The 94,659-nt window shown below is 36.5% G+C and carries 77 protein-coding genes and 1 pseudogene; 64 read left to right on the forward strand and 14 right to left on the reverse strand.

Annotated features, from left to right (window positions below; genetic code table 11):
- Positions 1-125: 125 nt before the first annotated feature.
- Both ACIQLB_RS19300 and ACIQLB_RS19305 read right to left on the reverse strand, forming a co-directional pair.
- Positions 126-1,385 carry an efflux RND transporter periplasmic adaptor subunit gene (locus ACIQLB_RS19300; protein ID WP_400729434.1) on the reverse strand — a complete coding sequence of 420 codons (1,260 nt, stop codon included), beginning with the start codon at positions 1,383-1,385 and terminating at the stop codon, positions 126-128.
- Positions 1,382-2,059, reverse strand: a complete 678-nt coding sequence (locus ACIQLB_RS19305; protein WP_400729436.1) for a hypothetical protein — start codon at positions 2,057-2,059, stop codon at positions 1,382-1,384. The genes ACIQLB_RS19300 and ACIQLB_RS19305 overlap by 4 nt, the downstream gene beginning before the upstream one ends.
- Before the next feature lie 602 nt (positions 2,060-2,661).
- On the opposite strand from ACIQLB_RS19305, the gene ACIQLB_RS19310 reads away from it, so the two are divergent.
- The 3 genes from ACIQLB_RS19310 (at position 2,662) to ACIQLB_RS19320 (ending at position 8,312) form a co-directional block, all read left to right on the forward strand.
- Entirely contained in the window at positions 2,662-6,144 is a 3,483-nt protein-coding gene (locus ACIQLB_RS19310; RefSeq protein ID WP_400729438.1) for a hypothetical protein, read from the forward strand.
- A gap of 59 nt (positions 6,145-6,203) precedes the next feature.
- Positions 6,204-6,863 (forward strand): S-layer homology domain-containing protein, encoded by a 660-nt coding sequence (locus tag ACIQLB_RS19315; protein ID WP_400729440.1) that lies wholly within the window; start codon positions 6,204-6,206, stop codon positions 6,861-6,863.
- A gap of 366 nt (positions 6,864-7,229) precedes the next feature.
- Entirely contained in the window at positions 7,230-8,312 is a 1,083-nt protein-coding gene (locus tag ACIQLB_RS19320) for a CAP and S-layer homology domain-containing protein (protein WP_400729442.1), read from the forward strand.
- Here the strand turns inward: ACIQLB_RS19320 and ACIQLB_RS19325 are convergent.
- Entirely contained in the window at positions 8,302-8,544 is a 243-nt protein-coding gene (locus ACIQLB_RS19325; protein WP_400729444.1) for a hypothetical protein, read from the reverse strand. The two genes, ACIQLB_RS19320 and ACIQLB_RS19325, sit on opposite strands and share 11 nt — an antisense overlap.
- A 314-nt stretch (positions 8,545-8,858) precedes the next feature.
- Here ACIQLB_RS19325 and ACIQLB_RS19330 point away from each other — a divergent pair, with 314 nt between their 5' ends.
- The 4 genes from ACIQLB_RS19330 to ACIQLB_RS19345 all read left to right on the forward strand — a co-directional run bounded on the left by ACIQLB_RS19330 (position 8,859) and on the right by ACIQLB_RS19345 (position 16,145).
- Positions 8,859-9,788, forward strand: coding sequence for a C40 family peptidase (locus ACIQLB_RS19330; protein ID WP_400729446.1), 930 nt, complete (start codon positions 8,859-8,861; stop codon positions 9,786-9,788).
- Between the two features lie 242 nt (positions 9,789-10,030).
- Positions 10,031-11,914, forward strand: a complete 1,884-nt coding sequence (locus ACIQLB_RS19335) for an N-acetylmuramoyl-L-alanine amidase (RefSeq protein ID WP_400729448.1) — start codon at positions 10,031-10,033, stop codon at positions 11,912-11,914.
- Between the two features lie 178 nt (positions 11,915-12,092).
- The gene (locus ACIQLB_RS19340; RefSeq protein WP_400729451.1) at positions 12,093-14,036 is read left to right on the forward strand and encodes an N-acetylmuramoyl-L-alanine amidase; all 1,944 of its coding nucleotides are present in this window, start codon (positions 12,093-12,095) and stop codon (positions 14,034-14,036) included.
- 201 nt (positions 14,037-14,237) lie between these two features.
- Positions 14,238-16,145: an N-acetylmuramoyl-L-alanine amidase gene (locus tag ACIQLB_RS19345; protein ID WP_400729454.1), complete on the forward strand. Its 1,908-nt coding sequence runs from the start codon at positions 14,238-14,240 to the stop codon at positions 16,143-16,145.
- A gap of 362 nt (positions 16,146-16,507) precedes the next feature.
- Here the strand turns inward: ACIQLB_RS19345 and ACIQLB_RS19350 are convergent, their stop codons facing one another.
- Positions 16,508-18,433 carry an S-layer homology domain-containing protein gene (locus ACIQLB_RS19350; protein ID WP_400729457.1) on the reverse strand — a complete coding sequence of 642 codons (1,926 nt, stop codon included), beginning with the start codon at positions 18,431-18,433 and terminating at the stop codon, positions 16,508-16,510.
- A 462-nt stretch (positions 18,434-18,895) separates the two neighbouring features.
- On the opposite strand from ACIQLB_RS19350, the gene ACIQLB_RS19355 reads away from it, so the two are divergent.
- Positions 18,896-20,179 (forward strand): oligosaccharide repeat unit polymerase, encoded by a 1,284-nt coding sequence (locus ACIQLB_RS19355; RefSeq protein ID WP_400729460.1) that lies wholly within the window; start codon positions 18,896-18,898, stop codon positions 20,177-20,179.
- Between the two features lie 216 nt (positions 20,180-20,395).
- Here the strand turns inward: ACIQLB_RS19355 and ACIQLB_RS19360 are convergent, their stop codons facing one another.
- A complete protein-coding gene (locus ACIQLB_RS19360) occupies positions 20,396-20,689 on the reverse strand; it encodes a 3-isopropylmalate dehydrogenase (RefSeq protein ID WP_400729463.1) in 294 nt (97 codons plus the stop codon).
- 333 nt (positions 20,690-21,022) lie between these two features.
- Positions 21,023-22,996 (reverse strand): S-layer homology domain-containing protein, encoded by a 1,974-nt coding sequence (locus tag ACIQLB_RS19365; RefSeq protein ID WP_400729466.1) that lies wholly within the window; start codon positions 22,994-22,996, stop codon positions 21,023-21,025.
- Between the two features lie 238 nt (positions 22,997-23,234).
- Between ACIQLB_RS19365 and ACIQLB_RS19370 the strand changes: the two genes are divergently transcribed.
- The 5 genes from ACIQLB_RS19370 to ACIQLB_RS19390 all read left to right on the forward strand — a co-directional run bounded on the left by ACIQLB_RS19370 (position 23,235) and on the right by ACIQLB_RS19390 (position 30,797).
- On the forward strand, positions 23,235-25,496 hold the full coding sequence (locus tag ACIQLB_RS19370) for an S-layer homology domain-containing protein (protein WP_400729468.1): 2,262 nt from the start codon (positions 23,235-23,237) through the stop codon (positions 25,494-25,496).
- A 357-nt stretch (positions 25,497-25,853) separates the two neighbouring features.
- Positions 25,854-26,999 carry a polysaccharide pyruvyl transferase family protein gene (locus ACIQLB_RS19375; protein ID WP_400729471.1) on the forward strand — a complete coding sequence of 382 codons (1,146 nt, stop codon included), beginning with the start codon at positions 25,854-25,856 and terminating at the stop codon, positions 26,997-26,999.
- Entirely contained in the window at positions 26,996-28,096 is a 1,101-nt protein-coding gene (locus ACIQLB_RS19380; protein ID WP_400729474.1) for a glycosyltransferase, read from the forward strand. The genes ACIQLB_RS19375 and ACIQLB_RS19380 overlap by 4 nt, the downstream gene beginning before the upstream one ends.
- Complete coding sequence (murJ, locus tag ACIQLB_RS19385) at positions 28,093-29,619, forward strand: murein biosynthesis integral membrane protein MurJ (RefSeq protein WP_400729477.1); 1,527 nt, start codon at positions 28,093-28,095, stop codon at positions 29,617-29,619. Before ACIQLB_RS19380 ends, murJ begins: the two co-directional genes overlap by 4 nt.
- Positions 29,620-30,185: 566 nt before the next feature.
- On the forward strand, positions 30,186-30,797 hold the full coding sequence (locus ACIQLB_RS19390) for a TetR/AcrR family transcriptional regulator (RefSeq protein ID WP_400729480.1): 612 nt from the start codon (positions 30,186-30,188) through the stop codon (positions 30,795-30,797).
- A 39-nt stretch (positions 30,798-30,836) separates the two neighbouring features.
- Here the strand turns inward: ACIQLB_RS19390 and ACIQLB_RS19395 are convergent, their stop codons facing one another.
- Together ACIQLB_RS19395 and brnQ are read right to left on the reverse strand one after the other, a co-directional pair.
- On the reverse strand, positions 30,837-32,222 hold the full coding sequence (locus tag ACIQLB_RS19395; RefSeq protein ID WP_400729483.1) for a S41 family peptidase: 1,386 nt from the start codon (positions 32,220-32,222) through the stop codon (positions 30,837-30,839).
- Positions 32,223-32,429: 207 nt separating this feature from the next.
- On the reverse strand, positions 32,430-33,749 hold the full coding sequence (gene brnQ / locus ACIQLB_RS19400) for a branched-chain amino acid transport system II carrier protein (RefSeq protein ID WP_400729486.1): 1,320 nt from the start codon (positions 33,747-33,749) through the stop codon (positions 32,430-32,432).
- A gap of 249 nt (positions 33,750-33,998) precedes the next feature.
- Between brnQ and ACIQLB_RS19405 the strand changes: the two genes are divergently transcribed.
- Positions 33,999-34,904, forward strand: a complete 906-nt coding sequence (locus ACIQLB_RS19405) for a C40 family peptidase (RefSeq protein ID WP_400729489.1) — start codon at positions 33,999-34,001, stop codon at positions 34,902-34,904.
- Here the strand turns inward: ACIQLB_RS19405 and ACIQLB_RS19410 are convergent.
- From ACIQLB_RS19410 to secA2, 3 genes are read right to left on the reverse strand one after another with little or no spacing between them, the layout of a single operon-like run.
- Positions 34,877-35,155 (reverse strand): hypothetical protein, encoded by a 279-nt coding sequence (locus tag ACIQLB_RS19410; RefSeq protein WP_400729492.1) that lies wholly within the window; start codon positions 35,153-35,155, stop codon positions 34,877-34,879. The genes ACIQLB_RS19405 and ACIQLB_RS19410 overlap by 28 nt on opposite strands.
- Before the next feature lie 46 nt (positions 35,156-35,201).
- Entirely contained in the window at positions 35,202-36,101 is a 900-nt protein-coding gene (locus ACIQLB_RS19415; protein ID WP_400729495.1) for an accessory Sec system S-layer assembly protein, read from the reverse strand.
- Positions 36,101-38,464 (reverse strand): accessory Sec system translocase SecA2, encoded by a 2,364-nt coding sequence (secA2, locus tag ACIQLB_RS19420; RefSeq protein WP_400729498.1) that lies wholly within the window; start codon positions 38,462-38,464, stop codon positions 36,101-36,103. Before secA2 ends, ACIQLB_RS19415 begins: the two co-directional genes overlap by 1 nt.
- Before the next feature lie 225 nt (positions 38,465-38,689).
- On the opposite strand from secA2, the gene ACIQLB_RS19425 reads away from it, so the two are divergent.
- Positions 38,690-39,754 carry a glycosyltransferase family 4 protein gene (locus ACIQLB_RS19425; RefSeq protein WP_400729501.1) on the forward strand — a complete coding sequence of 355 codons (1,065 nt, stop codon included), beginning with the start codon at positions 38,690-38,692 and terminating at the stop codon, positions 39,752-39,754.
- Positions 39,755-40,215: 461 nt separating this feature from the next.
- On the opposite strand, the gene ACIQLB_RS19430 is transcribed toward ACIQLB_RS19425, so the two are convergent.
- Positions 40,216-41,277: an LCP family protein gene (locus ACIQLB_RS19430; protein ID WP_400729504.1), complete on the reverse strand. Its 1,062-nt coding sequence runs from the start codon at positions 41,275-41,277 to the stop codon at positions 40,216-40,218.
- Positions 41,278-41,424: 147 nt separating this feature from the next.
- A complete protein-coding gene (locus ACIQLB_RS19435; RefSeq protein ID WP_370048148.1) occupies positions 41,425-42,060 on the reverse strand; it encodes a YigZ family protein in 636 nt (211 codons plus the stop codon).
- Between the two features lie 156 nt (positions 42,061-42,216).
- Here ACIQLB_RS19435 and ACIQLB_RS19440 point away from each other — a divergent pair, with 156 nt between their 5' ends.
- The 39 genes and pseudogenes from ACIQLB_RS19440 (at position 42,217) to prfB (ending at position 79,455) form a co-directional block, all read left to right on the forward strand.
- Positions 42,217-43,365, forward strand: coding sequence for a sensor histidine kinase (locus ACIQLB_RS19440; RefSeq protein WP_400729509.1), 1,149 nt, complete (start codon positions 42,217-42,219; stop codon positions 43,363-43,365).
- 35 nt (positions 43,366-43,400) lie between these two features.
- Positions 43,401-44,075 (forward strand): response regulator, encoded by a 675-nt coding sequence (locus tag ACIQLB_RS19445; RefSeq protein ID WP_053484367.1) that lies wholly within the window; start codon positions 43,401-43,403, stop codon positions 44,073-44,075.
- Between the two features lie 330 nt (positions 44,076-44,405).
- Positions 44,406-44,963: a nuclear transport factor 2 family protein gene (locus ACIQLB_RS19450; protein ID WP_400729513.1), complete on the forward strand. Its 558-nt coding sequence runs from the start codon at positions 44,406-44,408 to the stop codon at positions 44,961-44,963.
- A gap of 615 nt (positions 44,964-45,578) precedes the next feature.
- Positions 45,579-46,421: a DegV family protein gene (locus ACIQLB_RS19455; protein WP_370048143.1), complete on the forward strand. Its 843-nt coding sequence runs from the start codon at positions 45,579-45,581 to the stop codon at positions 46,419-46,421.
- A 209-nt stretch (positions 46,422-46,630) separates the two neighbouring features.
- Positions 46,631-48,001, forward strand: coding sequence for an ATP-dependent helicase ComFA (locus tag ACIQLB_RS19460; RefSeq protein ID WP_400729516.1), 1,371 nt, complete (start codon positions 46,631-46,633; stop codon positions 47,999-48,001).
- Complete coding sequence (locus ACIQLB_RS19465; protein WP_400729519.1) at positions 47,994-48,584, forward strand: ComF family protein; 591 nt, start codon at positions 47,994-47,996, stop codon at positions 48,582-48,584. Before ACIQLB_RS19460 ends, ACIQLB_RS19465 begins: the two co-directional genes overlap by 8 nt.
- 80 nt (positions 48,585-48,664) lie before the next feature.
- The gene (locus ACIQLB_RS19470; RefSeq protein ID WP_400729522.1) at positions 48,665-49,078 is read left to right on the forward strand and encodes a TIGR03826 family flagellar region protein; all 414 of its coding nucleotides are present in this window, start codon (positions 48,665-48,667) and stop codon (positions 49,076-49,078) included.
- 253 nt (positions 49,079-49,331) lie between these two features.
- Positions 49,332-49,592 (forward strand): flagellar biosynthesis anti-sigma factor FlgM, encoded by a 261-nt coding sequence (gene flgM, locus ACIQLB_RS19475; protein WP_400729525.1) that lies wholly within the window; start codon positions 49,332-49,334, stop codon positions 49,590-49,592.
- A gap of 27 nt (positions 49,593-49,619) precedes the next feature.
- Positions 49,620-50,120: a flagellar protein FlgN gene (locus ACIQLB_RS19480; protein WP_400729528.1), complete on the forward strand. Its 501-nt coding sequence runs from the start codon at positions 49,620-49,622 to the stop codon at positions 50,118-50,120.
- Positions 50,121-50,187: 67 nt separating this feature from the next.
- Positions 50,188-51,729 carry a flagellar hook-associated protein FlgK gene (gene flgK, locus ACIQLB_RS19485; RefSeq protein ID WP_400729531.1) on the forward strand — a complete coding sequence of 514 codons (1,542 nt, stop codon included), beginning with the start codon at positions 50,188-50,190 and terminating at the stop codon, positions 51,727-51,729.
- Positions 51,730-51,756: 27 nt separating this feature from the next.
- Positions 51,757-52,677, forward strand: coding sequence for a flagellar hook-associated protein FlgL (flgL, locus tag ACIQLB_RS19490; protein WP_400729534.1), 921 nt, complete (start codon positions 51,757-51,759; stop codon positions 52,675-52,677).
- A gap of 106 nt (positions 52,678-52,783) precedes the next feature.
- On the forward strand, positions 52,784-53,347 hold the full coding sequence (locus tag ACIQLB_RS19495) for a DUF6470 family protein (RefSeq protein WP_400729537.1): 564 nt from the start codon (positions 52,784-52,786) through the stop codon (positions 53,345-53,347).
- A 16-nt stretch (positions 53,348-53,363) separates the two neighbouring features.
- The gene (fliW, locus tag ACIQLB_RS19500; RefSeq protein WP_400729539.1) at positions 53,364-53,807 is read left to right on the forward strand and encodes a flagellar assembly protein FliW; all 444 of its coding nucleotides are present in this window, start codon (positions 53,364-53,366) and stop codon (positions 53,805-53,807) included.
- Positions 53,807-54,025 carry a carbon storage regulator CsrA gene (gene csrA / locus ACIQLB_RS19505; RefSeq protein ID WP_100545308.1) on the forward strand — a complete coding sequence of 73 codons (219 nt, stop codon included), beginning with the start codon at positions 53,807-53,809 and terminating at the stop codon, positions 54,023-54,025. The genes fliW and csrA overlap by 1 nt, the downstream gene beginning before the upstream one ends.
- 200 nt (positions 54,026-54,225) lie before the next feature.
- Complete coding sequence (locus ACIQLB_RS19510; protein ID WP_400729544.1) at positions 54,226-55,044, forward strand: flagellin N-terminal helical domain-containing protein; 819 nt, start codon at positions 54,226-54,228, stop codon at positions 55,042-55,044.
- A gap of 71 nt (positions 55,045-55,115) precedes the next feature.
- Complete coding sequence (locus ACIQLB_RS19515) at positions 55,116-56,810, forward strand: motility associated factor glycosyltransferase family protein (RefSeq protein WP_400729547.1); 1,695 nt, start codon at positions 55,116-55,118, stop codon at positions 56,808-56,810.
- Positions 56,797-57,138, forward strand: coding sequence for a DUF8042 domain-containing protein (locus ACIQLB_RS19520; RefSeq protein WP_400729550.1), 342 nt, complete (start codon positions 56,797-56,799; stop codon positions 57,136-57,138). The genes ACIQLB_RS19515 and ACIQLB_RS19520 overlap by 14 nt, the downstream gene beginning before the upstream one ends.
- Positions 57,138-58,304: a motility associated factor glycosyltransferase family protein gene (locus ACIQLB_RS19525; protein WP_400729553.1), complete on the forward strand. Its 1,167-nt coding sequence runs from the start codon at positions 57,138-57,140 to the stop codon at positions 58,302-58,304. Before ACIQLB_RS19520 ends, ACIQLB_RS19525 begins: the two co-directional genes overlap by 1 nt.
- Positions 58,305-58,403: 99 nt before the next feature.
- On the forward strand, positions 58,404-59,372 hold the full coding sequence (pseB, locus tag ACIQLB_RS19530) for a UDP-N-acetylglucosamine 4,6-dehydratase (inverting) (RefSeq protein ID WP_400729638.1): 969 nt from the start codon (positions 58,404-58,406) through the stop codon (positions 59,370-59,372).
- Positions 59,369-60,250 carry a LicD family protein gene (locus ACIQLB_RS19535; RefSeq protein WP_400729556.1) on the forward strand — a complete coding sequence of 294 codons (882 nt, stop codon included), beginning with the start codon at positions 59,369-59,371 and terminating at the stop codon, positions 60,248-60,250. Before pseB ends, ACIQLB_RS19535 begins: the two co-directional genes overlap by 4 nt.
- Position 60,251: 1 nt before the next feature.
- A complete protein-coding gene (locus ACIQLB_RS19540) occupies positions 60,252-61,391 on the forward strand; it encodes a glycosyltransferase (protein WP_400729641.1) in 1,140 nt (379 codons plus the stop codon).
- A 426-nt stretch (positions 61,392-61,817) separates the two neighbouring features.
- A complete protein-coding gene (locus ACIQLB_RS19545; RefSeq protein ID WP_400729559.1) occupies positions 61,818-62,753 on the forward strand; it encodes an ATP-grasp domain-containing protein in 936 nt (311 codons plus the stop codon).
- Positions 62,750-63,451: an HAD family hydrolase gene (locus ACIQLB_RS19550; RefSeq protein ID WP_400729561.1), complete on the forward strand. Its 702-nt coding sequence runs from the start codon at positions 62,750-62,752 to the stop codon at positions 63,449-63,451. The genes ACIQLB_RS19545 and ACIQLB_RS19550 overlap by 4 nt, the downstream gene beginning before the upstream one ends.
- Entirely contained in the window at positions 63,448-64,170 is a 723-nt protein-coding gene (locus ACIQLB_RS19555) for a cytidylyltransferase domain-containing protein (RefSeq protein WP_400729564.1), read from the forward strand. Before ACIQLB_RS19550 ends, ACIQLB_RS19555 begins: the two co-directional genes overlap by 4 nt.
- Complete coding sequence (pseG, locus tag ACIQLB_RS19560) at positions 64,170-65,135, forward strand: UDP-2,4-diacetamido-2,4,6-trideoxy-beta-L-altropyranose hydrolase (RefSeq protein ID WP_400729567.1); 966 nt, start codon at positions 64,170-64,172, stop codon at positions 65,133-65,135. Before ACIQLB_RS19555 ends, pseG begins: the two co-directional genes overlap by 1 nt.
- Complete coding sequence (gene pseI / locus ACIQLB_RS19565) at positions 65,132-66,181, forward strand: pseudaminic acid synthase (protein ID WP_400729570.1); 1,050 nt, start codon at positions 65,132-65,134, stop codon at positions 66,179-66,181. The genes pseG and pseI overlap by 4 nt, the downstream gene beginning before the upstream one ends.
- On the forward strand, positions 66,181-67,104 hold the full coding sequence (locus ACIQLB_RS19570; RefSeq protein WP_400729573.1) for a LicD family protein: 924 nt from the start codon (positions 66,181-66,183) through the stop codon (positions 67,102-67,104). The genes pseI and ACIQLB_RS19570 overlap by 1 nt, the downstream gene beginning before the upstream one ends.
- A 25-nt stretch (positions 67,105-67,129) precedes the next feature.
- Complete coding sequence (pseC, locus tag ACIQLB_RS19575) at positions 67,130-68,260, forward strand: UDP-4-amino-4,6-dideoxy-N-acetyl-beta-L-altrosamine transaminase (protein ID WP_400729576.1); 1,131 nt, start codon at positions 67,130-67,132, stop codon at positions 68,258-68,260.
- A 10-nt stretch (positions 68,261-68,270) separates the two neighbouring features.
- Positions 68,271-68,915, forward strand: a complete 645-nt coding sequence (locus ACIQLB_RS19580; protein ID WP_400729578.1) for a class I SAM-dependent methyltransferase — start codon at positions 68,271-68,273, stop codon at positions 68,913-68,915.
- Between the two features lies 1 nt (position 68,916).
- A pseudogene (locus ACIQLB_RS19585) lies at positions 68,917-69,225 on the forward strand (isocitrate lyase/phosphoenolpyruvate mutase family protein); the annotation flags it as partial.
- A gap of 340 nt (positions 69,226-69,565) precedes the next feature.
- Complete coding sequence (locus tag ACIQLB_RS19590; protein WP_400729581.1) at positions 69,566-69,952, forward strand: flagellar protein FlaG; 387 nt, start codon at positions 69,566-69,568, stop codon at positions 69,950-69,952.
- 25 nt (positions 69,953-69,977) lie between these two features.
- Entirely contained in the window at positions 69,978-72,278 is a 2,301-nt protein-coding gene (fliD, locus tag ACIQLB_RS19595) for a flagellar filament capping protein FliD (protein ID WP_400729584.1), read from the forward strand.
- A gap of 48 nt (positions 72,279-72,326) precedes the next feature.
- Positions 72,327-72,686, forward strand: coding sequence for a flagellar protein FliT (gene fliT, locus ACIQLB_RS19600; protein WP_400729587.1), 360 nt, complete (start codon positions 72,327-72,329; stop codon positions 72,684-72,686).
- Between the two features lie 76 nt (positions 72,687-72,762).
- Entirely contained in the window at positions 72,763-73,173 is a 411-nt protein-coding gene (gene fliS / locus ACIQLB_RS19605; protein WP_400729590.1) for a flagellar export chaperone FliS, read from the forward strand.
- A 212-nt stretch (positions 73,174-73,385) separates the two neighbouring features.
- Entirely contained in the window at positions 73,386-73,769 is a 384-nt protein-coding gene (locus tag ACIQLB_RS19610) for a PilZ domain-containing protein (protein WP_400729593.1), read from the forward strand.
- Positions 73,770-73,951: 182 nt separating this feature from the next.
- On the forward strand, positions 73,952-74,503 hold the full coding sequence (hpf, locus tag ACIQLB_RS19615) for a ribosome hibernation-promoting factor, HPF/YfiA family (RefSeq protein ID WP_400729596.1): 552 nt from the start codon (positions 73,952-73,954) through the stop codon (positions 74,501-74,503).
- Positions 74,504-74,716: 213 nt separating this feature from the next.
- Positions 74,717-77,227 (forward strand): preprotein translocase subunit SecA, encoded by a 2,511-nt coding sequence (gene secA, locus ACIQLB_RS19620; RefSeq protein WP_400729599.1) that lies wholly within the window; start codon positions 74,717-74,719, stop codon positions 77,225-77,227.
- Positions 77,228-77,615: 388 nt separating this feature from the next.
- A complete protein-coding gene (locus ACIQLB_RS19625) occupies positions 77,616-78,161 on the forward strand; it encodes a competence protein ComK (protein WP_400729602.1) in 546 nt (181 codons plus the stop codon).
- Positions 78,162-78,350: 189 nt separating this feature from the next.
- Positions 78,351-79,455, forward strand: a protein-coding gene (gene prfB / locus ACIQLB_RS19630) for a peptide chain release factor 2 (protein WP_400729605.1) whose coding sequence is annotated in 2 segments (ribosomal slippage) — positions 78,351-78,425 and positions 78,427-79,455 — 1,104 coding nt in all. Because the reading frame shifts where the segments join, the coding sequence is not laid out codon by codon here.
- Positions 79,456-79,525: 70 nt separating this feature from the next.
- On the opposite strand, the gene ACIQLB_RS19635 is transcribed toward prfB, so the two are convergent.
- A complete protein-coding gene (locus ACIQLB_RS19635; RefSeq protein WP_400729608.1) occupies positions 79,526-80,035 on the reverse strand; it encodes a competence protein ComK in 510 nt (169 codons plus the stop codon).
- Between the two features lie 227 nt (positions 80,036-80,262).
- On the opposite strand from ACIQLB_RS19635, the gene ACIQLB_RS19640 reads away from it, so the two are divergent.
- The 10 genes from ACIQLB_RS19640 to ACIQLB_RS19685 all read left to right on the forward strand — a co-directional run bounded on the left by ACIQLB_RS19640 (position 80,263) and on the right by ACIQLB_RS19685 (position 93,861).
- Positions 80,263-80,505 carry an IDEAL domain-containing protein gene (locus tag ACIQLB_RS19640; protein WP_400729611.1) on the forward strand — a complete coding sequence of 81 codons (243 nt, stop codon included), beginning with the start codon at positions 80,263-80,265 and terminating at the stop codon, positions 80,503-80,505.
- Between the two features lie 502 nt (positions 80,506-81,007).
- The gene (gene uvrB, locus ACIQLB_RS19645) at positions 81,008-82,987 is read left to right on the forward strand and encodes an excinuclease ABC subunit UvrB (protein WP_400729614.1); all 1,980 of its coding nucleotides are present in this window, start codon (positions 81,008-81,010) and stop codon (positions 82,985-82,987) included.
- 7 nt (positions 82,988-82,994) lie between these two features.
- Entirely contained in the window at positions 82,995-85,859 is a 2,865-nt protein-coding gene (gene uvrA, locus ACIQLB_RS19650) for an excinuclease ABC subunit UvrA (RefSeq protein ID WP_400729617.1), read from the forward strand.
- Between the two features lie 342 nt (positions 85,860-86,201).
- Complete coding sequence (locus tag ACIQLB_RS19655; protein ID WP_400729620.1) at positions 86,202-87,395, forward strand: DUF4097 family beta strand repeat-containing protein; 1,194 nt, start codon at positions 86,202-86,204, stop codon at positions 87,393-87,395.
- 273 nt (positions 87,396-87,668) lie between these two features.
- Positions 87,669-88,355: a cell division ATP-binding protein FtsE gene (gene ftsE, locus ACIQLB_RS19660; RefSeq protein WP_400729623.1), complete on the forward strand. Its 687-nt coding sequence runs from the start codon at positions 87,669-87,671 to the stop codon at positions 88,353-88,355.
- Positions 88,345-89,229: a permease-like cell division protein FtsX gene (gene ftsX / locus ACIQLB_RS19665; protein WP_400729626.1), complete on the forward strand. Its 885-nt coding sequence runs from the start codon at positions 88,345-88,347 to the stop codon at positions 89,227-89,229. The genes ftsE and ftsX overlap by 11 nt, the downstream gene beginning before the upstream one ends.
- 63 nt (positions 89,230-89,292) lie before the next feature.
- Positions 89,293-90,609, forward strand: coding sequence for a murein hydrolase activator EnvC family protein (locus ACIQLB_RS19670; protein WP_483869706.1), 1,317 nt, complete (start codon positions 89,293-89,295; stop codon positions 90,607-90,609).
- 172 nt (positions 90,610-90,781) lie between these two features.
- Positions 90,782-91,405 carry a hypothetical protein gene (locus tag ACIQLB_RS19675; protein WP_400729629.1) on the forward strand — a complete coding sequence of 208 codons (624 nt, stop codon included), beginning with the start codon at positions 90,782-90,784 and terminating at the stop codon, positions 91,403-91,405.
- Positions 91,406-91,447: 42 nt separating this feature from the next.
- On the forward strand, positions 91,448-92,035 hold the full coding sequence (locus ACIQLB_RS19680; protein WP_400729632.1) for a redoxin domain-containing protein: 588 nt from the start codon (positions 91,448-91,450) through the stop codon (positions 92,033-92,035).
- A gap of 380 nt (positions 92,036-92,415) precedes the next feature.
- On the forward strand, positions 92,416-93,861 hold the full coding sequence (locus ACIQLB_RS19685; RefSeq protein ID WP_400729635.1) for a S41 family peptidase: 1,446 nt from the start codon (positions 92,416-92,418) through the stop codon (positions 93,859-93,861).
- Positions 93,862-94,659: the final 798 nt, after the last annotated feature.

Genomic DNA, 94,659 nt, shown 5'->3' on the forward strand with positions numbered 1-94,659 from the left:
ACAGCTTGTAATTTATCTTTGGCAGTATACTTTTTGACCATACAAAAACTGCACCTCCAATTGTTAGATGTGTCTAACAATTGGGGCGCAGTTCACAATTTCCATTTCGGGGAGGTTTTAGTATGTTAAAAGACAATATATTTCACGTAATCTTTCCAACCGATCTCTTTAAAATTTCGCCACTCGATTTTTTTAAGAGGTATTGAACGGAAGGAGCGTGCTAAAATATTGCGTTGTTCATTTACAATAATAGGTGTTCCAGCATCCATATAGCCTGTAAAGATAGTAGAATCTGCCGTTTTAAAGGCAACCTGAATATCCTCAAGGCGTATTTTACCATTTTCATCTAAAGTATAAACGCTATGTTTATTATTCTTTCCAGACTTCACCCATGCGGAATTCACTTTAAGTGCGTTGGATGCCTCATTGACAGTAATAGAAGCCTTACCAACAGTTGAAAATGGAATCTTTTCAAGCATGTCATCCTGATGCAATATTACCTCATAGCTTGTAGGCTTTGGTAGCTTTGCAGATTTAGCTAGTTCATTTCCCCAAAGTGAGTCATTATTCGTTGGTATCATTTGTTTTTGAACTACAGTACCTGATAGCTCATTGTCGTTATGTGGCAATTTAAAACTAACGGTTTGGCCCTCTTCAACCTTTTGCCATTCATCCTCAGATAAGTAGGCAAGCATAGACTTTTCAGATGAATAAATTTCAAATGTCACCGCACCAGCTTCTTCAGTGATTTTTGAGATTACACCATCTACTGGGCAAATAACACCTTGGCGTGCTTTAATTTGGCCAATTTGTGCATCCATTAATGCTACTTGCCGATTAGTCTCCGCAATGTGACGGTTTAATATTGCCACTGCAGTTGATGGAGAAGTTTGCTGACCTAATTCAAATTTAACAGAGACATTTAACTTATCACTAATTTGGTCGGTATTTATAGAGCTTTTCGGGTCCTTGCCTCCACCGTATTCAGATTCTATCTCCGCTAAAGCAGACTCTAAATCACTTAATTCAGTTTCGTAAGCAGTGCGTTCAGCCTCAAGCTTTGTTAATTCACCGTCAACTTCTTCTGTTTTGTAGGTAGCTAGTAAATCATTGGCGTGTACTTCCTGTCCACGTGTTACATCTATTGCAGAAAGATTTTTCGCATCTGCTGAAATTGTATAGGTTTGTGTAGGTGCAACAATCGCATCCTTTTCCACCGTCTCTACACGATCACCAGTAGTAGCTCTTTGAAATTCACCGATAAAGTAGGATCTGGCTACTTTACTATCATCCTTAAATACAAAATAAGCATTTACACCAATTAATAACGCTATCACAACAATACTTAAACTTGTCCAAGGTCTGGATTTAATAAAGCGCATCATCCTAACCCCCTTGTAATCCATTCTTGTAGTGGTAACGCACTAACCATTCCGATAAAAATAGCCATTACCACATATAGCCCAATAATTTTCGCTAATAATGCCTTACGATCTGACCATTCCTCCCATTTTGAAAGGAACGTGTATTGCACAATAATTGTTAACACAGTTGCTACGGTTAGTTGATTGATAGCAAATAGCACAAAATCCGTATCAATTACTTGCTGAGCTATAGGTGCAAGTGAGAAGAAGGAGAAGTTTGTAGTGTAACCAACTGCATAAAACACGGCAAATAAAATTGTCTTTTCAATAAGTAAAAATACCATTACATAAAGTTGTACCTTCTGAATCCATTTGTATGGAATGTCTGTTAATAGATGTAACAAGTATGTAACGCCATAATAATGGAAGCAATAATAGATAACTCCCCAGGCAATAACCCCAACCATTGATAGTAAACGGGCTGTATAGTATTCATTTGGATGATTCGATGCAAATAATGTTGTTAAGCTTTCAGTACCCATGCCCCAAAACTCACGTATGACAAATAGTAGCATAAAGAGCATGAAAACGGTGAAGGATCGCTTTTTATAGCCTCTTATTTCTCCTTGTTCAACAGCTTGGGTAAAGTTAGTGGGATGCATTAAGCTGTGCCAAAATTTATAGTGATAAAACATATATAGCTCCCTTTCTCGTAAATTAAATAGTAAAGTTGTAGTATACACCTAATTACTGGTAAATGACATAGTAGAAATGCTGAGTTTTTCATTAATTTCCCTCGAAAAAGAGAAAATTTAATCGTTGTTTTAGACAATAATACAAAGCTTTTATTCACCAATATCAGTAATGTTTCGGCAAAATATTTCCTGGAAAATATAAGGCGCAAGTATGTATAGAGTAGCGCTTTCCGCAGACGAGCGCTGGTCATTCTACGCGCTTTCACACAGAAAACTATCAATTGCGGTGACTGTCAGCTGCACCTGTCTTTTAGTTGGTAAATTTGTTCAGATTAAGTCTATTAGCATTTTTACTCGCAATTAGTAATCTTTTGCCAAAATTTCTGCCAGATCCATGCACATAATTCAATTATATAGTATCCTAACAATAACTTCCTATAAAAAGACTATTCAATCTGTAAAAATCTCTTTCTGCTAGTGAAGAGGGTAATCTACTTATATAGATTAGCTTGAAATAGGATAAAATGCACCGATACAAAAGGTAGCAAATTAGAAATAAATGATACATATCTATTTACCTATAAAAAGAAAGGGTGGGCATTTTGAAGAAACCAATACAAGTTGGTGTAATAACAGGTCTATTACTAACTCCGGCAGCGATTGCCAATGCTCAAGAAGGACAACCTCAAACAATCTCTCAGGCGAATCAAGTAGCTAATGTGAATGTAGCGGCAGTAGACACTAGATCTCAAACAATTGCACAATTTGCCAAATTATCTGTTACGTCAACTAATGATGAAATGGTGATAGCAAAAGGAGATGTAGCAGTTTTAAGTCCTATAGACTTCAAACCAGATGAAATCACTTTTATTAAAGCGAAATACGAATATGTTGTAGCCCAACGAGATTTATTGGCCAATTTAAAGACTATTGGGGCAAAAATAAGTAAGTTGTCTTATACAAGTAAAACATTTGTGGATGAAGTTACAGAAGTTAATGAAGAGTACAACACTTTTTTAGTTTCAAACACTAAAGCAGACCCTTATGTAAAAGTTCAAAAGACTTTCGAGAATGCTGTAAATGCAGCCCTTGCATCACAGGAAGCAAATGGCATTGCTTCAACAATTCGAGGTACATCACTACAATATGGCTATGAAGGGCCAGAACTTATTACTTATTTCAAAAAGAACGGTGCAGATATTGAGAAGCTTTTGAACATGTACAAAGATGCAAACGATGTAAAGAATACGATTAGTAAGTTAGATTCTTTTATTGCTGTTCTAGATAAACAGTCATCCACTTCTACTGAAATTGCTGCTGCTGCTGCCGAAGTAACGACTGAATTGAACACTCTAACAGCTGATCAAAAGAAAATTGTCATAGCACACAATCCAAATAATGCAGCGGTCACACCATATAAAAAATATACAGATGTGTTAGGAAACTTATCATCGGCTGATCAAGTGATTACTAGTATTACACAGTTAACGCAAAAGAAACCGGAAGACTTTTCATCTGCTGCAAGCTTTATTAGTGCTGTAACAGCAATTGAAACTGCCTACAATAGACTAGATGAAGGCTCAAAGCGTTTAGTTGCAACAAAATATGAAGAGTTTAAACCATATCAGACTGCTGCTAATATTTCCAAGCAAATCACAGCATTACGTCCGTCAAGTAATGCTGATTATCGAACTTCTGTAAAGGCAACAAGAGATACTTTAACAAACTTAGATAAAAAAGATTTTGTGAAAAATATCGCTGATTTAGAATTAGCTGAAGCAAACATAGCGGCAGCGCAAGAAATTGAGAAACTCATTGCTGGAATTGCCAATGCTACGGATAAAATTACACAAATAGAGCAAGCGCGTGCAGCTTACAATACACCAGTAGCACCTGGCGGACAGAAAATAGATGCAGCTACTGTCAAAAAAATCGTCAACAATTTGTCAGAGCTAACAAGCTGGGAAACATCACATAAAGCTGTTTTAAATGTAGTTGCGCTTGTGGAAAAGCTAGATCCAGCTGCGAAGGATTATACTAAAAAAGTGAAGGCAGCTAATACGGCTTACCTAAAGCTAGATCCGGCAAAACGCGAATACGTGAAAAGCTATAAATCGTTGAAAAGTCAAGTAGAGGCGATGGATATTGTGACACGAATCATGGCCTTAAATCCGTCGCAAAAAACATATAAGGAAACTGTCGAACTGTTATCAGCAGACTACGAAAAGCTATCATCCGAAGCGAAAGCACTTGTAACAAATAATGGAGATCTTCAAACAGCAAAAGGCTATATTACAACTGCTAAAAATTTCGATGATCGTGTTATCGCTTTAGGTAGTGAGCCAGATGCTACGTTTGTAGCAAAAGTAGCAGCGATGTCTAATGAATATAAAACGATGGATAAAAATGCGAAAAAATTAGTCACACAATACAAGACATTAACAACTTATGAGAAAAATAATGCCAATGTTGTGAAGGTTATTAATGCAATTGCAGCTTTAAACCCAGCAAATAAGGATTATACAAAAAAGGTTTTGGCAGCACGTAAGGCATACAATGCATTGGACCCTGCCTCACAAAAACGCGTAACAAACTACAATCAGCTAACAGCAGTCGAGGATGTTGCTACATTAATAGGCTTGATCGAAACATTGAAACCGACAAGTAAAACATTTTTAAATGATTTAGATTCTGCGCGCAAAAATTATGATGCATTACCATTAGAAAAGCAAAATGCTGTCACAAACTATGAAAAGCTTGTCACAGCTGAGACTGAGCTGAAATCTGCGCATATAGTTATTGCATTGATAGATGCGGCAGTGCCTAATGATCCGGATTATTTAACGAAGCTTATGAATGCTCGCGTTGCTTACGATAAACTAACATCAGGACAGAAAAAGCTTGTCTCTAATGTAAAGGTGTTAACAGATCGTGAAAAAGAAGTAAAAGCAATTTTAAATACGATGGTGCAAATCGATGGTATAGAGCCAGGCACAAGTAAATTTGTCAGTCAAGTAAACGCAGCACGAAAAGCGTACGATAAGCTGACAAAGGACCAAAAGCTATATGTCAAAAATATTGCTATTTTACAAAGCTATGAGCCAACTGCCAATGTGATTGAATTAATTAGCAAGCTAAAGCCGTCAAGTAAAACGTTCAGTGCGGATACAGTACAAGCTCGAGCATTATACGATGCTCTAAGTAAGGACATGCAGCAATATGTTACAAACTACAATTTATTACAAGCTGCTGAAGCAAGCATCTTAGGTGCAGGTAATGTGCAGCGCATGATCGATGAGCTTCCGACTATCCCGGCAAATCAATATATTAAACGTATTGAAGAGATACGTGCAGCATATAATGCATTACCAAAAGATCAACAATATGCGGTTGAAAACTATAAAACATTGCAAGAGCAAGAAAAAATTATTAAACCTGTCATTAGTGTTGTCAATGAGATTGATAAACTTATGACATCGAAAAATATGGACAGCCAATATCAAAAGATTTTAAAAGCATATGACAATCTTACTGCCACTCAGCGTAAATATGTTTATAACGAGCAGCTGCTTCTATCATTAGATAACGTTATTAAAGTTTATCAGAGTATTGCAGCTTTAAAACCAAGCGATAAAATGTATTTTGGCATGATAGAATCTGTGCGAAAAGATTACGATAGCTTGAGTACAACAGATAAGCAAAGAGTATCTAATTACAATATTTTGCTTGAAGCTGAGAAAAGTATGAGTGAAGTAAAGAAAATTGTTGATATTATAGCTGGTCTAAATCCGACTTCTAGCACATATATTCAAGATGTAGCGAATGCTTCTGCCGCATATAAAGCATTAGATTCTAAAGTAAAAGGGCAAGTCCTTAACTACGATACTTTAAAGAAAGCTGAAAAAGATGTAGCGGCAGTGTTGAAAGTAGTGAATGCGATTGGCGAGTTGGATCCAGACGCTAAAACGTTTGAAAAGAAAGTACTGGCTGCACAAAAACTATACGACGCACTTACGCTTGAACAGCAGGACTTAGTGTACAATTACCGTATTTTACAAGATCATATAAAAACATTAGGTTTATAATAAGGAGAGAGGGCCAGTCCCTCTTTTCTTTCTTTATAATAAGGAAAGGAAGCGTTAATTTGTCGACTAAGAAGGTACATAAAGCATGGGCTCTTGCAACGGCTGCAGTAATTGTTCCCTGTGTTGCGGCCATGCCTGTAGAAGCAGCTACAATGCCATTTACAGATATAAAAAATAGCGGAAACGAAGCAGAACTATACAAGGCAGTTAGTGAATTATATAGCCAGGGAATTGTATTTGGGACAACCTCGACTACGTTTAGTCCTTATCAAAACTTAACGCGAGGGGAAGCGGCATACTTTTTGGCTGAAGCGCTAAAATTGGAGACAAAAAATGTAGTAAATCCTGGCTTCAGTGATGTGCAAGCCTCTCATAAATATTACGGTCATATTGCCGCACTCGCTGAAAAGGGTATTATCCAAAAAGATACAAATTATAATCCAGATCATTTTATTAAGCGAAGTCAAATGGCCAAGATGTTGACACTTGGTTTTGATTTACAGCAGGCAACATCATTATCTGCCCCATTTTTAGATTTTACAAAAGATAATGAAACTAATATGTATATTCAAACGTTATTAAATTATGGGATTACACAAGGTACTAGTGCGACCACATTTTCACCTTATACAGATGTTCGACGTGGTCAAATGGTTTTATTCCTTTACCGCACTTTACAAAAAACTGAAGATGATTTCTATATTATTAGCGTTGAATAAATGCGAAGACTCACTCTTAGGTTATCTTCAATCTTTGAGTGGTTTTTTTGAAATGGAAGAGGTAAAATTAGGTAATAATGGAATGCGTGTATCACATCGACCAAAGTTGGGTGTGAAGACCGGTCGACCTTAAAACAGCGAATGAATTCTTTGACAACGCTTCCATTCTCCCGTCGTGGCTCAACTTGAGGGCTAACCAGGGTTTATGTTTGTCTAACATTCAAAGGATGTTCATTTGAATACGAACTCTGTGAAAGATAGTGACTTTGAAGGTCTTCATGGAAACTGTAACTGGCAGGAAAACATGTGGTGGTAAGTTTGTTCCATTAGAGTACTATACATAATTAAATGAAGGAGGAGATAGCTATGTTTAAAAAAGTATCGAGTGTTGTTGGCATGTCTCTTATTTTGCTGACTACATCATATGCTGTGCCTCTGACAAACACATCTGAAGAAGTATTGGCAGCTAATATTGCAAAGGATGTTTCACAATCGCATTGGGCAAGAAGCTCAATAGAACGTATGCTAGAAAAGCATTATATGACAAATTATCAGGATGGCTTCTTCAAACCAGAACAGCCGATTACTAGGGCAGAGGCTGCAGCTGCAATTGCTCGTTCCATGCAGCTAAAACTGGATACCGATTATTCTCCAAATTTTACTGACTTATCAGCCAATCATCCGTACTATAAAGAAATTTGTGCCTTAGTGGAATTAGGGATTTTACAAAATGGTGATCACTTCAACCCTGACGCACCTTTACAGCGCGCGCAAATAGCCAAGATGTTAACACTCGCTTATCAAATTGAAGTCGATTCCCAAAATAATAGTAAGTTTAGCGATGTTAAGGATGGAAATTGGGCAAAAGATTATATTGAATCACTTGCAGATGTTGGTGTTATTAAAGGAATCAACGCACAGGAATTTGCACCAAATCGATTGGTAACACGTGCGCAATTTGCTTCTTTGGTTGAAAGAAGTCTCGACTTTTCAGCGAAGGTAAAAAATCGCGAGGTAGCCTATGACTATTTATCCAAGTCTTATATTCCAACAAAAAATTATTCACCAACCATGTCTAATGATGTAATACGTTTAGTCAACGTTGAACGACAAAAAAGAAAGCTACAAACCCTTAACTATGATGCAGCTTTAACACAAATTGCCGTTATTAAGGCACAGGATATGGTGAATCGACAATATTTTGAGCACGAATCACCTTACTACGGGATGCCCTGGGATTTGGCAACATTATTCGATTATCCATATACGAGCTTAGGAGAGAATATAGGAAGAAAAATTCCAACACCCGATGCGGCCGTCAAAGCATGGATGGCCTCACCAGCACATCGTGAAAATATTTTGCGAGAAAATTACACAAATACCGGGGTAGCGATTGCTGTTGATAGCAATGGATATTACTATTGGGTGCAGTTATTTTCTAGTCAATAGCTTGTGCGGAGCGGGATAAAGGAATACCCGCGAAGATGAGACAAATACCCGCGCGAGGCAAAGGAATGCCCGCGAAGCAGAGGTAAATACCCGCGCGAGGCAAAGGAATGCCCGCGAAGCAGAGGTAAATACCCGCGCGAGGCAAAGGAATGCCCGCGAAGCAGAGGTAAATACCCGCGCGAAGCAAAGAAATACCCGCGAAGCAGAGGCGAATACCCACGAAGGTAATCAAATACCACGCGAACTCCTTACAACCTTTAATGGAGAATGGTATCGGAAATGCTCATATCCAATAGTTGAAAATTGAAATGCACTAAATCTCGTAATCTATTGTGACAAAGCGTAGTTAATATTACAGGAATGTTACAAAAACCCCAAATATCCATTATTTAATACCCATATTTTAGCGCTGATAAACCACGAAACGTTGGTATATCAGTGTTTTTTTGTGCTCAAAAACCGTTACACAATTGAAAAATTAAAATAGCATCTTTTATGATAGTCTATTTATAGGCAAAAAAGTTCTGAGAGGGGAATACCGAATATATGAAAAAGAAATGGTTATTACCGATCTTTGCATCTTTCATGTTATTTACAACAACTCAAATAGATAAAGCTGAAGCAGCCACAACATCTGATGTAACTGATACAGCGTCAAAATATTTAGGTGTCCCATATCTTTATGGAGGTACAACTACTAAAGGGCTCGATTGCTCAGGATATACATCTAAAGTCTTTGCAGATTTAGGTATTGAATTAAGCCGTACTTCAGGCTCACAATATCAACAAGGTACTGCGGTAGCAAAGAAGGATATTGAAGTTGGAGATTTACTATTCTTCAATACTAGTGGTAAAGGTGTCTCACATGTAGCTATTTACATGGGTGACGGGAAAATGATCCACTCACAAACAGGTCAAGGTGTTAGTTATTCAAATGTAAATGATCCTTATTATTGGGGTTCTCGTTACATCGGCGCTAAACGTGTAGCAACATTTGATAGCGAACAAGCAGAAGCTGTTAAAGAAGAAGTAAAGGAAGCTGCGATTGACTTCACAGTTTACGCTTCTCGTGCTGAAGTGGCAGAGCAAATTGCTAAAGCACTTAACTTGGATACATCCGATAAAAATACGAAATTTACAGACGTAAAACCAACATATGAACATGCTGGTGCGATTGCTGCTGTATCGAAGTTAGGTATCTTTGCTGGTGATGGTAGTGGGAAATTTAATCCATCTTCACCGATAACACGTGCTCAAATCTCGAAAGTATTAGTACATGCCTTCGGATTAAAGCAACAAGGCGATGTTGTAACATTCACTGATGCTCCTGCAAATCATTGGGCAAATGAATTTGTTTCAATTTTAGCTTCAAATGGTATTACAGAAGGTAAAGGAAATGGTAACTTCGGTTACGATGAAATGTTAAAAATTTCACAACTTCAAACATTTATTGAACGTGCACACAAATTACAATAATAATAAAATTCCGTATTACTTAGACAAGGGCTACGTTTAAAGTAATACATTGCAAGGAAGTTCTTTTATATAATGTATAAATTGAGGAGAGTTTGCACTTGCAGGCTCTCTTCTTTTTATAGAATATACCAAAAATTGGAGTGGTGCTTAGAGAACAATAGAATAGTTACGTTCGTATGATAGTTTTGTCTGTGTAATTTTGCTAAAATGAGCACGAGAACAGGAAGGGAGGAAATAAGACATTGAACCTCAAAAAAGTCAGTCTTATATTATGCGTCTTATTCATTTCAGCTTCTATGTTTACAATACATAGCGCCCAAGCAAGTGGTGGGTTTGTAGATGTTCCTAAAGATCATGAAGCTTATGAAGAAATCAATTATTTAGTTAGTTTAGGTGTTGTTAAAGGATATACGGAAAACGGCAAAACGTATTATAAACCTTACAACACAGTAACACGTGGGCAAGTTGCCAAAATGGCTGTAATTGCATCAGGTAACCAGCCACTAGTTGTCAATAAATCAAGCTTCTCCGATGTAACAGTCGGTACAGAGCTTTCAGGCTATGTAGAACGAGCTATACAGCTTGGCCTATTTAAAACAAATACTCAGGGGCAATTCTTACCGAACAAGCCTTTAACTCGTGATGAAATGAGTTATGTATTAACAAAAGCGTTTAAGCTTGATACAAGTGAATATGAAAATATTGATTCTCCTTTTGTGGACGTAGGTATTACTCATCCGTACGTTACATACGTTAATACAATTTACTATAATGGTATTACACGAGGAACGGGTCAATATTATTATCCAAATAACCAAGTGACACGTGCGCAGTTTGCATTATTTGTAGCACGTGCGAAAAGTGAAAAGTATCGTTTAGAGCTACCAGTTAAAGGTGAGCATGTACCTGATACATCACAGGTTATTGGATTGATTTCTGTCACAACTGACGGATTAAATATTCGTAAATCAAAAGATTCTTCATCTACTACTAATATTGTAGGTACTGTCAATAAAGGTGGTAAACTATCAGTCTATGCAGTTGAAGGAGACTGGTTAAAGGTTACTTATAAAGGTGCCTTTGCTTATATTTATAAAACATATGGACAGTTTTTAGATGCAGATGGTAACGTATTAGGGAATGTCCAAAAGCAAGTTACTGCAACACAAAATCTAAATCTTTACGTAAAACCAACATCTTCCTCAAAAGTTATTACAACCATTAATAGCAAAACAAAATTACCAGTTTATAAGACAGTAAGTGGCTACCATCTAACTGTAGTAAACGGTATACCAGGCTATATCGTGGCGAGTAGTACAGAGGATGTTGATTCTACTCCAGATCCAACTCCACCAACAGTTTCTGGTGATGTATTAGGTCGAGTGACAGTTGATAATTTAAATATTCGCAAAGAGGCTAACTCTACTTCTACGGTACTAAGTAAGCTGAAAAAAGGCGAAAATGTCCAAGTGAACAGTATTAACGGTTATTGGGCACAAGTGACTTATCAAGGTCAAAAAGGGTATGTCCATAAATCTTATATAAAGCTACTAAATCAAAATGGAAATCCGTTGAAAGATCGAATTATCATTCTTGATCCAGGTCATGGTGGTAAGGACCCTGGAACTGTTGTAGGTTCTTATTCCGAAAAAGCTATCACATTAAAAGTCGGCACACTTGTGAAGCAAAAGCTAGAGGCAGCAGGTGCGAAGGTATATATGACTCGTACAGGGGATACGTTTCCTTCACTTCAAGACCGCGTTGACTTTACAAATGCTAATTACGGTGAAATCTTCGTAAGTATCCATGTGAACTCAGCAGCAAATACTTCTGCACAAGGTACTGAAACATATTATGCAATTTCAACAGGCGATATGTATCAAGAAGACATTGATCTTGCGACATTTGTAAATAATCAAATCGTTAATAACTTAAATATGAAAAATCGTGGTGTTAAAGAAGAACAATACTACGTAATTCGCAACACGATTATTCCAGCCATCTTAGTTGAGCTAGGCTTCCTAACAAATAGCGAAGACCGCGGTAAAATGACAGATGATAAATATGTTGAGTTATTCGCTGATTCTATCTACAAAGGGATTTCACAATACTACGCAAAAAAATAATAAAAACGGGCTACATTGTTCAATATGAACGATGTAGCTCTTTTTGTTTGATAAAAATAAGGTAAGTACATGAATTCTATTATTTATAATTTTAGTATAATGGTTACTCTTAATGATAGTTTTGCCTGTGAAATTTTGTTAATATTAATGGTAGAACAAGAAGGGAGGAAATAAGACATTGTATCTCAAAAAAATTAGTCTTATAGTATGCGTCCTTTTCGTTTCTGCTTCAATGTTTACAATACATAGTGCACAAGCAAGTGGCGGTTTTGTAGATGTTACGAACAAGGATGACGCATATGAAGAAATCAATTATTTAGTTAATTTAGGTGTTATTAAAGGGTATACAGAAAAGGGCAAAACGTATTATAAACCTAATAACACAGTAACGCGTGGGCAAGTTGCCAAAATGGTTGTTGTTGCTTCAGGTAACAAGCCACTAGTTGGCAATAAATCAAACTTCTCAGATGTAGCAGTCGGCACAGAGCTTTCAGGCTATGTAGAACGCGCTGTACAGCTTGGCTTTTTTAAAACAAATATCAAGGGACAATTCTTACCAAACAAACCTTTAACTCGTGATGAAATGAGTTATGTATTAACAAAAGCGTTTAAGCTCGATACAAGTGAATATGAAAATATCGATTCTCCTTTTGTGGATGTGGGTATTAATAATCCCTACGTTTCGTATGTGAATACAATTTATTATAATGGTATTACAAAGGGAAGCAATCAAAATTATAATCCAAATGGACAAGTGACACGTAAACAGTTTGCGTTATTTGTAGCGCGTGCCAAAGAAGAAAAATATCGCTTAGATATACCTGTTAAAGGTGTAGCTGTACCCGATTCATCACAGGTCATTGGCTTAGTTTCTGCAACAACGGACGGATTAAATATTCGTAAATCAAAAGATTCTTCATCTACTGCTAATATTGTAGGCACTGTCAACAAAGGTGGTAAACTATCAGTCTATGCAGTTGAGGGAGACTGGTTAAAAGTTTCCTATAAAGATGCCTTTGCCTATATTTATAAAACGTATGGACAGTTTTTAGATGCAGATGGTAACGCATTAGGGAATGTCCAAAAGCAAGTTACGACAACACAAAATATTAATCTTTACGTAAAGCCAACCTCTTCATCAAAGGTAATTTCAACTGTGAATAGTAAAGTGAATTTACCTGTATATAAGACGGTAAGTGGTTACCATCTAACTGTGGTGAATGGTGTACCAGGCTATATCGTGGCTAATAGTACAGCAGACGTTGAAGTAGAACAACCTTCTACTCCAGATCCAAAACCAGATCCGGCTCCAAATCCAGATCCAAAACCAAAACCAAATCCAGATCCACCAACAGTTTCTGGGGATCTATTAGGTCGAGTGACAGTTGATAATTTAAATATTCGCAAAGAAGCTAACTCTACTTCTGCGGTAGTAAGTAAGCTGAAAAAAGGCGAATATGTCCAAGTGAACAGCATTAACGGTTATTGGGCACAAGTGACTTATCAAGGTCAAAAAGGGTATGTCCATAAATCTTATATAAAGCTACTAAATCAAAATGGTAATCCGTTGAAAGATCGAATTATCATTCTTGATCCAGGTCATGGTGGTAAGGACCCTGGAACTGTTGTAGGTTCTAATTCCGAGAAAGCTATCACATTAAAGGTCGGCACAATTGTGAAGCAAAAGCTAGAGGCTGCAGGTGCGAAGGTATATATGACTCGTACAGGGGATACGTATCCTTCACTTCAAGACCGCGTTGACTTTACAAATGCTAATTACGGGGAAATCTTCGTAAGTATCCATGTGAACTCAGCAGCAAATACTTCTGCTCAAGGTACTGAAACATATTATGCAATTTCAACAGGTGATATGTATCAAGAGGACATTGATCTTGCGACATTTGTAAATAATCAAATCGTTAATAACTTAAATATGAAAAATCGTGGTGTAAAAGAAGAACAATACTACGTAATTCGCAACACGATTATTCCAGCCATCTTAGCTGAGCTAGGCTTCCTAACAAATGATGAAGACCGCGCTAAAATGACAGATGATCAATATGTTGAGTTATTCGCGGAATCTATCTACAAAGGAATTTTAGAATATTACTCAAAACAATAATAATGAAGAGCTACATCGTTCAAAAGTGAATGATGTAGCTCTTTTTGTTTGATAAGTTTATCAGTTCAATTGATTTAACACTTCGGACTTCAAAAATTCTATAATTTAGAATTTCAGTATAATACTTTCATCTGTATAATGGTTTTACCTGTGAAATTTTGTTAATATTAATGGTAGAACAAGAAGGGAGGAAATAAGACATTGTATCTCAAAAAAATTAGTCTTATTTTATGCGTCCTATTCGTTTTTGCTTCAATGTTTACAATACATAGTGCACAAGCAAAAGGCGGTTTTATAGATGTTACGAACAAGGATGACGCATATGAAGAAATCAATTATTTAGTTAATTTAGGTGTTATTAAAGGGTATACAGAAAAGGGCAAAACGTATTATAAACCTAACAACATAGTGACGCGTGGGCAAGTTGCCAAGATGGTTGTTGTTGCATCAGGCAAAAAGCCACTAGTTGTTAATAAATCAAGCTTCTCTGATGTAACAACCGGCACAGAGCTTTCAGGCTATGTAGAACGCGCTATACAGCTTGGCTTTTTTAAAACAAATATCAAGGGACAATTTTTACCAAACAAACCTTTAACTCGTGATGAAATGAGTTATGTATTAACAAACGCGTTTAAGCTCGATACAAGTGAGCATGAAAATATCGATTCTCCTTTTGTGGACGTAGGCACAACTCATCCGTACGTTTCATACGTGAATACGATTTACTATAATGGTATTACAAAGGGAAGCAATCAAAATTATAATCCAAATGAACAAGTAACACGTAAACAGTTTGCGTTATTTGTGGCGCGTGCCAAAGATGAAAAATATCGCTTAGATATCCCTGTTAAAGGTGTAGTTGTACCTGATTCATCACAGGTTATTGGTTTAGTTTCTGCGACAACTGACGGATTAAATATTCGTAAATCAAAAGATTCTTCATCTACTGCAAATATTGTAGGCACTGTCAACAAAGGTGGTAAACTATCAGTCTATTCAGTTGAGGGAGATTGGTTAAAAGTTTCCCATAAAGATGGCCATGCTTATATTTATAAAACGTATGCACAGTTTTTAGATGCAGATGGTAACGCATTGGGGAAAGTTCAAAAGCAAGTTACGACAACACAAAATATAAATCTTTACACAAAACCAACTTCTTCGTCAAAGGTTATTTCGACTGTGGATAGTAAAATGGATTTACCTGTTTATAAGACGGTAAGCGGCTATTATTTAACTGTAGTAAATGGTATACCAGGCTATATCGTGGCTAATAGTACAGAGGACGTTGAAGTAGAAAAACCTTCTACTCCAGATCCAAAACCAGATCCAACTCCACCAACAGTTTCCGGTGATCTATTAGGTCGAGTGACGGTAGATAATTTAAATATCCGCCAAGAAGCTAACTCTACTTCTGCGGTAGTAAGTAAGTTGAAAAAGGGCGAATATGTTCAAGTGAACAGTATTAACGGTTATTGGGCACAAGTTACTTATCAAGATCAACAAGGGTATGTCCATAAATCTTATTTAAAGTTATTAAATCAAAGTGGTAATCCGTTAAAAGATCGAATTATCATTATTGATCCAGGTCATGGTGGCAGTGACTCCGGAACTTCTTTCGGTTCTATTAAAGAAAAAGACATTACATTAAAAGTTAGTACTCTTGTCAAGGAAAAACTGGAGGTTGCAGGTGCAAAGGTATTGATGCCTCGTACTGGAGATACGTTCTCTCCGCCACAAAAACATATTGATTTTGCACATGCTAACTACGGCGAAATCTTCGTAAGTATTCATGTTAACTCAGCAGGGAATACTGATGCAAAAGGTACCGAAACGTATTACGCTAAAACACCAGGTGATATGTATCAAGAAGACAATGATCTTGCAAAGTTTGTAAACAATCAAATTGTTAAAAATGTAAATATGAATAATCGTGATGTTAGAGAAGCAAAATACATTGTAATTGCTAATACGAATATTCCGGCTATTCTAGTCGAGCTAGGCTTCCTATCAAATAAAGAAGACCGTGCTAAACTATCTGATGATCAATATCTTGAGTTATTTGCTGAATCCATCTACAAAGGAATTTTAGAATATTACTCCAAACAATAATAATGAAGAGCTACATCGTTCAAAAGTGAATGATGTAGCTCTTTTTGTTTGATTAGTAGTATTCAAAGGAATTTTATCAGCTCAAAAAAGCGATCTATCAGCGATTTGGTATTTTAGCGGCAGAAAACACGAGTTTAGCGGCGAAACGAGCACTGTTACCGGCGCAATACACGAGTTTAGCGGCGAAACGAGCACTGTTACCGGCGCAATACACGGGTTTAGCGGCGAAACGAGCACTGTTACCGGCGGAAAACACGAGTTTAGCGGCGAAACAGGCACTTCTACCGGAGAAATACACGAGTCTACCAACGATAAAAAACATCCCAATCGACACACTAAAAAATCAACTTTTACCTTAGTAATTATTTTGAATTTGCATAAAGTGTTCTATTCACGAATTGGGCAAAGTTTTGACGTGTCACGGTGCCAGTTGGTTTAAATGTATTATCGGCATAGCCTGTAGTAATGCCAAGTGCATATAAGGCTTGGACATCTTTATAATATGCATGAGATGTCGGAACATCTGAGAAAGTATTATTCGTGTAGCCCTGAAGCTTGAAGCCGTTGACAAGTGCTCGTGCCATGGCACCGCGGGTCATTGGCTGATGGGCATTGATTTTACCATTTTCTAATGCAATTATGCCGTAGCGTAAGCCTGTTGCTAAAACGCCATAGCCATAGTCACCTGCTTTGATGTCACTCGCATTTAAGGTAGCTGAGTTTGATACTGGAATCCCTAATGCTCGCAAAATCATTTCTGTTGCTTGCAGGCGAGTCAATGTACCTTGTGGATTAAAATTCCCATTAGTTCCTTTCACAATACCTAACGCATATAAGTTTTTTATATCATAATAGGCACCATTCGATGAAGTTACATCTGGGAAGAATGGAGCGGAAGCAATTGTTGCTTGATTGGAACCTTTTGCGCGTGTGAGCGTTTTAATTTCTGCAATCGTTGCAAATTTTTCATCAGCATTTTTGCGATCATCGCGCCCCTCTATAAAGGATGTACGTATCGTATATGTTCCGGCAGCTAAATTGCCAGGCATAGAAATCTGATATTTTTCCGCAAGGGTACTAATATCTTTATGATCAGCATTATTTGTTGTGGAATCAGCAGCAAGTCCTGGAATGTAACGTTCATGTCCATTACCAACCACTTTATCGTTTGCGTCTAAAATTTCTACTTTCAATGTACCACGTGCAGGCACATTACCATTGTTTTTAACCGTTACAGTGGAGTAAAAAACAAATTTACCAGACGGTGCTACATAACTTTGCACCCCGTCAGAGTAAAGCGAAAGGTTATAACGGCGGGGCACATAGCCATTATGTTTTTCGGCTACCCAATTTAAAGCATGCTTCATAAATACTTGTGCATCTTTGTCACCATTAGTTGTTGAATAGGCAGCACCATTTTCGTTATCCTGCCAATCCGCTTTAGCATCAATATTAATATAATCATAGATTTTGAATCCAATTTGAACAACTCTGCCTTTACCGTATTCGATCGCATGGGCTGCGCCAAATTCATTTTTTTTCATTGTTTTAGGCTTGTCTGTGTAATTGTAATCTGAGAAATATAAAATAGGTGTTGCAGATCCACCTTGCCAAGGCTTCATGACTTCTACCCAATCACGATCTGTTTTTGTTAGATTAAGCTTGCTTTTGCCAAGCTCTTTTGTTGTATTTTGAATAATTGGATGAACAGTATTTATATTGCTTATTGTAGAGTTTCCTAACACAGTATCGTCAATAAAACGTGAATGGAAGACTTCAGTTAAATTATCCCATTCCATTACCCAAGAATCGACATCATAGATTAATGGAGAGAGATCCATTTGACCAGGTTTAGGGAATTTTGTTGATTCATTACGGGCTGTCTGGAAGGCAAAAATTGCACCACCGCCATTTCGAACGTATATTTTGACATTCTCGCGTTGCTGATGATTCATCATGACTGTATAGGCAAAGACGATTGCATCATATTGACTTAAATTTTCTAAATTATTTAAGTCTCTCTCATAAATTTTTTCTACTTGGAAACCTTGTTGCTGATAGAGAAGAAAAGCTTTAAGTTCCTTATTATATGTGGAACTATAGTCAACCTTTTCAGAAACAAGTTGGCCATTAAATGTTCCACCAGGGTGTGTAGTATTGGCATATTTTTCACTACTTTCTGAGAAAACGACACCGATTTTCTGTGCAGCATTAGCTTGTGTTGGTGCAAATAAAACTATAAGCATAAAAGAGCATGCTACGAGTAGTGAAATGAATAATTTCTTCATTAAATCCACATCCTTATTTTTGTATTTGTCTTCAATTACGCGATTGCATCCTGATTTTGAATAGTACTTGAACAATTGACCCCTTTTAAATTCTGAGAAATTTGCACTACTTACTTATCATACATCTAAATAATGGATGAATCATTAAAATTTGGATGTTAACTGAGGTTTTATATAGTGTTTTCTGGAAAAAATGTCGATTGATGTGAGGCTAAAATTGTGTTGTCCCGAGCGAGGGAGATAACTATTAGGGGATAATGCAGAAGATTATGGGCATAAACTCGTAATTTAGGGAAAAAGGGAAATCATTGCATAATTTTAATAAAATCAATTCATTCCTTTCTATAAGTCTACCTGTATTTATGATATAATAACTCTTGTTTTGCTTAGTAAATAAAAGAATAAACAATTATGATTCGCGATAGAGGAGGGCAATCACATCTTCTGAGATGTATGACATTTATGAATAAACTGAAACAAACTTTTGCAAAGGTCAACAAAATTGATACGTTTTCGCCGTATTTCTTTTTACCTTTTATATTAATGCTCTATTTCTTTACAAGTCTATTTGATTTCCATCGATTTGAATTATTTAACTTACGTGTATCAATTTGGCCAGCGGTATTTTTAGCAGTAATTTGCTACTACATCGGTGTGTACATTATTGATAAGTTACAATGGACAATCCCATCATTTGGTTTATCCTTCTTTGGGAAATATGTTGTTCATTTTATTTTATTTTTAACAGTACTTGGTTTAGTTGCATATGTATTAATGATGATTACCGGTGGTGGATTAGGGATTGCTGATGAATCCAATCGACGTAACCTCAACCCAAAATTAAACTTCTTTGCCCAATTATTATGGTATGGAATTTTACTGCTAATATCATATAAAATGATTTTAGAAAAAAACATTACATGGAAAAAAACATTGATCTACGGTTCCATCTATGCTGCTGTAATGTTCTTATTCCTATTAATGGGTTACCGTACACCATTAATCATTATGTTATTTACTGGTATTATCATTTTCCATTACGTTGTAAAACGGGTGAAATTAACATGGTTCCTTACAGCTCTGTTTGTTATCGGAGTAGCATTCTCAATGTTTGGCTTCCTTCGTGTTATATCAGAGGATACAACGAAAGAATTTAATAGCCGTGAACAACCAGATGTAGAATTGACTGAAACAGAAAAGGAAAAACTGTTAACAGTAGAACAGAAAGTTAACTTAACTCCAAAATGGATTCGTTCAATAAATGGTGAGAGTGTAACTGGCCATATTGTTTTAAGTAAAATTATCGAATATACGCAGCAGGAAGGTTATCTAAATGGGGAAATCCATGCTGGTATCTTCAGTACAGTTTTACCGGGTGAACAAGTGTCACCACGTATGAAAGTAACAGAAGTTGTAAACTCTCTAAGCGAAGCTGAAGGTAAATATATTACACGCCCTAACAGAACAACAACACCTACATTTATCGGTCAATTATTCTTAGATGGCGGATATCTACTTGTAGCGATTGGTTTCTTCTTATATGGTGTATTAATCTCATTAATATATAATAAAGTGAAGCAAGGCGGTATTCGTAGCTTCCACTCAGTAGCTTATGCATTTGTCATTACCTTATTTACGGTTTCTATGCATACTGGCTTACTTGATTTAATCTTTGTTTTAATGCTTGGCTTTGTCATAATTGCGTCAGCGATTATTAAAACGGATAAGAAAAAGCTTTCATATTAACAATAAAAGAGATGTCTCAAATATTATTTGAGGCATCTTTTTTTTAGGCTGTTTTCTCAAAGATTGTTGCTGTTAAAACAAAAAGGCAGATTTAATCTACAAAACGTGTAGAATAAATTCTGTCTTTTTGTTTCGATATTTCGTGAATCGGAAATATAACTAAAGCCCCCGATATTTTAAATGTATTCATTCACAAACTAAGTTGATTTTGCATAATCATATTTTTCTACTATTATATTTTTTAATTATAGTAACTAAAATCGCAAGAAGAAATACGATAAGACTATTGATTAGTAAATAGTAGGCAAGATTCAACCCGTAGAATACCGCAAAGGCATCACGAAGAATAAATAGTGCTAATACGCTTCCTAGTCCACCAAATAAACCTGCTAGTAGTAATATTATGAAAGCAGCAAAATATAGATTTTTCTTTTTTTTGAAGAATACAAACCCAATCACATTTGCAATAACGATAAAAAAGCCCATAAGTATTAAGAAAAAACTTTCCATTTAACTCCCTCTTTTCAAAAAAACTATTTTTCTTAATGGAATAACTATCCCTTTGATTAATTTTCTTTCTCGATTCATTATATACAATAAATGTAATTAGCTTTGCGTATTATACAAATTTCCCTAATAATACTATTACCAGTTTTATTCTTGAATAGCACACACAGTTTTGTGTATGAATCTTTATTTGATCTTTGGCAGGTGGATGTCGATAAAATTCAGAAGTTGGGCGATAAAACATGAAAGTGTTCCGATAAAATTAAAAAGTTGGATGACATTTTAGCTTTTCAACAACATAAAAAGTCGTCCTAACATTATAGGACGACTTCTTTTTTATTTTACTGTATTGACCACTTGTATATAGTCTTTGCTCACGAAAGCTTTTCCTGTATACAGTTTATCAGAAAGGACCTCATACCAGCCGTTTGTAGCAGAGCTTGTAATGATAACTGGCATACCACTTCGTGCATATGTGAAAAGTGGGTTAAAGCTAGTAGCTGCGCCTGTACGAACGTTTAAGCCGGTTGTTGTTGTTAGACCGATTGTGTATGGATTATTGGCATCCTTAAAGCCTAACGCCTTTTCAGCACGGTAATAGTGTCCTGCGATTTTTGCACCCCAGAATGGATCAGAAGCGTATTTTACGTTAAAGCCAAGAGCTTTTGAACCAACTACTGCACCGTTAGAAAAGTTTTTACCAGGTGAACCCCCTGGAGTAATGTAGTTTGGCTGTAGGAATTTATCAACAAGCTCATTGATATTGTCAGCTACACTATCAAACTTTTTGTTTAGTGGGTTCGTATCATATACGTACAAACCGAATAGGTTATTTAAGTTTTGTGCATGATCACTCATACCATAAGCACTCTCATGCTGAGCAAGTGATAAAACAAGCAGTGCGTTAATTTGAGATTTTGCTTCCACATCTTTCAATGTTTGCCCTAAACCTATTAACTTACTTTTCTTTGTAGCATCTTTATAAAGGCTGACTCCTGTACTCTCAATTTCTGTTAGCTTATTCATTATATAAGCATCAAGTTCTTGTGCCGTATATTGTGTTTGGGCACGAGCAGGTAAAAACTGATAGTAGTTATAGGCCTCACCATTAGAGGAGCCATTGCCGTTTGTGAAATAAATACCATTCCAGCTATAGTATTTTTCGCCTGGCTTCATAAATGATGGCGCTTTTCCGAAAATATAGCTAGAAGAATACTTATTTGTATTGTAATCGTAGAGTGTATGTTTAATTTCACCATTTTCATTTGAATAGTAAGAACGACCTTTGCTCATTGAAAATGGGATTAATGTAACATCAGCGTGTTTTAAGTAGCCGACTTGACCAGCTAATCGAACTTTTACTTGTGTTGCATCACTACTGAGGTATTCCATTTCTGTATTAGCTGCAACCGCAACCGCGTCATTAATTGTTTCAGATTTTAGTGCTACATAATTGTTTGTAACAACGTAGCCTGAAGACATTTTCACAATTTTATCACTTTGAACGATAACCTGTGTGTTTTTTGTCACAGCCTTTTCAGCAGCTTCAAAGGTAGAGAAACCTTGATTACCAACTAGTGCGCCATTTGAAATTTCCTTAATAGCGTATTTAGAGGAACCGGTATTTGTATCGCCGCCGTTTGAATTACCACCGTTAGTGTCGCCACCATTTGTATTACCACCGTTTGAATTGCCACTAGCATCTGGATCACCAGCAAGTTGCATTAAACGTACAATAAACGAAGATGATTGTCCGATAGTTGCATTATTTTCAGGCATAAAGTAACCATCAGAGCCTTTTATGATTTCTAATTGTGCACCTATAGCTACTGCTTGACGGTAGTCTTTAAATATAGCTGCATTATCCTTAAAGGTAATAGAAGAAGTACCTTTAGGAATGTTTAAATAATCAATAGCTCTCTCAAGCATAACCGCCATATGCTGTCTTGAAATAACGGCATTAGGCTTAAATGAACCATCTCCATAGCCTGTAATAATCCCAGCTGAAGCAGCAAGCTTAATATCCTTTGCATGTACATATGTATCTGGGACATCTTTAAAGACTATGTCGCTTGTCGTCTCAAGATTCATGGCTTTAGCTAAATAAGAAGCAAACTCTCCACGTGTCACATTGTCATTTGGACGATAACTTCCTTTTGCATCTTTTACTAATGCATCTTTGGAAATTAAATAACGAAGACCTTGTTCATGTGAATGCCCTGTTAGTTCGTCAGCAGATGCCAGTTGGGGTTGCCAAAGAAGCATGCCGATTACTGTCATGAGCATAGCAATAATTGATAGTTTTTTCATATTTTACCCTCCTAGAACTTCTATATCATTTTAACAAAGTTATAGAGTATCGATAAGGGTCAAATGTTAGAAAAATCATAAAATGAGACTATATAAATAGTTTTCTTGACAATTCATATAAAACTGGAAAATAGCTTAAATGTTCCATGGATATTTTGGCATATTTTTGATAATGTTATAGAAGTAAGACATGTGAAGGGAGAGTTGAGAGCTCCATTTTACTCAGGAGCGCAAAAAAATGAAAAAAATAGCGAAAAATTTACTAGTTTTAGTTGTATTATTGTCAATGGTTGTTAGTCCGTTAAATGCTTATGCAGCCCAAACGGTCAAGAAGGAGTATCCATTATCGAATGGTGTGCAGTATAAACAATATACATACAGCAGTACCAATACAAATTCTATTAATCATCTTGCTATTAATGTAGATGAAACGACAGAAGTACAATTAGGTATGCCCGCGAATGTCAATGGCAGAGAATCGACAGTAGCAAATGCTAATCGTAATTCACGCGAGGGGAATCGTGTAGTGGGTGCTATTAATGCAAGTTTCTTCGATATGTCTGCAGGTTTCCCATTATTTTTACTAGCTAAAGATAATGTTATTTTAAACGGTGGTGCTGTTTCAAACGGTTCCGATGAATATATGAATGTCCCTACAGCTTTCGGGGTTGCAGCAGATGGCAGTGGTGTCATTGACTATTTTGATTTTAATGTAACACTTTCTCACAAAGGCACAGACTATAAAATGTCAGGAATGAATCGTGCACGTAATATATATGAGGGAATTGTTTACACACCACAATTTTATAGTAAAACGACAAATACGAATGAATATGGTTTTGAAATCGTAGTAGATACAGGAGCTCCGATTACTGAAAATAAATTCGGTCAAACATTAACAGGGAAAGTTACACAAATTACGCCTTATGGATCGAAAGAGAAAATATCCATTCCTTCAACTGGCTTTGTCGTATCTTTACAAGGTGGGGATTGGCACAGTAAGCTAAGCCAAATTGCACTTGGAGATGAATTGAGTGTTAACTTCTCGATTGATCAGCTTTGGCAGAATGCAAAATTTATTATGGCAAGTGGTCCGTATTTAGTAAAAGATAATAAACCTTACATTATGATGAGCTCATCTAGTCAACGTGCAAAAGAGGTAACATCACGTACTGTTGTAGCGACAAGTAACAATGGAAAAACAGTACACTTTATTACGGTTGATGGAAAACAGAAACATAGTGCAGGTATGAATATGGTTCAACTTGCTAACTATTTAGTGTCGCTTGGTGTTGATCAAGCAATTAACCTAGATGGTGGCGGCTCAACAACGATGGGTATTCGAAATCACGGTAATAATAATGTCGTATTAGCGAACCTACCATCTAATGCAGGCAATGCGCAACGTCTTGTGTCCGCAACATTACAAGCCGTAAGTACGGCACCAACTGGTAAAGGAAAGTATATTAAATATACGAATAGTACAAGCTATGCAACTCTTTTAGCAGGCGCTTCGTCTAGTATAGCAGTACAATATATATTAGATGGAAACTATAATGCGCTACCATTAGACGGTCATGTATCGCTAACATCTGAGAATAATACTTTAAAAGTTAACGGTTTGAGCTATACTTCAACGACAGCTGGCGATGATCGCATTTTCATCAACCACGATGGCACACCTGTTGAATCATTCCAGGTGAAAGTAGTAGATGCTCCAGCAACAATGAACATTGAACCAAAATCAAAAACAGTGGGCGCCGGCGAAACGGTCAAATTTACTATGGATGCAAAGGACGAGGGTGGCAAATCTCTAGTTTACAATGCATCACAGGTGAAATGGTCTGTAGAAGGTAATATCGGTACCATTACTAGTGATGGTAAATTGACAGCGCAAAATCCGGGTGCTACTGGTAAAGTAGTAGCGACTTTAGGAACAAAACCTGTAGAGGCTACTGTGACTGTAGCAAAAGCTGCGTTGTTTAAAGATATTCCAAGTAACTATGTGTACTATAAAGAAATTGAGTATTTAACAAAAAATAATATCATTACAGGTCAAGCAGATGGCACATTTAGACCAAATGACAAACTTACACGTGCACACGCAGCAGTTATTATTAGTCGCGCACTTGATTTAAAAACATCAAATGTCAAAAATCCAGGCTTTAAAGATATTCCTGCGAGTCACATGTATTATAAACAAATCGCAGCTGTAGTCGAGGCTGGTATTATGAGCGGTAAAGGCGACAATACCTTTGATCCAAATGGTACTTTAACAAGAGCACAAATGGCGAAGGTTGTAGCATTAGCTTATAATTTAAAAGGAACGAGCAGCATTAACTTTAAAGATGTATCGAAAGATCATTGGGCATACACATATGTTCAGCAGTTAGCTGCAAATAAAATTACAACTGGCTATGGTGATAACACCTTTAAGCCAAATGAAGCGATTAGTCGCGCTCATTTTGGATTATTCCTTTATAGAGCAATCAATCCATAATAGTAGTCTTTAAAGATAGAACTTTGCATTTGAAAAATAGCAAACTAGTAGTTTTAAATACCTAGTTTGCTATTTTTCTCTTTAGATATTTAATTGATATTTATTTAAAACCATATAAGGTTGATTGAGTGCAGGCTGGGCGACTCCTTAGGGATAAGTGACTTATCGGATGCCCCCAGGAAAGCACCTATCCGTAATGGAAATCAACCCTTTGTTATGGTAATGAGCCAATCTTCACTATAATACAAGACTAGTAGTGACTTTTGAAGCTCATCTTATTTTTACTATTTTTAAAAAGAACGAAAATGTTCAATTGTGGTATAATCTCAGTATTAAAAAGTAAAAGGATGTTTTTTAATGAAAATAGGCATTGTGGGGAATTACGGCAATGATAATAATGGTGATGAATCAATATTATACGGCATTCTTCAACAAGTAAAACAAACATTTTCGGTAACTAGTGATGACATTACCGTTTTTAGTAATAACACACAACAAACATCCGAACGTTATGGGGTACATAGCTATCCATTGTATTACAGAAAGAGTAATTTATTTAAAACGTTTATCCATACCTATAAAAACAATAAACAATATGTATCACAATTTGACCTCCTCATCATTGGTGGTGGTGGTATTTTAATGGATTTTTATAAACGTGAGGCTCACCTGTACGGAGCGTATGCAATGATGGCAAAACAAAGTAATGTTCCCTACATTATTTACGGATGTGGCGCTGGACCACTTGATACATTTTCTGGAAAAGTTAGTATTCGCATGATGTGTCGTTATGCAGCAAATATCTCAGTACGTGATCCTCAGTCTAAAAAGCTTTTGCAAAGTATTGGGGTGAAAAAGCCAATAGATATTATTGGTGATCCTGCATTTACATTAAAAGGCGATCGTCAACATTACGCAGAAAAACCAATTAAAATAGGTGTATCAGCGGTTCCATACTATAATGCAAACTATTGGCCAGAGGGAAATGTTGAAAAATATGATGCGTACGTTACAGGTATGGCGAAAAATCTAGATAAGGTAATTTCTGAGCATAATGTTAAAATTACATTTTTTGCTACGAAGTACCCGCAAGACGTCACTGTGACGAAAGATATTCAGAAAAAAATGCAACAACATGCACATACTGAAATTATTGATGAAAATTTGGTGCCAGAGCGATTACTTGAAGTAACGGAGGAGCAGGATATTATTATCGGTACACGTCTGCACTCGCTTATTTTAGCAACAAATTCGGAAACACCAATTATTGCGATATCCTATCATACAAAAGTACAGGATTTTATGTCCTTTGTGGGCGCTTCAGATCGTTGCTTACAAATGCAGGATATTGAGGATAATGATAATGCACTATCCACATTAGTTGGCAAACTAAGTAGCAGCTGGGAGCAATCGATTGCGGAGACGAAACAAATTGCTACCCATATTCATAAAGAGGCCATGCATGGTCAGGAATTAATGAAAAAGGCAGTGACACGTCTATGAAAAAAATACTCGTCATTAGTAATATGTATCCAACATCTGATCATTTATCATTCGGTATTTTTGTGAAAAACCAAGTTACTGCGCTTGAAAAGGCAGGACTAGACGTAGATATATCTGTTAATACAAATCCGGCAACAGGTAAGAAAAACACCATTATGAAATATACAAAATGGGGTTTATCGACATTGATGAAAGGCTTAAAAAACAGAAAGTCTATTGATGTCACACATGCACATTATGTGTTTCCATCGGGTATGCTGTCGCTGCTATTAAAGAAAATGTTTGGTATACCATTTATCGTTACAGCTCATGGTGGCGATATTGAACGTATGGCGAAGAAGAACACAAGAATTCGCAATTGGACAGCGAGTATTTTACGTGAAAGTCAACATATTATTGCAGTTGGTCCAGTCTTAGCTCAACAAATTGAACAAGATTTTGGCATTGAAAAAGGTAAAATCTCTGTCGTTAGCATGGGTGTGAATCGTGAGGTTTTCACAAAAGGAAATCAAGAAGCTGTGTGCAAAGAACTACAATTAGCATCCGAGCCATTCAGATTTTTATTTGTAGGAAATGTTATTAAGCAAAAAGGCGTTGAGGAGCTATTACAGGCTTTCCAAATGCTAAAAACAAAAGTATCTCGTCCTTTAGAGTTAAATATTGTAGGTTCTAGAAGGGATCAAGCATTTTTCCAATCCTTGCAACCATTAATCAGCGAAGACGTCAAATTTATAGATCCACTAAAACAACAAGAACTAGTGAAGTGGTTCCAAGCAAGTGATGTCTTTGTATTACCATCCCATTTAGAAGGTTTTGGATTAGTGGCATTAGAGGCATTAGCGACAGACACACCTGTTATTGCTTCAAATGTAGGTGGACTTGTATCTTTGCTTGGGGAAGGCGCAGGGCATTTAGTGGAGCCCGAAAACGCTATGGTTTTATCTGAGGAGATGCTGCGTGCCGTGAACACGCCAACAGAACAATACATGAATCGTGAAGCGGTCGACAAGGTATTAGCCATTCACGATGAAAAAAATATAACAGCTCGCTGTATAGAGATTTATAAGTCGGCCATTGAAGGTGGGGATGGCCTATGAATAAGTTTGTAAAAATAGTTGGGGCAGTTGCGATTATTAATATTGTGGCCCGTTTCTTCGGATTTTTACGTGAGATGATAATCGGATTCCAATATGGTACTGGTCATACTTCCGACAGTATTTTTACAGCGTATATGATTCCAAACTTTTTATATTTAGTAGTTGGGGGAGCATTTACGACTGTTTTTATTTCAATTTATAACCGAGAAACAACCGACAAAGGACTATTCGTAAAGCAATCGTTTACAATTGTTGTTATGTCAGCAATAATAATGACATTGATAGGGATGGCATTTGCTAATCCAATTTTAGAAAGCTTTAATACGGGTAAGGTTGTTAGTGATGATCAATTGGCTTTAACGAGAAATCTTTATTACTGGATGATGCCATCATCAATATTTCTCGTTTTATCTTCTTGGTATAGTGGTTTACTGAATGTAAATCAAAGATTCCATTTATCGAGCTTTGCCATTTTAATTTACAATGCGATTTTCTTAGTGATAGCAGTTGTCTTATCGGAAACTACTATCGGTCCAATGGGATATGGTATTAGCGCATTGGTAAGCGCAGTACTAATGGTGTATTTCTTAGTTATCGGTTACCGTAAATTAGATTCGTTTAAGGTAGGATTTTCCTTTAAACATAATGTATCGACAAAAGAGTTGTGGATAATGGTTGTACCTATTATGCTTGGCGGTGCAACGATTCAACTTTATGCATTATTACAACGTTATGTAGCAGGGCTATTATCATTAGAAGGAGCAGTATCTTCTGTTAACTATGCTTCTAAGTTGATGCAATTTCCACAAGCTATTTTAATTACAGCTGTAACGACAGTTATTTATCCAATATTAAGTCATAAGGAAGCTGAAAATGATCATGCTTCTATTAAAAGCTTGTATTCAAAGGGATTACAATACTTATTTTTATTGCTTATTCCCGTAACAATTTACTCTTATTTTTACTCAACTAATCTTATTCAAGTTGTCTTTGAATACAATAAGTTTAATGCGAAAGCAACCGCGATAACAGCACCAGTACTTGCTGTCTTCGTACTTTCTATGTATTTCCTTGCGGCAAACACATATATTACACGCTTTTACTATGCAAAAGGTGACTCTATGGCGCCTGTAATATTTAGTTTATTAAATGTATTTGGAGTAAATATCGGAGCTATTTTTTTACTTGTAGATTCAACTGGGGTAGTTTCAATTGCATGGGGTACTTTAATAAGTTCCGTTGTGAACTTTATCATGCTTATTGTATATGCAAGCTTTAAATATGATCTAAAAATGGGTATATTCAGTAAAGAGCTTCAATTTTTCAGAGCTATGCCTCCAATGATCATTATCACGATTGTTATGTACTTCTCAAGTAAGTATTTAGTATTTGAATACAAGTGGATAACTTTCATTGTAGGTCTTGTTATTTTTAGTGCTGTGCTTGTAGGCTCCTTCTTATTATTTGGAGTGAAAGAAGTAAAAGAATTTAGTGATAAACTAAAAAAGAAATTTTTAAAATAATAGGGAAAAGTGGGTATCTTAGAAATAATTTGATACCCACTTTTTTTATAAATGTTTCAGGCGTGTTGATTAGTAGATAGATGCTTATTCCATTTTTAACTGATTGTAGCGGAGAGGGTTACTCGAGTGCTCCTATCGCTTCGCTTTCGTCGCAGAGCAAAGCTTCCCGCAGGAAAGGCGAGACAGACGAGACTCTGCACGGAGCGAATGTTTTCGGTGCGAAAGCGAAGCGGCAGCAACAATAAAACGGCAACGGCTCGACGCTCGCTCGCAAGAAAGCGAGTAGCCTGTAGCGGAAATCAGTGACCTCTAATTAATTCAAGGGATAAAATGGTTAAACAACTCACCTGTATTTTTACGTCTATAGAAATAAAACTTTTTTAGACACTAAATACTTTCTGCAAAAAAGTTGTTATATTTATAATATTTTATAGTAAAAAAATAGGAGCTGTATTATAATTAATTTTATTCAGTGTGGAATTTTTTATGAACATATGGATAAATTGGCATTGCTTGATGATGCCTAAAGGACTATGTCTACTACAAATTAAGATAAGGTGGGAAGTATGGCTAGAGGTAGGAAGGTTAATTCAAATGGTGAACGAAGTAAACAATTATTGCTTGAAAAGGCTTTGGAGTTATTTTCTGAAAAAGGTTATCACGATACAAAAATTAGTGATATTGTAAAAGCTGCTAATGTAACTCAGCCAACTTTTTATTTATATTTTGAGAGCAAGGACTTTCTCTACACCGATCTGAATGAACGATTTCAGCGTGGACTTGATGAAATTATGAGTAAACAATCAGAAGAGGTTGAAAAGGGATTAGAGGGCTTTGTTAAAGAGTTAAAACAGAAAATACATATGTTATTCGTTTACATAATCGAAAACCCGAAATTAACAAAAATTGGACTATTTGAATCTGAGCAGTCACTTGTAGTTAAATCTCAACTTACACAGCAATTTACTCACCTTATACATCGTTATGATTGTGCCCATGTATTACAATCATTTTGTACAGACATTCATATAATTGTAGATAGTTTTGTAGGATCCTTTGAGCGTTTAATATTAACTAATTTACTTGAACAAAAAAAACAGCCATGCGAGTTAGCGAGCGACTTAGTTCATTTATACTTCTTAAGAGAAGTAAAAACAAATATTTCTCAGGCAGAATAAAAATTCCTCTCACCACTACTTAAAGGTGAGAGGAATTTTTTATTTCTTAACTGTAATATGAAGATAAGCGCCTTTTTGAAGTTTATTGCCTGATTCTTTTTGAATAGATGGATGAACAAGTAGCATATACTCTTGCCCACTGTTTAACGGTTTTGATGGAGTAACAAGTAATGAACTACCATCGACTTTTGCAGTAATTGGTACTTCGTTACCGCCTAAAGCAACAAGCTGTACACTGTCTTTAGCAATCTGCGGAGAGAGTGCTTGTGAGAATTTCACGGTAAACGTTTTAGACGTTGGTACATTTTTTAAGCTTGCAAGCTCTTTATAATTTGTATATTGTGCTTTAATCGCATCATAATGTGCCTGGAAAATAGGAGCAGTTTTTGTTTGGACGTTCGGTTTTACCCCAACCTCATTAATCGTTTTCCCTGAAGGACCTGTAAAATTACCGATAGTAAGCTTTAAATAGCTATCATCTTGTAATTCGAAAAAGCCTTGCATACAGCCTTTTCCATACGTAGTTTCTCCATATAAAATAGCAGATTGCTGATCTTGTAATGTTGCTGATAACATTTCAGAGGCGCTAGCACTATAGCGGTTTACGAGAATACGTGTATCAGCTGGGAATTTTTCGTTTTGATTGACTGCACGTATTTTATAAGAGGCATGTGCTTCTTGTAGTAAATACGCAATTTTTGCGTTCGGGAATAGCCCTGTAATCTCCTCAGCTGTTGATACATAGCCGCCACCATTGTTTTGTAAATCAAATATAAAAGAGGTTGCACCACGCTGTTTTAATTGAATAAGTGCATCCTTAACAAGCTTTGCACCGTCTTCTGAGAAGGATGACATAGCAATATATCCAACATCCCCAAACAGTAATGCAGATTCCACATTCGGTAATGTGAATTTTTTCCGTGTAATGGTTGTAGTAGAAGTTGTACCATCTGCATGTTTGAGGGTCACTTCTATTTTTGTATCTTCATCACCAACTAATAAGGACGAGGCTTCTTGTGTAGAGCTTCCTACTACGGATTGCCCGTTAATGGCAATAATAATGTCTCCAGCAACTACACCGGCATTAGATGCACCGCTATTCTCAAACACTTGTAAAATATGAATGCCATCTTCATGTTCTTCGATGATTACACCAATCCCAATTGTTGATAGATCGATGCTATTAATAAATTCTTCAAATTCCTTTTTCGTGAAATATGTGGAATAAGGGTCTAGCATATCAATGATTTCAGGAATTGTTTTAGCTTTTTGCAAATTTCCATGGATGGTTCCAACATAATTTTCCTCAATAATTGCCTTGATTTCCTTTACAATCTGTTGTTCATTGCTTGCAGCAGAAGCGTTTGTAAATGGAAAGATGAAAAAGCTTAGAACGAATACGAAAGACCACAATACTTTTTTCATGGGACACCTCTTCTCTAATTATTTTTATTATACATGAATTTCCATATAACCGTGAATAGGAAAAGGAGGGGATTACCTACAAAAAAAGAATCTACTAGCCTTTTGCGAGAAAGTAAGTTTATGCAAGATTCATAGACAGTCATTGTCTAAAAGAAGCTTGAGGCTTATTCGCAAAAAGCAAGCAGATTCAAGTTAGATGAAGAACTTTTATTTTTTTATAAGCTTATGAATGATAAAGCCGATAAGCGCACCGATTATTGCAGGTACAAGCCACGCCAGACTTTGCTCGTATAATGGTAAAGCTTTTAAAATGTTCACATATGGTGCAATTGTAATCTTCATTTCCTTTAAACCATCATTCAGACTAACAAAGAATGTAGGAATTAAAGCTAAAATGTAAACAATTTTTCCACCTTTAAAGAAGTTATCGAAAAGCGACAGAACCATTAACACCATCGCTAGCGGATAGATGATTAATAATACAGGTAGTGATGCACTAATAATTGTTTCAAGACCTACGTTTGTAATTGCTGCACTGAAAATTGTGAAAATTACTAAAAACGTTTTATACGAAACTTTAGGAAATAGTTTATTGAAATATTGAGCATTGGCAGTCAATAAACCTACAGCAGTAGATATACACGCTAGTAAAATTGTGGCAGCTAATATGATACTTCCAAGTTTGCCAAATAGAACTTCAGCTGACTTCGCAATAATAGTACCACCATTATCAAAAGTACCAATTGCATCAATACTAGTGTTACCAATTTGTCCAAGTGAGATATAGACAAATGATAAGCCAAGAGCGGCAACAATTCCCGCGAAAATTGTCGTTTTAACTTGTTTTTTAGTATCTGACATACCCATGTCGCGCAATGCTTGCAGAATAACGATTCCGAAAACGAGTGCACTTAGTACATCCATTGTTAAGTAGCCTTGAACAAAGCCTTCAGTCAATGGTGACTTAGTGTATTTTCCTATAGCTGTCCCTGGTTCACCCATTGGAGAAATAAAGCTTTTAATCGCTAGTAGTAAAATAACGGCCAATAGAGCAGGCGTTAAAATTTTCCCAACGCGATCGACAAGCTTTGAAGGGTTAATCGCTAAGAATAGTATAAAGGCAAAAAATACTACAGAAGTAATGAAAAGTGGTGCCCAATGATGAGCTGCTGCCTCTGGGAGTAATGGGGCAATCCCAATTTCATAGGATACAGAGCCTGTACGCGGCACTGCAAAAAATGGTCCAATCGCTAAATAAACGATTGATGTAAAAATAACACCAAAGGTAGGGCTGACACGATTAGCAAGTAATTGTAGATCGCCACCAGCTTTCGCAATAGCAACGATTGCTAATAGTGGTAATCCGACACCCGTTATTAAGAAACCAATCATTGCTGTCGTTATATGTTCACCAGCTTGTTGACCTAATAATGGGGGGAAGATAATATTTCCAGCACCTAAAAATAAGGCAAATAATAGTAAACCTACTGCCAAATTTTCCTTGATGAAAAGCAAGATGTTTTTCATAAAAATTAAAACTCCTTTAAGATTGAAAAGATAAAACTTTCTAAAAATTTTAAATACAGAAGTGTATGTTATCATAAGAATACTAATCTTGCAATTAATATTCTTTAACAATTTGTAAGAATTTGTCGGAATCAGTAAGATTCATAAATTGTTTGAAAAATAGTCGAATTTTCCGATATCTCATTTCTAAAATATCTAGTATGATAGACACACAAGGAAATATTTTAGCACGAACGGAGGTAAATTGGTATGAAAAAGACAAAAAAATTAAGAATCCTTGCTTTAAGCACTATAGCAACTTCATTTTTAGCGCTACAGACCGCAGAAGCAGCTACATATACCGTACAAAAAGGAGATACTTTAACTAAAATCGCCCAAAACAATAAAATAACAGTACAAGACATAAAAAGTTGGAACAATTTAACGAATGATATGATTTATGTCGCCCAAAAGCTTGAAGTTTCAAAACAAGCTAGTAATGATGCGGTAAAACCTTCAAATCCATCAACAACAAAACCGACAACACCATCAAAACCCACAACTGGTTCCTATACAGTAGTTAAAGGCGATTCATTATCCAAAATCGCTAAGCAATTTAATGTGACAATAAAGGACATTAAAGACTGGAACGGACTTACAACAGATAATATTTACGTTGGACAGGTGTTAAAATTATCTCCAGTAGCTTCAATACCCGAGAGTGACACAGTACATAATAACGGATCTACAGATGCTGGAACATCAACAGTAACATCTAAAGATCCTACAGCGAATGGACAAGCTGTTTATAAGAAAACAGTAGACGTAGCTAATTCATTAGTAGGAACACCATATCTCTACGGTGGCAACACATCTGAAGGTCTAGATTGCAGTGGCCTGATTTATTACGCCTTTAACCAAGGTGGTTTAAAAATTGGCAGAGACAGTAGCGAAGGATATTTCTACGGTAACACAACACAAGTTAAAAATCCGATAGCGGGAGATTTAGTATTTTTCCAAAATACGTATAAAGATGGAATATCTCATATGGGTATTTATATAGGTAACAATAAATTTATCCATGCAGGATCAGACGGTGTTGAAATTTCGGACGTTACATACTCTTACTGGTCTACAAGATTAGTAGCTTATAAACGATTCGACTCTATCAAATAAAGTAAAAGCGATTTTTGCATATACGCAGAAATCGCTTTTTTCATGAAGTTTAGATAAAATCGCTCGGTTGAAGACGACAGTTTCGTTGATAAAAAATGTGGCATCGCTGATAAAAGTGTAAGAATCGCTGATAAGGCGGCGAACATCGCTGATAAAAGACCCAGTATCGCTGATAAAACACCCAGTATCGCTGATAAAACACCGAATATCGCTGATAAAAGAGACACCATCACTGATAAGAAAATGAACAAATGAAAAAACCCTTCTTTCTATAAAAAAGAAGGGTTTTTAAACACTTTATTGTGTTACACGTGCTGTCCAACGAGAAAGATCAGCATCTTTTGCGTCAACAAGCTCTGAAGGGAAGATAAATGTCCATGGCTTTGTTGAGTTTGGTTGTACAGTTAATATTGGATCCATTTTAAATGAGCCTTTAGCAATTTGTTTGCCTGTTGCATCAATAATTTCTAGTGGTAATTGTTCTAGGTTAATAGCTTTATTATGTCCATTACGAATGAAGATTGACACATTAAAATTACCGTTATCAGCAAGTTTCGCTTGTAGGCCAGTGAAGTTTACTTCTGTATCGCCTAACTTAGGTAAAGTTTTTACGATTTTCGCAAGCTCTTCTTTTTGTGCTGCAGGCAGTTGTTTTTCCCATGATGGGTCTAATTCTAATTGGTGACCACGAAGGGAAACAAGGTTGAATGCAATTTTCCAACCATCTTCTGGTACTTCATCGACTTTGATTGTTGATTTTTCAAAGTCAAATACCCATGGACGAGCACTTTCTGCTGGAATTGTGCCAAGTGCTGCAAAGTCGAATTTTTTAGATGCTACAAGCTCGTCATTTTTATCCATAATGAACAGCTCGATTTCACCTAGCTCAATGGCTTGAGGTAATGATGAGCGGAAAAATGCACGCACTTGCCATTTTTTAGAGCGCAAATCTTCTTCAATACTAATAGAAGAAAGTGATAATTGATTTGGCTTCAATGGTTCTAGCTCATTAGCAAGGAAATTAAAAATGTACTTTTGCTCCTGTGGAACATCCCATTCTGGATGGAATGATAGCTTCGTCACGACATCGCGATTATCGCTATTCTCCGTAGTAGCACTTCCTAATAAGTCTTTAGAGTCGATTGTGTTTTCTTGAACAACTTTGTCTGATTTTTTAAAGAATGAGAATAAGCCCATTATTGTACCTCCAATTGTGCTTCAATCATTTTCATGAAGCCTGTAATTTCTATTATGATCGAACGACGTAATTCTTGGAAATTATTTCCGAATAATTCGAGTCCTTCACGTTGGTAAATTCGCATCGGGTCTTCTTGTTGATAATGACGTAAGCCGATACCTTCTTTTAAGTGTGCCATGTTTTCTAAATGTTTCACCCAGCCACTGTCTAGATAGCTTAGCATAACTTGTGGAATAATTTTCATTACTTCTTCATTACTAGAGAACTTTTCCATGCGATCAAGCAACTCTTGTTCAGCAGGCTGAATATCAGCTAAAATTTGTTTTACTTTGCCCGCTTCACGGTCAATTGTGACAGGAGTAATGAATAGTGAATTGAGCGAGCTCTCCATTTGGTCGTAATCCCATTCTACTGAAGGGAGTTCATCTGGAGCAGCCTCGCGAACAGCGAAATCAACTGTTTCACTTAGCATTTTTTTCAGCTCACCCATTAAATCTTCACCTGTTAAAATTTTATCACGTAGACCGTAAATAACTGTACGTTGGTCATTGATAACATCATCTAATTTTAGGTTATATTCACGCATACCGTATTGAGAGCCTTCAACAATACGTTGTGTACGGTTAATAAGTTCTTGAACCTCTTTAGTTTGGATAATGCCTTTTTCATCGACAACCATTTTTTCTGAGAATTTTTCAACCTCTTCTTTTGCATAACGGCGGAACATATCATCTTCAATAGAGAGAATGAAGCGGCTTTCACCTATGTCACCTTGGCGACCTGAACGACCACGCAACTGATTATCTACACGGCGGCTTTCGTGCTTTTCGGTACCGAGGACATATAAGCCTCCAAGCTCGTGAACTGCTTCATCTAGCACAATATCTGTACCGCGACCAGCCATATTTGTTGCTACAGTAATACGACCCTTCTGACCAGCTTGTGAAATCAGCTCAACCTCTTGCTCAACTGTTTTAGCGTTCAGCAATTGGAATTTTAAGCCTTCTTTCTTTAAGTGTTCGGCCACTGTTTCAGATTGTAGTATTGACGTTGTCCCAATTAAGACAGGTTGTCCCTTTTCGTGACGACGTTTAGCTTCAGCTGCTACATACTTATATTTATCTTCCTGTTTGTTGAAAATAAGATCAGGCTGATCGACACGTTGACGTGGGCGGTTTGTTGGAATTTGAATAACTTCCATGCCGTACACTTCACGAATTTCTTTTGCCTGTGTTTTCGCCGTACCCGTCATCCCAGAAAGCTTCGGATACATACGGAAATAGTTCTGAATTGTGATTTGTGCCTGTGCTTTATTTTCTTCAGTAATCGTTACGCCTTCTTTTGCTTCAATCGCTTGATGTAAGCCATCAGATAGCGAACGACCTTCTAAAACACGACCTGTGAACATATCAACAAGCTCGATTTTGTCATCTTTTACGATGTAATCAACGTCGCGCTTGAACATCACATGTGCACGAACTGCTTGGATAACGTAATGGTAAAGTGTTTGGTGTTCAAGATCATATAGATTATCAACATTGAAGGCAGCCTCAACCTTTTCAATGCCTATATCTGTTAAAGAAGTAGCTTTTGTTTCATCATCAAAATCGTAATCTTCTTCTTCTTTAAAACGTTTAGCAAGCATAGAGGCAATGCGATGTAGCTCATCATTCGCGGGCATTTTTCCAGCGATAATAAGCGGTGTTTTTGCCTCATCAATAAGGACACTATCGACTTCATCGATAATGGCGAAGTGATAAGGGCGTTGTACTTTATCAGCTAAGCTATGAGCCATGTTGTCGCGTAAGTAGTCAAATCCGAACTCAGTACCTACACCATATGTAATATCAGCGTTGTAGGCTTCTTTTTTTGCATCCGGCTCCATCATCGGTATATTTAAACCAACTGTTAAACCAAGGAAACGATGGATTTGACCAACAAGTTCGTAGTCACGCTTTGCTAGGTAGTCATTAACTGTAATGACGTGAACACCTTTACCTTCTAATGCGCGTACATAGGAAGGAAGGGAAGCGACAAGCGTTTTACCTTCACCTGTAGGCATCTCTGCAATATTGCCTTCAGTTAAAACAAGACCACCGATAAGCTGCACATCAAAATGACGCATACCTAATACACGTTTTGAGGCTTCGCGTACGACAGCAAATGCGTCTGGGATGATAGATGTAATTGGTTCACCTTGTTCTAAACGATCTTTGAAAATAAAAGTCATTTCTTTTAATTCATCATCTGACTTATTGACATATTTTTCTTCAAGACTATTAATCTGATCTACTATTTTATAGTAGCGTTTTAATTGACGAGCACTAGTTTGCTCATCGTTGCGTTTAAAAATTGAGAACATGAAATTTACGCTCCTTTTAAGTTGTCTAAATGCTAGACACTACATTATTTTATCAAATTTTACGAATGATGACTACATTTGACATACAGCATTCTTCCAATTTGAAAAAGAAGAATAATATTTGTGAAATGGTGGAAAATAAATAGAAAAAGTATATTTCGGCGTCTGTTCGTGCTATAATCAATTAGAATTTAAATGTAGATTATTTTTTTGAGGAGGAGAGACATGCTTTACGTGTCTTTAATAGCAGCATTCGTTGCTTCAATATTGTTAACTCCACTAGTTAAACGATTAGCATTCAGAATAGGTGCAGTCGATGCACCAAACTATCGAAAAGTACATGCACGAATTATGCCAAGACTTGGCGGATTGGCGATTTTCCTTGCGTTTTTAATAGCTGTGGCTATATTCCAGCCGATTTTGATATACAATGAAAATGGTAGTGATTTTTTACTGGCAATTATAATTGGAGCTTGTATTATCGTAGCAACAGGTGTCATAGATGATATGCGTGAAATTTCCGCAAAGGCAAAATTACTTGGCCAGCTTGCTGCGGCACTTATCGTTATCTTTGTAGGTGGCATTCAAATTGATATGGTTAATTTACCATTTGTAGGTGAATTAAACTTTGGATTACTAAGTATTCCTTTAACAATTCTTTGGATTGTGGGTATTACAAATGCCATTAATTTAATCGATGGCTTAGATGGTCTAGCGGCAGGTGTTTCAACCATTGCCCTTATTACTTTAGCTATCATGGCATTTATTATGAGCAATATGTTTGTTTTAGCAATTGCAGCCATTTTAGCAGCAGCAACATTTGGATTTTTATTTTACAATTTCCATCCAGCGAAAATTTTCATGGGAGATACAGGAGCATTGTTCCTTGGCTTTATGATATCAGTGCTCGCATTGCTTGGATTTAAAAATGTTACGGTCGTTGCATTAATTGTCCCAGTTATTATACTAGGTGTGCCAATTTCTGATACATTCTTTGCGATTGTCCGTCGTGTACGGATGAAGAAAAAATGGTCTGATCCAGATAAATCACACTTGCATCACCGTTTACTGGATATGGGCTTCACACATCGCCAAACAGTACTCATTATTTATGGGATTGCCATCATGTTTGGATTAGCAGCCATCATTTTCTCTATGGCAAAAGTATGGGGTGCGATTTTACTCGTAGCTGTCATTTTAACTGCAATTGAAATTTTGGTTGAAGTCATCGGACTCGCGGGTAAAAACTATAAACCACTATTGAATTTTGTGCGGATATTTAATAAATAAAACATTTAAGCAATCATCCATTTTTATGGATGGTTGCCTTTTTTACTTTTGAGGCTTAGGTTCGAATCTCGGGTGAACCGGAGAACTGCTCGGGTAAAAGCGTACTTTGCTTGATTAGCTGCGGGAATTCGAGTTTTAGCGGCGTACTTTGCTTGGTTAGCGGCGCAAATTTATGTTTTAGCGGCGTTTCTCCTTAGGTTAGCGGCGCAACTCATACTTTTAGCGGCGAATCCCAATATAAGCTGGACAATTAAAGTCAGGATTGAAAAACTTTGTATAGAGACAATATTAAGGATTTGACGAAAAATCGCGCAGGTATTCCTCAGAACTGGTTCGAGTAAAAAAAGTCCAAATCAATTTGTGCCCTAGGCTATAATTTTCACACTAAGCAAACATTACAAAATCATGCCATACAAAAAGCCTTCCCACAAATTAATTTAAAAGTGGAAAGGCTTTTATAGTTACTGAGCGCCATTGTTTTCTGTTGCATCATCGCCAACAGCGTTATCTTTATCAGTATTATTATTCGTTAAGTTACTAGATGATTTATTGTAGTCAAGATGGTTTTTCAGCGTTTTAGAAATTTCATCAACCGATTCTTGATTTAATTTATAGTAGTAAACACCAGTAGACATATCATCTGAACCATCTAATGTTAAAGAATCAATACGTGGCATCCCTTGTGATAAATAAGATAAGAATGACTTCATTTCACTAAATGTCATATTTGTCTTCATGTTATCACCAAGTGCTCTAATGACATCATCGTATTTTGTAATGGAGCCTACAGAAGAAACTTTTTTCATGATCGCCGTTAAAATTTCTTGTTGACGTTTGCCGCGTTCAATATCACTGTCTTGTTTACGTGTTCTTGCAAGTGCAAGTGCCTGACTCCCGTTTAAATGCTGTAAACCAGGCTTTAAGTTGATGGAATTGCGATCAAATTCATCCTTTTCGTGTAACGTATACGGCACGTCAGCTTCGACTCCACCTAATGCATCAACTACGTCAATAAACGCATTAAAGTTCATACGTACATAATAGTCAATCGGCACATCTAATAGTTGTTCTACAGTATCAATTGTTGAAATTGTTCCGCCATAGGCATGTGCATGAGTAATTTTATCCTTACGATTTACAGAAGGAATATAAACATAAGAATCACGAGGGATACTTAGCATTTTAATCGTTTTTGTTTTATTGTTTAATGTTGCTAGGATTAATGCGTCAGAACGTGAGTGCTCAGAGCCTTGCCCGCGATTTTCACTATCATCAACACCGACAAATAGGATTGAAACATTATCATGTACTGGTTCTACTTTTTCATCACGAAGTGAAGAAATGTCTCGACCTTTTAAATCTTCATGTGCTGAGTCTGCTGCATGCTCTGCTTGCTTCGCGATATAAACACCATAAGCAGTCGCACAAATTAGTAAACTAGCAGCTAAAAGAAGGACAACTTTTATAATTAGCGAAGCTTTAGAAGACTTCTTTTTGCTTTTATTTTTAGTTCTATTTTTCATATTTGATATATTCTCCTCTGAATTTTGGGAATAATAATGCGATTAAACTAAACTTTATTCAAGTACTTTTAGAATATGTGTAAATGATAAAATAGCTCAATATTAAAATTATACTATGGATATTTAGTTTTCGACAATTAAAACTATTTATTTCACAACAAATTCAATAAATTGAGCATTCTCAAAAGTAATGTTTGCTTGTCCGTTTGTCATTTCCGTTACCCAGTTTCGGAACTGTTCTTCTTCTTCTTTTAACACAGAGACAATGATTTCAACGCCTTCCAAGTAGCGAATTTCTTCTAATGTATATGAAGATCCTCGAATTTCATTTTCTACTTTGCCAAGCCATGTATAATCAATGGCAATTTTCATCAAATGATGAAGCTTGCGTTCGACTACTTGGGCAGCAAGTAAACCTTCTGTTGTCGCTTTTCCGTACGCACGAATAAGACCGCCACCGCCAAGCTTTATGCCACCAAAGTAGCGTGTGACGACAACTACTGTATCCTTTAACCCTTGTTTTTTTAGGACCTCTAACATAGGGACGCCAGCTGTGCCACTCGGTTCCCCGTCATCATTTGCTTTTTGAATATGATCATGCTCTCCAATAATATAGGCTGAACAATTATGAGTCGCATTATGATGCATTTTTTTTATGCGTTCAATAAAAGAAATTGCATCCTCTTCCGTTTCTATACGTTCTATATAAGTAAGGAAGCGAGATTTTGAAATAACAATTTCGCTTTCTCCATATCCTTTTACAGTTAAATAGTTTTCTCTCATCAGTATCAATCTCCTTTAAAGTAGAGTTCTATTCTATAATTTTCATAAAGAAAAAGCATTAAATTTTAACATGGTGATGCTATAATAGGTGTAGACTATGTAATTGGTCTATTGAAATAGTAAGTAATCATAAGACATTAGACTGGGGAGTATACTATGTTTTCAAATGATACCTTCGATTTAAAGTCGCTTGATGACATATTTAATCGAATGTTAGAAACAATCATGAGCTCAAAAGATGATATCTTTATTATAAGTGAACAAAGCAGAAGAAGCTTCGAAGATATGAAAATAGAGCTAGAAATTGTTCGAAAACAAGTTTCAATTGTTATTGATGAAGGCGATGCTTTAGAAAAAAGTACACAGCTTGCTAAGCAAAGACTTGTGTTAGTGAGTAAAGCTTTTGATAATTATACCGAAGAACAAGTTAGAGAAGCATATGAAACTGCGCATGATTTTCAAGTGAAGCTCTCTGTTATTAGAACACAAGAAAAGCAGCTACGTGATAAAAGAGATGATTTAGAGAGAAGATTAAGAGCATTACTCGATACGATTGAACGTGCAGATCATATTGTCAATCAAGTAAATGTCGTTTTGAATTACTTAACTTCAGATTTAAAAAATGTTGGTTTAGCACTTGAACAAGCAAAAATGAAACAAGATTTTGGTATACGTATTATTGCAGCACAAGAAGAGGAGCGCAAACGTCTATCTAGAGAAATTCATGATGGACCTGCTCAGATGCTGGCAAATGTACTCATGCGCACTGATTTAATAGACAGAACGTATCGTGAAAAGGGCATTGAATATGCTTTGGCTGAAATTGTTGATTTAAAGAAAACGGTGCGTAATGCATTATCAGAGGTGCGACGTATTATCTATGATTTAAGACCAATGGCACTTGATGATTTGGGAATTGTTCCGACATTAAAAAAATACTTATCGACAGTGACTGAATATAACCCTGATGTTGAAGTTCATTTTCAATCGAGAAGCACCGAAAAGCGTATACCATCAAACTATGAAGTATCTATTTTCCGCTTAGTGCAAGAATGTGTAACAAACGCCATGAAGCATGGGAAATGTAAGGATATTTGGGTAAAACTTGAGTGGTTGAAAAATGCAGTAAATATCGTTGTAAAGGACGATGGCATAGGTTTCGATCCGCAGGTAGTTAAAGACCATTCTTTTGGGATATTAGGTATGAAAGAACGTATCGAAATTTTGGATGGGACAATCTCAATTACAAGTGAGATAAATCGAGGTACGACGGTTTTATTTAAAATTCCGTTAAATGTAAAGTAAAACGATTGTTGGAGAATTTTAGGGGGTAAAGACAAATGACGAAGATTATTATTGTAGACGATCACCAGCTATTCCGCGAAGGAGTAAAACGTATTTTAGACTTTGAAGATACGTTTGATGTAGTAGCAGAAGGTGATGATGGAACAGATGTGGTTTCTTTATATGCTGAAAATCAACCAGATGTTGTACTAATGGACATTAATATGCCAGGGAAAAATGGAGTAGAGGCAACAGCAGAGTTGGTTAGTGAATTCCCAGATGCGAAGGTGATTATGCTATCTATTCATGATGATGAAACATACGTAACACACGCGCTAAAATCGGGATCACTTGGCTATATGCTAAAAGAGATGGATGCTGACGAAATAGTTGAAGCGATTAAAGTAGTTGCGAATGGTGGATCATACCTACATCCAAAAGTAACTAAAAATTTAGTAGCGGAATTCCGTCGTCTTTCTGAGCATGAAAATAAAGGTAACTTCCATCAAACAGAAATTCGTCGCCCATTCCATTTACTAACAAAACGTGAATGTGAAGTATTACAATTATTAACAGATGGACAATCTAACCGTACAATTGGTGAGACACTGTTCATTTCTGAAAAAACAGTTAAAAACCACGTTTCAAGCATTTTACAAAAAATGAATGTAAACGACCGTACACAAGCTGTTGTTACAGCCATCAAAAATGGCTGGGTTGAAGTACGCTAATAGCATATATGAATTTAAAGCTGTTTTAAAGGCTACTATATTATTTAGTAGTTTTTAAAGCAGTTTTTTTAGTGAAAATAAACCGCCGCTTTTGTGGCGAAATCGTAGCGTCATCCATCAGAAGACTCCAACCCCAATACCTGTTCACACCGTCACATTCCCTTCATAAAGTGAATTAATTTATACATAGAGATCACTTAACACTTAACTAGTGCAACATTTTAAAACCATGGGCGTCATAAGGAAGATGTAACACCTAAATGTTGAAAATGCACAACAAAATTCCTACAACGGGATTTATATGCTACAATATGCGCGGGAGGTTTTTTGATGTTAAAGAAAAGTTTTCTAGCAGTTCTTACCTTATTAATGTTAACTGCATTAATGTTAACTGCCTGTGGTAATAAAAAAGATGAAATGAGTGCAGAAGAAAGACAAAAAATCATTGATGATGGAACCGTAGGGTTTGAAATGAATGGTGGGAAAATAACAAAGGCAGAAAATATCCCTGCTGATGGAGAAAAAGCAATAATAGCAGCCTTTAATGAATATATTGCAGCTTTCAATTCAAAAGAAATTGATCGTTATATGCAAACAATCTCGAAGAATCCAAAAGGTTTCAATTATGAAGAAGAAAAAAAATACACGTCAGAAGTATTTAAACTGTCAGACGTTAAACGCGATGCTAAAGATACTACAATTATAAAATATAACGCAAATGAAGCACAGGTCCATTCAAATATAACAGTGCATTTAGTACAAACTAAAACAAATGTGAAGCATGAAAGTGCAGGACAACAAGTTACAGTATTCGTCAAAGAAGACGGACGCTGGAAGGTCACTAGCGTCTTTTATATGGATGACACGAAATCAAGTACTGGCAAATAAAATGAGGATATCTTCATTCAGACTCATCACCAAGAGTTGAGGTTAGGCGTTTTCTGGGATTAGTGTCAAGGATAAGACACTAGAGCGAGCGCAGGCTAAAAGCGTCCTGTGATAACAGTTCGTTGGACTTGCCTAGCTGGAACGGAAATCAACCCCACGTTATGGTGATGAGCCTTTATTTACTAAAAGAAGGATTAATTGAATGAAGATCAACCTCTGGCGAATTGAGTTTTGCTAGAGCAGTATACATAGAAAATGAATGTGAAATGGATGCTAAGTTTAACAATTTAGCAGATGTCTAGAATGATGAAAGAGTGAAGCGTACTACTTCTATTCAACATTCGGACGAGATTACGCAATGTCGTAATTCATTTCACATTCATTTCTTTTTATCTTCATTCAGTAGATACCTACTGAAATAGAGGAACTAAGTCTAAGAATGCCACGTCCTGTGGCAATGACTGAGTGACCAACATCGTGTTGGCCTAAAGTCTCCGGCGGATGTCACGGATTTTGAAAGGAATGAATTGTGCGAGCACAATTCAAAATTCCGGACAACAATTGCGCCGAGGCTCAATTGAATGTAAACTATGTAGAATAGGAGAGTGGACATGAATGAGGACAGCAATCGTAACAGATAGTACTGCATATATTCCGGCTGAGGAACGAGCTCGCTTAAACATTCATATGATTCCGTTAAGTGTAAATATCTCAGGGCAACTATTTGCAGAAGAAGTAGATATCACAGCATCTGAATTTTATGATAAAGTACGTGGGGCAAAAGAATTTCCAAAAACAACGCAGCCCCCAATAGGAGAATTTGCCGCTCTCTTTGAAGAACTGGCAAAAGAGTATGATGAGGTAATATCTATTCATTTATCAAGTGGAATCAGTGGAACATATCAAGGTGCCATTCAAGCAGGCGAGATGGTGGAAGGTATTGATATGTACGCTTTTGATAGTGAAATATCCTGTGCGGTACAGGGTTTTTACGTTCTTCGAGCAGCTGAAATGGCGGCTCAGGGCTTTTCTGCAAAAGAAATTCTCGCTACATTGGCGGACATGCAGCAGACAATTCGTGCTTACTTCATTGTAGACGACTTAGGGCACTTACAACGTGGGGGACGTCTGTCTTCAGCAGCTGCATTAATTGGCGGCTTATTGCAAGTAAAGCCAGTACTTCATTTTGTGGACAAGGTCATTGTACCTTTTGAAAAAATTCGTACGCGTAAAAAGGCATTAAAGCGTGCGGAGGAGCTACTAGCTGAGGATGTTCAAAAGTATGAAGCGCTGGACGCTGTTGTGATTCACGGCAATTGCCAGGCTGAAGCTGAAGAATGGCTAGCACAACTAGCAGCAACCTACCCGAACGTTAACTTTAAATTGAGCTATTTCGGTCCCGTAATTGGTACACACTTAGGTGAAGGCTCAATGGGTCTAGGCTGGACAAAAAAATAATCTTAAGTGAGACAGTCTCTACAGCAAATTTGTAGAGGCTGTTTTTTATTTTGAGGAATACCTGTATTGCCAGAAGAAGTGGGAGAATCGCAGGTAAACCAGTGGATATCGCCGCTAAAAGTGCCAGAATCGCCGCTAAACCAGTGAATATCGCCGCTAAACCTACTAGAACTGCTGATAAAAATCATTCACACGAAAGGAGCAAAGCAATGAAATACAAAGGTTGGTTGTTGCCACCTGCATTACGAGATTTTCATGAAGGACGTATTTGGTTAAAGGAGCACGCCCCATTTTCTAAGGGAGATATCGAGAAATCAATCAATCACAAATACTTCCGTATAATAGAAGGAATTCAAAAAGAGCCACATCTAAAATGCAATCGTTGCCATAATGATAATCCTCAGCAGTTTACAACGTTTGTTTGTTCAAAATGCCAGCAGCAATGTATATATTGTAGACATTGTCTGAATATGGGTAGAGTGAGTAGCTGTACGCAATTGATAATCTGGACAGGCCCTCGCACAATGAGAACGAGAAAGCACTCATTCAAATGGGCAGGGGAATTAACAGTGCTTCAACAACAGGCCGCAAATGAAATTCTAGAAAGTGTTAAAGCACAACGTTCCCACCTTATCCATGCAGTATGTGGAGCGGGAAAAACAGAGTTGCTTTTCCCGACTGTACATTATGCGTTAGAGCAGGGCTTACGGGTATGTATCGCTACGCCACGTACAGATGTAGTGCTAGAGTTATATCCACGCTTTCAAACAGTTTTCCCACAAACGGTGATCCATGCACTATATGGTGGATCACCAAAGCAGGAGGGCTATGCACAGCTTGTGTTGGCTACAACTCATCAGCTTTATCGTTTTGAACGAGCGTTTGACGTCATGATGGTTGATGAAGCTGATGCATTTCCCTATACTTTTGACGAAACTTTACAAAGTGCGGTGCAAAAGGCGAAAACAGAAAACGCACCAATAATGTTGGTCACAGCTACACCTTCGCAAAAATTACTTACTCAGTATCAACATAAAAGCTATTCATTTATCCCGAAGCGCTATCATAATCGTCCACTGCCAGTCCCTCGATTTCATTCCCTATGGAGCTATGAAAAAAGTTTGAAACGAGGAAAGATCCCACGAAAGCTAAAACAATGGACAGAGGAGCGCCTTGCACGCAAAGAGCCTTTTCTATTATTTTTCCCGAAAGTAGAATTAATGAAAATAGCCACGCCTCTTTTTCAATTATTAGATGGAAGCATTATGGCGGTCCATGCTGAAGATCCTCAGCGTAAAGAAAAAGTGCTTAAACTACGCCAGGAAGAAGTTCCAGGTTTACTGACAACGACCATTTTAGAAAGAGGAATTACGATAAAAAACGTACAGGTTGCAGTGATTGGGGCAGAATCAACAATTTTCACTTCAAGTGCACTCATACAAATCGCTGGGCGAGTTGGACGAAATGCTAATTTTGCAGATGGAGACGTAGTATTTTTTCATCATGGGATTACGACTGAAATGGATGATGCGCGTACCAAAATTCTTTATTATAATAAGAAAGGATTTCATAATGAATAAAATTGAAACACATTGCTTATTATGCTCACAGCCGTTGCAATCAGCAATTTCATGGAAAATACTTTTAACCAAACAATTTCAACCAACGATCTGTGATAGATGCTCGGCTCGATTTGAACACTCCTCAACAGCAACAGCACTTTACCAATATAACGATGCTATGAAGGATTATTTGCATCAATATAAATTTCTTCAGGATGTCGCACTTGCTAAAGTATTTCGGCAGGAGCTACATGCTCGATTTAAACATGAAAAAGCAACCATCATTCCGATTCCTATGCATCCCCTCAAACAAAGGGAACGTACCTTCTCGCATATGGAAGAGTTATTAAAAGCTGCTAATATTCCTTTTATACAACTTTTAGAAAAGACGACGACAGCAACGCAAAGCTCCAAAAATAGAGAGCAGCGCATCCAAGCAGCTTTCCTTTTCCGTCTTATAGCTGGAGCACATGTAGAGCATAAAGAATATCTTCTTTTTGACGATATAAAAACGACAGGAACGACTTTAAGGCATGCTACTGAGGTTTTATTAAACGCAGGCGCCAAAAATGTCAAAAGCTTCACACTAATTAATGGATGAAAATGCTAATGCATTGTGTATAATAGATTACGAGTATATAAATTTCGTTTAGCTGTTATATGTAAGAGGAGGAAGAGTAGATGGCTGAGGTTCGCAATTGTCCGAAATGTAATGAGTTTTTTAATTATACAGGGGTCAGAGAAGTATGTCATAAATGTGCTCAATCTGAAGAAGATTTATATCAAATCGTTTATCGCTTTCTACGTAAACGTGAAAACCGTGCTGCGACAGTAGAACGTATTGTTGAAGCAACAGGTGCTGAAGAGGATCTATTGTATAAATGGGTACGCAAGGGGCGCTTACAGACTGCGATGTTCCCGAATCTTGGCTATCCATGTGATAACTGTGGTCATCTAACGACACAAGGTAAGCTTTGTACAAAATGTCAGGATGAATTGAAGTCGGAGCTACGTACATTTGAAGCGGCGAAGGAGTTCCGTGAGAGTGTGGCAGAACGTGATCGTGTAACATATCACGCAGAACGAAAACGTTAACTTATTTCAGCGAGTGTCCAAACACCTGTACCTGTCGCTACGCTTTCGGTACAAAAGACACCCGCTGAAATAGAGGAACTCAGTCTAAGAACGCCACGTCCTGTGGCAACGACTGAGTGACCAACATCGTGTTGGCCTAAAGTGTGTTAATTTTAAACAAAATTAGCACACTTTTTTATATTTGAAAACTTAACATTATGTGAGACAATCCGAAATAATAGGAAGATAAGCTTTTTAGATAGGAGGTTATTAAATGAAAATTACATCTTATGGGATTAATGCAGTGAACGCCTATAAAAATCAGGTGCGTAATGTAAAATCAGGCACTAACAAGGCATCTTTTGCAGATAAAATCGAAATTTCAAAAACCGCACAGGAAATGCAAGGAGTTTCAACGTACAGCACAGAGCGTGCAGAACGCGTACAACAACTAAAAAAAGATATCAATTCTGGTGAATACAAAGTGGACGCTCGCAAAGTTGCAGAAGATATGCTGAAATATTATCGTTTCTAAGGAATTTCAGAAAGGGTGCTTAGCAAAATGTCTACAGAAGCGATCTGTTCTACATTAACAAAGCTAGAAAGAATGCATAAGAGCTTACTTGAACTAGCCATAAAAAAAACTGAAATCATTACAGTTGGGAATATCGAAGCACTGGACCAAATGCTCAAGGATGAGCAGGCGCATGTAGCGGCCATCGATAAGCTCGAGCAACAGCGTCAGAAACAGGTAACGGACTACCTTGAAGCAAAAGGACTTGCTTCAACTGACAAAGCAACTGTCGCTGATGTCATCGAGGCTGCTGAACAACAGACTGAAAAAGACACGCTCTCAGCAGTGCGCAATCGATTATTGCAAATCATCAACGATTTAAAAAACCAAAACGATTTAAATCAAAAGCTAGTGTTCCAATCTCTACAATTTGTCAATCTCACAATGGATACTTTACGACCTCGAACTGAGCAAATGAACTACTCTGGAAGTGAGATACGCGGAACAAATAAGGTTGCCAAAAAATCATTTTTTGATTCTCAAGCATAGGTTCTTGCTCCCATGCAGGAAATTTTGCTTGGAGTAATAAAAACGTAATTAAAAAGGAGGAAAAAAAATGCGCTCAACATTTATGGGCTTAGAAGCTAGTAAACGTGGTTTATTTACACAACAAACAGCTTTATACACAACAGGACATAATATCTCCAATGCTAATACATTAGGTTTCACTCGCCAACGAGCAAATATGCAAGCAACTCCTGGTTTTCCAAGTCCAGGCTTAAATCAGCCTGTTTATCCAGGACATCTTGGAACAGGGGTAGAAGTAAGCTCGATTCAACGCCTCCGCGATCAATTTACCGATCGACAATATCGTCAAGAAACGAATAAATTGGGTTATTGGGATTCAGCAGCAAAATCGATTTCGCAGATGGAAGATGTCATGTCAGAGCCTTCAGAGTTTGGTATTAATCAATCATTCACAGATTTTTGGAAGTCGATGCAGGACGTTATGGACAATCCAAAAGATACAGCTGCACGTCAGGTATTAATTTCTAAAGGACAGGCAATTGCTGAGTCCTTTAAGTATATGGATAGACAGCTTAAACAGATCCAAGGTAATATCGGGAATGAAATTAATGTATCGACGGATAAAGTGAATTCAATTCTCAAACAAATTGCAGCTCTTAATAAACAAATTCAAGAAGTTGAGCCAAGTGGTTATGTGCCAAATGATTTATATGATGCACGTGATTTATTAGTAGATCAGTTAAATGAAAGTATTCCTGTATCGATTTCATGGCAGAAATCAGGTGGGTTAGCAAAAGATGTAGCTGAAGGTTCAATGACGATTACATATGTAGCAGCAGATGGTACTTCTGTTAAATTAGTGGATGGTAGAGAATATGCTGCACTTGCAACGATGGATACAAACAATCAGCGCATCGATGGTGATGTAGATGATCAAGCGACAGGGAGCTATGCTAACTTTAAGGAAATTAAAATTTCTGCTATTGGCGAACCACCAGGGGATCCAGCGAATGGAATTGCAATTGATTACAGTCAAATGGAACCTGGTAAAGGTACATTACGTGCATTAATTGACGCGTATGGACATAGCGGTGGAGAAGGCACTTATCCAGAAATGCTTGCTAATTTAGATAAACTAGCAAATGAATTTATAACAAAATTTAATGAAATTCATCGTCAAGGTTTTGGTTTAGATAATAGTACAAATCTTGACTTTTTCTCCGGAACAACTGCACGTGATTTTAACGTAGTAATTACTGATGCGAAGCAAGTAGCTGTATCTGATACGATAGGCGAGGAAGGTAATAACGGAATCATGCGTAAGTTAGCAGAGCTGCAATCGCAGGCTCAAGATAACTTAAAGAAAGGTACATTCCAAAACTATTATAAATCGTTAGTAGGGGATTTAGCAGTTAAGGGACAGGAAGCTGAGCGTAGTGCATTCAACTCTGAAACAATGCATTTGGAAATTTCTAAGCGCCGTAATTCAATGAACTCAGTTTCCTTAGATGAAGAGATGACGAATATGATTACATTCCAGCAAGCATACAATGCCAATGCACGTATGATTACAGTGGTAGATGAAACATTAGATAAAATCATCAATGGTATGGGAAGAGTAGGGCTATAATAGTCCTTAACTGAGAGGAGATAAATTATGCGCGTTACACAATCAATGCTATCGAGTAATATGCTACGCAATTTAAATACAAGTTATAGTAAAATGTCTAAATATCAAGATATGTTGGACTCAGGTAGTGTAATTTCAAGACCATCCGATGATCCAGTTGTAGCGGTAAAGGGAATGGGCTATCGTGTAGATCTTGATAAAAACCAGCAATACCAACGGAATCTTCGTGAAGCAAATACATGGCTAGATACAACAGACGAATCGCTTGATCAAGTAGGCTCTGCATTAAAACGTGTAAAGGAGCTTATTGTACAAGCTGCTAACGATACAAATACTGCTGATGATCGTCAAAAGATCAATGCAGAAATGCAACAAATCAAGGAACAATTACGTGATATTGCCAATACAAAAGTGGGCGAAAACTACATCTTTTCAGGCACGCATACAAATCAGCCGCTTTACATTGATAAAACAGGGCCACAAAACCCAGCAATTACTACTGGGGGAGAGAAGCCGATTGAAATCAATGTTTTTGATGGTATCTCAATGAATATTAATACTCCAGGTGCTGATTTGTTTAATGATATTGATGGATTTATGACGCAAATAACAACACTATTAGAAAATGGTGCAACAGGTGCGGAGATTGGCGATGCACTTGGTTTAGAAGTAACAAATGGTGGTAATAATATTCCGGGTTTAGATGGTATTTACGAAAGTACATTGAGAGCAAGGGCAGATGTCGGCGCTCGACAAAATCGTGTAGAAATGATGGAAAACCGACTAAGTCTGCAAGAAATTAATGTAACAAAACAACTTTCTGCCAATGAAGACACAGACTATGCGAAGACGATTACAGATATGGTTACACAGGAATCTATTCATCAAGCCGCTCTATCTGTAGGAGCAAAAATCATTCAGCAAACCTTAGTAGATTTTATCCGATAAAATCTACTAAGGTTCTGCCCCGAAAGCGAAGCGACAGGGGCAAATAATGAATAATAGAGCGTTTGAACAATATGTTCAGACGCTTTTCTTGAAAGGAGAATTGTAAATGCGACTTCCACAAATTCAAATTCAAACAACGGATGCAAAAATAGAACTTGAAATTAGCAAGCCTCAACAGCATATTGAACAGCCGAGAGCTACCCAATCTATTGAACAACCTGCAGCTATCTTGGAAATTCATACAACTAAAGGCGTTTTACAAATTGACTCATCTCAAGCTAGACGAGATATAGGGATGATTGGTCCTTTGGAATCAAGTGCAAACTATGCTGAAGAAGGTAAACAAGGGTCACTTGAGGGGATAGCCCGTAGAGCAAGTGAGGGACGTCAATTAATGGAGAATGCTGGTAAAGGACAAGGACGTGCGACAATTCAAAATATCGCAAAACAAAACCATGGTCCTCATCGTGTGCCATTCAACATAAAATTTGTACCTTCAGTAGGCTCTGTTAAAATCGACTACACACCAGGCACTACGGACATTAATATTGAGAGAAGAGACCCAATAATTGACGCAAAGGTGAACAAACCTATTATCGACTACACACCTGGTAACGTAACTAGTACAATGGTACAAAGACCAGATGTTAACATCGACGTCATTATTTAAAGGAGCGCGTGAAAGAATGAAAATAGCTACTAAATTTTTAGGTGAAATAGAAATCGTAGAACAAGATATCCTAACATTTGAGCAAGGCATATTAGGTTTGGAAGATTACAAAAAATTTGTGTTACTACCGATAGATGCAAACCTGCCATTAGTATTACTTCAATCAGTTGACCAAATGGAAATTGGCTTTGTAATAGCGTATCCATTTGCCTTCAAAAAAGATTATAGCTTTGACATTAGTGACGAGGATCGTGAGCAACTACAAATTGAAAAAGAGGAAGAAGTTCTTACATATACTATTGTTACAATGAAAGAAACTTTAGAGGATTCTACTATTAATTTGTTAGCCCCTATCATTATTAATATAGATAAAAAACTAGGTAAACAAATTGTTCTCCAAGATAATAAATCCTATCCGCTACGCTACCCAATGCAAACATTGGAAGGAAGTGCGAAATAATGCTAGTGCTTTCACGTAAAAAAGATGAATCTATTATGATAGGTGACCAAATTGAAATAAAAATTTTAGCAGTAGATGGCGAGCAAATTAAAATTGGCATTGTTGCACCAAAAACAGTGAAAGTACATCGCTCTGAAGTTTTTGAAGCTATCCAAGCACAGAATAAAGAAGCTTTAACAGCATCATCAAGCTTTTTAGAACAGCTAAAGAAAAAATAAAGAATATGTGCTTAAGCTAAAATTTTAAATTAGTAATCTATTACGTAAAAAAATAAAAAAAATTTTAAAAAACTATTAAACATTTCCAACTAATTACGATATATAGATTGTAAGGGGCAGGAAGTACATACATACTACCTAATCCGATATTCCACACGGATGTGGAATAACAAAAACAAACATTCAAGGAGGAATTCCAAATGAGAATTCAACACAACATTTCAGCTTTAAACACACACCGTAACCTTTCTTTCAACAACACTGAAGCTTCTAAAAACTTAGAGAAATTATCTTCAGGTTACAAAGTAAACCGTGCTGGCGATGACGCTGCTGGTTTAGCAATCTCTGAAAAAATGCGCGGACAAATCCGTGGTCTTGATATGGCTACTAAAAACGCTCAAGACTCAATCTCTTTAATCCAAACTGCTGAGGGTGCTCTTAACGAAACACACGCTATCCTACAACGTATGCGTGAATTAGCAGTACAATCTTCGAACGATACAAACGTTACTTCTGACCGTAAAGCGCTACAAGAAGAAGTAAATGCATTATCAGAAGAGATTACTCGTATTGCTAAAAACACAGAGTTTAACACTCAAACATTACTTAGTGGCGGATTAAAAACAACAGGCTTAAAATTCCACATCGGTGCTAATGAAGGCCAAAATATTGAGTTAAAAATTGATGATATGACTGCAAAAACACTTGGTGTATCTAAAATAAGCATTTCATCACAAAAAAATGCCGATAAAGCTATTACTGAAATCAATAAAGCATTAGAAACAGTATCAACACAACGTTCGAATTTAGGTGCTGTTCAAAACCGTTTAGAGCACACAATCAACAACTTAGGTGCAACATCTGAAAACTTAACAGCTGCTGAATCACGTATTCGTGATACAGATATGGCAAAAGAAATGATGGGCTTCACAAAGAACAACATCTTAATGCAAGCTGCACAATCTATGTTAGCGCAAGCTAACCAACAACCACAAGGTGTACTACAATTATTACGATAATTAATAGTATCCTAAAAGGCTTTCTCTACTTTGAGAGAGCCTTTTTTTAAATGTAAAAGGAGTGAAGTGAAATGTTATGTGATGTTGAATATCTTACAACTAAAACAGGTCATGAAACGATTAAAATAAATAATATGTTAATACATAGTAAATATAATCCTCAAAGGGAAGCAGAGCAAATCTGTCAAAACAAAATTAATCCGAACCAGCTAAATATTATCTTTGGAATAGGAAATGGTTTTTTATATGATGCTCTAGTCAATACAAAAGTAAATAAAGATAAAATACTTTTTATTGAACCACTTGAACAATTAAAAAATAATAGATATACATTATGTTCTGTAATTTATGGAACTCAGACCAAGGAAATAGAACTAGGTATTACAGAAAGATTAATCAATTATTCTAAAGAAGTAAATGTAATATGTACTTCTAACTATGACAAAATTTTCGTGGAAGAGTATGTTAAATTATTAAAATTAATTAAAGAAATTCAAAATAAAAATACAATTTATAAAAATACAATTACTAAATTTGCTGATCTATGGCAAGAAAATATTATTAGAAATATGTTGTATTCGTATAATTCTAGCAACTTATCTGATTTAGAGAAGACTACTTCTAAACCAATAGTTGTGGCTTCAGGTGGACCATCGCTAACCAAACAAATTCCATTATTAAAGAATATTAGGGATTTAGTAATGTTAATTGCCTCGGGTTCTACTATTCATACATTAATAAAAAATGAAATTGAACCAGATTATATAATAAGTATTGATGGCGGTATGATAAACTATGAGAGACATTTTAAAAATTTAAATCTGAAATATGCTGAGTTAATATTTAACATAACGAGTAAATATGAAATTCAACAAAAATTTACGAACAGAAAATATGCATTTTATGATAATGAAGTGAGTGATCATAGTTCGGTATTTAAACAAATAGGGTTAAGGTTACCTCTTATTAAAGGTGGTGGGTCTGTTGCACACTATGCGTTATCTATCGCACGTTATATAAGTGATGGACCAATTGCGTTAATCGGTCAAGATTTGGCTTACACAAATAATCTAACTCATGCTGAAGGCAATAAAAATATGCGTGAAATTGATAAGAAATATATTGAAAATAGGGGACTAGTTGAAGTTGAGGGCTATGATGGTGGGATAGTGTTAACTGATTATGCTTTTCTGACGATGAGAGATAATTTTGAGGAAATAATGAGAAAGATTGATCGACCTTCGACTATCTATAATTGTACGGAAGGCGGAATTAAAATTGGAGGAATGGAGCAAAAAAGCTTTGAAGCATTTTGCAATGCTATTCCTAAATGTGAAATTACGATTAAAAATAGTACAGTTTCTACAGAGCATAATATTGATAGTTATATTGCCACGATGAGAAAAGAGAAAAGTAGATATAAAGAGATAATTATTCTCTTAAAAACAGCAGAGCGTTTATTAGAAAGTACCGTAGCCAGTAAGCAATTTCCAACTAGCACGCTAAAAAAATTAGACACTATTGATAGCAAATTCCAGCAATTATTAGAAACTACGTTAATATCGAGCGTAAAAGATCCTATCATCATGCGAGTTATGACGCATTATAATCAGAAGGAAAATGAAACTCAGGATGAAAGTTATGCAAGAGTTTATCTTCAACAAAAAGACTTGTATACAAATTTTATCGAGGTAATTGAAAAATGTAGTACATATGTTGATGCAACAATAAATGAAGCGGAGGAAATGAGATATGGAGTTAAATGAACTTATTGAAATGTATAATTCATATATAAAAAATGTGCCAAATGGTGCTACTTATATAGCTGAAAAATTGCGCGAGGATAAGCTGTCTAGTGCACTTGTTAGTATTAAGGATTTTTCTGAAGGAATAATGTGGCTAACACAAGCTAGCGAACTAATTAACTCAAATTGTGGGAAAGTGGTTTTAGAAGTTGAAAGACTACAAGGATTTTTATTAGAGGTAAATGATGGCTTGGAGCGTCAAGATTATGTTGTAGTAGCTGATATGTTTGAATATGAAATTGCTCCGTTTTTTGAAGAAATCACATTAGCGGAAGCACCTCTACAATAATGGAATGGCATATACAAGAGGCACGAAATGGAGAATTGACGTTACTACTTAATGGAGTAGCGATATATAGTAAGTACCGACCTTATGATGATGCAATGCGTTGGGTAGTGAAGGAGTTCAATCAAGAGGCCACACATTATTTAGTCATTGGTCTTGGTCTTGGTTACCATGCTCAAGCGCTAGCCGAGCTGACAACTAAGCCGATATACGTTTATTATTTTGAACAGGTAGAGCTGGCGCTTTTTCAGCAAAATGGTAGTCAATTAGCTTCAAATATTAAGCTTGTCAATTCTTTAGAAGTGGTTGCAAATACCATTAACTTGCAGCTATTAGTGTCAAATGTTTGGCTTAAGGCAATCGGAGAGAATAATGCACTGTATGATGTTTTAGATACGATTAAGCGTAACCAAATTTCATATAAAAAATTTGCACCTCTTATGCATAGCAATGCCGAAAAAAATAAAGCATTGTATGAGCATAAACCTTATCCAAAGCGTAGCAATAATACAGCATGCCTAGTGGCGTCCGGACCTTCATTAAATGAAACTGTGCAGTGGCTGGTAGAAGCGGAAAATGTAGATATTTATGTTGTAGGTTCAGCGTTAAAGCTAGTGTTAGCTAAAGGCATTCAACCTAAGGCTGTAGTTATTACGGATGCACAGCCGAATATCGTAAGGCAAATAGAAGGTACAGAGTATAAAGGGCTATTATTTTATTTATTAACAGCTAATGCAGAGGCAGTGAATCTTCATCAAGGCGAGAAGTATATGCTATGTCAGCGAGGCTATGAGCAAGCAGAAGAGCAAGCAGATAAATATAGTTTGCCTAAGTTGGCAACTGGTGGTTCTGTTGCAACAACAACATTTAGCTTGTTAGAGCATCTTGGTTATCAAAATATAGTGCTATTGGGTCAAGACTTAGGGTATAGTGATAAGCGTACACATGCTGAAGGTTCTACATCAGGTAAAGTGGTGATGAATTCCTCGATACAAGTACAAGCCAATGATGGAAGCATTATAAAGACACAACCAAATCTACACGTCTATTTACGATGGTTTAATGAGTATTGTCCAACAGCGAATGCAAATGTATATAATACTGCAAGGCAAGGCGCAAAAATAAACGGCACACAATTTATAACAAAGGAACAATTTTTACAGCTTTAAGCCTGTGACAAGCGGTCATAGGCTTTTTGGTGTGAAAAAAAAGAAGTAGCATCCGATATAATATAAAGAGATACATAAGTGAGGAGAACGTTTATGAATATGTTAAAAGATAAAGTTGTTTTAGTAACAGGAGGTACGGGATCGTTTGGTAAAAAATTTACCCGAAAAGCATTAGAACTTGGTGTGAAAAAAATTATTGTATTTAGCCGTGATGAACTAAAACAATATGAAATGAAGCAGCAGTTTCAAGATAATCGCGTTCGTTTCTTTATCGGTGATGTTCGCGATAAGGAACGTTTAAATCGCGCATTTGATGGTGTAGATATCGTTATTCATGCTGCAGCAATGAAACATGTTGATGCTTGTGAATACAATCCATTTGAAGCTATTAAAACAAATATTCATGGGGCACAAAATATTATTGAAGCTGCAATTGATAGCGGTGTGGAAAGGATTATTGCTTTAAGTACAGATAAGGCTTGTAGTCCAGTAAATTTATATGGAGCTACTAAATTAGCTTCAGATAAACTATTTGTTGCAGCAAATGCATATACAGGGGCAAAAAAGACTATGTTCTCGGTTGTGCGTTACGGAAACGTAGTTGGTAGTCGAGGAAGTGTAGTACCTTTTTTTAAAAAAATTCGTGAAACAGGTACAGTACCTATTACAGATGAGCGTATGACACGTTTTTGGATAACTTTAGATCAAGGTGTGCAATTTGTTATAGATAGTCTTGAACGTATGCATGGTGGCGAAGTCTTTGTGCCAAAAATACCAAGTATGAATATCATGGATTTAGCTAAGGCTATTGCACCTGATTGTAAATATGAGATTATCGGTATTCGTCCAGGTGAAAAATTACACGAAGCCATGATCATGGAAGATGATGCACGTCATACTGTCGAATTTGATAGTTACTATGTTATTCAACCAGAATTCCCTTGGTGGTCGAAAAGCTTTGCTGAAGGTGGTAGGAAATTACCTGAAGGCTTTTCATATACAAGTGATAAGAATATAGATTGGCTAGACAAAAACGAATTATTAAAAGTATTGGGGTATTTAGTATGAAGAAAATTTTACTTTATGGAGCAGGGAGTGGATTGCAAAATTTTTTCGAACATTATAAAGGAAATGATATAGAAATACTAGGGATAATAGATGCGTCTCGAGAAAAATGGGGAATGAAAATTCAGGGGAATTTAATAAAGAGCCCAGATGTAGTTCGTGAGTTTAACTATGATGAGATATGGATCACTAGTATGTTTGTAAAAGAAATTAAAGAGAAGTTATTAAGTTTAGGTGTCGAACCAGAGAAAATCTGTGCAGTACCAAAAAATTTAATTGTTCAGCAAATGTATCCGTTTGAAAATACTATAGTTAGAGAAGCAGCTATTGAAATTTTATTTAACCTTACAGATATCTTTAACCAGCATAATGTGAATTATTTTATTGATGCGGGCACTTTATTAGGAATTATAAGAGAACAAGATTTAATAAAATGGGATAATGATATAGATTTATGTATTCCATTTGATGATGTTGAAAAAGTGCAACAAATCCTTAAGAAAAATTTATTCCAAACACCTATTGATACAAAAGTAAAAATAAAAGAAAGATATGATTCAAAAAATAGCTTAATATGTTTCGAACTGATGTTTTGTATGAATAATATCGAATTTGAAATGAGTATTGGCATCCTACGATTTGAAAATGATACAGCTTACACTATTTTAAATGTAGTTAATCAAAAGCATTTCATAACGGGCGAGGAATTAATGTTTAAAGGTAAAAAGCTAAGAGTACCTAATAAGCCTTTAGAATATTTGACTACGATGTATGGTAATTGGAGGATTCCAAAGAGAGATTCAACTTTTGAAGACTTTAATAGTCATACCTCATTCAATAGTAAAGAATATAAGAACCATTATTATATCGATATTAAGTAAGATGGAGGAGAGTAATATATCTACAGTAAGTATTATTTTACCTGTTTATAATAGTGAGTTATTTGTGCAACAAGCAATTGAAAGTGTACTAAAACAAACATATACACAAATTGAGCTTATTATAATAGACGACGGATCAACAGATAACACTAAACGTATATTATGTGAATATGAATCTAATCCTAAAGTTCATATAATATCACTCGAAAAAAATAGTGGAGTAAGTGTAGCTAGAAACATTGGGATTCAAGAAGCAAAAGGAGAGTACATAGCCTTTATAGATGCTGATGATTTATTTATGCCAAATAAAGTAGAAGAACAGGTTAATGTATTCAAACAAAATCCATCAATTGATTTTGTATTTAATGACATAATGGTAATAGACCATAATAATAATAAAGTGAACGAATTACAATCTTATTTCCAGCCTAAGAATATTTTATTAGAATTATGTTTTCGTCAAATAATACCTGCCCCAGCCTGTATTATGGTGAAGCGAGATTTTATTAATAGATTTAATATAATGTTTAATAAAGATTTTAAGTATGCTGAAGATTATGATTTTACTTTCCAGCTTTTTTTACAAGGGAAACACTTTTATTTAAAGGAAAGCCTATATTTATGGAGAAGGCATATTAATAATACTTCTAATAACATAATTTCAACTAGAAAAATAGAAAATTCAATTGTAATAAAATATTTAAAATATATCGATGTAAAGAAGGATGAAGATTTATCTACATATGGAAAAATACTTTATAAAATTGAAAAGTATGATGAATCTCGAAATGTGTTTTTAGAGGTAATAAAAAAAAGCTTAAATCAGGATATGGCATACTTCTACTTAGGGAATATAGAATTTTATAAACAGCAGTATCGACAAGCGTTGCAGTATTACACTTCTGTGGACAAAAAAAGTAAATTTGCAGCAGAAACTTTAAATAATTCAGCTTGTATTTATATAATATTGCATCAGCATGATGAAGCAGTAAAGAAATTAAACATTGCTTTATCAAAAAGAAGTAATTATATAGATGCTCAATTTAATTTATTTAATTTAGATGCTAAAAATTTAAAATTCACTAATAGGGAGCTAAGACCTGAGTTATTAAACTATGTAAGTGAAGAGGATATAAAATGAAGTGATTTTTTATTATCTAGACAGAGTTAGTTATGTATAGTGCATCAAAGATTTTTAAAATTCATTCCAACATCGCGAAAAAAGTGACTTCTGACTCAAATACAGAAGTCAGTAAAAGCATTCAACAACTTCTTTATCGAATCGTTTCATCTGACACTAAAAAAATGAAGAAGTATATCGCTCACGGTACATGGATTTTCAAACAGCTGGTGCCGCAACCTAAACGAGTTATTAACAATCTAATCCAAAAATATTTTGTATGGCAACTCCTCATCTATTTCGCTCTACATGGGATGTGGAATAATCCATTTAGGATATTGCCCTTTAAGTGGAATGTATCCGGAAACTTTATTAATTATAGATATTATTATATAGCTTCGATCGTTTAACAGAATTATGGGGAAATATGAAACGTGAGGGATTATTATGAATGGCGCAATCTTAATTTTAAGCTCCTCTAATAAAATACCTTTAATAGAGGTTTTAAGAGAAACTGTACCGCAAATGAAGTTAATAGGAGGAGATGTGTCGTCTGAAGTCCTTAGTCAATATTTTGTAGACGAGTTTTGGAAAATGCCGTACCTCCAAAATATGGAATGTGAGGATTTTATTTTATACTGCAAACAACAAAATATAAGATATGTAATACCAACAAGAGAAGGCGAATTAGAACATTTTGCAAGATGGAAACCGCTACTAAATCAAGAAGGAATTCAAATAATGATTTCACCATTAGAAGGAATTCTGTATACATCAGATAAAATATTATTTGCCCAAAAGTTAATAGCAAATGGTTATCCAGCAATCTCCACTAGCCATACTTTTAATGATTTACATACAGAATGCTTTGTGATAAAAGAACGTTTTGGAGCAGGTTCTAAAAATTTATATATTAAAGTGATGTCAAAAGATTTAGAGACATTTAGTAAGAAATTAATAGACCCTATATTTCAGCCTTATATTGAAGGGACGGAATATAGTGTTGATGTATATGTAATGCAGAACGGAAGAGCGAAAGGCGCAGTGGTTAGAGAACGAATATTTGTAGTAAATGGTGAATCACAGATTACTGAAATAGCGAAAAAGCCTCGTTTGGAAATTTTAGCAATGCAAGTAGCGGAAACTTTAAATTTGTCTGGGCATATAATGTTTCAAATTATAGAGGATTTGGAAGGTAATCCACATATTATAGAATGTAATGCGCGTTTTGGAGGAGCATCAACATTGAGTGTTAAAGCAGGGCTGGATAGCTTTAATTGGTTTATTAAAGAAGCAGATGGAGGGTCCCTTGAAAATTTATCTTTTGATCCTGTGCAAAGACCATTAAAACAAATAAGGTATGCAAAGGACTTGATATTGTGAAGTATGTAGTTGTATTTGATATGGATGATACTTTATATGAGGAACTTACATATGTGAAAAGTGGGTTTAAAGCTGTTGCTGATTTTCTAAATGAGGAATTTACGATCGATATTAACGAATCATATACTTTTATGTGTGACAGACTTCTCCAAGATGGAAGAGGTAGTATTTTCAATGCATTATTAGAATATTATGAGGTCTATACACCAGACCTTGTAAAAAAATGTGTTGATGTGTATCGTTATCACCAACCTACAATTAAACTTCAAGCTGAAATGATTAACCTGTTAAATAGCCTAAAGAATTATCCTTTATATGTCGTTACGGATGGTTTTGTACCTACACAGGAAAAGAAAATACAAGCTTTAGGGTTATCAAACTTTATGAAAAAGTCTATTACAAGCTATTCTTTAGGAAGTGATAAGGGAAAACCATCACCTTATTGGTTTAAGCAAATTGTTCATTGGGAAAAAGCTGAACCAACACAAGTTGTTTATATTGGAGATAATGCTAACAAGGATTTTGTAGGTATTAAGCCTTTAGGTTTTCATACAATTAGAGTTAAAACAGGTGAGTATAAAGACCAAGTGCCTTCTGATTTACATGAGGCAGAGTATGTTATTGAATGTTTAAGAGAATTACCACATGTTTTAAAGAAAATATGGCAAGATTTTCGAATAGAAGGTGAATTAAAGTGATGGTTATAACAATTATTCAAGCAAGAGTAGGCTCTACCAGACTACCAGGAAAAGTTTTGAAGCCTTTAGGTGATACAGATGTACTTAGTTATGTCGTAGATCGTTGTCGCAAAATTGAAGGTGTTAGCGAGGTAATAGTAGCTACGTCTACATTACCGCAAGATAGTGCAATTGTTAATTGGTGTGAGCAACATCAGGTTGCCTATTTCTGTGGCTCAGAACAAAATGTACTTTCTCGTTACGTTGAAGCAGCGGAGCCATACCAAACCGATTATATTATGCGTGTTACTTCCGATTGTCCTTTTGTAGATTATGAATTAGCAACAGATATGGTTAAAGCTATTAAAGAAAATCCTGTAGAGATAGTTGATATTGCTAAGCCTTTACCACGAGGCTTAGCTGTTGAAATTATTTCATATGACGCTTTAAAGCGAATTAATAATGGAAAAACAGAAGAACGTCATCGTGAGCATGTAACTTATTATGCTTATGAATATAAAAATCAATTTACACGCATTAGTTATGAGCCAAGTATACTGATTCAAGAGCCTCAATTGCGTATTACATTAGATACTAAAGATGATTATGAATTATGCCAGGCTGTTGCAAACCATTTTAATAATCAATATGTATCGAGTGCAGAAGTAGTACGGTTTTTGAAAGACAATACAAAAATTGCTGAGATAAATGCTCATATTGAACAAAAGCCGGTGGTGTAATGAAGAAAGTAATAATTGTAGCGGATGCGTCGACTGCTATTGGTAGCGGTCATGTGATGCGTTGTTTGACTATTGCGCATAGCCTAGTAAAACAGCAGTGTGAGGTCAAATTTCTAATGAATGATTTGCCTGGAAATTTAATTGAATTTGTTGAAAAAGAAGGCTTTATTAATATTTCCTCTTATGAAAATGCAGATTTATATATTATAGATCACTATGAAATGGGTGCCGCGCAAGAGCGATTAATACGTAAGTTTGCGAAAAAAATCATGATTATCGATGACCTTGCCAATCGTGAGCACGATTGTGATCTACTATTAGACCAAAATGTTATTCCTCATTATGAAACAAGATACGATTCACTTGTTAATGAAAATTGTATGAAATTACTAGGACCAAAATATTTAATAACGCGTAAGGAATTCATTCAAGCTCGTTATCAGAGAAATATAGTAGATGTGCAACGTGTTCTTGTTTTTATGGGAGGCTCCGATCCTTCAGCTGAAACATTAAAGGTTTTAGAAGCATTAAGGGGTTTTTATTTTTCTCATATTGACGTAGTGGTCGGAAACGGAAACATTCATAAAGAAGAGATTAAGCAGATTTGTGAAGGACGAGGCTATTATTATCATCAACAAATTAATTACATGGCCGATCTTATGAGTAAAGCCGATTTTTCTTTAGGAGCAGGCGGGGCAACGGCATGGGAGCGTTGTTATGTTGGTTTACCATCAGCGTGTACAATTGTAGCAGAGAATCAGCGTATAGGTACTATGTATGCAGCAGATTTGGGAGCTTGCGTTAACCTAGGTTGGCATGAACAAGTGACAATCGAAACTTATCGAGACGTATTAAACAACTTATCTATGAATGAATTACAAACTATAAGTGATATAGGACATAAAATTACGGCAAATAATCAGCCAAACCCATGGCTAAATGAAATATTGGAGTTGATACGATGATTAGAATTGGAGAACGTGAAATAGGGCGTCATACAAGACCATTTATTATTGCAGAAATGTCAGGTAACCACAACCACTCCCTAGAGCGTGCATTAGCGTTAGTAGAGCTAGCTGCTAAAGCGGGGGTAGATGCATTAAAGCTACAAACGTATACAGCAGATACCATTACATTAGATGTGCATACTAACGAATTTTTTATCTCAAATGAGGAAAGTTTATGGAAAGGTCAGTCTTTGCATAAATTATATCAACAAGCTTATACACCATGGGAATGGCACGAGACGATATTTAATCGTGCTAAAGAGTTAGGCTTAATTGTGTTTAGCTCACCATTTGACGAAACAGCTGTTGATTTTTTAGAAACGTTAGATGTACCTGCTTATAAAATTGCATCGTTTGAAAATGTTGATATTCCATTAATTAAAAAGGTGGCTCGCACAGGAAAACCGATGATTATTTCAACAGGTATGGCAAGTGCCGCTGAATTAGATGAGGCTGTACGTGCTGCCCGAGAAGAAGGAAATGACCAAATCATTTTATTAAAATGTACAAGTACATATCCAGCAACACCAGAAAATTCAAATTTAGCAACCATTCCTCATATGCGTGAATTGTTTAATGTCGAGATGGGCTTGTCAGATCATACAATGGGTGTGGGCGTTTCCGTTGCGGCGGTAACGTTAGGTGCGACAGTTATCGAAAAACACTTTACAACATCACGAGAAGAAGGCGGTGTAGATGCAACCTTTTCAATGGAGCCTCATGAGCTAAAAATGTTAGTAGAAGAAACAGAACGCGCATGGCAATCTATGGGTGAAGTGAAATATGGTCCAACTGAAGCGGAAATAAAATCATATAATGACCGCCGGTCCCTTTACATTGGCGAAGATATGAAGGCAGGCGATGTCTTTACTAAAGAAAACTTGAGGGATGTACGTCCTGGGCTAGGCTTACCTACAAAGTATTATGAATTATTATTAGGGAAAACGATTAAACAGGATGCTAAAATGGGTACACCTGTAAGTTGGGAGTTAGTAATTAATTAATGATGAAAAAAGCAAATAAAGAAAGAGTATTAGTTTATGGAGCAGGATCAGGTGGAGAAAATTATTTAAAGAATCAAATTGATTATGAGGTTATATATGTTAGTGATGGGAATTCAGAAAAATGGGGACAGGTTGTCTATGAAAAAACGGTAATACCACCAGATATAATAAAAGAAAAGTTAACAGCTGGAGAGTTTTCAAAAATTATAATTGCTAGCATGTTTTATTTGGAAATTAAGGAAGAGTTAATTCGAAAATATAATATTTCTTCAGAGTTAATTGAAGGAGCACCCAAAAGACTGATTGTTAGAGACGCTATTACTTTTGAAAATCCTATCAAATATGAATACGCTAAAAAAACATTAATTTATCTGTTAACAAAACTCAATAATTATAAAATAAATTACTATTTAGATTTCGGAACTCTGTTGGGCTTTAAAAGAGATGGGGACTTTATACCTTGGGATGATGATATTGATTTATCTATATCTAGAAAGTATATAAGCGAATTATTAGAGTTTATTAAAGAGATAGTTCCAGATATGAATGCAAAAATTAATGGAGATTGGCATGTAGATTTGATTAAAGATAAAGATTCTAAAATAGTGGAGATAAAACTTAAGCCTACAGCATATATCAATGAAGCATGCTATGTCTCGGTGGATTTTTATATTTGGGATGAAAAAGGAAATGAAGTATTCAATAGAATCAATTCAGCTAATATAAAGCATTTCGGTGGAGTAGAGTGTATAGGCGTTTTTGGAATAAATGCGAATGTTTATCATGAGGTGGAAGAATATCTTTCTACAACATATGGAGAGTGGGAAAAACCTAATCCCAACATGAGTTTTGGAGAACATAATCATAAAGGCAGATTTAATAGTACTAGTCTTAAACAGGAAATAAATACTCGTTTTATATAAATGAAAATAAATAGAGGAGAATAATATGCGGCGTTTATTAACTTATGGTCACCAAGCTATTGATGAGGAGGATATTCAAGCAGTAGTGGATGTATTGCGTTCTCCTTTTTTAACGACAGGTCCCAAAATCGAAGAGTTTGAACAAACTATAGCTGATTATGTTGGTACAAAGTATGCGGTAGCATTTTCAAACGGCACAGCCGCATTACATGGGGCATGCTATGCAGCAGGAGTCGGTGAAGGAGATGAGGTTATCACTTCCCCGATTACATTTGCGGCAAGTGCAAATTGTGTACGTTACATGAATGGTACTGTTGTTTTTGCTGATATTAATGAGAAGACATATAACATTGACGTTAAAGAAATTGAAAAAAATATTACATCAAGGACAAAAGCCATTATTCCAGTTGATTTTACGGGTCAACCAGCAGATATGGATCCGATTATGGATCTTGCCAAAAAGCATAATTTAATTGTGATTGAAGATGGTGCACATTCGCTTGGTGCTACATATAACGGTCGTAAAGTAGGCACACTTGCTGATATGACGATGTTTAGCTTTCACCCTGTAAAGCCTGTTACTACAGCTGAGGGTGGTGTCATTGTTACAGACAGTGAGGAATACTATAAAAAAATGTTGAAATTCCGCAGTCATGGTATTGAGCAAACACCATATGCGCAGGAACAAGGTGATTGGTATTACGAGATGACCGACCTTGGCTACAATTATCGAATGACAGATTTACAAGCTGGATTAGGTATTTCTCAGATGAAAAAGCTTGATAAGTTTATTGCTAAACGTCGTGAGCTTGCGGCAATGTATAACAAGCTATTTGAGGATGTAAAAGGTATCACAGTACCTTATAATTTGCCTAATACAGAATCAGGATGGCATTTATATTCAGTACAGTTGCCTGAACATGTTAATCGTAAAGAAGTATTTAAAGCCATGCGAGAAGCGAATATTGGTGTGCACGTGCATTACATTCCTGTTTACTGGCATCCTTATTATCAGCAATTGGGTTATCAAAAAGGACTGTGTCCGAAGGCGGAGAAATGGTATGAATATGCTTTGACATTGCCTTTACATATTTTAATTACTGAATCAGATCAATTATTAGTAATAAAACAAATAAATAAATTAGTTAATTTTTAAAGGAGCCTTTATGTATAAAAATAGAAATTATTGGAATGAGTTTTATTCAGAAAAAAATTCAAATATAGAATCTTCTTCATTTAGTCGAAGTGAGTTTGTAGTAGGATATTCACCAGAAGAATATTTAATTTTAGAGTTGGGATGTGGGGAAGGAGCTGATAGTAGATATTTTGCAAGCAGAGGTTTTGAAGTTATAGGAGTCGATGGTTCAGAAACGGCTATTGCAAAAAATAAAGAGATAACGTCCCCTAACCTGTCTTTTAAATGCGTAAATTTATCAGAGAAAGAGGAATTAGCTAGGCTGTTAATGGATGTTAATGATAAGTTACAAAAAAATAATAAAAAATTATTATTGTATACTCGCTTTTTTTTCCATGCTATTACAGAGCAAGTAGAAAGTTTAATAATAGAATCCTTGTTAAAAGTTATAAAACAGGATTTCGATTTGATAAGTGAGTTTAGGACAAAAGAAGATTATCAACTATATAAGGTTCACGATAATCACTATAGAAGATATATAGATACAAATATTTTTATAAAAAAAATGTTAGAAAATCATTTTTCTATATATCGACTAGTTAAAGGGCGGGGTCTTTCAGTTTATCATGGTGAAGATCCTTATTTGTGTAGAATAATATTTAAAAAAGAGGTTTAATATGAAACTAAAGAAGTTATTATTATCAAATAGTACACAATTTTTAATGGAAGCCCATAATGGTCTCTCAGCAAAAATTGTTGAAAATGCAGGATTAAAGGGCATTTGGGCGAGTGGTTTATCAATTTCTGCTTCACTTGGTGTGCGTGACAACAATGAAGCCTCTTGGACCCAGGTTTTAGACGTAGTTGAATTTATGAGCGACGCTGTAGATATCCCAATCTTGCTTGATGGAGATACAGGTTATGGTAACTTTAACAATATGCGTCGCCTTGTCCGCAAATTAGAGCAAATGAATTTGATTTGTGTATAATGAAAATAAATCCAATTAATGCGATGGATGAGCAATGAATTCGACAATTAATTTAACATACCTTCTTTTTTACAAGATGTAAGGAGGGGTGGAATATCCTGGATTTAATACACAGGAACGCATGTTTGTCATAATGGTGAGTTAAATCAATCCTAGGAGTATAAGACTAGAAATAATATTATTTATAATATTTTTCGATTTTTACCCTAAGAACGCCATTATAACTATAAGAATTTCAGTTTTTTATTCATGATTTATGGAAAAACTGAAATTCTTTTTTTTTTATCCGATATTATCTCTAGTAACGCTTGTAAGAGAATCAAGGGGGATGGGAAACATGCGTATATCAGAAAATACTAATATGGATGCAAAGGCGATAATCCAAACGGGTATTAAAAATAAACCAGCAGTTGAGGGGGAAACGAATCAAGGTAGTGAAGTTTCAATAATACCTACATCTAAAGTTGAACAAGTCCAATTACTTGAAAATGCTGAGGAAACTAAGGCTAAAGTTCAACAAGCTGTAAATACAATGAATCAAATGTTAGAAGCTACACACAGCGCAGCAAAGTTTGTATATCATGAAGGGTTAGAACGATATTATGTGACGGTGGTTGACCAAGATACCGAGGAGGTAGTAAAAGAAATACCTCCCAAAAAGCTATTGGACGCATTTTATGAGATGCAGAAAATGCTTGGTATGATTGTAGACAAGAAAATATAAAAATATTAATGAGGAGGAAAAGAGTATGGTAACAAGAATTGGCGGTTTAGCGTCTGGTATGGATATTGATTCACTTGTAGAGAAATTAATGAAGGCAGAACGTATGCCTTTGAATAAAGCTTTTCAACAAAAACAAATATTAGAATGGAAACGTGATGCATATCGCAATGTGAATGCAAAGTTAAAAACATTTGATACTTTCTTATTAGATAAAATGATTCTTTCAGGAAAAATGAATCAAAAAACAGCAACGTCATCAAATGAAAATTTAGTATCAGTAAAAGCTACTGCAGGAGCAACTGGTAATATTACAATTGGTGGTGTATCACAATTAGCTTCTGCAGCTCAAACTGTAGGTAACCAGACGCCATATACAGGTACTTCGAAAGTAAGTGAGCTAAATTTAAGTGAAAATTCGATTTCTATCCAATCAATTGGTAAGGATGGTAGATTAACGGCAGAGGCAACAAAAATTAATTTTAATAACGATATGACCATCAATGATTTAGTAAAAACAATTAACAATAGTGGTGCAGGTGTTACTGCTTTATTTGAAGGTGGAAAATTATCCTTAACTGCCAAAAACACAGGTAGTGAAAAAAGTGGACAAGGTGAAATTGTTGTTACAGGCGGATTGGAAGTATTTAGTAAACTAGGCTTCGGATCAACAGATGGCAAATTGGCTAGCAATGGTAAGAATGCTATGTTTGAAGTGAACGGTATTCAAACAGAGCGTTCATCTAACACTTTTATGATTTCAGGTTATGAAATGACATTAAAAGATACTTTTAATGCTGGTGACGTTGCTTTAAAACAATATGAGGCAGCACAAAAAGAGCTTAAAAATGCACAAGATGCTATGACAGGGCCAAATGGGCTTACTCAAAAGTACATTGATGCTGCGAATCATTACTTTGGTACTTCTTTTTCTACGATAGATGAATTGAAAAATGCTACATTACCTCCTAGCACATTTAAGACAGATTATGATACTGCATACAATGGTAAATTTGCTTCAACTTTAACTGAGCATGAGCAATCAGTTTACAAAGATTTTGCTGATAAAAATCGTATTGCGAATTTAAGTGATAATGATATTGATGCTATTAAAAATAATGATTTCGATACACTAAGAGCGATGAGCCAATTCAGCGTTTACAGTGATGCAGATTTAGCAAGACTGAAAGATAATGCAGGTAGCCTTGAGAATTTCCGCAATCAAGCGAATAAAGAAGCGGATGAGAGACTTTATAAAGCAACAAATAAAAATTTACTTACAAATGATGAGGCAATTACGTTTTTAAATAGCATGAACGGTAAGACAACAGAAGAAATTACAACTGCTATTAATGAGCTTGCAGACGGCTCCTTAAAAACCATGCTGAAAGATACAAAGGTAGAACAATTACAGTTCCTTTCACAGGATTCCACTAGACTAACTGAGTTTAAGGATATTGCGACAAAGCAAGTTACTTATGAAAAAGAAAAAGCAAGTTATGATAGTGCAAAAAACAACTATGCAGCTGGCTTGCAACGTGAAAAAGATGCGGAGCAAGCTTATGCTAATGCTGAAGCAGTAAAGAACAATACGCCAACAGGTGGTTCGACAGTACCCACAGTCACAATGCAAGCTACTACTGATACAAAGGCTGCAAAGGAACAAATCAAGGAGTTTGTTGAAAAATATAACGAAATGATTGATGAGTTTAATAAACAGCTAAAAGAAAGTAAATATCGTGATTATGCACCACTAACAGCTGAGCAGCGTAAAGATATGAGTGAAAATGAGCAAAAGCTTTGGGATGAAAAAGCGAAGAGTGGTTTATTGCGTAGTGATTCAATTATGCGAGATGGAATGGCAAAAATGCGCGAAACATTTATGGGTAGTGTTGCAGGCCTAGGAGATAAATTCATGGATTCTTTAGCTGAAATTGGTATTACTACATCTAAAGATATGAAAAATAATGGTAAGCTTGTTATTGCTGATGAAGATAAACTAGATGCTGCATTAGAAAAAGACCCAGACCAAGTGTTTAAAATGTTCTCTCAAACTGGTAGTGTTACTGCAGCAGGAGATAGTCGTGGAATTGCGTGGCGTTTACGCGATGAAATGAAAAAAATGACAACTCAAATTGAGAAACAGGCGGGGAAAGAAGGAGCTGTTAACAATACATTTAGTTTGGGTATTGCGATTAATGAATCTGATACGCGTATGACGAAATTACAAGCTAAACTAAGAGATGTCGAAGCTCGATACTGGAAGCAATTCACAGCTATGGAGCAAGCAATCAATAAAGCAAACCAGCAATCGAGTATGTTCTCATAAGGTTAAGGTTTTAGCGGTCGTTACTAATTAGCAAAGTAGGAGAAAATTATGCAACTAATAGAACAGCTATTGCAGGCGTCAGCTAATTTATTTAAACTTTTGGGTGACATTCCAAAAGGTGAAGAGCGCGATGAATATATTGATAATATCAACAGTTTGTTAGACAAGCGTGGAAAGATTATTGAAGGTTTGGTTCAAGAAGGCTTTCAATTCGACGAACAGAATCGCATTCATCGAACGTTACTTGAATTAGATAATGGGATAAAAGAACGATTGGCTGCTGTCATGAGCGCCGTAAAGCAGGATATGGCAAACCTACAAAAAACGAAAAAAAGTGAAGGACAATACTTCGATCCATATTCGAATGTTCGTGTGATGGATGGTATGTATTATGACAAAAAGAATTAACATTTACCTATTAGCTTTTCTTCGTTAAATGGTTTAAACTAGTAAAAAAGTAACCTTTCAAAGGAGTTGTCCTTTATTGGCAGCAAATTTAACAGCGCAAAATGCGTACAAACAAAATAGTGTTACAACTGCTTCCCCTGGTGAGCTGACGTTAATGCTTTATAATGGTTGTTTAAAGTTCCTGCATAAAGCAAAACATGCCATTCAAGAAAAAAATGTCGAGGATAAAAATACAAATCTTATCAAAGCACAAGCAATTATTAGCGAGCTGATGGCGACATTAAATATGGACATCGAAATATCAAAAAATATGTTTGCTCTCTATGAATATATGAATCGCCGTTTAGTCGAAGCAAATATTCAAAGTGATGTCGCTATTATTGAAGAAGTTGAGGGATTAGTGACGGAATTCCGTGATACATGGAAGGAAGTAATTCGCATCAATCGACAGCAGCAATTCGGTCAGGGAAACACAGGACAAATTTAGACAACATCGAGACCATCGATTCGTGATGGTCTCTTTTCTTTGCGACAAATACGAGACACGGACATTTATGTCATACGAAAGGCGACGGTTTAATTAGTCATAAAATAGGTCTTTATCCTGCGATATATGTTACTTATTCCCTCTAGATGAAAAACATGCATCGTGTCATAATCAAGCTAAATAGATGTTTAGAATAGTATTGGAGTGGGTAGATGATATTTAAACGCCAAGAAGGTTTTCGATTTAAGTTCGATGAGCCTGTTAAAATGACTTTTGCAATATATGAGGATGGTAGAGTCAATCAAGCGCAAACAGCAATGGCTGACTTGCTTGATATTAGTCCACGCGGTTTGAAGATGTTTACTGAGGTGGATTTAGGTGCCAATCCTCGTCCTTTGGATTTACGCTTTGTTCTTGATACAAGAGAGGTACGAGCTTATGGAGAAGTCATTTGGAGCCGTCCTTTTGGTAATGGCAAGCAGTATGGTGTGAATTTCAATAATCAAGAGTCAGTTGAAGATTTGATTGTCGAAGAGTTAAAGCTACGCCGAAGAAAAGAAGCAGAAGAGGCAAAACTAAATAATATTCATTCGTAAAGTGAAACATTCATCAGTGGGGGATGGATTTTGTTCATCCCTTGCCTAACTTCTTTTGCTTTCGCCTATACTGCCCATTATTGCAGGAATAAATTTTTTTGTGAAAAAAAGAATTATTTTAGAGGAATTTCACACACTTGTGTAGAAATATATAGTATAGCAGTTATAAAGGAGGAGTTTACATGTTAAACTTTAACATTCGTGGTGAAAATATTGAGGTAACTCCAGCTATTCGAGAGTATGTTGAAAACAAAATCGAGAAAGTTGAACGTTATTTTAACGAAGATGTTAACGCCAACGCTAACGTAAATTTAAAGGTTTATAATGACAAGCAAACTAAAGTGGAAGTTACAATTCCAATGAAGAACTTAACTCTTCGTGCAGAAGAGCGTCATAATGATATGTATGCTGCGGTTGACTTAATCGTTGATAAATTAGAACGTCAAATCCGTAAGCATAAAACAAAGGTAAACCGTAAATTCCGTGAGCGCGAAGGTACAGGCCTTTATTTTGCTACTTCTCAAGCAGCAGCTGATGCAGTAACAGAGGACGAAGAATATTCTATTGTTCGCACAAAGCAATTTGATCTAAAACCGATGGATCAAGAAGAAGCTGTTTTACAAATGAATATGCTAGGGCATGATTTCTATATCTTTACAGATGCAGAATCAAACGGCACAAATATTGTCTACAAACGCAAAGACGGTAAATACGGCTTAATTGAAACAACTTAAACTTTATTATGTACAAGGGCTCTCGCGAAAAGCGGGAGCCTTTTTTATCTTCATTCAGTGGAAATTACTACCTATATACGTGGTGGGATGAATGCTGGTATATCTTTTCACTAAATTGATATGATTTCTTTTCATGCTAAGGACTCTGTTTGCATGAATCTGTTATACAATGGTAAAATGATAGTTGAGACTATATAGGAAGTGAAAAAATTCATGGCAAACCTATTAAATAAATTATTTGATTTCAATAAACGTGAACTAAAAAAATTAGAAAAAATCGCTGACCAGGTTGAGGGATTCGCTTCTCAAATGGAACAGCTTTCAGATGATCAATTACAAGCGAAAACTGAAGAATTTAAAAAACGTTATGCCGACGGAGAGCATTTAGACTCGATTCGTGCGGAAGCTTTTGCCGTTTGTCGTGAAGGGTCAAAACGTGTGTTAGAGATGTACCCATTCCGTGTGCAAATTATGGGTGCTGCGGCATTAGATGAAGGTAATATTGCGGAAATGAAAACTGGTGAAGGTAAAACGTTAACGGCTACGATGTCTGTTTACCTAAATGCCATTACTGGTAAAGGCGTACACGTTGTGACAGTCAATGAATATTTAGCGAGTCGTGATGCTGAGGAAATGGGACATCTGTATAATTTCTTAGGCTTAACGGTTGGTTTAAATTTGAACAGCCTGACAAAAGAAGAAAAGCGTGCAGCCTATGAAGCTGATATTACGTATGGTACAAACAATGAGCTTGGCTTTGACTATTTACGTGATAATATGGTGCTTTATAAAGAAGAACGTGTACAACGTCCGTTACATTATGCGGTAATCGATGAGGTTGACTCGATTTTAATTGATGAAGCGCGTACGCCATTAATTATTTCGGGTCAGGCTGGGAAATCAGCGCAGCTTTATAAACAGTCTAATGCGTTTTGTCGTATGCTAAGTGCGGAAACGGATTACACATATGAAGAGTCAACAAAAGGTGTTACGTTAACAGATGCTGGTGTTGAAAAAGCAGAGAAAGCATTTGGCGTCGATAACCTATTTGATTTAACACATGTACGTTTAAACCATGCGATTAACCAATCGTTAAAGGCACACGTAAGTATGCATAATGATGTTGATTATGTTGTTCAGGATGGAGAAATTGTTATTGTTGACGGCTTTACAGGTCGTTTAATGAAAGGTCGTCGTTACTCGGATGGACTGCATCAGGCGATCGAGGCCAAAGAGGGCGTAGAGATTCAAAATGAATCGATGACGATGGCGACAATTACATTCCAAAACTACTTCCGTATGTATCAAAAGCTTGCAGGTATGACAGGTACAGCGAAAACAGAAGAAGAGGAATTCCGTAATATTTATAATATGAGTGTTGTGGCGATCCCAACGAATAAGCCGATAGCTCGTGATGACCGTCCAGACTTAATTTTTGCTTCGATGGATGGAAAATATAAAGCGGTGGCGGCAGATATTGCAGAGCGCCATAAAGCAGGACAACCTGTTCTTGTTGGTACTGTCGCCATTGAAACGTCTGAAATAATTTCGAATTTATTGGATAAACATAAAATCCCACATAACGTATTAAACGCGAAAAACCATGAGCGTGAAGCCGAAATTATTGCGAATGCTGGTATGCAGGGTGCAGTAACAATCGCTACGAACATGGCTGGCCGTGGTACAGACATTAAGCCTGGAGAAGGTGTAATGGAGCTTGGCGGTTTAGCGGTAATTGGTACGGAGCGTCATGAATCTCGTCGTATCGATAATCAGTTGCGTGGTCGTTCTGGTCGTCAAGGGAACCCAGGGATTACTCAATTCTATCTGTCACTAGAAGATGAATTAATGCGTCGTTTTGGCTCTGATAATATGAAATCCATGATGATGAAATTAGGAATGGACGATTCACAGCCACTACAATCTAAAGTTGTTTCAAGAGCAGTAGAATCAGCTCAAAAACGTGTTGAAGGTAATAACTTCGATGCTCGTAAACGTCTATTACAATATGATGATGTGCTACGTCAGCAACGTGAGATTATTTATAAAGAGCGTTACGATGTATTAGAAACAGAAAATATGCGTGTGCTTGTTGAGTCTATGATTCAAGAAACGATCGACAACGTTGTCGCATTGTATACACAAGGTGAGCAAAAGGATTGGCACTTAAAAGCAATTGATGACTATGTTGCAGCAAACCTATTAGATGAAGGCGATCTGAAGGTGGAAGATTTCCAAGGTAAATCCGCAGAAGAGATTAACCAGCTAATTTCTAACGCTGTTCAAGTACGTTATGATGAAAAAGAAGAACAGCTTACGCCAGAACGTATGCGTGAATTTGAAAAGGTTATCTTATTACGTTCAATTGATACGAAGTGGATTGATCATATCGATGCTATGGATCAGCTACGTCAAGGTATCCATCTTCGTGCTTATGGTCAAAATGACCCGCTTCGTGAGTATCAACAAGAGGGCTTTGCTATGTTTGAGGATATGGTCGCTTCCATTCGCGAAGATGTAGCAAAATATGCGATGAAGGCAGAAATCCATCATAATTTAGAGCGTGAGGAAGTTGCAAAAGGTCAAGCTGTTAATCCGAAAGAGGATGGCGGTTCAGCTCCGAAAAAACAACCTGTCCGTAAGGCTGAAAATGTCGGACGTAATGATTTATGTCCGTGCGGAAGCGGTAAGAAATTTAAAAACTGCCATGGTGCAGCTCAATAAGTTAACGATTATGAAAAAGATCATTTTAACTGAATGTTAAAATGGTCTTTTTCTATGTTTTGATAGAGAGCTTAAATCTGTTGGGATATTAGAAAATTCAGAAAAAGATACATAATACTACAACAATAGGTAAATAGTTCAATAAAAAGGGTAATGTTTATAACTTTTTTCTGATTTATTATGAGTATATACGAATAGTATGAAAATTTTGAAAATTCAAACTTATTTTCTTTAGATAAGGGGATGATTCATGTGTGGATATAAAAATCCTCGAGAATAGGAGTCCTGGTAAGACCTTCTCGAGGAAATACATTGGAGTATACCAATATATTTATTAGTATACTCCTCTTTACTAGAAAAAATAAATATTATTTTAAGGAGGATTAACATGCATTGTGATGACATTATGAGTAGTGAAACGATGCTGTATATACCGGAGTATGATGCCCATGGAAACTTGTGCACACGCGTAATAGAAAGGGATAACGAATATATTTCAAAATTAGCACCGACAAAATTAATGGATTATAATCTACGTTATTTTGGTTCAAGCTTAAGAGGGGCTTTCGATGGCTCGAAAATGATACTTGGCAAGTTGAATAAAAATCCCATAGTTGTTCATGAACGAAGTAATATTGTATGGTTTCCAAGTAAGTCTTATTTACGACCTGAATGTAAATGGTTTGCTGTTCATCATATCGAGGACTATCAAGCTGTAGATAATAAGCATACAAAAGTAGTTTTTATGAACGGCTATAAATTTAATGTGGATCTAAGTGTCAGAGCATTTGAATCCAGAATTCAAAGAGCGTTTTTACTAAAATATAAACTGGAGAAACGAATGAAGCATTTACTAGTTCAATATGATCAAGGTAGAGTATTCCGACAAATGGCGAACAACGTTATCTTTGAAGATGAAGCTGAAAATGATTGACACACTATACTGTATTGTAAAAAAGTATGTTTTCCGCCGTAAAAACGTTATAATAAAGAGATACGGGGCTTGAAAAAATGAAGTATGAGTATTTTAAAATCATTTTTTGTACTGATTTTTCTAAAAGCTTAGGTGGTTATCATAGAAGTGAAAAGATAGCCCCATTAATAATGTTCGGAGGATTTAACAATGATTGAATTAGCAGATGTACGTAACGCGTTAGACACTTCAGCCGGAAAATTGGCGGATTTTAGGGGGTCTCTTTGACTTAGAAAACAAAGAGGCACGCATTCAGGAATTAGATGAATTGATGCTTGAGCCAGGCTTTTGGGATGATCAGCAAGGCGCACAGGTAATCATTAATGAAAGCAATGGCTTAAAGGCAATTGTTAATGAATATAAAGATTTATTGGAAACACATGAGAACCTAGATATGACGCTAGAGCTATTGCGAGAAGAGCCTGATGAAGAATTGCATGAAGAGCTAGGCAATGAATTAGTAGAATTCCAGCAAAAAATGGGCGATTTTGAGCTACAATTACTATTAAGCGGTCCATACGATCAAAATAATGCGATTTTAGAGCTGCACCCAGGAGCAGGTGGTACGGAATCTCAGGATTGGGGCTCAATGCTGCTTCGTATGTACACACGCTGGGCGGAAAAACGTGGCTTTAAAGTCGAAACCGTTGATTATCTTCCAGGCGATGAAGCAGGTATTAAATCTGTAACATTGTCCATTAAGGGCCATAATGCTTACGGCTATTTGCAAGCAGAAAAAGGTGTCCATCGTTTAGTGCGTATTTCACCATTTGACTCTTCGGGTCGTCGTCATACATCATTCGTTTCTTGTGACGTTATGCCTGAATTCGATGACAATATTGAAATTGATATTCGTACAGAGGACTTAAAAATTGACACGTATCGTGCAACAGGTGCAGGTGGTCAGCATATTAATACGACAGATTCAGCTGTTCGTATTACGCACACTCCAACTGGTACTGTCGTACAATGTCAGGCAGAACGTTCACAAATTAAAAACCGTGAAAAAGCCATGACGATGTTAAAAGGGAAACTCTATCAATTAGAGATCGAAAAGCAGCAAGCACAGCTAGATGAAATCCGTGGTGAACAGAAGGAAATCGGCTGGGGCTCACAAATTCGTTCATATGTATTCCATCCATATTCAATGGTGAAGGATCATCGTACAAATGAAGAAACAGGTAATGTAGGAGCGGTGATGGATGGCGATGTAGATCCATTCATTAATGCATACTTACGTTCAAAAATCGGGTAATGAAAGCCCCTCAGAGGCACAGTAAAATTGTGCTTTTGAGGGGGTTTTTTAGTTCTGCGAAAAAATTCTATTAAAAAGGTGGATGATACGGAGTGTCTTGGCTAATCTCCTTCCGCTCATTCATGTAATGCTTATAGAGCATCGATGCATTGACAAATTGCTTACTAATCGAAGCATATTGAATAGGTAGTTCAATCTGTTTATTATTTTTCAGTGTGACGATACAGCCCATTTTACTCGGTACAATATTCGCAATGGCGTGAAGTCCAATCCAAATATTGTGGACAGAGTTTGGCGAATATGTTGGGAAAAAAATACATGGATAACCGTAATCATAAGCAACAACGATTGGAAGCTTATGCTGATTGCCGAAGAAGCGTTTGGCGGAATGTTTTGCTGCTTCATAGGTTGTTCCAAGTGAAATACAAGATTTTCGTAATATATGCATTGGCTTTCGTGTGACGATCAGTTCATTATGCTTATCAATTACCCGTGTGAAAATTTTAGAGTCGTACTGAATTGGCTGAAGTAAATAGGTGTTGAAAGATATTAAATATGCATTGACGTAGTTTGCTGACATATATGTAAGCCTCCTTTTTCTATTTATTATTGAAGTGTAAAACACAAATTTGAATTCAGAAAATATAGATAAAAGAAGAAAACCATTGCTGTTTTAAGCAAATGCTTAAAGAAATTACTAGAAACAGCAAGAGATTAATAGTAAATCGAAAGTGATTTTCAGTTCTTATGCATTGCATTTTAAATTCAATTTTCATATAATTTAGAAAAGGATCGAGGTGAGATTCGTTGGATAAATATTATTCGTATACAGATTTTCTAAAAGCCGTTGGTCAGTCAAAGAAAGTTGACGAGGCAGAGAAATTATTAAACGAGATTTATTTAGATTTATTTTTAAATCATATCCAGCGTAAGCATCGTGAAGAGCAGCTCATGGTTCTGATAGATAGAGCACTCGATGAAAAAGATGAAATGGCATTTCATCTATACGCAGCCGAACTAGTAGCTTTACACCAAGATGCAAGTGAATAATATGACGAGCCCGCTCTCCGCTTATTGGAGGGCGGGATTTTTTTGCTTTTTTATTTCCAAGATTGGTGATTGAATATCTTGAATTTGTTTAGGTTCTGATTGGATATATAGTAAGACGGGAATCGAAATTTCGTGGGATCTGAGCAGTTTTGAGCCTACCTGAGTAGTTCTATCGGCCACCGGATCAGTTCTATGACTAACCCGATCAGTTTTCAAGTTACCTGAGCAGTTCTATGGCCAACCCGATCACAATGCATAACCTCACCTGAGCGTTCGGTTATGCATTTACATCTTCCTATCTCGATTAGCTAACATTTGGAAAGGGTAATCTATTTATAGATAGGCTGTAATTGAATATTTTAGTACATATGTTCTATCAGAATCATCTTAAATATAACAAATGAAAAAATATTTACAAACATTCGTTCGTTAAATGTTCGAAATTTTAATAATGCTATGCTAAAATATATGTACAAATTGGAAGGAAAGGACGGGGACATGTGTGCAAACATTTGATTTACAAGCGCCATATACGCCTAATGGAGATCAGCCACAGGCAATTGCGGAATTAGTGGAGGGTGTACTTGCAGGTAAACGACATCAAACATTGCTCGGTGCAACAGGAACAGGAAAAACGTTTACGATTTCTAATGTCATTAAACAGGTAAAAAAACCGACACTTATTATGGCACACAATAAAACATTAGCTGGTCAATTATATAGTGAGTTTAAAGAGTTCTTCCCTAATAATGCAGTTGAATACTTTGTCAGCTACTATGATTACTTTCAGCCAGAGGCCTATGTACCGCAGACGGATACTTATATCGAGAAAGATTCAAGCATTAATGATGAAATTGATAAGTTGCGTCACTCTGCGACATCTTCATTATTCGAGCGTGATGATGTCATTATTATTGCATCCGTGTCCTGTATATATGGTCTAGGTTCTCCAGAAGAATATCGTGAAATGGTCGTGTCAGTGCGAACTGGAATGGAAATTGAACGTAATCAGTTGCTTCGAAAATTAGTCGATGTACAGTATGAGCGTAATGATGTGAGTTTTACACGTGGGACGTTTCGGGTACGTGGTGATGTAGTGGAAATATTCCCTGCATCCCGTGACGAACAATGTATCCGCGTGGAATTTTTTGGAGACGAGATCGATCGAATTCGCGAAGTGGATGCGTTAACTGGAGAAATACTAGCGGATCGTGATCATGTAGCTATTTTCCCAGCATCCCACTTCGTTACACGAGAAGAAAAAATGCGAAAAGCCATTGAAAATATTGAAAAAGAGTTGGAGGAGCGTCTAACACTTTTACGTGCAGAGAATAGATTATTGGAGGCACAACGTTTAGAGCAACGTACTCGTTATGATTTAGAAATGATGGGTGAAATGGGCTTTTGCTCAGGTATCGAAAACTACTCGCGTCATTTAACCTTGCGTGAAGCGGGAGCAACGCCATATACGCTACTTGACTATTTCCCTGATGATTTTTTACTTGTTGTTGATGAAAGTCACGTTACTTTGCCACAAGTTCGAGGGATGTATAACGGTGACCAAGCACGTAAAGGTGTGCTAGTTGAGCATGGCTTCCGTTTGCCATCTGCACTAGATAATCGCCCTTTACGTTTTGAAGAATATGAGAAACATATACATCAAGCTATTTATGTATCAGCAACACCTGGCCCGTATGAGCTTGAGCATACTCCGGAAATGGTGCAGCAAATTATTCGTCCAACAGGGCTGCTTGATCCACAAATTGACGTACGTCCTATTGAAGGGCAAATTGATGATTTAATCGATGAGATTCAAGGTCGTATTGCCCGTGATGAACGAGTGCTCGTTACAACATTGACGAAAAAAATGTCAGAGGATTTATCAGCTTATTTGAAAGAAATGGGCTTAAAGGTGGAGTACTTGCATTCGGAGATTAAGACGCTAGAGCGTATTGAAATTATTCGCGAGCTGCGCAAAGGTACTTATGATGTGCTAATCGGCATTAACTTATTGCGAGAAGGGCTTGATATTCCTGAGGTTTCCCTTGTGGCGATTTTAGATGCTGACAAGGAAGGATTTTTACGTTCAGAGCGTTCACTCATTCAAACAATTGGACGTGCGGCGCGTAATGCCAATGGCCATGTCATTATGTACGCAGATAATATGACGGATTCGATGAAAAAGGCGATTGAAGAAACGAAGCGTCGTCGAACAATGCAAATGGCGTATAACGAAGAGCATGGCATTACACCGAAAACGATTGTTAAGAAAATTCCTGATGTAATTCGTGCGACACAGGTGGCAGAGGAAGAAGAGTCTTATGTAACGAAGGCAACGAAAGGTAAGAAGCTGACGAAGGCGGAAAAAGAGCAGTTACTTGCTTCTCTAGAAGTAGAAATGAAGGAAGCAGCAAAAGCACTCGATTTCGAACGTGCTGCTGAGCTGCGCGATACAATATTTGAATTGAAGGTAGAAGGGTGAATGGCTTGTGAAAAATACTGAAATAGTCGTGCAAGGCGCACGAGCACATAATTTAAAAAATATCAATGTCACAATTCCACGCGATCAATTAGTAGTGCTAACAGGTTTATCGGGCTCAGGGAAATCGTCATTAGCGTTTGATACGATTTATGCAGAGGGACAACGTCGCTATGTGGAATCCCTTTCAGCCTATGCCCGTCAATTCCTTGGTCAAATGGATAAACCAGATGTCGATGCGATTGAGGGATTATCTCCTGCTATTTCAATCGATCAAAAAACGACGAGCCGTAACCCACGTTCTACAGTTGGGACAGTAACGGAAATCTATGATTATTTACGTTTGCTATTTGCGCGCATCGGTAAGCCTATTTGTCCAAATCATGGTATTGAGATTACCTCCCAAACAATTGAGCAAATGGTCGATCGTTTATTAACTTATCCAGAAAGAACGAAAATGCAGTTGCTTGCTCCAATGGTGTCAGGGCGTAAAGGAACGCATGTAAAGCTACTAGAAGATTTAAAAAAGCAAGGCTTTGTTCGGGTACGTATCGACAGTGAGCTACGTGATTTAGATGATGCAATTGAACTTGATAAAAACAAAAAGCATTCAATAGAAGTAGTCATCGATCGTGTTGTGATGAAGGAAGGTGTCGCGGCACGTCTTAGTGATTCCTTAGAGACAGCATTACGTTTGGCAGATGGGCGTGTCCTTGTCGATGTGATGGAACATGAGGAATTATTATTTAGTGAGCATCATGCTTGTCCATTATGTGGATTTTCAATCGGTGAGCTAGAGCCTCGCATGTTTTCATTTAATAGTCCATTTGGAGCTTGTCCAAGCTGTGATGGCTTAGGCTCGACACAAGAGGTAGATCTTGATTTAGTAGTGCCTGATTGGGACCGTAGTTTATTAGAGCATGCTATAGCACCGTGGGAACCAACAAGCTCTCAATATTATCCACAGTTATTAAAGGCTGTATGCGATCATTATAATATCCCGATGGACGTCCCAGTAAAGGATCTTCCGAAAGAACAGATGGATAAAATTTTATATGGTTCTGGTACAGAGAAAATCCACTTCCATTATGAAAATGAGTTTGGCAATGTGCGAGATCAAATGATTGAATTTGAAGGTGTTGTCCGTAATGTGGAGCGCCGTTTTAAAGAGACAACGTCTGATTACGTGCGTGAACAAATGGAAAAATATATGGCGCAGCAAGCATGTCCTTCTTGTAAAGGTTATCGCTTAAAGCCTGAAACATTAGCTGTAAAACTAGCAGATAAACATATTGGTGAAGTTACACAGTATTCAATTCAGGAAGCTGATACATTTTTCAAAGAGCTGGATTTATCAGAAAAGGATATGAAAATCGCTCGACTTGTCTTACGAGAAATTGAAGAACGACTGGGTTTCCTTGTCAATGTAGGGTTAGATTATTTAACGTTAAGTCGAGCAGCAGGAACACTTTCGGGGGGAGAGGCTCAACGAATTCGCCTTGCGACACAAATCGGCTCGCGTTTAACCGGTGTCCTCTATATTTTAGACGAGCCGTCAATCGGCTTGCATCAACGTGATAATGACCGTCTTATTAGTACACTGCAAAATATGCGTGATATCGGCAATACGCTTATTGTTGTCGAGCACGATGAAGATACGATGCTGGCGGCGGATTATCTTATTGATGTTGGTCCTGGTGCAGGTGTGAATGGTGGTCAAATTGTAGCGGCTGGAACACCACAGGAAGTAATGGAAAATGAAAAGTCTTTAACGGGGCAATATTTAAGTGGCAAAAAGTTTATTCCACTGCCAATTGAGCGACGCAAACCGAATGGACGTAAATTATCGATTAAAGGTGCCAAGGAAAATAATCTTCAAAATGTGAAGGTTGATGTACCACTTGGTTTATTCGTTGCAGTAACAGGGGTTTCAGGGTCAGGTAAATCAACGCTTATTAATGAAATTTTATATAAGTCATTGGCTCAAAAGCTTAATCGTTCAAAGGTGAAGCCAGGAGAACATAAAGAAATAACAGGGATAGATGAGCTAGAAAAGGTTATTGATATTGACCAATCACCAATCGGTCGTACACCTCGCTCTAACCCTGCTACGTATACAGGCGTTTTCGATGATATTCGAGATGTTTTCGCAGTAACAAATGAGGCGAAAATACGTGGCTATAAAAAAGGTCGCTTTAGCTTCAACGTTAAGGGAGGTCGCTGTGAAGCCTGTCGTGGTGACGGTATTATAAAAATTGAAATGCATTTCCTGCCAGATGTTTACGTGCCATGTGAAGTCTGTCATGGGAAGCGTTATAACCGTGAAACACTAGAAGTGAAATATAAAGATAAGAGCATTGCGGATATTTTAGATATGACGATTGAAAACGCAGTCGTATTCTTCGAAAATATTCCGAAAATCCAGCGTAAGCTACAAACAATTGTGGATGTAGGGTTAGGCTATATGAAATTAGGACAACCTGCCACAACGTTATCTGGTGGTGAGGCACAGCGTGTAAAATTAGCCTCTGAATTACACCGTCGTTCAACAGGTAAATCATTCTATATTTTAGATGAGCCAACAACGGGCTTACATGCGCATGATATTGCACGTTTACTCGTTGTTTTACAGCGTCTTGTAGAAAATGGCGATTCAGTGCTAGTAATCGAACATAATTTAGATGTCATCAAAACAGCAGACTACATTATCGATTTAGGACCAGAAGGTGGAGACAAAGGTGGTACTATTGTTGCAACAGGTACACCAGAAGAAGTCGCAGAAGTAAACGGATCGTATACAGGGAAATATTTGAAGCCAATATTAACAAGAGATCGTATGCGTATGGAAGCTGTTTTAGCAAAGGCTTCTCAATAACTATAAAAAGTTCGTAAACTCCCTAAGGGGGAGTTGCGAACTTTTTTTACGTGCTCGAAGGCGGATGTCGATAAAAATCGGAAGTTGGGTGATAAAACGTGAAAGTGTTCCAAAAAAAATCAAAAGTTGGGTGACATTATGTTAAAACGTATGACATGTGGATAAGTTGATTGTAGTGGAGGCTAGACGCTCCTAGGAAAAATTCCAGCAGGAACGGAAATCAACCCCACGTTATGGTAATGAAAAAAAGATATATACCCAATATTTTCATTTTTAAGGTGAAACTTTTCACAAGATGAATCGTATAAATAATATAACGAACTGAGGGAGGCTATTTTAATTATGCAAAATGAACGTCAACGAATTTTAGAACTTGTGGAAAAAGGAACAATTTCAGCGCAAGAGGCGATTACATTATTAGAAGCATTAGAGCAACCTAGCAAGTCCACTCAAAATGTTATGAATGATGTGTCAAATGAGGACCAGCATTCCTCAACAGAAAAAGAGTCAGTATTTAAAAATGAAAGTCACAAAGATGAACAACCGCAAAAAGATGAAGATTTCTCAAAATATTTCCAAGAAGAAATGCGAGATTTCCGTAAAGATTTAACACAAATCGGTTCACTCTTTATGGATATGATGAATACGGCAGTAAAAAAGGTCAAAGAATTTGATGTCACTTCTCCATTTGGTGATAAATTCGAGTTTACACATACGGAAGAAGTTGCAGCTGAACATGTAGAAAAAATAATTGCTGAATTACCGAATGGCAATTTTTCATTAGAAACTACTGAAGGAGATAGCTTCCAAGTCATTTGCAAAGTAAAGGCACCTCTTGTTAATGATAGTGAAGAAGAAACACGTGCTAATTTCCTAGAGCAATTCGTTGTTAAAGAAGATGGAGATTCACTACGAATTTTAAGTCAACTAAAGCTTGTTCAAGTAAATGTTAAAGTACTTGTTCCAAAGGATAAATTAGAAAAATTATCAGTACGATTAATGAACGGTAGTGTTACATTACAAGATACAGATTTCGAGCAATTAAAAGTAAAGACATTAAACGGTGCGATTAAAGGCTCTAAGTTTAACTTTGGAAAGGCAGAAGTGGATTCTTCTAATGGTTCGATTGAATTAACAAATGTTCGTGGTAAAGATTTAGAGGCTGAAACATTGAATGGCCGTGTCTATTTAGATGGCGCATTGGATGAAGTTGAAGCAAAATCGGTTAATGGACATGTTGTTGTCACAACTTGCTCTACTAATTCATCGAAAATCAAAGCACAAACAGTCGCAGGAGCCGTTGAATTGTATGTACCACGTACAATATCGTTAAGCGGTAAAATTGTTACGAATTTTGGTAAAGTGGATGTTGGTATTCAAGATGTCTCAAAAATTGAATCACAGGATCAATTTTTATCAAAAGTAGTACGTTTTGATAAAGAAGTAGAGAATGCTAATCGTCTATTTATCGAAGGTGAGTCTAAAACAGGTGCAGTTTTAGTACGCTATACAACAACTGACGAGCAGCAAATCTAACTAATAACAAGCATTCAGGTTATGCAAAACAGCATAGCTTGAATGCTTTTTTATGGCTTGAAGACTTTAAAAACAGAAATCGACTTTCCTCTATTGGACTCGATTTCTGTTTTCTTATATGTCGAGTTTATGCTATTTTTATGGCAATCAAATAACGAAATAACAAGAACTACCACGTAATGAAATGAAACTGTAATAAAAAAGGGAGAAATAGAATGCTATAATAGGTAACGAAATACCTCTTACATGGTAAGAGATTTAGGTGGTTTAAATATGATAGAAATGAAAAATGTGACAAAGAAGTACCCAAATGGCGTTGTTGCGACAAATGGGCTTTCCGTTAACATAAAGCAAGGTGAATTTGTCTATGTTGTAGGTCCAAGTGGTGCAGGTAAATCTACATTCATTAAATTAATGTACCGCGAGGAAAAAGCTACTTCTGGAGAAATCACTGTTAATGGCATAAATCTAGCAGAATTGAAAAATAAAAAGGTGCCTTTTTTACGTCGTCAAATCGGTGTTGTTTTCCAGGACTTCAAACTGCTACCTCGTTTGAGCGTTTATGAAAATGTAGCGTTTGCACTTGAGGTAATCGAGGAAGACCCAATAGAAATTCGCCGTCGTGTAATGGAGGTTTTAGAGCTCGTGGGACTGAAGCAAAAGGCAAGAATGTTCCCTAATGAACTTTCAGGTGGCGAACAGCAACGTGTTTCGATTGCACGTTCTATTGTGAATGTACCGAAGGTCGTTATTGCGGATGAACCTACTGGGAATCTTGACCCTGAGACATCTTGGGACATTATGAATTTATTCGAAGAAATTAATGCAAGAGGTACAACTATTGTAATGGCAACCCATAACCGTGAAATCGTAAATACGATTCGTCGTCGAGTAATTGCAATTGAAGGCGGAATGATTGTCCGTGATGAGCATGGAGGTGACTACGGCTATGAAATTTAGTACAGTAAAACGTCACTTCCGAGAAAGTTTTAAGTCTCTTGGCCGTAATAGCTGGATGACTATTGCCTCAGTGAGTGCAGTAACAGTTACATTAATATTAGTAGGCGTATTCACGCTTATTATGATGAATTTAAATAAAGTAGCATCTGATTTAGAGAATGATGTTGAAATTAAAGTGTTAATCGATGAAACAGCAGATAAAGCTGCTGAAAAAGCGCTTATGGAAAAAATAAAGAAATTACCAGATATCGCAGAGATGAACTATTCGACTAAGGAAAATGAATTAACGAAATTAGTTAAAGATTTTGGGGACGATTTTAAACTATTTGAGCAAAGTAATCCATTACGTAATGTTATTTATGTGAAGGCCTCCGATCCTCACCAAACAGCTACAGTTGCTAAAAAAATTGATAAATTTGAGTATACATATGACGTTATGTATGGTGAAGGCAAAGTAGAAAAACTATTTAACTTCTTAAATATTAGCCGCAACGTAGGGATAGTGCTTATTTTAGGATTATTATTTACAGCGATTTTCTTAATTTCTAATACAATTCGAATTACCATTATTGCACGCGGTGATGAAATAGAAATTATGAAACTTGTCGGAGCAACGAATTCATTCGTGCGTATCCCATTTTTATTAGAAGGAATGTGGCTCGGAATTTTAGGTTCTATTATTCCGATTGCGGTCATCGCAACCCTTTACCACAATGTATATAAAATTATTGCGCCTCGATTAAAAGGCGAACTTGTTCAAGTACTTGATTTCTCGCCTCTTGTGTACCAAGTAAGCGGTCTACTATTACTCATCGGTGTACTAATTGGTATTTGGGGAAGTTTCATGTCAGTACGTAAGTTTTTAAAAATCTAGTTTTCGTTAGGCTTCAAACAGAACGAAATTCAAAAAAATAATTGTCGAAAAGGAGTTCAATAGGTGAAAAGTATGGCGAAAAACTCAATGAAAACACTTGCTGCAGCATCTGCACTATTTCTTTTTATCCAAACTCCATCAGCGTATGCAACTAGTTTATCGGATTTAAAAGATGAAAAAAAACAAATTGAATCAAAGAAAGATGGCTTAAATTCATCCATCAAAAATAAATCAAATGCTATTTCTACAAATGAAAACAAGCAACAAAAATTATTAGATCAAATTCAAACATTAAATGCTGAAATCGACAAAACGAATAGTAATATCAAAAATGTATGGGCAGACATTCAATCTGCAAATGATGATATAACAGCTTTAGAAGATTCCATTGCAGAGCTTCTGCATAAAATTGAAGAGCGTGATTTATTGTTAGAGGAGCGTGCGCGTGCCATTCAGGCAGGTGGTTCTGTTAGCTATTTAGACGTATTGCTTGGTTCTAATAGCTTCGTAGATTTTATTGATAGATTTTCTGCTGTCAATACATTACTTGAAGCGGATCGCCAAATTATCCGTGACCAAAAAGAGGACAAGCAAAAATTAGAAGAACAAAAGCAAGTCTTAGAAGAAAAACGCCATAAGCTCGAAGAGAAAAAAACTGAGCTTGATCGTTTAAAAAGATCATTGAACGGACAGAAATCGGAGAAGAACAAATTAATTGATCAATTAGAAAAAGAACAAGAAAAGCTGAAGTCAGAAAAAGTATTGCTTGAGAAAGAATATTCTGAGGCTCTTGACATTAGTGCGGAATTACAACAAAAAATCATTGATGAGCAAAATCGTTTAGCTGAAGTTGCTCGACAACAAGAAGCGAAACGTAAGGCAGCAGCAGCTGCCGCAGCCAAGGCAGCTAATTCAAGCAATAAAGGTGGTGGGTCTGGATCTGGATCTTCAACAGACAATGCCCCACAAACGAATGGTACTTGGATTAAACCAACAAATGGTCGTTTAACATCGACTTATGGCTGGCGTGAGTTTGGCGGTTCAGAGTTCCATTATGGAATCGATCTTGCCAATAGTGTAGGTACTCCAATCTGGGCAGCTGCTGACGGTGTTGTTTCCTATGCTGCTCCACTAAGCACGTATGGTAATTGTGTCATCATTACACATTCTGTCAACGGTCAAATTTATACGACAGTGTATGCACACTTAAATTCTTTCAATGTTAGTGTTGGTTCAGAGGTATCTCAAGGTCAGCAAATAGCAGCGATGGGTATGACTGGACGTGTAACAGGACCGCACTTGCACTTTGAAGTGCACATCGGTCCATGGAGAGGACAAGCAGTCGGAAGTGACAATCCTTTAAAATATATTCCGATTTAAAAATACCGTGAGCTATACATTAGGATTCTTCTAATGTATAGCTTTTTTTGTTTATCAAGAGTCTATTCTTTGCATGTTTCAGGGAGAATTTTTGAACACGGTGTGAAATGACAGTTCATATAAAGATTATATGCTATGCTGAAGCTATCTTTTCTTGTGGAGGATTTAGTAAGTGAATAATACAGAATGGTTCTCTATTCGGACACTAACATTACCAGCAACAGCTGTCGCTCTTCTTGTGGCATTTATCATTGTATGGCTAGTTGTACGGGTACAATTTCCGAAGAAATGGGCGGAGGTGTATGGAGACGCAGTCTTTACCTTTATTGTCGTTTGGAAATTTAGCATAATTGTCACTGATTTTAAAGCTGTTATCGCTCAACCATTTGCACTCCTTTATTTTAATGGTGGAACAATTGGTGTCTTTTTAGGAGTAATGGCAGCATCGCTACAGCTTTGGTGGAAGCGACAAAAATTTCAGTTTGACGCAACTGGAATCGCTGCTTGTGGTTGGGCAATCATTTTAACGCAATCGATCTATCAATGGCTTGTGGTGTTACTAAATGATAATCAAACCAATAGTGAAATGATTACTTTACTTGTGCTAAGTACACTAACAGTCCTCATATTATGGAAAATAACAGCTATCAATCGTGCATTATTTTTATATACGATTGGTCTTATGATTGTTGCTCTCTTTCAGCCACATGGTTTATGGCAACCGGCTGTAGGGGTGAGCGTCATATTATTGATATTAGGTATTGCGATACAGCGTTTTGCTGGCGTATCTAAATGATTCTGTTCAAAGAGAAAGTACTGAATTATTGGGAGGTAAGGAATGAAAAAAAATATTGGGCTGCTTATCGTCGTGTTATTAGTAGCCGCGATGATTGGTACATATGTTAAACAGCAGATTGATAAGGATCGTGAAATTGGAACAGCTTCTCTGGGGAAAGAAATGGATGATCGAAAGATTGGTTTAAACAATGGAGATACGCCACCGGATTTTACTTTAACAAGTTTGGATGGTAAAGATGTGACATTGAGTGAGCTTCGTGGAAAAAAAGTCGTGTTAAACTTTTGGGCAACATTCTGTCCACCGTGTAAGGCGGAAATGCCACATATGCAAAATTATTATGAACAATATGCTAAAAAAGATAATGTAGAAATAATAGCTGTCAATTTAACACAGGCTGAACGAGATGTTACAGATGACGCAAAAGTAGATTCGGTAATGACATTTAGAGATAGCTTCAATTTAACTTTCCCTATTTTACTTGACCAGAAAAACTCAGCAGGCTCAGCCTATCAAATATTAACGATTCCTACAACCTATTTTATTGATTCAAATGGATATATTCGACGTGCTATTAAAGGGCCAATGAATGTGGAAATGTTAAAAAACTATGTAGATGCATTAGACTAAACAAAAAAATAACATCAAAGAATCTGCTCGTTTTCACGAAGAAACGAAGCAGATTTTTTACGTAAATATTTCCGAATTTATAAAACGTCCACGATTCGTCAATGGATACCTGCGCTAGGAAGGGAAATGCCCGCGAATAACGAAAGAATACCCGCGCTAGAAAGATAAATACCCACGATTGGCGATAGAATACCCGCGCTAGAAAGGCAAATACCCACGATTAACGAAAGAATACTCGCGCTAAGAAGACAAATATCCGAGATAAGCAATAGAATACTCGTAAAATAAAAATCATAGAATTCAACAAATTGTTTTGAAGACTAACCTTGTATGTTTGAAAAATTAAATTCATACAGTAAAAGAGACGGAGGAGGGAAGGTTTGCGCAAAATAATGGCTGGTGTCGGCGTACTTGCTAGTAGTCTATTGCTAGGTAGTGGATTTTATTTTGACTGGTTTAATTTAGGGGATAAAAAGGAGCCGGTCGTAGCAGAAGTTGACTCGATTAATGAAGCGTTGAATTTAATTGAGGAAAAATCTGTTTACAGTACGAAAAAAGATGCATTAGTGGAGGGGGCACTTCGTGGTATGGCAGATGCTATTAAGGACCCTTACAGTACCTATTATTCGAAGGAAGAGGCGGAACAACACCGACAAATGTTAGCCGAGGAAAGAGTGGGCATTGGGATTGAGCTATCTGAAAATGACGGAAAATTTATTGTTGTGTCTCCAGTCCGTTCGTCCCCAGCAGATAAAGCAGGAATGCGCTCTCTCGATGAAATTGTACAAGTTGATGGCGTTCGAGTAGATGGTAAAAAGATGAGTGAACTAATGAAATTAATTCAAGGAGAGAAGGGGACGAAAGTAACTATTGTCGTCTATCGTCCAAGTGAAGATAAACATATTAAAATGACGATGGAACGAGCGGCAATTTCCAATAAAACAGTAACGAGCGAAGTAGTGAACGTAGAAAATACTCCGATAGGTTATGTGGAAATCTCACTATTTGGTGAGAAAACGGCCAATGAATGGGTTGCCGAAACGAGTAAATTGCTTCGAAAAGATATAAAAGGGTTAGTAATTGATGTGCGGGATAATCCAGGTGGTTATTTACATAGCGTCGCCGCGCTACTAAGCACAGTATTGGAGAAAGGCAAAGTATTTGCCTATATGCAAAATGCTGAAGGTGCTATGGAACCATTAAAAACGGAATCAAAAAGCTTTGATGAAAAATATTTAGAGACAATGTACAAAATACCGATTGTTGTTTTACAGAATGCGGGCAGTGCATCTGCTAGTGAAGTACTTAGTGGCGCTTTAAAAAGCTGGGGACGTGCTTCCCTTGTTGGTGTCAAAAGTTTTGGAAAGGGGACAGTACAGGAGTCTTGGTCTCTGAAAAATGGTGGAGAGCTTAAACTGTCCACAAATAAATGGCTGACACCAAAGCGCGAATGGATTCATGGGCAAGGTATTGAGGCTAATTTAGTTATTGAACAAAATGAATTATTCGCTTTCCAAATGCATCCACTATCAGGGAAGTTTAAAGAGGGCGACATGAGTGAGGAGATTGCTTATACGCAAAATGCTTTAAAAAAGCTAGGCTATAAAATCCCTCGTTTAGACGGTTACTTGGATGAATCGACGGCGGAGGCTGTTAAACTTTATCGAGAGGATAAGAAATTGACAAAAGCAGAAGATAATATTTATCTAGATACTACCTTCTTTAACAGTTTGAACGAAACGTTGAAAAAATACAAAGAGGATCGTCAAAATGATTTGCAGTTCCAAATGGCGACAAGCTTTTTATTGCACAATATAGAAGAATAAATAATAGTAGGTGTGTTGATTTGGGGAATGTAGACCGGTAAAAGGATTTTTTTGTTGATATTTTGCTTTTTTATCCCCATTTTTAGTTCCTTGTAGCGGAGGACAACTTAGTGCTCCTGTCGCAGAGCAAAACTTTCCACAGAAAACGAGTAGCCCGTTGTAGCTTTGTAATTAAGTTTGATTAAACTAACGATATAGCCTTGATATGGGAACATATCTAAAGAGCATGTTTTGAAAAAAATGATCGAAACATGCTCTTATTTAATGTGATAGATTAAGTTATTTATATAAAAGTTTGCACAAAAGCCCCCATTCGCTTAATAAGAAAATGTAAAAATGATTTTCTTATGACTCTTATAGGAGCGATATTATCATGTTGGCAGCCCTCGATTGAGTCGGGAATTTGAAATGTCATTAGAGTTTAATCCGATAGTATTATTTAGCTGTCGCTTAGTCTACTATATTAAAAAAACTTATTTGATTGAAAGTGTTGACAGATGAAATGTTATTGTGGTATATTTTAATTCCTGTCACTTAGACAGTGAATGTTTTGAAAAAATGTTATTGACAAACGCATTGATGTTTTGATATAATTAAATCCTGTCGTCGAACGACGGTGGAAATGAACCTTGAAAACTGAACAAGCAAAACGTAATCAATAAAGTTTTTAGTAACTAACCTTTCGTTGGTGAACGAAACAAAATTTTGGACATCAAACATGATGCCAGCAAAACAATTTGAGCTAATCAAATTTCTTTTTATGGAGAGTTTGATCCTGGCTCAGGACGAACGCTGGCG

Source organism: Lysinibacillus sp. NPDC092081 (genome assembly GCF_044755845.1).
Classification (GTDB): domain Bacteria; phylum Bacillota; class Bacilli; order Bacillales_A; family Planococcaceae; genus Lysinibacillus.

Excerpts from the sequence above, each read along its gene's own strand:
- ACIQLB_RS19360 (WP_400729463.1), bottom strand. The coding sequence starts at position 20,689 with ATGGAAAGTTTTTTCTTAATACTTATGGGCTTTTTTATCGTTATTGCA.
- brnQ (WP_400729486.1), bottom strand. The coding sequence starts at position 33,749 with ATGAAAAACATCTTGCTTTTCATCAAGGAAAATTTGGCAGTAGGTTTA.
- ACIQLB_RS19330 (WP_400729446.1), top strand. The coding sequence starts at position 8,859 with ATGAAAAAGAAATGGTTATTACCGATCTTTGCATCTTTCATGTTATTT.
- ACIQLB_RS19350 (WP_400729457.1), bottom strand. The coding sequence starts at position 18,433 with ATGAAGAAATTATTCATTTCACTACTCGTAGCATGCTCTTTTATGCTT.
- ACIQLB_RS19520 (WP_400729550.1), top strand. The coding sequence starts at position 56,797 with ATGGAGTTAAATGAACTTATTGAAATGTATAATTCATATATAAAAAAT.
- pseB (WP_400729638.1), top strand. The coding sequence starts at position 58,404 with ATGTTAAAAGATAAAGTTGTTTTAGTAACAGGAGGTACGGGATCGTTT.
- ACIQLB_RS19590 (WP_400729581.1), top strand. The coding sequence starts at position 69,566 with ATGCGTATATCAGAAAATACTAATATGGATGCAAAGGCGATAATCCAA.
- murJ (WP_400729477.1), top strand. The coding sequence starts at position 28,093 with ATGAATAAGTTTGTAAAAATAGTTGGGGCAGTTGCGATTATTAATATT.
- ACIQLB_RS19460 (WP_400729516.1), top strand. The coding sequence starts at position 46,631 with ATGAAATACAAAGGTTGGTTGTTGCCACCTGCATTACGAGATTTTCAT.
- ACIQLB_RS19440 (WP_400729509.1), top strand. The coding sequence starts at position 42,217 with ATGTTTTCAAATGATACCTTCGATTTAAAGTCGCTTGATGACATATTT.
- ACIQLB_RS19415 (WP_400729495.1), bottom strand. The coding sequence starts at position 36,101 with ATGGGCTTATTCTCATTCTTTAAAAAATCAGACAAAGTTGTTCAAGAA.
- ftsE (WP_400729623.1), top strand. The coding sequence starts at position 87,669 with ATGATAGAAATGAAAAATGTGACAAAGAAGTACCCAAATGGCGTTGTT.
- ACIQLB_RS19570 (WP_400729573.1), top strand. The coding sequence starts at position 66,181 with ATGATGAAAAAAGCAAATAAAGAAAGAGTATTAGTTTATGGAGCAGGA.
- secA (WP_400729599.1), top strand. The coding sequence starts at position 74,717 with ATGGCAAACCTATTAAATAAATTATTTGATTTCAATAAACGTGAACTA.
- pseC (WP_400729576.1), top strand. The coding sequence starts at position 67,130 with ATGCGGCGTTTATTAACTTATGGTCACCAAGCTATTGATGAGGAGGAT.
- ACIQLB_RS19320 (WP_400729442.1), top strand. The coding sequence starts at position 7,230 with ATGTTTAAAAAAGTATCGAGTGTTGTTGGCATGTCTCTTATTTTGCTG.
- ACIQLB_RS19455 (WP_370048143.1), top strand. The coding sequence starts at position 45,579 with ATGAGGACAGCAATCGTAACAGATAGTACTGCATATATTCCGGCTGAG.
- ACIQLB_RS19435 (WP_370048148.1), bottom strand. The coding sequence starts at position 42,060 with ATGAGAGAAAACTATTTAACTGTAAAAGGATATGGAGAAAGCGAAATT.
- ACIQLB_RS19515 (WP_400729547.1), top strand. The coding sequence starts at position 55,116 with ATGTTATGTGATGTTGAATATCTTACAACTAAAACAGGTCATGAAACG.
- flgM (WP_400729525.1), top strand. The coding sequence starts at position 49,332 with ATGAAAATTACATCTTATGGGATTAATGCAGTGAACGCCTATAAAAAT.
- ACIQLB_RS19370 (WP_400729468.1), top strand. The coding sequence starts at position 23,235 with ATGAAAAAAATAGCGAAAAATTTACTAGTTTTAGTTGTATTATTGTCA.
- ACIQLB_RS19355 (WP_400729460.1), top strand. The coding sequence starts at position 18,896 with ATGAATAAACTGAAACAAACTTTTGCAAAGGTCAACAAAATTGATACG.
- ACIQLB_RS19635 (WP_400729608.1), bottom strand. The coding sequence starts at position 80,035 with ATGTCAGCAAACTACGTCAATGCATATTTAATATCTTTCAACACCTAT.
- ACIQLB_RS19540 (WP_400729641.1), top strand. The coding sequence starts at position 60,252 with ATGGAGGAGAGTAATATATCTACAGTAAGTATTATTTTACCTGTTTAT.
- pseG (WP_400729567.1), top strand. The coding sequence starts at position 64,170 with ATGAAGAAAGTAATAATTGTAGCGGATGCGTCGACTGCTATTGGTAGC.
- ACIQLB_RS19380 (WP_400729474.1), top strand. The coding sequence starts at position 26,996 with ATGAAAAAAATACTCGTCATTAGTAATATGTATCCAACATCTGATCAT.
- hpf (WP_400729596.1), top strand. The coding sequence starts at position 73,952 with ATGTTAAACTTTAACATTCGTGGTGAAAATATTGAGGTAACTCCAGCT.
- secA2 (WP_400729498.1), bottom strand. The coding sequence starts at position 38,464 with ATGTTCTCAATTTTTAAACGCAACGATGAGCAAACTAGTGCTCGTCAA.
- fliD (WP_400729584.1), top strand. The coding sequence starts at position 69,978 with ATGGTAACAAGAATTGGCGGTTTAGCGTCTGGTATGGATATTGATTCA.
- ACIQLB_RS19300 (WP_400729434.1), bottom strand. The coding sequence starts at position 1,385 with ATGATGCGCTTTATTAAATCCAGACCTTGGACAAGTTTAAGTATTGTT.
- ACIQLB_RS19510 (WP_400729544.1), top strand. The coding sequence starts at position 54,226 with ATGAGAATTCAACACAACATTTCAGCTTTAAACACACACCGTAACCTT.
- pseI (WP_400729570.1), top strand. The coding sequence starts at position 65,132 with ATGATTAGAATTGGAGAACGTGAAATAGGGCGTCATACAAGACCATTT.
- ACIQLB_RS19525 (WP_400729553.1), top strand. The coding sequence starts at position 57,138 with ATGGAATGGCATATACAAGAGGCACGAAATGGAGAATTGACGTTACTA.
- ACIQLB_RS19375 (WP_400729471.1), top strand. The coding sequence starts at position 25,854 with ATGAAAATAGGCATTGTGGGGAATTACGGCAATGATAATAATGGTGAT.
- ACIQLB_RS19430 (WP_400729504.1), bottom strand. The coding sequence starts at position 41,277 with ATGAAAAATAGAACTAAAAATAAAAGCAAAAAGAAGTCTTCTAAAGCT.
- ACIQLB_RS19580 (WP_400729578.1), top strand. The coding sequence starts at position 68,271 with ATGTATAAAAATAGAAATTATTGGAATGAGTTTTATTCAGAAAAAAAT.
- ACIQLB_RS19445 (WP_053484367.1), top strand. The coding sequence starts at position 43,401 with ATGACGAAGATTATTATTGTAGACGATCACCAGCTATTCCGCGAAGGA.
- flgK (WP_400729531.1), top strand. The coding sequence starts at position 50,188 with ATGCGCTCAACATTTATGGGCTTAGAAGCTAGTAAACGTGGTTTATTT.
- ACIQLB_RS19465 (WP_400729519.1), top strand. The coding sequence starts at position 47,994 with ATGAATAAAATTGAAACACATTGCTTATTATGCTCACAGCCGTTGCAA.
- fliW (WP_400729539.1), top strand. The coding sequence starts at position 53,364 with ATGAAAATAGCTACTAAATTTTTAGGTGAAATAGAAATCGTAGAACAA.
- ACIQLB_RS19680 (WP_400729632.1), top strand. The coding sequence starts at position 91,448 with ATGAAAAAAAATATTGGGCTGCTTATCGTCGTGTTATTAGTAGCCGCG.
- fliT (WP_400729587.1), top strand. The coding sequence starts at position 72,327 with ATGCAACTAATAGAACAGCTATTGCAGGCGTCAGCTAATTTATTTAAA.
- ACIQLB_RS19470 (WP_400729522.1), top strand. The coding sequence starts at position 48,665 with ATGGCTGAGGTTCGCAATTGTCCGAAATGTAATGAGTTTTTTAATTAT.
- ACIQLB_RS19395 (WP_400729483.1), bottom strand. The coding sequence starts at position 32,222 with ATGAAAAAAGTATTGTGGTCTTTCGTATTCGTTCTAAGCTTTTTCATC.
- ACIQLB_RS19305 (WP_400729436.1), bottom strand. The coding sequence starts at position 2,059 with ATGTTTTATCACTATAAATTTTGGCACAGCTTAATGCATCCCACTAAC.
- ACIQLB_RS19405 (WP_400729489.1), top strand. The coding sequence starts at position 33,999 with ATGAAAAAGACAAAAAAATTAAGAATCCTTGCTTTAAGCACTATAGCA.
- ACIQLB_RS19495 (WP_400729537.1), top strand. The coding sequence starts at position 52,784 with ATGCGACTTCCACAAATTCAAATTCAAACAACGGATGCAAAAATAGAA.
- ACIQLB_RS19450 (WP_400729513.1), top strand. The coding sequence starts at position 44,406 with ATGTTAAAGAAAAGTTTTCTAGCAGTTCTTACCTTATTAATGTTAACT.
- ACIQLB_RS19625 (WP_400729602.1), top strand. The coding sequence starts at position 77,616 with ATGCATTGTGATGACATTATGAGTAGTGAAACGATGCTGTATATACCG.
- ACIQLB_RS19610 (WP_400729593.1), top strand. The coding sequence starts at position 73,386 with ATGATATTTAAACGCCAAGAAGGTTTTCGATTTAAGTTCGATGAGCCT.
- ACIQLB_RS19425 (WP_400729501.1), top strand. The coding sequence starts at position 38,690 with ATGCTTTACGTGTCTTTAATAGCAGCATTCGTTGCTTCAATATTGTTA.
- ACIQLB_RS19535 (WP_400729556.1), top strand. The coding sequence starts at position 59,369 with ATGAAGAAAATTTTACTTTATGGAGCAGGGAGTGGATTGCAAAATTTT.
- csrA (WP_100545308.1), top strand. The coding sequence starts at position 53,807 with ATGCTAGTGCTTTCACGTAAAAAAGATGAATCTATTATGATAGGTGAC.
- ACIQLB_RS19365 (WP_400729466.1), bottom strand. The coding sequence starts at position 22,996 with ATGAAAAAACTATCAATTATTGCTATGCTCATGACAGTAATCGGCATG.
- ftsX (WP_400729626.1), top strand. The coding sequence starts at position 88,345 with ATGAAATTTAGTACAGTAAAACGTCACTTCCGAGAAAGTTTTAAGTCT.
- ACIQLB_RS19480 (WP_400729528.1), top strand. The coding sequence starts at position 49,620 with ATGTCTACAGAAGCGATCTGTTCTACATTAACAAAGCTAGAAAGAATG.
- ACIQLB_RS19390 (WP_400729480.1), top strand. The coding sequence starts at position 30,186 with ATGGCTAGAGGTAGGAAGGTTAATTCAAATGGTGAACGAAGTAAACAA.
- ACIQLB_RS19545 (WP_400729559.1), top strand. The coding sequence starts at position 61,818 with ATGAATGGCGCAATCTTAATTTTAAGCTCCTCTAATAAAATACCTTTA.
- ACIQLB_RS19655 (WP_400729620.1), top strand. The coding sequence starts at position 86,202 with ATGCAAAATGAACGTCAACGAATTTTAGAACTTGTGGAAAAAGGAACA.
- flgL (WP_400729534.1), top strand. The coding sequence starts at position 51,757 with ATGCGCGTTACACAATCAATGCTATCGAGTAATATGCTACGCAATTTA.